Origin of the sequence: Microcoleus pseudofavosus SVA1_A4, from assembly GCF_036700565.1 — a bacterium.
Lineage (GTDB): Bacteria > Cyanobacteriota > Cyanobacteriia > Cyanobacteriales > Microcoleaceae > Microcoleus.
The window spans coordinates 1-111,639 of sequence record NZ_JAUBPE010000013.1 but is presented as its reverse complement, the minus strand read 5'-3'; the positions used below and the strand labels follow the sequence as shown (position 1 = coordinate 111,639).

99 protein-coding genes, 1 other RNA gene and 2 pseudogenes are annotated in these 111,639 nt (G+C 46.3%); 61 read left to right on the top strand and 41 right to left on the bottom strand.

Going from position 1 to position 111,639, the window contains the following annotated elements:
• Positions 1-228 precede the first annotated feature (228 nt).
• Positions 229-10,122, bottom strand: coding sequence for a CHAT domain-containing protein (locus QUA02_RS08425; protein WP_333026661.1), 9,894 nt, complete (start codon positions 10,120-10,122; stop codon positions 229-231).
• A 382-nt stretch (positions 10,123-10,504) separates the two neighbouring features.
• Between QUA02_RS08425 and QUA02_RS08420 the strand changes: the two genes are divergently transcribed.
• From QUA02_RS08420 to atpC, 4 genes are all read left to right on the top strand, one after another.
• Positions 10,505-10,657: a hypothetical protein gene (locus QUA02_RS08420; protein WP_333026659.1), complete on the top strand. Its 153-nt coding sequence runs from the start codon at positions 10,505-10,507 to the stop codon at positions 10,655-10,657.
• Positions 10,658-11,094: 437 nt separating this feature from the next.
• The gene (locus QUA02_RS08415) at positions 11,095-11,913 is read left to right on the top strand and encodes a PEP-CTERM sorting domain-containing protein (protein ID WP_333026658.1); all 819 of its coding nucleotides are present in this window, start codon (positions 11,095-11,097) and stop codon (positions 11,911-11,913) included.
• Between the two features lie 126 nt (positions 11,914-12,039).
• Positions 12,040-13,497: a F0F1 ATP synthase subunit beta gene (atpD, locus tag QUA02_RS08410; protein ID WP_333026657.1), complete on the top strand. Its 1,458-nt coding sequence runs from the start codon at positions 12,040-12,042 to the stop codon at positions 13,495-13,497.
• 204 nt (positions 13,498-13,701) lie between these two features.
• Positions 13,702-14,109: an ATP synthase F1 subunit epsilon gene (gene atpC, locus QUA02_RS08405; RefSeq protein WP_333026655.1), complete on the top strand. Its 408-nt coding sequence runs from the start codon at positions 13,702-13,704 to the stop codon at positions 14,107-14,109.
• Positions 14,110-14,178: 69 nt separating this feature from the next.
• Here the strand turns inward: atpC and QUA02_RS08400 are convergent, their stop codons facing one another.
• Positions 14,179-14,478: a DUF7734 family protein gene (locus QUA02_RS08400; protein ID WP_333026654.1), complete on the bottom strand. Its 300-nt coding sequence runs from the start codon at positions 14,476-14,478 to the stop codon at positions 14,179-14,181.
• A gap of 190 nt (positions 14,479-14,668) precedes the next feature.
• Here QUA02_RS08400 and QUA02_RS08395 point away from each other — a divergent pair, with 190 nt between their 5' ends.
• The 3 genes from QUA02_RS08395 to QUA02_RS08385 all read left to right on the top strand — a co-directional run bounded on the left by QUA02_RS08395 (position 14,669) and on the right by QUA02_RS08385 (position 22,880).
• A complete protein-coding gene (locus QUA02_RS08395; protein WP_333026652.1) occupies positions 14,669-15,727 on the top strand; it encodes an aliphatic sulfonate ABC transporter substrate-binding protein in 1,059 nt (352 codons plus the stop codon).
• A gap of 117 nt (positions 15,728-15,844) precedes the next feature.
• A complete protein-coding gene (locus tag QUA02_RS08390; protein WP_333026651.1) occupies positions 15,845-19,120 on the top strand; it encodes a response regulator in 3,276 nt (1,091 codons plus the stop codon).
• A 364-nt stretch (positions 19,121-19,484) separates the two neighbouring features.
• Entirely contained in the window at positions 19,485-22,880 is a 3,396-nt protein-coding gene (locus tag QUA02_RS08385; RefSeq protein ID WP_333026649.1) for an ATP-binding protein, read from the top strand.
• A gap of 48 nt (positions 22,881-22,928) precedes the next feature.
• On the opposite strand, the gene QUA02_RS08380 is transcribed toward QUA02_RS08385, so the two are convergent.
• The 5 genes from QUA02_RS08380 to QUA02_RS08360 all read right to left on the bottom strand — a co-directional run bounded on the left by QUA02_RS08380 (position 22,929) and on the right by QUA02_RS08360 (position 26,922).
• Positions 22,929-23,201 (bottom strand): peptidoglycan-binding domain-containing protein, encoded by a 273-nt coding sequence (locus QUA02_RS08380; protein WP_333026648.1) that lies wholly within the window; start codon positions 23,199-23,201, stop codon positions 22,929-22,931.
• A 217-nt stretch (positions 23,202-23,418) separates the two neighbouring features.
• Positions 23,419-23,700 (bottom strand): peptidoglycan-binding domain-containing protein, encoded by a 282-nt coding sequence (locus QUA02_RS08375; RefSeq protein ID WP_333026647.1) that lies wholly within the window; start codon positions 23,698-23,700, stop codon positions 23,419-23,421.
• Positions 23,701-24,084: 384 nt separating this feature from the next.
• Positions 24,085-25,539: a hypothetical protein gene (locus QUA02_RS08370; RefSeq protein ID WP_333026645.1), complete on the bottom strand. Its 1,455-nt coding sequence runs from the start codon at positions 25,537-25,539 to the stop codon at positions 24,085-24,087.
• 265 nt (positions 25,540-25,804) lie between these two features.
• On the bottom strand, positions 25,805-26,425 hold the full coding sequence (locus tag QUA02_RS08365) for a DUF3177 family protein (RefSeq protein ID WP_333026644.1): 621 nt from the start codon (positions 26,423-26,425) through the stop codon (positions 25,805-25,807).
• A gap of 260 nt (positions 26,426-26,685) precedes the next feature.
• The gene (locus QUA02_RS08360; protein ID WP_332983968.1) at positions 26,686-26,922 is read right to left on the bottom strand and encodes a Calvin cycle protein CP12; all 237 of its coding nucleotides are present in this window, start codon (positions 26,920-26,922) and stop codon (positions 26,686-26,688) included.
• A gap of 46 nt (positions 26,923-26,968) precedes the next feature.
• On the opposite strand from QUA02_RS08360, the gene QUA02_RS08355 reads away from it, so the two are divergent.
• The gene (locus QUA02_RS08355) at positions 26,969-27,202 is read left to right on the top strand and encodes a hypothetical protein (RefSeq protein WP_333026642.1); all 234 of its coding nucleotides are present in this window, start codon (positions 26,969-26,971) and stop codon (positions 27,200-27,202) included.
• A 189-nt stretch (positions 27,203-27,391) separates the two neighbouring features.
• A complete protein-coding gene (locus QUA02_RS08350) occupies positions 27,392-28,645 on the top strand; it encodes an FIST signal transduction protein (RefSeq protein WP_333026640.1) in 1,254 nt (417 codons plus the stop codon).
• 264 nt (positions 28,646-28,909) lie between these two features.
• Here the strand turns inward: QUA02_RS08350 and QUA02_RS08345 are convergent, their stop codons facing one another.
• Positions 28,910-30,961, bottom strand: a complete 2,052-nt coding sequence (locus QUA02_RS08345) for an iron uptake porin (RefSeq protein ID WP_333026638.1) — start codon at positions 30,959-30,961, stop codon at positions 28,910-28,912.
• Between the two features lie 699 nt (positions 30,962-31,660).
• Between QUA02_RS08345 and QUA02_RS08340 the strand changes: the two genes are divergently transcribed.
• Together QUA02_RS08340 and QUA02_RS08335 are read left to right on the top strand one after the other, a co-directional pair.
• Positions 31,661-31,870 carry a hypothetical protein gene (locus tag QUA02_RS08340; RefSeq protein WP_333026636.1) on the top strand — a complete coding sequence of 70 codons (210 nt, stop codon included), beginning with the start codon at positions 31,661-31,663 and terminating at the stop codon, positions 31,868-31,870.
• A 9-nt stretch (positions 31,871-31,879) separates the two neighbouring features.
• Positions 31,880-32,827 carry a hypothetical protein gene (locus tag QUA02_RS08335; protein ID WP_333026635.1) on the top strand — a complete coding sequence of 316 codons (948 nt, stop codon included), beginning with the start codon at positions 31,880-31,882 and terminating at the stop codon, positions 32,825-32,827.
• 299 nt (positions 32,828-33,126) lie between these two features.
• Here QUA02_RS08335 and QUA02_RS08330 read toward each other — a convergent pair whose 3' ends face one another.
• The 6 genes from QUA02_RS08330 to QUA02_RS08305 form a co-directional block, all read right to left on the bottom strand.
• A complete protein-coding gene (locus tag QUA02_RS08330; protein WP_333026634.1) occupies positions 33,127-35,214 on the bottom strand; it encodes a hypothetical protein in 2,088 nt (695 codons plus the stop codon).
• 176 nt (positions 35,215-35,390) lie between these two features.
• On the bottom strand, positions 35,391-35,534 hold the full coding sequence (locus tag QUA02_RS08325) for a type II toxin-antitoxin system RelE/ParE family toxin (RefSeq protein WP_333026632.1): 144 nt from the start codon (positions 35,532-35,534) through the stop codon (positions 35,391-35,393).
• Positions 35,515-35,679, bottom strand: a complete 165-nt coding sequence (locus tag QUA02_RS08320) for a type II toxin-antitoxin system RelE/ParE family toxin (protein ID WP_333026630.1) — start codon at positions 35,677-35,679, stop codon at positions 35,515-35,517. Before QUA02_RS08320 ends, QUA02_RS08325 begins: the two co-directional genes overlap by 20 nt.
• Positions 35,680-35,685: 6 nt before the next feature.
• Positions 35,686-35,967 (bottom strand): hypothetical protein, encoded by a 282-nt coding sequence (locus tag QUA02_RS08315; protein ID WP_333026628.1) that lies wholly within the window; start codon positions 35,965-35,967, stop codon positions 35,686-35,688.
• A gap of 70 nt (positions 35,968-36,037) precedes the next feature.
• On the bottom strand, positions 36,038-37,459 hold the full coding sequence (locus QUA02_RS08310) for a CHAT domain-containing protein (protein WP_333026626.1): 1,422 nt from the start codon (positions 37,457-37,459) through the stop codon (positions 36,038-36,040).
• Complete coding sequence (locus QUA02_RS08305; RefSeq protein ID WP_333026625.1) at positions 37,404-37,853, bottom strand: hypothetical protein; 450 nt, start codon at positions 37,851-37,853, stop codon at positions 37,404-37,406. The genes QUA02_RS08310 and QUA02_RS08305 overlap by 56 nt, the downstream gene beginning before the upstream one ends.
• Before the next feature lie 27 nt (positions 37,854-37,880).
• Here QUA02_RS08305 and QUA02_RS08300 point away from each other — a divergent pair, with 27 nt between their 5' ends.
• The 4 genes from QUA02_RS08300 (at position 37,881) to QUA02_RS08285 (ending at position 42,778) form a co-directional block, all read left to right on the top strand.
• Positions 37,881-38,522, top strand: a complete 642-nt coding sequence (locus tag QUA02_RS08300) for a hypothetical protein (RefSeq protein WP_333026624.1) — start codon at positions 37,881-37,883, stop codon at positions 38,520-38,522.
• A gap of 31 nt (positions 38,523-38,553) precedes the next feature.
• On the top strand, positions 38,554-39,483 hold the full coding sequence (locus tag QUA02_RS08295; RefSeq protein ID WP_333026622.1) for a DUF1822 family protein: 930 nt from the start codon (positions 38,554-38,556) through the stop codon (positions 39,481-39,483).
• A 29-nt stretch (positions 39,484-39,512) separates the two neighbouring features.
• Positions 39,513-41,969, top strand: coding sequence for a CHASE2 domain-containing protein (locus QUA02_RS08290; RefSeq protein WP_333026620.1), 2,457 nt, complete (start codon positions 39,513-39,515; stop codon positions 41,967-41,969).
• Positions 41,970-42,061: 92 nt separating this feature from the next.
• The gene (locus tag QUA02_RS08285; protein ID WP_333026619.1) at positions 42,062-42,778 is read left to right on the top strand and encodes a DUF928 domain-containing protein; all 717 of its coding nucleotides are present in this window, start codon (positions 42,062-42,064) and stop codon (positions 42,776-42,778) included.
• Between the two features lie 218 nt (positions 42,779-42,996).
• Here the strand turns inward: QUA02_RS08285 and QUA02_RS08280 are convergent, their stop codons facing one another.
• On the bottom strand, positions 42,997-45,372 hold the full coding sequence (locus QUA02_RS08280) for a CHAT domain-containing protein (RefSeq protein WP_333026618.1): 2,376 nt from the start codon (positions 45,370-45,372) through the stop codon (positions 42,997-42,999).
• A gap of 392 nt (positions 45,373-45,764) precedes the next feature.
• On the opposite strand from QUA02_RS08280, the gene QUA02_RS08275 reads away from it, so the two are divergent.
• The 5 genes from QUA02_RS08275 (at position 45,765) to QUA02_RS08255 (ending at position 50,431) form a co-directional block, all read left to right on the top strand.
• Positions 45,765-47,717, top strand: coding sequence for an FAD-dependent oxidoreductase (locus QUA02_RS08275; RefSeq protein WP_333026617.1), 1,953 nt, complete (start codon positions 45,765-45,767; stop codon positions 47,715-47,717).
• A gap of 252 nt (positions 47,718-47,969) precedes the next feature.
• The gene (locus QUA02_RS08270) at positions 47,970-48,656 is read left to right on the top strand and encodes a class I SAM-dependent methyltransferase (RefSeq protein ID WP_333026615.1); all 687 of its coding nucleotides are present in this window, start codon (positions 47,970-47,972) and stop codon (positions 48,654-48,656) included.
• Positions 48,656-49,726 carry an aromatic ring-hydroxylating dioxygenase subunit alpha gene (locus QUA02_RS08265; protein ID WP_333026614.1) on the top strand — a complete coding sequence of 357 codons (1,071 nt, stop codon included), beginning with the start codon at positions 48,656-48,658 and terminating at the stop codon, positions 49,724-49,726. Before QUA02_RS08270 ends, QUA02_RS08265 begins: the two co-directional genes overlap by 1 nt.
• 53 nt (positions 49,727-49,779) lie before the next feature.
• On the top strand, positions 49,780-50,124 hold the full coding sequence (locus tag QUA02_RS08260; protein ID WP_333026613.1) for a type II toxin-antitoxin system RelE/ParE family toxin: 345 nt from the start codon (positions 49,780-49,782) through the stop codon (positions 50,122-50,124).
• The gene (locus QUA02_RS08255; protein WP_333026612.1) at positions 50,096-50,431 is read left to right on the top strand and encodes a helix-turn-helix domain-containing transcriptional regulator; all 336 of its coding nucleotides are present in this window, start codon (positions 50,096-50,098) and stop codon (positions 50,429-50,431) included. The genes QUA02_RS08260 and QUA02_RS08255 overlap by 29 nt, the downstream gene beginning before the upstream one ends.
• An 84-nt stretch (positions 50,432-50,515) precedes the next feature.
• Here QUA02_RS08255 and QUA02_RS08250 read toward each other — a convergent pair whose 3' ends face one another.
• Positions 50,516-50,989, bottom strand: a complete 474-nt coding sequence (locus tag QUA02_RS08250) for a hypothetical protein (protein ID WP_333026611.1) — start codon at positions 50,987-50,989, stop codon at positions 50,516-50,518.
• Between the two features lie 150 nt (positions 50,990-51,139).
• Between QUA02_RS08250 and QUA02_RS08245 the strand changes: the two genes are divergently transcribed.
• The 5 genes from QUA02_RS08245 to QUA02_RS08225 are packed head-to-tail and all read left to right on the top strand — an operon-like array spanning position 51,140 to position 52,943.
• Positions 51,140-51,484 carry a type II toxin-antitoxin system RelE/ParE family toxin gene (locus QUA02_RS08245; RefSeq protein ID WP_333026610.1) on the top strand — a complete coding sequence of 115 codons (345 nt, stop codon included), beginning with the start codon at positions 51,140-51,142 and terminating at the stop codon, positions 51,482-51,484.
• Entirely contained in the window at positions 51,456-51,833 is a 378-nt protein-coding gene (locus QUA02_RS08240) for a helix-turn-helix domain-containing transcriptional regulator (protein ID WP_333026608.1), read from the top strand. Before QUA02_RS08245 ends, QUA02_RS08240 begins: the two co-directional genes overlap by 29 nt.
• Positions 51,834-51,864: 31 nt before the next feature.
• The gene (locus QUA02_RS08235; protein ID WP_333026606.1) at positions 51,865-52,233 is read left to right on the top strand and encodes a helix-turn-helix domain-containing transcriptional regulator; all 369 of its coding nucleotides are present in this window, start codon (positions 51,865-51,867) and stop codon (positions 52,231-52,233) included.
• Positions 52,234-52,237: 4 nt separating this feature from the next.
• Entirely contained in the window at positions 52,238-52,585 is a 348-nt protein-coding gene (locus QUA02_RS08230) for a type II toxin-antitoxin system RelE/ParE family toxin (RefSeq protein ID WP_333026605.1), read from the top strand.
• Positions 52,554-52,943, top strand: a complete 390-nt coding sequence (locus QUA02_RS08225; protein ID WP_333026604.1) for a helix-turn-helix domain-containing transcriptional regulator — start codon at positions 52,554-52,556, stop codon at positions 52,941-52,943. Before QUA02_RS08230 ends, QUA02_RS08225 begins: the two co-directional genes overlap by 32 nt.
• A 149-nt stretch (positions 52,944-53,092) precedes the next feature.
• Here QUA02_RS08225 and coaBC read toward each other — a convergent pair whose 3' ends face one another.
• The 4 genes from coaBC to QUA02_RS08205 form a co-directional block, all read right to left on the bottom strand.
• Complete coding sequence (gene coaBC / locus QUA02_RS08220; protein ID WP_333026602.1) at positions 53,093-54,292, bottom strand: bifunctional phosphopantothenoylcysteine decarboxylase/phosphopantothenate--cysteine ligase CoaBC; 1,200 nt, start codon at positions 54,290-54,292, stop codon at positions 53,093-53,095.
• 385 nt (positions 54,293-54,677) lie between these two features.
• A complete protein-coding gene (gene isiD / locus QUA02_RS08215; protein ID WP_106150386.1) occupies positions 54,678-54,890 on the bottom strand; it encodes a protein IsiD in 213 nt (70 codons plus the stop codon).
• A gap of 45 nt (positions 54,891-54,935) precedes the next feature.
• Positions 54,936-55,556: an alpha/beta hydrolase gene (locus QUA02_RS08210; RefSeq protein ID WP_333026601.1), complete on the bottom strand. Its 621-nt coding sequence runs from the start codon at positions 55,554-55,556 to the stop codon at positions 54,936-54,938.
• A gap of 398 nt (positions 55,557-55,954) precedes the next feature.
• Entirely contained in the window at positions 55,955-57,865 is a 1,911-nt protein-coding gene (locus QUA02_RS08205; protein ID WP_333026599.1) for an ATP-binding protein, read from the bottom strand.
• A 343-nt stretch (positions 57,866-58,208) separates the two neighbouring features.
• On the opposite strand from QUA02_RS08205, the gene QUA02_RS08200 reads away from it, so the two are divergent.
• On the top strand, positions 58,209-58,406 hold the full coding sequence (locus tag QUA02_RS08200) for a hypothetical protein (protein ID WP_333026598.1): 198 nt from the start codon (positions 58,209-58,211) through the stop codon (positions 58,404-58,406).
• Between the two features lie 357 nt (positions 58,407-58,763).
• On the top strand, positions 58,764-59,609 hold the full coding sequence (locus tag QUA02_RS08195) for a cyanophycinase (protein ID WP_333026596.1): 846 nt from the start codon (positions 58,764-58,766) through the stop codon (positions 59,607-59,609).
• 105 nt (positions 59,610-59,714) lie between these two features.
• Here QUA02_RS08195 and QUA02_RS08190 read toward each other — a convergent pair whose 3' ends face one another.
• Positions 59,715-59,963 carry a hypothetical protein gene (locus QUA02_RS08190; protein ID WP_333026594.1) on the bottom strand — a complete coding sequence of 83 codons (249 nt, stop codon included), beginning with the start codon at positions 59,961-59,963 and terminating at the stop codon, positions 59,715-59,717.
• Positions 59,964-60,967: 1,004 nt separating this feature from the next.
• Between QUA02_RS08190 and QUA02_RS08185 the strand changes: the two genes are divergently transcribed.
• The 4 genes from QUA02_RS08185 to QUA02_RS08170 all read left to right on the top strand — a co-directional run bounded on the left by QUA02_RS08185 (position 60,968) and on the right by QUA02_RS08170 (position 63,559).
• Positions 60,968-61,726: an alpha-amylase family glycosyl hydrolase gene (locus tag QUA02_RS08185; RefSeq protein WP_333026593.1), complete on the top strand. Its 759-nt coding sequence runs from the start codon at positions 60,968-60,970 to the stop codon at positions 61,724-61,726.
• Positions 61,704-62,330 (top strand): alpha-amylase family protein, encoded by a 627-nt coding sequence (locus QUA02_RS08180; RefSeq protein ID WP_333026591.1) that lies wholly within the window; start codon positions 61,704-61,706, stop codon positions 62,328-62,330. The genes QUA02_RS08185 and QUA02_RS08180 overlap by 23 nt, the downstream gene beginning before the upstream one ends.
• Before the next feature lie 254 nt (positions 62,331-62,584).
• Positions 62,585-62,968: a BON domain-containing protein gene (locus QUA02_RS08175; protein WP_333026590.1), complete on the top strand. Its 384-nt coding sequence runs from the start codon at positions 62,585-62,587 to the stop codon at positions 62,966-62,968.
• 339 nt (positions 62,969-63,307) lie between these two features.
• Positions 63,308-63,559, top strand: a complete 252-nt coding sequence (locus tag QUA02_RS08170) for a Na-translocating system protein MpsC family protein (RefSeq protein WP_333026588.1) — start codon at positions 63,308-63,310, stop codon at positions 63,557-63,559.
• A gap of 9 nt (positions 63,560-63,568) precedes the next feature.
• On the opposite strand, the gene QUA02_RS08165 is transcribed toward QUA02_RS08170, so the two are convergent.
• The gene (locus QUA02_RS08165; protein WP_333026587.1) at positions 63,569-64,021 is read right to left on the bottom strand and encodes a response regulator; all 453 of its coding nucleotides are present in this window, start codon (positions 64,019-64,021) and stop codon (positions 63,569-63,571) included.
• Between the two features lie 559 nt (positions 64,022-64,580).
• On the opposite strand from QUA02_RS08165, the gene QUA02_RS08160 reads away from it, so the two are divergent.
• On the top strand, positions 64,581-65,384 hold the full coding sequence (locus QUA02_RS08160) for a DUF2267 domain-containing protein (protein WP_333026586.1): 804 nt from the start codon (positions 64,581-64,583) through the stop codon (positions 65,382-65,384).
• 79 nt (positions 65,385-65,463) lie between these two features.
• Here the strand turns inward: QUA02_RS08160 and QUA02_RS08155 are convergent, their stop codons facing one another.
• Positions 65,464-65,661, bottom strand: coding sequence for a hypothetical protein (locus tag QUA02_RS08155; RefSeq protein WP_333026585.1), 198 nt, complete (start codon positions 65,659-65,661; stop codon positions 65,464-65,466).
• Between the two features lie 147 nt (positions 65,662-65,808).
• Between QUA02_RS08155 and QUA02_RS08150 the strand changes: the two are divergent.
• Together QUA02_RS08150 and QUA02_RS08145 are read left to right on the top strand one after the other, a co-directional pair.
• A pseudogene (locus tag QUA02_RS08150) lies at positions 65,809-67,538 on the top strand (GAF domain-containing protein); the annotation flags it as partial.
• A 27-nt stretch (positions 67,539-67,565) separates the two neighbouring features.
• The gene (locus QUA02_RS08145) at positions 67,566-68,435 is read left to right on the top strand and encodes a putative bifunctional diguanylate cyclase/phosphodiesterase (protein WP_333111850.1); all 870 of its coding nucleotides are present in this window, start codon (positions 67,566-67,568) and stop codon (positions 68,433-68,435) included.
• Positions 68,436-68,647: 212 nt separating this feature from the next.
• Here the strand turns inward: QUA02_RS08145 and QUA02_RS08140 are convergent, their stop codons facing one another.
• Both QUA02_RS08140 and QUA02_RS08135 read right to left on the bottom strand, forming a co-directional pair.
• Positions 68,648-70,300: an alpha-amylase family glycosyl hydrolase gene (locus QUA02_RS08140; RefSeq protein ID WP_333026580.1), complete on the bottom strand. Its 1,653-nt coding sequence runs from the start codon at positions 70,298-70,300 to the stop codon at positions 68,648-68,650.
• Between the two features lie 487 nt (positions 70,301-70,787).
• Positions 70,788-71,507 (bottom strand): response regulator, encoded by a 720-nt coding sequence (locus tag QUA02_RS08135; protein WP_172190274.1) that lies wholly within the window; start codon positions 71,505-71,507, stop codon positions 70,788-70,790.
• A gap of 398 nt (positions 71,508-71,905) precedes the next feature.
• Here QUA02_RS08135 and QUA02_RS08130 point away from each other — a divergent pair, with 398 nt between their 5' ends.
• On the top strand, positions 71,906-73,801 hold the full coding sequence (locus tag QUA02_RS08130) for an ATP-binding protein (RefSeq protein WP_333026579.1): 1,896 nt from the start codon (positions 71,906-71,908) through the stop codon (positions 73,799-73,801).
• Between the two features lie 431 nt (positions 73,802-74,232).
• Here the strand turns inward: QUA02_RS08130 and QUA02_RS08125 are convergent, their stop codons facing one another.
• Entirely contained in the window at positions 74,233-74,760 is a 528-nt protein-coding gene (locus QUA02_RS08125; RefSeq protein WP_333026578.1) for an orange carotenoid protein N-terminal domain-containing protein, read from the bottom strand.
• A gap of 327 nt (positions 74,761-75,087) precedes the next feature.
• Between QUA02_RS08125 and QUA02_RS08120 the strand changes: the two genes are divergently transcribed.
• Positions 75,088-75,453, top strand: coding sequence for a hypothetical protein (locus QUA02_RS08120; protein ID WP_333026577.1), 366 nt, complete (start codon positions 75,088-75,090; stop codon positions 75,451-75,453).
• A gap of 250 nt (positions 75,454-75,703) precedes the next feature.
• Here QUA02_RS08120 and QUA02_RS08115 read toward each other — a convergent pair whose 3' ends face one another.
• Complete coding sequence (locus QUA02_RS08115) at positions 75,704-76,864, bottom strand: glycerate kinase (RefSeq protein WP_333026575.1); 1,161 nt, start codon at positions 76,862-76,864, stop codon at positions 75,704-75,706.
• Positions 76,865-77,064: 200 nt separating this feature from the next.
• Positions 77,065-77,397, bottom strand: coding sequence for a DUF565 domain-containing protein (locus tag QUA02_RS08110; protein ID WP_333026574.1), 333 nt, complete (start codon positions 77,395-77,397; stop codon positions 77,065-77,067).
• A 355-nt stretch (positions 77,398-77,752) separates the two neighbouring features.
• Between QUA02_RS08110 and QUA02_RS08105 the strand changes: the two genes are divergently transcribed.
• The 3 genes from QUA02_RS08105 (at position 77,753) to QUA02_RS08095 (ending at position 81,144) form a co-directional block, all read left to right on the top strand.
• Entirely contained in the window at positions 77,753-78,331 is a 579-nt protein-coding gene (locus QUA02_RS08105; RefSeq protein WP_333026572.1) for a hypothetical protein, read from the top strand.
• A gap of 451 nt (positions 78,332-78,782) precedes the next feature.
• A complete protein-coding gene (locus QUA02_RS08100) occupies positions 78,783-80,726 on the top strand; it encodes an ArnT family glycosyltransferase (protein WP_333026666.1) in 1,944 nt (647 codons plus the stop codon).
• Positions 80,727-80,874: 148 nt separating this feature from the next.
• Positions 80,875-81,144 (top strand): hypothetical protein, encoded by a 270-nt coding sequence (locus QUA02_RS08095; protein ID WP_333026571.1) that lies wholly within the window; start codon positions 80,875-80,877, stop codon positions 81,142-81,144.
• On the opposite strand, the gene QUA02_RS08090 is transcribed toward QUA02_RS08095, so the two are convergent.
• On the bottom strand, positions 81,141-81,650 hold the full coding sequence (locus tag QUA02_RS08090; protein ID WP_333026570.1) for a hypothetical protein: 510 nt from the start codon (positions 81,648-81,650) through the stop codon (positions 81,141-81,143). The two genes, QUA02_RS08095 and QUA02_RS08090, sit on opposite strands and share 4 nt — an antisense overlap.
• A 127-nt stretch (positions 81,651-81,777) precedes the next feature.
• Between QUA02_RS08090 and QUA02_RS08085 the strand changes: the two genes are divergently transcribed.
• The 10 genes from QUA02_RS08085 (at position 81,778) to nuoK (ending at position 88,816) form a co-directional block, all read left to right on the top strand.
• Positions 81,778-81,996 carry a hypothetical protein gene (locus QUA02_RS08085; RefSeq protein ID WP_333026568.1) on the top strand — a complete coding sequence of 73 codons (219 nt, stop codon included), beginning with the start codon at positions 81,778-81,780 and terminating at the stop codon, positions 81,994-81,996.
• On the top strand, positions 81,993-82,262 hold the full coding sequence (locus tag QUA02_RS08080) for a ParE family toxin-like protein (protein WP_333026566.1): 270 nt from the start codon (positions 81,993-81,995) through the stop codon (positions 82,260-82,262). The genes QUA02_RS08085 and QUA02_RS08080 overlap by 4 nt, the downstream gene beginning before the upstream one ends.
• A gap of 58 nt (positions 82,263-82,320) precedes the next feature.
• Entirely contained in the window at positions 82,321-82,557 is a 237-nt protein-coding gene (locus QUA02_RS08075) for a type II toxin-antitoxin system Phd/YefM family antitoxin (protein ID WP_333026564.1), read from the top strand.
• Positions 82,551-82,817 carry a Txe/YoeB family addiction module toxin gene (locus QUA02_RS08070; RefSeq protein ID WP_242728617.1) on the top strand — a complete coding sequence of 89 codons (267 nt, stop codon included), beginning with the start codon at positions 82,551-82,553 and terminating at the stop codon, positions 82,815-82,817. Before QUA02_RS08075 ends, QUA02_RS08070 begins: the two co-directional genes overlap by 7 nt.
• Before the next feature lie 116 nt (positions 82,818-82,933).
• The gene (locus QUA02_RS08065; RefSeq protein WP_333026562.1) at positions 82,934-84,715 is read left to right on the top strand and encodes a serine/threonine protein kinase; all 1,782 of its coding nucleotides are present in this window, start codon (positions 82,934-82,936) and stop codon (positions 84,713-84,715) included.
• Between the two features lie 171 nt (positions 84,716-84,886).
• Positions 84,887-85,278: a transfer-messenger RNA gene (gene ssrA, locus QUA02_RS08060) on the top strand.
• A gap of 475 nt (positions 85,279-85,753) precedes the next feature.
• On the top strand, positions 85,754-86,872 hold the full coding sequence (gene nuoH / locus QUA02_RS08055) for an NADH-quinone oxidoreductase subunit NuoH (protein WP_333026561.1): 1,119 nt from the start codon (positions 85,754-85,756) through the stop codon (positions 86,870-86,872).
• A 103-nt stretch (positions 86,873-86,975) separates the two neighbouring features.
• On the top strand, positions 86,976-87,551 hold the full coding sequence (ndhI, locus tag QUA02_RS08050; protein WP_333026560.1) for an NAD(P)H-quinone oxidoreductase subunit I: 576 nt from the start codon (positions 86,976-86,978) through the stop codon (positions 87,549-87,551).
• A gap of 190 nt (positions 87,552-87,741) precedes the next feature.
• Positions 87,742-88,365 (top strand): NADH-quinone oxidoreductase subunit J, encoded by a 624-nt coding sequence (locus QUA02_RS08045; protein WP_333026558.1) that lies wholly within the window; start codon positions 87,742-87,744, stop codon positions 88,363-88,365.
• Positions 88,366-88,510: 145 nt separating this feature from the next.
• Positions 88,511-88,816 (top strand): NADH-quinone oxidoreductase subunit NuoK, encoded by a 306-nt coding sequence (gene nuoK / locus QUA02_RS08040; RefSeq protein ID WP_228042566.1) that lies wholly within the window; start codon positions 88,511-88,513, stop codon positions 88,814-88,816.
• 244 nt (positions 88,817-89,060) lie between these two features.
• On the opposite strand, the gene folB is transcribed toward nuoK, so the two are convergent.
• The 3 genes from folB to QUA02_RS08025 all read right to left on the bottom strand — a co-directional run bounded on the left by folB (position 89,061) and on the right by QUA02_RS08025 (position 92,360).
• Entirely contained in the window at positions 89,061-89,417 is a 357-nt protein-coding gene (folB, locus tag QUA02_RS08035; RefSeq protein WP_333026557.1) for a dihydroneopterin aldolase, read from the bottom strand.
• Positions 89,418-89,525: 108 nt separating this feature from the next.
• Positions 89,526-90,893 carry a protein kinase domain-containing protein gene (locus QUA02_RS08030; RefSeq protein ID WP_333026555.1) on the bottom strand — a complete coding sequence of 456 codons (1,368 nt, stop codon included), beginning with the start codon at positions 90,891-90,893 and terminating at the stop codon, positions 89,526-89,528.
• Positions 90,894-91,076: 183 nt separating this feature from the next.
• The gene (locus tag QUA02_RS08025; RefSeq protein WP_333026553.1) at positions 91,077-92,360 is read right to left on the bottom strand and encodes a glutamate-5-semialdehyde dehydrogenase; all 1,284 of its coding nucleotides are present in this window, start codon (positions 92,358-92,360) and stop codon (positions 91,077-91,079) included.
• Positions 92,361-92,586: 226 nt separating this feature from the next.
• Here QUA02_RS08025 and QUA02_RS08020 point away from each other — a divergent pair, with 226 nt between their 5' ends.
• From QUA02_RS08020 to QUA02_RS07985, 8 genes are all read left to right on the top strand, one after another.
• Positions 92,587-94,311 carry a zinc metalloprotease HtpX gene (locus QUA02_RS08020; protein WP_333026551.1) on the top strand — a complete coding sequence of 575 codons (1,725 nt, stop codon included), beginning with the start codon at positions 92,587-92,589 and terminating at the stop codon, positions 94,309-94,311.
• A gap of 243 nt (positions 94,312-94,554) precedes the next feature.
• The gene (locus tag QUA02_RS08015) at positions 94,555-95,535 is read left to right on the top strand and encodes an SMP-30/gluconolactonase/LRE family protein (RefSeq protein ID WP_333026549.1); all 981 of its coding nucleotides are present in this window, start codon (positions 94,555-94,557) and stop codon (positions 95,533-95,535) included.
• Positions 95,536-95,787: 252 nt separating this feature from the next.
• Complete coding sequence (locus tag QUA02_RS08010) at positions 95,788-97,533, top strand: hypothetical protein (protein WP_333026547.1); 1,746 nt, start codon at positions 95,788-95,790, stop codon at positions 97,531-97,533.
• A gap of 154 nt (positions 97,534-97,687) precedes the next feature.
• A complete protein-coding gene (locus QUA02_RS08005; protein ID WP_333026546.1) occupies positions 97,688-98,284 on the top strand; it encodes a Uma2 family endonuclease in 597 nt (198 codons plus the stop codon).
• A 447-nt stretch (positions 98,285-98,731) separates the two neighbouring features.
• Positions 98,732-100,210 carry a DUF1565 domain-containing protein gene (locus QUA02_RS08000; protein WP_445305153.1) on the top strand — a complete coding sequence of 493 codons (1,479 nt, stop codon included), beginning with the start codon at positions 98,732-98,734 and terminating at the stop codon, positions 100,208-100,210.
• 296 nt (positions 100,211-100,506) lie between these two features.
• Positions 100,507-100,842: a photosystem II reaction center protein Psb28 gene (gene psb28, locus QUA02_RS07995; protein ID WP_333026542.1), complete on the top strand. Its 336-nt coding sequence runs from the start codon at positions 100,507-100,509 to the stop codon at positions 100,840-100,842.
• 69 nt (positions 100,843-100,911) lie between these two features.
• Positions 100,912-101,418, top strand: a complete 507-nt coding sequence (locus QUA02_RS07990) for a MogA/MoaB family molybdenum cofactor biosynthesis protein (RefSeq protein WP_333026541.1) — start codon at positions 100,912-100,914, stop codon at positions 101,416-101,418.
• A gap of 460 nt (positions 101,419-101,878) precedes the next feature.
• The gene (locus tag QUA02_RS07985; protein ID WP_333026540.1) at positions 101,879-103,231 is read left to right on the top strand and encodes a cytochrome P450; all 1,353 of its coding nucleotides are present in this window, start codon (positions 101,879-101,881) and stop codon (positions 103,229-103,231) included.
• Positions 103,232-103,268: 37 nt separating this feature from the next.
• Here the strand turns inward: QUA02_RS07985 and QUA02_RS07980 are convergent, their stop codons facing one another.
• Positions 103,269-103,541, bottom strand: a complete 273-nt coding sequence (locus tag QUA02_RS07980; RefSeq protein WP_333026539.1) for a hypothetical protein — start codon at positions 103,539-103,541, stop codon at positions 103,269-103,271.
• A 391-nt stretch (positions 103,542-103,932) separates the two neighbouring features.
• Here QUA02_RS07980 and QUA02_RS07975 point away from each other — a divergent pair, with 391 nt between their 5' ends.
• Both QUA02_RS07975 and QUA02_RS07970 read left to right on the top strand, forming a co-directional pair.
• Positions 103,933-104,211: a type II toxin-antitoxin system RelE/ParE family toxin gene (locus QUA02_RS07975; protein WP_333026537.1), complete on the top strand. Its 279-nt coding sequence runs from the start codon at positions 103,933-103,935 to the stop codon at positions 104,209-104,211.
• Between the two features lie 49 nt (positions 104,212-104,260).
• Positions 104,261-104,572 (top strand): HigA family addiction module antitoxin, encoded by a 312-nt coding sequence (locus tag QUA02_RS07970; protein ID WP_333026536.1) that lies wholly within the window; start codon positions 104,261-104,263, stop codon positions 104,570-104,572.
• Between the two features lie 164 nt (positions 104,573-104,736).
• On the opposite strand, the gene QUA02_RS07965 is transcribed toward QUA02_RS07970, so the two are convergent.
• Positions 104,737-105,621: an AraC family transcriptional regulator gene (locus tag QUA02_RS07965; RefSeq protein ID WP_333026535.1), complete on the bottom strand. Its 885-nt coding sequence runs from the start codon at positions 105,619-105,621 to the stop codon at positions 104,737-104,739.
• Positions 105,622-105,823: 202 nt separating this feature from the next.
• A complete protein-coding gene (locus QUA02_RS07960; RefSeq protein WP_333026534.1) occupies positions 105,824-106,771 on the bottom strand; it encodes a class I SAM-dependent methyltransferase in 948 nt (315 codons plus the stop codon).
• A 333-nt stretch (positions 106,772-107,104) separates the two neighbouring features.
• Here QUA02_RS07960 and QUA02_RS07955 point away from each other — a divergent pair, with 333 nt between their 5' ends.
• Complete coding sequence (locus tag QUA02_RS07955; RefSeq protein WP_333026533.1) at positions 107,105-108,007, top strand: hypothetical protein; 903 nt, start codon at positions 107,105-107,107, stop codon at positions 108,005-108,007.
• Positions 108,008-108,066: 59 nt separating this feature from the next.
• On the opposite strand, the gene QUA02_RS07950 is transcribed toward QUA02_RS07955, so the two are convergent.
• Together QUA02_RS07950 and QUA02_RS07945 are read right to left on the bottom strand one after the other, a co-directional pair.
• Complete coding sequence (locus QUA02_RS07950) at positions 108,067-108,363, bottom strand: type II toxin-antitoxin system RelE/ParE family toxin (protein ID WP_333026531.1); 297 nt, start codon at positions 108,361-108,363, stop codon at positions 108,067-108,069.
• Between the two features lie 3 nt (positions 108,364-108,366).
• The gene (locus tag QUA02_RS07945; RefSeq protein ID WP_333026530.1) at positions 108,367-108,591 is read right to left on the bottom strand and encodes an addiction module protein; all 225 of its coding nucleotides are present in this window, start codon (positions 108,589-108,591) and stop codon (positions 108,367-108,369) included.
• A 230-nt stretch (positions 108,592-108,821) separates the two neighbouring features.
• Between QUA02_RS07945 and QUA02_RS07940 the strand changes: the two genes are divergently transcribed.
• Complete coding sequence (locus QUA02_RS07940) at positions 108,822-109,763, top strand: glutathione S-transferase family protein (RefSeq protein ID WP_333026664.1); 942 nt, start codon at positions 108,822-108,824, stop codon at positions 109,761-109,763.
• A gap of 71 nt (positions 109,764-109,834) precedes the next feature.
• On the opposite strand, the gene QUA02_RS07935 is transcribed toward QUA02_RS07940, so the two are convergent.
• The 4 genes and pseudogenes from QUA02_RS07935 to QUA02_RS07920 all read right to left on the bottom strand — a co-directional run.
• Positions 109,835-110,485, bottom strand: a complete 651-nt coding sequence (locus tag QUA02_RS07935) for a Uma2 family endonuclease (RefSeq protein ID WP_333026662.1) — start codon at positions 110,483-110,485, stop codon at positions 109,835-109,837.
• A 282-nt stretch (positions 110,486-110,767) separates the two neighbouring features.
• Entirely contained in the window at positions 110,768-111,046 is a 279-nt protein-coding gene (locus QUA02_RS07930) for a type II toxin-antitoxin system PemK/MazF family toxin (protein ID WP_333026529.1), read from the bottom strand.
• Positions 111,040-111,162 carry an AbrB/MazE/SpoVT family DNA-binding domain-containing protein gene (locus QUA02_RS07925; protein ID WP_333026528.1) on the bottom strand — a complete coding sequence of 41 codons (123 nt, stop codon included), beginning with the start codon at positions 111,160-111,162 and terminating at the stop codon, positions 111,040-111,042. The genes QUA02_RS07930 and QUA02_RS07925 overlap by 7 nt, the downstream gene beginning before the upstream one ends.
• A 358-nt stretch (positions 111,163-111,520) precedes the next feature.
• Positions 111,521-111,639 (bottom strand): annotated as a pseudogene (locus QUA02_RS07920) (IS630-like element ISAcma34 family transposase); the annotation flags it as partial.

Genomic DNA, 111,639 nt, shown 5'->3' with positions numbered 1-111,639 from the left:
AGGACACGGCAGTGCCGTTTCCCTACCCCGATTAATTGTAGGGAAACGGCACTGCCGTGTCCTGATTGTGGGTAATAAAATTCCGATGCTACCGGATTTGATATCAAACCTCTTCGTAGTGAGAACTAGCGTTCCACTCGCGAGTTCTCCATAGCGAGCGGGACGTTCGCACTGCAATGGGAAAATTATGATTCCGATGCAAACGGAAACGAGCTAAAATATGGCAGCTTACCAAGGACTTCCGATTAGGGTGAAACTGCTCCAATAATAAGGATGAGAAAAATCTTGGTTTTGTTGTTGTATGTTAGCCGGTAAATTCAAGTTGCCTGCTGTTGTCACTAACAGCCCGTTTTCGCTCCGAACTTTACGAGCAATCATCGCCTGTTGAGCAAGTTGCAGAGTTTCTGCCTTTGTTGTGGCTCCTCGCAACTGGTTGTAAAATTCGCTCATCAGCCCCAAAGTGCCTCCATCGTCAACATACCACAAACTCCCTAAAGCAGATTTTGCGCCGGATTTTACTGCTAAACCTCCAAAACCTAACTCTGCTTCCCGATCGCCCAAAGCTGTTCTGCAAGCACTCAATACTAACAAGTCTACCTGCGGATTGCGCCAATTTAAACTCTCCATGCGATCGAGCTGCAATTGGGAATTCCACAGTTGAATGTAAGAATTTCTCGGTTTCCCCGGTTGGAATTCAGCGTGAGTTGCTAGGTGAACGATCCGAAATCCTCCCTTGGCGTGTTCGGAGTTGAGATTGTCTATAGTGAAAGTGGAATTGAGGAAAGATGGGCCGCGCCATTGAGCCGAAATCGCCTGCAATTCGATCGGCACGCTGGGCAAGGGCTTTTGATCGACAAATTCTGACCGTCCCATTGCTAGCACTGTGGCGTCTCTAACTGCTTTATAATCGCTATTCGTCAAGCTGAAACTCGGAATTAGGCTGAAACTGTATTTTTCAATCAAGAAGCCTTTACCGTCGTGTAAAGCAGCAAAGGGCAGGCTCCGCAATCCCGGATCGACTGACAGCAACAAAGTCTGAATTCCTAAGTTTTGCAAGTCTTTTTCTAGGGGTGCGATCGCCCATTTATACAGTTGCTGGGCGGCGGCTAGATAGGTGGTAGTAGCGCGTTTTGCGGGATTGGTGATTTCATCGCGCAACTCCTTGACGGCGGGGAAAAGAGCTTCTCTGTTGGCTTCGGGGACGCTGTAGTGAATCGGCCGCCCGACGGGAGGAACTAAAATTATTTCTAATTGTTCGTCTCGCGAGACTAAATAGATAATACCAGACCGCTTGCCGGTTTGCTGTTCGATATTTTTTAAAGTTTGTTGGAAGGTCGCAATCATGATTTTTTGGTCTGGGAGGTTGGCTTTTACCCCCAGGTATTCTCCAAATTCTTGATTCCTGATTTCTTCGATTCCCCAGAGTGTTTCCTGTATGTCGTTACCTTCAAAAAGTCGATCGGGAGACGGAACATATCCCATAACTAAATTAGAAGTATGGTTGACTGTTGGTTGTGTTGATTCTTTTGATGAAGCTTCTACGATGCCGGGGGGTAATTGACTGGTGATACTTCTATCGATGGTTAAAACTCGATCGGCTATACCGCCAGGATTCTCTAGCGGTGGAATTCTGGGGAGTTGAAAGTCTTCTGAATCAACGGTTGAGGATTCTGGTTCCGATGCGGATGTGGCGGCTGCTGTCACAGGTGCGGGCTCTTGTATTTCCGCAGGAGCGATCGCAGTTAATTCTGATACTAACTCTATTGGCTGCGCGGCGATCGGAGTCGGAGTTGGAGTTACTACTGGAGTCGGAGTGACACTCGGAGTCGGAGTTGGAGTTACTACTGGAGTCGGAGTGATACTCGGAGTCGGAGTTGGAGTGACACTCGGAGTAGGAGTTGGAGTTACTACTGGAGTCGGAGTTTCACTCGGAGTCGGACTGGGAGTGATACTCGGAGTCGGAGTGGGAGTTACTACTGGAGTCGGAGTTACACTCGGAGTCGGAGTTGGAGTGACAACTGGAGTCGGAGTTACACTCGGAGTCGGAGTGGGAGTGACAACTGGAGTCGGAGTGATACTCGGAGTCGGAGTCGGAGTGACTGCTGGAGTTGGCGTTGGCGTCGGGTCGGTGCCGTTGTCAGTCGAAAACGCAATATTACCAACACTACTAGAACGCGGAAACGACTGCGATGTAATGCTAGATTGTCCCGTTGTAATTGCACCCGCCGTACCGTTGCTAGCAGCATCCCCCACCACAAACGGTTGAATCGGCGTCCCTCCATCTCCCCCAGCGTGTGTAATTGCGATATTTCCGCCACCTGTGCCGCCAGCAGTAGAAACGCTAGCAAATCCCGTCGGCGAAAGTGGTGTTGAAAAAACACCCGTAGCGCGGAAAAAATTGCCTGTTATTGCTGTGACATCGCCGCCGGTGCCGCTAGTGCCGCCTTGGGCATTGATAAACTCTACTTGAATATCGCCGATCGGATCTAAGAACACATTACCGGCATTTCCGACTATACCGCTAGAGTTAATTTGTCCCGCCGTAATTGAAGTTGTCGCCTTAACAGTTATGTTGCCGCCACTGTCTCCCGATGTATTCAAATTGCCTGCTGTGAAATTGTTACCGCTTGTAAATAGAATTTCTCCGCCATTAGTAGTAATATTTTTAACACTTATATCGCCCTTGGCAGTAATATCGACTTTGCCTGCGGTGACATCTCCCGATAAATTGACTTGTTCCGCGTTCTGTGCTGTCAATTGTTGCGCGTTAATTGTCGAGTTTCCTGTCACATTACCAGCATTTTCGATCGCCAGATTTCCTAACTTGCTAGTGGCCCCCACCGCACCGTTGAAAGTGATGCTGCCGCTACCGGAGGCTAGAGTTAAGTTGCGGGCATTAATGCTGTCACTGTCGATCGCACCAAAAGCAATATTTCCCCCTGCGGTACTAAATACCGCATCCTTTGTCAAAACCAAAGCATTGCTAATATTAATGTTGCCGTTATTTGTCGTAACATTCCCACCTAATTTAGTAGCTAAAGCCGTAACATTAAAACCAGAATTGCTTTTAACATTTCCGATAAATTCCGCATTCGATGCAGTAACGTTCAAAACAGATAATGGCGTTGTTTCTCCGATATTTCCTTGCAGCAGCACATTGCCTGTAGCAGCATCTAAGCCCAACAAATGACCGCCGTCGATCGCACCAGTTATCTTAATATCTCCGCCGCCGGTACTGAGATTAATATCGTTGCCGAGTGTAACAGTGCCGTTGAGAGCGATCGGATTTTTATTGGTATTGATGCCATAATTTAAATTAATTCTGGAAGCGTTGAGAGCAATGCTGCTGTTGTCATTGCCGGTAAGAATGCCATCAAGTGCGATCGTACCTGTTCCCGTTTGAATATTTACTGGGTCTAAAAATGTGAGATTATAGGGAACACTAATATTGGCGCTGCTATCCGATCGCCCGATCGCGATCGAGCTAAATCCATTTTGAATCAAATTAAGTTCCGATGCAGTCAAATCTAAAGCGTTAGTATTGTTATCAGTTCCGCCGACAACAATATTTTGTCCTGCTGTTGCGGGTTGCAGCGTTAGCACGCCACTACCCGAAACATTCCCAGAAAAATCTATTTCACCTGCCGTTAAAGTCAGCGGGTTACTACCTGCCGATAAACTAGAACCGAAAGCAATAGTTGCATCTCCGAGTGTAAAATTTACAGGAGCTTTTAATGTCACCGGGCCGCTAAAAGTAATGCTATCATTAGTTGTGGAGATATTTCCGCTAACCGCAACAGTTCCACCGCCATTTTGAATAAAGGCACCGTCTAAGTTCAGGTTTTTCTCAATATTAAGATTCACTTTATTGGCAATTGTGAGCGTGCCGTCATTGGTGGTTGTTACAGTTCCTTTGAGATTAACATTGTCAGCAGAAATACCGAGATTTCCAGCTACGTCAACTGTATTGTTGAAAGTAATGTCGCTGCCTGAAAGAATCGAGTTTTTGGCAACAGTGACAGCATCGGCATAAGTTTGACTGCCGGTTGTAGTGACATTGCCACCTAAAGATATCTTGCTGTTGGCAGTTAAATTAGTGAGAGGAGTTGTTTCGCCGATCGCACTTTTGAAGGTAAGATTACCGCTAGCAGCTTTCACAGTCAAATCGCTGCTGCCGTTAACTGTATTATTGAAAGTAATGCTGTCACCTGAAATAATCGGATTGTTGGCAATTGTCACTGCATCTCCGTAGGTTTGAGCGCCGATTGTAGTGACATTTCCCTTGACTTGAGTTTTGCCGCCAACATCTGTAGTCAAACTCGCGGCATTAACTGTTTGATTAAATGCAGTTGTGCCTGTAGAATTAGCTGTTAATTTGCCGATCGCACTTGCACCACCAACTGCACCATTAAATGTCACATTACCGCTAACCGCCTTCGCCGTCAAATCGCTGCTACCGTTAACTGTATCGTTAAAAGCAATGCTGTCACCTGAAAGAATCGGATTGTTGGCAATTGTCACTGCATCTCCGTAGGTTTGAGTGCCGGTGGTTGTCACATTGCCATTTAGTTGAGTTGTGCCGCCAACATCTGTAGTCAAACTCGCGGCATTGACTGTTTGATTAAATGCAGTTGTGCCTGTAGAATTAGCTGTTAAATTGCCGATCGCACTTAAACTCCCAACTGCACCGTTAAATGTCACATTACCGCTAACCGCCTTCACAGTCAAATCGCTGGTGCCATTAACTGTATTATTGAAAGTAATGCTGTCACCTGAAATAATCGGATTGTTGGCAATTGTCACAGCATCTCCGTAGGTTTGAGCGCCGGTGGTTGTCACATTTGCCTTGACTTGAGTTGTGCCGCCAACATCTGTAGTCAAACTCGCGGCATTGACTGTTTGATTAAATGCAGTTGTGCCTGTAGAGTTAGCTGTTAAATTGCCGATCGCACTTAAACTCCCAACTGCACCGTTGAATGTCACATTACCGCTAACCGCCTTCGCCGTCAAATCGCTGGTGCCGTTAACTGTATCGTTAAATGTAATGCTGTCACCTGAAAGAATCGGATTGTTGGCAATTGTCACTGCATCTCCGTAGGTTTGAGCGCCGGTGGTTGTCACATTGCCATTTAGTTCAGTTGTGCCGCCAACATCTGTAGTCAAACTCGTAGCATTGACTGTTTGATTAAATGCAGTTGTGCCTGTAGAGTTAGCTGTTAAATTGCCGATCGCACTTAAACTCCCAACTGCACCGTTGAATGTCACATTACCGCTAACCGCCTTCGCCGTCAAATCGCTGGTGCCGTTAACTGTATCGTTAAATGTAATGCTGTCACCTGAAAGAATCGGATTGTTGGCAATTGTCACTGCATCTCCGTAGGTTTGACTGCCGGTTGTCGTGACATTGCCCTTGACTTGAGTTGTGCCGCCAACATCTGTACTCAAACTCGCGGCATTTACTGTTTGATTAAATGCAGTTGTGCCTGTAGAATTAGCGGTAATATTTGCTAATGCTGTGGTATTGCCAACCGCACCATTGAATGTAACATCACCGCTCACCGCCTTCGCAGTCAAATCGCTGGTACCGTCCACAGTATTATTGAAAGTAATGTCGCTACCTGTGAGAATGGGATTATTGGCAAGAGTGACAGCATCTCCGTAGGTTTGACTGCCGGTGGTAGTGACATTGCCATTAAGTGTAGTTGTGCCGCCAGAATTGGTCGTGAAACTGGTAGCCGTGACAGCATTAAATGTAGCTGTACCAGCACTATTGACGGTGATATTTCCTAATGGTGTAGTATTGCCTATTGCTGATATAACTGAAAAGTTAACTGTACCTGTTTCTAAAGTGAGATTGCCGCTGCCATCAATGTTATTCTTAAACAGAATATTGCCACTTGCTGAATTGCCATTGCTCACTAAGACACTATCTCCAACTAAGGTATTGCCGTTAATTGTGATATCTTGAGATTGGGTGGTAATATTGCCATTTAAGTTATTAGTTGTAGCATTCAGAGTAATTGAAGCATTATCAGTTCCCGAAATCGATTGATTGGGATTGACAAAAATAGTGCCTTGAGTATTGAAAGTCACAGGATCGGCAAAAGATACTGGCAAATTCTCTACAGTGATATTGCCTGTAGTAGTGTTCCCTCCGAAAACAATGGCACTAAAGCCATTACGCAATGAGGATAAAAACGGTGCTCCTATATCGATCGCCTGTGGATCGTCACCAAGTCCAGCCTGGAAGCGGATTCCTACATTCGGCGAAAACGGCGCAATTGAAAAAGTGCCTTTACCCTGGGCGGAACCTGCTCCCGAAAAGCCAATCTCATTGCCGGTAATGCTAATATTTCCAGTACCGGGCAATCCATTACCATCAATGCTATTTATCCCAACTTGATTGGGAGTTGCGATCGCGATATCTCCGCCGGCACCGGAACTAGAACTAGAATTAACTACTCCTGAGTATGTAAAAATGTTGCCTGTTTTGCCCGTGAGTGTGATGTTTCCGCCATTGCCAGCAGTGGAACTGGAGTTAAGATTGCCAGCGTTAATATTGTTGGCACTGAGTGTGATTGGGCCTCCATTTCCGGTACTGGATTTGGTATCGATCGCCCCTGTTCCAGTCGTATTAATATCGCCATTAGTGCTGGTAAGGGCGATCGCCCGTCCGGGATTTGTCGTATCGCCTGTAGTAATATCGCCTGTAGTTGTAATCGCGATATCGCTCGGACTGGTAACATTCAGAGAATTGAGTATTGCCAGGGAACGCAAAGGCACTGTCCCCCCAATTGGCCCGTTGAGATTAATAACGCCTTTTACTCCCGCAGTCAAAACTAGGTTGCCATCGCCGTCAACTGTTCCCCCAAAATTAATGTCACCTGCATTCGTTAACCCAGTATCGAGGGTGACATTAGAACCCGTAGCCAGAGAGACTTTGCCACCAAAGGTAATATTCTGTTCGTTGGTGACAATATTTGCATTTAAGTTAGTGGTTGCAGCATTAAAAGTAATTGAAGCGTTGTTTTTACCTGTAATGTTTCCATTGACTGCAATTGTGGAATCTTGAATTGTGACGGGGTTATTAAAAGTAACGCCAGCGGGGTCAAGGGCGATCGCCCCCGTGCCATCCGTCCGTCCGATAACCATTTGCGAAAACCCTTTTAACGTGTCGAGTTCCGCCTGAATCAAATTCAAAGGAGGAACGTCAGGGTTATTCTGAGTACCGCCTATCTGAACACCTAAACTCGGTGTCAGCGGCTGTAAAGTAATAGTACCCTTGCCATTGACTTGAGTCGTCCCTAACAGTTGAATTTCATCGCCCGTCAAAGTGACATTGCCGCCCAAAGCCGCATCAATCACACCGGCCGCGAGGTTAATTGGAATGGAATTGTTGTTAGCACTTCCCGTGAGGCTAATATTACCCGTTCCCGTAGCTTGCACCGTTACCGGCGGTATGCTGGTGTTTAAGTTAATGCCGTAGCTGCTAAATGCTGTCCCTACAGCGGTACCGGTTAAAACAATATCTCCATTCTCCGATCGTACCGTGCCGTTGTTGAGCCAGATCCCGGAATTAGTGCCCGTCCCTGCACTGGCCGTACCCGTCAACGTCACCTTTCCCAAGCCTGCGGTTTGGACTGTAGCACCAACATCTATATATATGCCTTCGTTGGTAGACCCAGCCCCATCACCTGTACCAGTCAGACTGACATTTCCAGAGAGCGCTTTCACTGTGCCACCCCCAAGTTGTATCCCTTGATTGCTATCAGTCCCATTGCCGCCAACACCGCTCAGAGCCACATTCCCGGTGCCTGTGGACTCCACCACCCCTGAACTCGAAATGCCCCTGTTGTTGCCCGCGCTCCCCTTACCTGTTCCAGTTAGGGTGATATCTCCATTCTGCGATTTTACCGTGCTGGGATTATCAATAGTTATCCCTTGATTGCTGTCAGTCCCATTTCCTCCCGTCCCGGTGATGGTGACAGTTCCATTCCCCGTCGTTGACTCGACTGTAGAGTTGATGATTCTAACGCCGGTGTTTTGGGTTAAAGTTCCAGCACCGTTACCAGCCAGGTTTATATTTCCCCCAGCCCGCACTGTACTGCTGTCAATAGATATCCCTTGATTATTATCTATCCCGTTCCCGCCAGTACCGTTGAGAGTAATACTCCCTGTCCCGATCGATTCCACTGTACTGGTAATAATGTTAATCCCCTTGTTTTTGTTTCCAGTTGCATTACCGCCAGTACCATTGAGAGTAATACTTCCAGTCCCAGCCGTCGTGATTCCGCTGTTAGAAATAGAAATGCCGTCATTGAAACTGACTCCAGCCAGTCCTTGACCTCTAATAGAAATATTTCCAGTCCCGGCATTGAGGGTGGAACCGGTGAGATCGACTCCGATGGGATTTGCCGCTGTCCCTACTGCTGGGGAATTTGACGGGTTGGTGCCGCCTCCTAAAATGATGTTGCCACCGTTGGAGTTGATGATAGCATTGGTAATGGCGATCGCCCCTGCACCAGTGCCATCTAAATCTGCATTCAGGGTGATACTGCCGCCGTTAGCGGTGATATTTTTGTTAACAAATATGCTGTTATTAGCATTCAGAGTCAGGGAATTACTATTAGTCCAAGATACCGGAGCGCTGACTGTAATATCGCCTTGATTCGCAAAACCAGATGCAGTGGAAATAGTCACATTTCCCAAACCTAGCTGTGTTTGCAGCGTCCCATTATTAATTGTAGAAGTAGCAGCGGAGGGCGTAAATACTCCTCCTAATGTGCCGCCTGCATCCGCACCTGTACTAATAGTGATATCAGTAGGATCTAATAATAAGGTTCCAGCAATCCCAAAGGTCGATCGCAAATCTACTAATCCTTGAAAATCCAGGGATTGCTTTCCCGAAACTTCTACAAAGCCGCCATTACCAGAAAACAAGCCACCTCTGGCCGTAATATTGCCGTTAAAACGAGTAGTTTCATCAGCCCAAACTATAACTCGCCCGCCATTCCCATTACTCACAGCATCAGCATTAATTGTCGAATCACCGCTCACAAAAGTCCGCGCAGCATTGGGTAGAATCCCCAAACCGCGCTCGTCTCCCCCAACCAGTACAGTACCGCCGCCGTCAGCACCAGAAGCATTGATATTAGCGCCAATAACACCTGCTTTTTCGCCCAATATGTTAACGTTGCCGCCAGTGTTGCCAGAGACGTTGAGAGTGCCGGATGCGATCGCAGTTCCCGCAGCTACCGGCACAGCAACATTCCCCGCCAACACCACTTCGCCATTGGGATTTACCGTCAAACTCGTTGCCGATGCCGCACCTTTTCCTGTCAGCAACTCCGGCAAAGATAACACTGGCTGCGTCCAATTGTTCGGCAGCGAGCTTTGAGTTGCTGTCGGCTGAATATCCAAGCTCAATAAATTTCCCGCTTGACTGATCCGCACCAAATTGTTACCCGGTACGGCGCTGATGAGAATATTGCCGCTAGGCGCAGTTAACTGACCGGTATTGACAACCGTACCGCCGAGCAAAGTTAAACTTTGACCTGGTGGCACCGTCAAATTGCCTGCATTAACAATGCTTCCCCCTTGCAAAGTTGTAAAAGCAAAACTATTCGGCATCCCGATGAAACTTGCCCAATTATTATTGCCGATCGCACTAAACCACTGATTGTTCCCAAAACCAATCCCTGTCGCCGTAGTAGCATTAAAAGATCCAGGCACGTTGAGACTGGCATTCGGCCCGAAAATTATGCCGGCAGGATTCATCAAAAATAAATTGGAATTGCCGCCCGTAACTTGAATTAAGCCATTTATTAAAGAAGGATTTCCCCCAGTAATCCGTCCCAAAATATTTTGAATATTTGGATTGGTAAGAAAGTTAGCAGTTTGACCTTCGCTGAGACCGAACTGAGTAAAACTGTGAAAAAGATTAGCCCGATCTCCGCTGAAAGACCCCCCGGAAATGTCGTAGCGGTTGCCGTTGGGAGTAACAACTGTGTTAGTGCCGTCTGGTGCCGGGGCGATGGGTTGCGCGTTTGCCGAACCCGCCGCTGCACTCAGCCAGCCAACGATGAATAACCATCCGAGCAAAGGTAGTCTGTTGGCTGTCATTGTTTTTAAAGATTGTGCTTAAAGTGCGATCGTATTTATCTATCCTATTTCTACTCCTAAAAACTCCTCACGTCAATAAGATCGCCCTGTTTTTTATACCCGAATAATTGGGATGGAAAGCTGAAGGAAATGTAGGTGTTTATAACCGTTTTCAGTTAAGTGCAGTACAGATGCTCGGGTAGGGACACCGCACTCCCGCCGTGTTTCTAATGTATTCAGGCGCGATCGGGCAATTCAACTTGGTTTCTCGTTTCCACTTTCAGAACTTCCATGACGCAATTACCTTAAGAAACCGGGTTTATGCGTGCGGGAGTGTTGGCGAAAATATGGCGCGCAACGCGAGGCTTAGGGGTTGAAAAACCGGAATAATACTTACGTAAAAATGCGTAAGTACCGCTCGCCTGAATACAGTAGGGACACGACATGGTGCGGTGTCCCTACTTCGAGTGGCAAAAAACACAGCGAGAATCCCTACTCGCGGCCGCCGCTTCCTTCTGCACCGGGCGATCGGCTTGCAGCCAGCTTTGAGGATTAACTGGCCCAACAGCCGAATTTCCCTCAGAAACTTTATATTTTTTTGATAAACTTTACCAAAAATTTACAAAGATTGAGTAAAAATTTTTATGTATTTTTGATAAAAGCTAATGTTTGCAAGTCTTGCAGTCAGCTTGAGATCGTTAACCGACACCAATAAATGTAGTAGGTTAGAAATGGAGAATGAATGAAAATCTTGCTGTTACAGACTAAAGTGCGGCACAAGGAGTGTCAGTGAAAACTCTTAGGACAACAAGCATTCATTTACTCTCATGACACACTTAGATAATATCGGTCTGTAGAGTAACTGCTGTAGAGTCTCTTTTGCAGCTTTGACGATCGTCCGTTCATATCGCATTCAAGGCGATCGTCTATTCCCGCGACGGGAAAATGGCATTTCCCGCCTTACTACCTAACAATATTGGAGGAATCAGGGTTATGACTACCTTAACGCTAGTCAAAAAAACATCTTTTACAGTCGCCAGCTTGGCAACCACAATCTTGCTCAGCATCTGCACGCCCGTCCGAGCCTTCATGTTTGGCACCAGCGGCATCCAGTTCGATCGAGATACAAATATAAACTTTACATTCGACCAATCTCACGGCAGTTACCAGTCCAGCTTGTGGGTAGCCCAAGCTCAGTCAGCAAACACTGGCTACAGCAACATATCCCGCCTATTTTACGAGACTAAACCCTCAGATGACGGCTCTGCGAACAACTGGCAAGGAACCTTCGGCAACGCAGTCACCTCCGACAACGGCTCGATCGACCAAACTTTCACATTTTTGGAGAATCAAGTTTACGCACTCCTGCTCTGGAACGACCTCGGCAGTGGCAAGCCTTTCGAGCAATACGTCTCCAGCAGCACCTTTATGAACAGCTCCGAATGGTTTGCCGCCGGCAGCCAATTCAGCAGAACTGACTGCATGGCGACTGGATGCCAGCAAGCTGTCTTTGGCGACTTTAGCCTCAACAACGACTCCACGGCTCCATTTACAACCGTCAACGGTGGCAAGGGCCCAGAGCAGTTTCCATCGGTGACAACGGCCCAACTCGCTAAGGGTACAAAAATTTCCTTGGACGATGGCGGAAAAGGAGATGACGTTGACTTTCAAAACTTTAGCCTCACGGCTCAGGCAGTCCCCACGGCTCAGGAAGTCCCCGAACCAATCTCAATTTTGGGTACTGTCCTGGGGATCGGGACTTTGGCTGCGGCTCGATCGCAAAAAAAGCGACAGCAGCAACCAGAAAAATGACTCTTAACCAGCCCCATACAAATCTAAATAGTGCGTCTGTTCAGTGGTACTCTGAGGAATAGCATTTCTAAATGTTAAGAGTTTTTCCAATATCGGAAAAATAGCATCCTAACAAAGGCACTATTCATGGTATCCACCGCAACAAAAACGAACGTAGGCTACATCACCCAAATCATTGGGCCGGTTGTAGACGTAAAATTCCCAGGCGGCAAACTGCCCCAAATCTATAACGCTCTCACGATTTCCGGCAAAAACGAAGCAGGTCAAGACATTGCCGTTACCTGCGAAGTTCAACAACTGCTCGGAGACACCCAAGTGCGTGCAGTTTCCATGAGTACCACCGACGGCTTGGTGCGCGGCATGGAAGTAGTAGATACCGGGGAATCGATCCAAGTTCCCGTCGGAATCCCAACTCTCGGCCGCATTTTTAACGTCATCGGCCAACCCGTAGACAACCTCGGCCCGGTCAATACTTCCGAAAGTATGCCCATCCACCGCAACCCTCCGGCTTTCACCGAACTGGAAACCAAGCCTTCGGTGTTTGAAACCGGGATCAAGGTGATCGACCTCCTGGCCCCCTACCGCCGCGGCGGCAAAATCGGTTTGTTCGGCGGCGCAGGCGTCGGCAAAACCGTGATCATGATGGAACTCGTGAACAACATCGCTAAGGCTCACGGCGGCGTGTCCGTGTTCGGTGGTGTGGGCGAGCGCACCCGCGAAGGTAATGACCTCTACAAAGAAATGATCGAGTCGGGGGTTATTAACGAAGAAGACCGCACCAAGTCAAAAATTGCTCTTGTTTACGGTCAAATGAACGAGCCGCCTGGTGCTCGGATGCGCGTGGGCTTGTCGGCTCTGGCGATGGCCGAATACTTCCGCGATGTCAGCAAGCAAGACGTTCTCCTGTTCATTGACAATATCTTCCGGTTCGTGCAAGCGGGTTCTGAGGTATCGGCTCTGTTGGGTCGGATGCCTTCGGCTGTGGGATATCAGCCGACTCTCGGTACGGATATGGGCGACTTGCAAGAACGGATTACTTCGACTACCGAAGGTTCGATTACTTCGGTTCAAGCTGTGTACGTACCTGCGGATGACTTGACTGACCCCGCACCGGCTACGACTTTTGCTCACTTGGACGCTACAACTGTGTTGTCTCGCGGTTTGGCTTCCAAGGGTATTTATCCGGCTGTTGACCCGCTGGATTCTACGTCTACAATGTTGCAAGTTAGCGTTGTCGGCGAAGAGCACTATGGTGTTGCCCGTCAGGTGCAGTCTACTCTGCAACGCTATAAGGAATTGCAAGACATTATTGCAATTTTGGGTTTGGACGAGCTGTCAGAAGATGACCGCTTAACCGTTTCTCGCGCTCGCAAAATTGAACGGTTCTTGTCTCAACCGTTCTTTGTCGCCGAAGTGTTCACCGGTTCCCCCGGCAAATACGTCAAGCTGGCAGATACCATTAAGGGCTTCCAGATGATTTTGGCTGGCGAACTTGACGAATTACCGGAACAAGCTTTCTATTTGGTGGGCGATATCAACGAGGCGATCGCCAAAGCTGAAAAAATGAAAGCTGACGCCAAGTAATTTTAGTCATTAGTCAGTAGTCATTGGTCAGTAGTCATTAGTTAGTAGTCAGTAGTTATTAGTTATTTGTTATTAGTTATTGGTTATTGGTAACAACTGACAACTGACAACTGGCAACTGATAACTGGCAACTGATAACTGGCAACTGACAACTGACAACTGACAACTGATAACTGACAACTGACAACTGACAAGTGACACTTTATGACATTAACTGTGCGCGTAGTTGCCCCAGACAAAACTGTTTGGGATTCTAATGCTGAAGAAGTAATTCTGCCGAGCACCACAGGCCAATTAGGTATTTTAAGCGGTCACGCTCCAATGTTGACGGCTTTGGATACCGGAGTGATGCGCGTCCGTCCCGGCAAGGAATGGGTGTCTATTGCTCTGATGGGCGGCTTTGCAGAAATCCAAGAAAACAAAGTTACTATTCTTGTCAACGGCGCTGAAAAAGGCGAAACCATTGATAAAGAAGCTGCTCGTACTGCTTACACCGAAGCAGAAGCTCGTTTGGAAAAGTCCGCTAGCGGCACTTTGCAAGAGCAAATTCAAGCTAAGCAAGCAATCAAACGCGCGAGAGCTCGTTTCCAAGCTGCCGGCGGCACGCTCTAGCTTTTGTAGTAGGGACACAACATTTTTGTGTCCCTAGTTTTTTGCTAAGTTGTGTCCCTACTGCGAGAGCTAAACTCCCACCTCAGACAAGAGAGATTGCATTGTTTCCCAAGATAGCCCCTGCTGAAGATAGCGGGGGTTATTTGGATTGTAGGGACTCTCCAGCCGATCGACACTGACAATTTTTGCTCCCGACGGCAAAACAGGAACCTCTGGATCGCTCGCGGTCGATCGCACCAAAGAGCTAGAAAAGCCTTTAAAAATAGCAATTTCATCGAATTCGCCGTCAATTTCGGCCTTGACGATTAAAACTTCGTGCGATCGTTTTACCGTGTATTGTTCCAAGCGGCGAGCAATAGAGTCAGCCATAGCAAATATCACTTTCCTGAAATCTGCTATAATATAGCTTAATTTTGCGGCTAATTTCAGGGACAGACACCTAAATTTTTATTTTTAATTCCACCTTTTTTAAGAGCAGGAAGTAAGCGGACATAATATAAATACTTTCAAAAAAATCTGGAATATTTTCGTCCTGCACAACCTACTTATACGATATTTTATGAATCCCATAAAAACTAGGCTTCAATTATCGTTTACCCTTAAAAATATTATTAAACGCCGTTTTGCTTGGGGATATGCGCTGGTATTTATGCTAGTTTTTTGCTTGAGTTTAGCTCTGGCAAGTTGCAACTCACAGCTCATAAATAACTCTCAAGCAAAAACCCAAAATGAACCCTCAAATTTAACAAAAGTTGTCAGAATCGGCCATCAGCGTTTCGGAGCGCTGTTTTATCTCAAAGCTAAAGGCTCTTTGGAAACCCGTTTAGCAGAAATTGGGTGGTCTGTAGAATGGACGGAATTTTCCGCAGGGCCGCCCATTTTAGCAGCAATAGGAAAAGGAAAAATCGATCTGGGTTATGCAGGAGTTGCGCCGCCAATTTTTGCCCAATCAGACGGCGTACCTTTTGTTTATATTGCTAATGATTCAGCTTTACCTGGAAGCATTGGCATCATAGTTCCTCAAGATTCTCCAATTCGGACTCTAGCGGATCTCAAAGGCAAGAAAATAGCAGCAACTCAGAAAACCGCAGGTCACTATTTGTTAATTCGGGCGTTAACTCAAGGTGGCTTGCAGTTAAAAGATGCAGAATTGGTCGATTTGCCTCCACCAAAAGCTCAGGAAGCATTTGTGAGAGGCGAGGTTGATGCTTGGGCGATTTGGCAGCCGTTTCTAGCTCAGTTACAGGAAACTATGCCTGTTCATTTCTTGACTGACAGCGACGGGCTGATGAATGATAGAAACTTCTATTTGGCAAGTCGCTCTTTTGCTAGCGACTTTCCCGATATTGTTAAAATAGTGATGGGAGAAACGCGACAGATGGCTACTTGGATAACTAAAAATCCCGAGCGAGCAGCGGAATTGATCGGCGCTCGAACCGGAATGAAAATAGCTACAGCTATCATGTTAACCAAAAGCCGCCGCTACGATTTGCTGCCAATTCAAGACAGGGCAGTTGAAGAACAGCAGCGGATTAGTGAAATTTTCTTTCGGTTGGGACTGATTCCCGATCGCCTTTGGATTGAAGATGTTATTTGGAAACAAAAATTAGATTTATAAAACCAGAACTTAGGCAAAGGTATCGATAAATCAACGGTTGCGATTCCGCAAGTCTTAAAAATGTGAAATTGGGTGTATCCTATAGAGTGAGATCGAACTGTTAACTGGCAGAATCAAATGTCATCAATTGCCAACCAACTGCGTTACGGTTTTGTCTCGATTGTTGTGGCAAGCGTATTGATGGCGGGAAGTACCTTAGCTTACCTCAGCTTTCGGGGACAAATAGAACAGACAAAACAGCTTCAGTACGAGCGATCGCAAGCTGCTGCTGTCCAAATTAGCGCTTATCTGGATAACTTGCAGCGCCAACTCAATTATTTGTCAGAATTGCGCGGTTTAACAGAATTTAATCCTGAAACTCAGCGCAGCATTCTCGAAGGATTGGTCAACAGCAACAGCGCCTACGAAGTCGTGGGAATTTTTAACAGTAAAGGTCAAATCATACAGGCGATGTCGCCTTACGAATCCTTTTCTATCTCTAGCTTAACTTTAGCAGGTATTTCGGGAGATGCACCTATATTTTGGGAGACTTTTGGGCAGACTCAAAATTATGTTAGTCCAGTAGATGTCGATATGAAAACAGCGGTTAATGTTGTTAACTTAGCCGTGCCTGTTCGCAACAGTAAAAATCAAATTGCAGGAGTATTGTTTGCCAGAGTAAGTCTCAATTTTTTAACTCAAATTGCATCCAGAACGCAAGTTGGAAAAACTGGATACAGCTACGTTCTCGACCACCGCTCAGTGCTGATTTCGGAAACCGGAAACAAGATTAATCCATATTTACTGCAAGATTTGAGAGGGCGGCCCTTTGTGCGAGAGTTATCCAAATTAGCTTTAGCTTCGGGGATTCAATCTCCGATCGTTTATCGAGGCTTGCGCGGGGAAGAAGTCACGGGCACGGGTGCGATCGTGCGGAGGGCGCAGTGGATGGTGGTTGTAGAGCTGCCTACGGCGGAAGCTTACGCCCCGGTGCGATCGCTCCTATACGTCATGGGTACAGTTACCCTCGCCAGCGCCCTCGTCGCCGTGGGCTTGGGGGTGGCTTTTGCTCGATCGATTACAAATCCTTTGAAATCCCTAACATCCGCAGCTACTAAAATGACTAGCGGAATGTTGGAAACTCGGGTAAATATTGCAGCATCTAACGAACTCGGAAAATTAGCTAATGCTTTCAACAGCATGGCCGGTCAATTGGAAGTATCTTTCACAAAATTAGAGCATCAAAATGCCCAATTGCAGCGACTTGACAAACTCAAAGACGAATTTTTAGCCAACACTTCTCACGAACTCCGCACCCCGCTTAACGGCATTATCGGTTTAACTGAATCTTTGATCGACGGTGCTACAGGACAATTGCCAGAATCGACTATTTCCAATCTGGAAATTATTGCATCTAGCGGCAGAAGACTGTCCAATCTCATCAACGACATTCTCGATTTCTCGAAGCTGAGACACAAAAATATTGAACTGCAAATCAAGCCTGTCGGCATCCGAGAAATTGTCGATATCGTGGTGACTCTTTCTCAACCTCTAATCGGTACAAAAAATTTGCAGTTGATTAATTCAGTCACTCCCGACATTCCCCTCGTGGATGCCGATGAAAATCGGGTGCAACAAGTTCTTTATAACTTAATCGGCAATGCGATTAAATTTACCGAAAGCGGCAGAGTTGAAATTTCCGCGAATGCGATCGGCTTGGATTCGCCGCCTTTGACAGACAAAGAAAGTTCAGTAACAAGTCAGATTCAATCTTTAATTGTCAGGTCAAAACTGCAAATTACTGTATCCGATACTGGTATTGGCATTGCTGAAGATAAATTAGAACTAATTTTTAAATCTTTTGAACAAGGAGACGGTTCCACTGCTAGAGAATATGGAGGAACAGGGTTAGGTTTGGCAGTTACAAAGCAGTTGGTCGAACTGCACGGTGGCGAAATACAGGTATCTTCAAAACTAGGTATTGGTTCGCAGTTTACCTTTAGTTTGCCAATCTCTCAAAATCAGTACATTGAGCGCAAGCATTTGCCAGCAACGGTTCTGCCGTCTTTAGTTTCAATAACCAACGATCGCAGGTTAATAAATTATGAAACCGCCGCACTAACTTTTAATAATAAGAGTTCGATCGATGATAAAGAACGCCAAGAAAACAGTCAAGTGAAAATCTTGATTGTAGATGACGAACCTGTGAATGTTCAGGTATTGGCTAACAATTTGCTTCTCGAAAATTATGCGATCGCCGAAGCTAGCTGCGGTAAAGAAGCTTTAGCCCTTCTAGACAGAGGCTACAAGCCCGATCTAATCTTACTGGATATCATGATGCCGCGGATGACTGGTTACGAAGTTTGCGAGAAAATCCGCGAGAAATTCACCGCTATCGAAGTACCAATTGTGATGCTAACCGCCAAAAATCAAGTATCTGACTTAGTGCAAGGTTTCAATGCAGGAGCCAATGATTTTTTAACTAAACCGTTTGTCAAAAATGAATTGCTAGCCAGAATTAAAACTCACATCCGTCTGGCAAAAATCAATGCAGCTTACGGTAGATTTGTCCCCCACGACTTTCTGCGATTTTTGGGACACGAAAGTATTGTTGATGTCCGACTAGGCGATCAGATTCAGAAAGAAATGACAGTTTTATTTTCGGACATTCGCTCTTTTACGACTATCTCCGAAGCGATGACTCCCCAAGAAAACTTTAATTTTATCAACAGCTACCTCAGCCGAGTGAGTCCGGTAATTCGCGCTCACCAAGGTTTCATCGATAAATATATTGGCGATGCGATTATGGCACTATTTCCTGAGTCGGCAGATGATGCTGTTCGCGCGGCGGTGGAAATGCAAAAACAAGTTATTATTTACAACCAGCACGGACAACGGAGCAATTATGCACCGATTACGATCGGCATCGGTTTGCACGCGGGAACTTTAATGTTGGGTACGATTGGCGAGCAAAAACGGATGGAAAGTACGGTGATTGCTGATGCGGTAAATCTCGCGTCTCGTTTGGAAGGACTGACTAAGGTTTACGGATCGGGAATCCTAGTTACTGAATCAATTTTAGAGCGTTTGGGCGATCGAGAAAAATATATGTGCCGATTTGTCGCTCGAGTCACAGTAAAAGGCAAAAAATCTGCCGTGTCGGTGTTTGAGATTTATGATGCAGAAACAGAACAAAGCATTAAACTCAAACAGGAAACTGCTGCTGCATTTGAAAAAGGTCTGGAGCTTTATTTCGAGCAAAATTTTAGTAAATCGCAAAAAATATTCAAGAAGATTTGCGAAACAAATCCTCAAGATAAGTTAGCCGCAACCTACTACCAGCGTTCTCTGAAGAATAGAATGTATGGAGTGTCAGAAGGATGGTCGGGAATAGAAGCTTTGGATGAAAAGTAGTAAAAGTAGCATTAAGCTGACGGCAGAAATTTTTATGTGTTTATCCGGTTTTTTGTACCTAGTCTCAGTCATAATATATTCAGAGCAAAGCATGGGAACCCAAAATTGGGAGTTTTCCTGAGAGATTTGCCGTCGAGCGCGCTGGTTTGACTTCTTCCTCGCATATATTGCGAAAATCTCTGCGAAAAAGAAACCCGATTTCTCGGAAAAATCTCAAGTTTGACAGCGATTCAGGAAGAAACCGAGAATCAAACTTTGCTTGTGCAAGTTTTGTTCAACTACAAAATGGTTTACAATACTTAGCAGCGAGCGGTGCAGCTTCGATCGCCCGTATCAACTGTGTCTTTCAAGCTAAATTAATGTTATGTCCACTCTTTCTCTCAAGCACTTGGTGGCCAAACTTTCAGGAAAAGCGACGCTGCAAACTGTACTCATAGTTCCGTTTGTCTTGCAAGTATTTGCAGCGGTGGGTATTGTGGGATATTTATCATTTAGGAACTCTCAAAGAGCAGTGAATGACCTTGCCGATCAGTTGATGGGGGAGGTGAGCAATCGCATCGAGCAAAATTTGAGAACTTATCTGGAAACTCCGCACCAAATCAATCAAAGCAAGCTGGATGCTGTGAAACTGGGTTTTGTGAACATGAAAGACTTGTCAGCTTGGGAAAAGTATCTGTGGCGGCAAGTGCAATTATATCCTTATATCAATTTTACGTCGATCGCCAATCAAGATGGAGAATATCGCACCGGCGAAAAAATGTCGAACGGCACTTTATTGATTAACGCATCGGGTCCGTCTACAAATTTTGATTTTTATTCTTACAATACTAATAATGCGGGCGATCGCGCGACAGTAGCAGCCACCGTTAAAAACTTCGACATCCGACAGCACCCTTCCTACAGCTATGCGGCTCTAGCAGCCAAACCAACTTGGAGTTCAGTTTATATATCCTTCCTAGAACCCACATTGCTCCTCAGCGCGCTGCAACCAGTTTACAACAGCCAGAAACAGCTAGAAGGAGTATTAATTGCTGCTTTGCGTCTCGACAGTATCGGTCAATTTTTAAACAGTCTCAAAATAGGCAAATCCGGTCAAACTTTTATTATCGAAAGAAACGGCACGCTGCTGGCAACTTCCACACCCGAAAAACCTTTCCGCAGCAAAAACGGTAAAAAAGAATTGTTTAAAGTTACAGAAAGCAGCGACGCAGTAACGCAAACTACAGCTAAATATTTAGAAAGTCACTTTCAAAACTTGCAGCAAATTACCAAATCGCAGCAAATAAATGTTGAGATAAACGGCAAGCAGAAATTTTTAAAAGTCCTGCCGTTCCAAGACGGCAAAGGTTTAGATTGGCTGATTGTCGTCGTCGTTCCCGAAGCCGACTTTATGGAACAAATCCATGCCGGCAACCGAACTACAGTGCTGCTATGTCTGGCAGCTTTGGGCATGGCAACTGTTCTAGGAATTCTCACTTCTCGCTGGATTATCAAACCTATTTTAAAATTAAAAGATGCAGCAATAGCTTTGTCTGAAGGACAATTTGACAGAACTGTAAAGCTCGATCGTTCCGACGAGTTGGGCATACTTGCCACTGCTTTTAACAGCATGGCAGCACAACTGCAAGCATCTTTTACTGCCTTAGAGACTAAAAATACCGAATTGCAGCGACTGGACAAACTAAAAGACGAATTCTTAGCCAATACTTCCCACGAACTCCGCACTCCCCTCAACGGCATTATTGGGATTGCAGAATCTTTAATAGACGGTGCTACCGGACAACTGCCAGAATCAACAAATTTTAACTTAGCTTTGATTTCATCCTCGGGCCAAAGATTGTCTTCTTTAATTAACGATCTTCTGGACTTTTCTCAGCTAAAACATAAAACGATAGAACTGCAAATTAAGGCCGTCGGTATTCGAGAAATAGTCTCTGTAATCCTCACCTTATCTCAACCATTAGTAGGCAAAAAAAAATTGCAGTTGATTAACTCAGTCGCTCCTGAATTGCCGCCAATAGCAGCCGACGAGAATCGCTTGCAGCAAATACTTTACAACTTAATCGGCAATGCGATTAAATTTAGCGAAAGCGGCAGAGTTGAAATTTCAGCAGAATTGGTAACGGGCAACGAACAATCACCGCCTAATTCCCAATTAGCGATTACTGTATCCGACACCGGTATTGGCATCCCCGAAGATAAATTAGAGCGAATTTTTGAATCCTTTGAGCAAGCTGACGGTTCCACTGCTAGAGAATATGGCGGCACGGGTTTAGGGTTAACTGTTGCCAAGCAATTAGTGGAATTGCACGGAGGTAAAATTTGGGTATCTTCAACTGTAGGCGTAGGTTCCCAATTCACTTTTACTTTGCCCGTATCTGAAACTCAGCCGGAATTTAGCAGCAGACAGCCGCATTTAACCGAGGGATATCGGCATTTAATCACTCCTGAATTAGCCCGCGAATCATCTATAATAAATTCTCAGGTATCAGACAATAGCGACTTGCTAGAAAGTGAAAAATTAAAAATTTTGGTAGTTGATGATGAGCCGATTAATATTCATGTCATCATCAACAGTCTTTCTGTAGAAAACTACGATATCACTCAAGCGAGCAACGGCTTAGAAGCTTTAAATCTGATTCAATCAGGATTTAAGCCCGACTTAATTTTACTGGATGTAATGATGCCGCAGATGACTGGTTATGAAGTGTGTCGAGAAGTCCGCAAAAAATACTCGCCTTTAGAAATGCCGATTCTGATGCTGACGGCCAAAAATCTAACTACCGACTTGGTAGAAGCTTTTAACTTAGAAGCAAATGATTATGTAACTAAACCTTTTATCAAAAAGGAATTGTTGGCGAGAATCAACACGCAAATTCGCCTTGCTAAACTGAATGCAGCCTACGGCCGGTTTGTGCCGCACGATTTTCTAAACTTGCTGGAAAAGCCGAGTATTATTGAAGTAAAATTAGGCGAAAACCAGGAAAGAGATATGACAGTCCTGTTTGCGGATATTCGCTCGTTTACGGCGCTTTCCGAAAATATGACACCGCCTGAAAATTTTGCATTTATTAACACTTACTTGGGAAGGGTTAGCCCTGCAATCAGGAAAAATAACGGGTTTATTGACAAATACATTGGGGATGCAGTCATGGCACTGTTTCCTACATCTTCATCTGATGGCGTGCGAGCAGCAATTGATATGCAAAAAGAAGTGAATATCTACAACCAGCAGCGAGAACAAAATGGTTTGTGTCCGATCGCGATCGGCGTCGGTTTGCACGCGGGCAATTTAATGTTGGGTACAATTGGCGAGCGAGAACGAATGGAAAGTACCGTGATTGCTGATGCGGTGAATCTCGCATCTCGTTTGGAAGGATTGACTAAGGTTTACGGCGCGGGCATTCTAGTTAGCGGTGCAATTATCGATCGCCTTGACGATCCAGAAAAATATAAGTACAGATTTGTCGATCGAGTAACGGTGAAAGGAAAGACAAATGCTGTGTCGGTGTTTGAAATTTACGATACAGAAACAGAGCAGAGCATTGTACTCAAGCAGCAAACTGCGGAGATTTTTCAAGAAGCTCTCAATTTTTACTACGAGCAAAAATTTGTTGCCGCCCAAAAAGTATTTCAGAATATTTTACAAATCAATCCTGACGATCGGGTAGCAATGCTGTATTTCAAACGAGCTCGCAAGTATCGAATGTACGGAGCCCCGGATGGGTGGTCTGGCGTGGAAACTTCGACGGAGAAATAGGGCGCACACTGCACGCCCTACTCTCTTTAACAGATGGTTGCACAAACTTTAAAATATAGTTGTACAAACGCCTAATTTATTCCAAGTTTTATGGCCGACAATGCCATCAGCAAAGATTTGTTGTTGTTTTTGAAAATTGATGACTGCTTGTTGGGTTTTCGCGCCGAATCCTCCATCAGTAGTTACGGAAAATCCGCTGGCGTTCAACAGTCGCTGAAGGTAGCGAACGTCCTCATTTTGGGTGACGCCATCGTTGCGTTTGAGTAGGGGAAAATAACGGCAGGAAGGTAATTCCATGTGAATTGCGTTTGTGGCTTGCATGGTTTGAGTCTCCATTGGTTGTTTGCAAGTTGTTGGAAAGCAGAGAAGTGCGGAAATGATGTTAATAGTTCTGGATACACTCTTGACTGGCAGAAACGGGGTTTCGGCTTAGCTGAACCACCAGGTTTTTTAGCGTTTCTGGGAGCGTAAAGGAAGTATTGCTGTGAAAAAACCCAGTTTCTTGCTACCCGTGCGCCTAGGATTAGTTAACTTGGATTTAACATCCGGGTTCACCTGTATAACAAGCGCCTAATAAATTCCAAGTTTGAGGGCCGACAATGCCATCAACAGCAATCTTATTTTGCTTTTGAAATTTGATGACTGCTTGTTCGGTTTTTGGGCCGAAGAATCCATCAGTTGCGACGGGATATCCCTTTTTAACTAAGGATTGTTGGAGATAGCGCACGTTTTGATTGGCAGCGGTGCTATTATTTCGTTGCAGTGTGGGTAGTGAAGAGCAAATAGGTAATTGAGCGTAAATTGAATTTGTGCTTTGCATGGTTTGATTGGGGATTAGTGGTTTGCAAGTTGTTTGAACTTGCTATTCCTCAGTTGTAGCTGTGGGGGAAAGTGCTTTAACAGTCGCTTTTTATAGTGACGCTTATCTGGGATAGCTCAGATGAGTGACACGCCGCTATCAAATCCGTTTTGTAGAAAGTAATTGTCAAAGGCAAACAGCAGCCAATTTTCATTTTTTATCAATTTTTAGCATTTTTGCTGGAAGCCCCCACACCATACCTGTACGGCTGTTAGTGCCGGGATGGATAGGCGGATTGACGTAGGTTGGCGAGTCAATCAATCTTGTCACGGTGTACTCGATCCACTCTTGTAAAAGCTGAGTAAGATTTTTTTTAAAAAGTAAAAATATTGTATTTAAAACGAGTTAACCATTTGATCGAAAATGGCGATCTGGAAAAGTGGTAGGGGGTTGAGACTTTAACTTAGAAGTGATATCGTAGTATCGGTAGATAGTAGATTTGCGGCTGTCAAACAATTTGAGAATTGAATCAATAACAATTTCTGTAACTATCGGGTTAAAGTCGGAAATAAAGTCGTCGGCGTTTAGATTGTGTTTAAAAAATTCCTTAGCTCGATCGCACTGATAGCGCATTTCGTCAAAGCCAACAATTTTCACAACAAACGTTGTGAGTGGCGAGTTCTCCAAATCGGTATTAGAAGTGCTTTTAGCCCGCCCATTTTCTAATAAATTCAATACTTCCGCTTCTAAATTAATTTTAGGTTTGTAAGGTTTCTCTATTTCTGGAAAAAAGCTTTCCAGGCGCACGCAGTTAGCAGATTTATCGGGAATTCCTCCCATCATCATCGCCAGAGAAACATCGATCCCCAAATCCGAAGAAAGAGCTTCTAGCAGGGCGAGAGCAGCCAGTTTGCACCCCAAATAAAGCTTTGCAATTTCGAGATTGTACTTAGCAGTAGTTTCCCAGCGCTCATAGGTGCGATCGTCTGGATATCCCTCAAACTGCCGGAAAATTATCTCTGGCTTCAGATAATTCAGAAAACCTTCCATCTTCAGCAAAGCAACTCGGTAGTCGCGAACCGTGTAAAAACCCCAGGAGATGAGATTGTGATTGGTTTCCGGCAGTAAATTCCAGGTATTTGCCAAAAAATGGGCTGAACTGTGGTGAGCAAAACTCATCACATCCCGGTTAGAAATTCGCACAGCTTTTTTCACCGTTTCCCGCATTTGCTCGTCAGTCAAACTGAGATTAAACAGGCTATTTATTGCTTGCAAGCGGTCATAAAAGCGCTGGCTTACCGTTACTCCGCACTCGGCGGCGCGAAACGGAATTGTTGCTTCAATGCAGCCTGCAATTTGAAGCAATTGCTCGCGTTTGAGAAATGGTTCTAGAGCTTTTGCTGCTACCACAGCGCTGAGAAATTCGTTTTGTCCGGAGAAAGGATTGAGAACTTCGCCCGGTTCAAAATTGAATACCAGCATTACCATCTCGAAGATAGCATCCGCCGAAAGTTCAGCTTTATCCCGAATTTGTAGCTGTTTGTTAACCTCTTTTGCAACAGGAGTGATGTAGTAGCTGACGTTAAAGTTAATGCTGCGATCGACTTGCACGTAGACGGTATCGTGAAATAAAGCTGCCAAAACCTCGATCGCGTCTTCATCTCCCCCCACATCAAAAATATGTTCGGGAGTGTGAAAAAACCGCCAGGGACCCATCATCGGCTGAACAATCAGTTCGGCAATCCGAGCGAGTTCACTTGGTTCGATTTTTGCTTCCAGGCGATCGATCGCCCAAATCAGCTTTTCTAAGCACTGTAAGTAGGCTTGTTTGCTATCCATCACAGTCTTTCCCAATAACATTGCTGTCAGTCGATTTTAGATTTTAGATTTTAGATTTTAGATTGACTCCACAGATGAATCTGGGAGCTTGTACCTTAGTCTAAAATTTTTATATCTCCACGACTGGAATCGGGGGCTTGTATCCGTTTTTGGGCGGGGTCACGTCAGCCACCCTGCTGTTAGTTTGATTTTTTCCTAGATGCGCCCGGCTTTTTTGAGTTGGATTGAGCTTTTTGTTGAAGACTTTAGCGGCAATTTAGGAAGCAAATACTTACTTAAAATCCACTTAATTGCCGGTAGCTGACCTCCCCTGTTTTCCCAGTTTAATTAGCACAAAGTATGACAAGTAAAGTACATAAATCGCTAAACCTATCAGACCCAACAATCCCAAAAATTGAGGGTTTGCTGTAGCGTGAAACATCTGTTTGTACAGCCAAGGCGGGTCAAACCAAACACGGCAAAAAGGTTCGTCAATTACCTGAATTTGAGATTTAAAGGCACAGCTTAAGAAGGGAAGTTGAGCTAGAGCGCCCAAACCGCTGTAAACAGTAATCGCCCACCGCCAAGCTGTAAAAGCCAGTTTCAGGGGCGACTGCGGTCGATCGGCAATTTCTTCGTTTAAATCCTGCCAAAACCACAGACAAGCAGGAATCAAAGCCCTCCCCATCACCGACGACACAAAGCTCACAGGCAGCGCAGCCATCATCAGGTAAAGTGTAATTGCCAGCAAACTCGCCACCCGCCAATAAATCATCAACAAACGGACGATCGCGTCAGATGAAGCAAAAACAGCCCAAATCAGCACTACCAGCGGGATCGAAACGGTTAATAACACAGACAACCGGTAATCCATCCAGACTAGCGGTTGAAACCAAGGCCCGGTGGCTGCCAATAAAAGACTCAACATCTTTGGGAAAATATACTCACTTATTTGTGACAAATTTTACTATAAAAATGCTAAAAAATCAGCAATGGGAACACGCTCTTAATGTTCGAGTTGCTGCTAGACTTTTGCAAAATTTTGTTGGCGCGCTTTCTTTCTTTGGTAGTTGAGACAGCCAAGGCGGGCAAATCTCGCCCTTACCGGGAGGCTCAAACCGTAAAAATTTCCCGCGCCAAAAGTTAGATTCCGGCGCGGGAGCGAAGGTGTAGAGCTAGATTGCTCGTTTATTCGTCGTAGATGCGGCACTCAGCAGCGTCAGGATTGTCGTCGCAATATTTTTCAAAGGAATTTTTAGGTTTGACTTGCTTTTGGTGGGAAGCTTCTGCTTGCAGTTCTTCAACTGCGTCCCACGCCGCCGCGCATTCCCCGGAAGTTGCGCCCTTGATGTCACAGACGCTACGAGCGCTTTCTAGTTCTTCTTCAATTTTTTCTTGGATGTTGCCCGCGGGTGTTGTTGTCATAGTCACCTTATTAAGTAAGAAAGGTTTTCTTTTTGGATTTTCGTTTGTGTTTGATTGGCAGTTGCGGTCTGGCGACCCAGCTAATAGTAGCTCCAGATGCGCTGCTGTTGCAGCAGCCCAGATAGAAGCCATCCATAACTGCGGTTGCAGCAGGCGTCTCTACTTCCTGCTTTACTCTAGCCCGTCGGTGGGGGAAGAGTCCACAGGCATCAATGCAGGTCGAGCCGACCTTACTTTTGATGAAAACATTACAGGAGGTTGGTGTGTCAAACTGTATTGAGCTTTATCTTTTAAGATTTAGCTGAACACGGCATTTAACACTCAACAGATTTATTGGAGCCTCATGTTAACTTATGTTAACACAAGAACGGTCTGCTGGGGGAATCGATCGCCCTAGAAAACCGTCCCGCCAGCCGTCAGTTCCGGGTAGCTTAATGTATAGAGATAGTTTTATAGAGAAGTTCGCCTGATGTACACCGAAAACCAAATGCAATGGGTCAGCGCTTTATCAACCCGTCCCTCTTTGGAATCCGCCCTCAAAGAAGTTATAGAACAAGCCGATCGCGACCTAGAAGGCCCGGCTGATTTGGCGCTGATATTTATCTCGTCTGCCTTTGCCAGCGAGTATTCTCGGCTGATGCCTTTACTCCGAGAACTGCTGCCGGTGCCAGCGATCCTGGGCTGCGGCGGGGGAGGAGTCATCGGCACGAACCGGGGCGGCCTCACCGAAGAAGTCGAGGGATCTCCGGCAGTCAGCCTGAGTCTGGCCCGCTTGCCCGGAGTGAATGTCAGAACTTTTCACGTCGGTGCAGAAGAACTGCCGGACTTAGACAGTCCCCCGGATACTTGGGTGGATCTCTTGGGCGTACCGGCCCGGGAAGAACCGCAGTTTATCATCTTGGCAGACCCCTTTTCCGCAAAAATTAACGATTTGCTGCAAGGGCTAGATTATGCCTATCCGGGTGCGGCGAAGGTAGGGGGGCTGGCCGGCGGGGACGGTGCGGGCAGGGGCGCGGCGCTGTTTTGCGACTATCAGCTTTACCGAGAAGGGACGGTTGGGGTAGCTTTGAGCGGCAATATAGTTTTGGAAACGATCGTAGCTCAAGGCTGCAGGCCGATCGGGCATCCTTATCGGGTGACGGAAGGAGAGCGCAATATTTTGCTGAAGCTCGAAGAACAAACCGACGATAGCGGCAGCGGGGGCATCGAGCGATCGCCCTTAGAGGCCCTGCGAGAGTTAGTTCAAACTTTGAGCGAAGCAGACCGAGAATTAGCCCAGCACTCGTTATTTGTAGGCTTAGTCAGCGATGAATTCAAGCTGAAATTAGAGCCGGGAGATTTTTTAATCCGCAATCTGTTGGGAGTAGATCCGAAAGTGGGGGCGATTGCGATCGGCGATCGAGTCCGTCCCGGACAGCGCATCCAATTTCACCTGCGGGACGCCCGCACCTCCGCAGAAGACCTAGAAATGCTGCTCGATCGCTATCAGCGGGCCGCCGAGTACAGCGGTACATCCAGTGCCGGCGCCTTGATGTTCTCTTGTCTGGGGCGGGGCGAAGGGCTTTACGGCCAGTCGAACTTTGACTCGCGACTGTTCGGCCGATACATCAAAAACATCCCCCTGAGCGGCTTTTTCTGCAACGGCGAAATCGGCCCCGTAGGCGGCAGCACCTTTCTGCACGGCTACACCTCCGTATTCGGGATTTGCCGCCAAAATTCCTAATTTGTGAACTGATGACTGATGACTGATGACTGTTTAATTAAGCCCATCCCGATCCCCGACTTCGCAGAAGTTGTCGGGGATCTAACCAATAATATCAAATCCCGTAGCATCGGAATTATATTACCCACAATCAGGGCACGGCGCCGTGCCCTGCGTTTATATCATTCCGGTGTTACCGGAATTGATATAACCAATAACTAATAACCAATAACTAAAAGCGGCAGTCGCCTGCCGCTTTTACCTGTCAGTAGATATTTCCGAACCTTAGAAACTAAAGGTAGTACGCAGGACTCCCACCCAGATATCGTCGTTGTTTTTGTTGTGTTCGGGATTCATAATCACGTAAACGCCCGGTGTCACTGAGATAAAGTCATTGACTTGGAAGCGATAGAAACCCTCTAAGTGATAAGAGGTGTTGCGGTCTCTGGCGACATCGCTCTCAGTAACTTTTGGCGGTACGCCGGCGATCAAACCGAGGAGGTTCCCAGGCTTACCAAAATCTGGCAGCGCCAAGAAAACAGCACCATTTTGGATGGTAGCCTCATTGTCGCCGCCCCGCAGTTGTTCAGCCTTGCTGTAACCGTACCAACCGCCAAGCTGAAAGCGCTGGCTGGGTTTGAAGTTAACCTGCACGCCAAAGTTATCTGATGCAGTGGATGATTGACCGAAGGGCCGATTAGCCAAAGAACTGCCGGTGCCGCCCATGATGCCAACATCGCCTCCCCGATTGTATTTCCGGGTGTAAGTTGCCCCAATGTCAAATGCTCGGCCCAGATTTAAGTTGAGCTGGCCCAAAGCGCTGAAAGAACCGTCGAAAACGCCCCTGCCACTGGCTGGGTTGGGAGCGTCGCCGTCGGAAGCAAGATAGGCTACTGTGGCTCTCACGGGGCCTAAGTTGTATTTGATAGCAGCACCTGCTCCTTCGGGGCCGCGGAACACTGCTGGGTTGTAACGTCCAAACCTGGAAAGAGCACCGCTGCCACTACTTTCCAAGGGAGAAGTCAGCTCAGCAACGTCATCGAGCCTCAGTCCTCTCGGGCCGAACCAGACTGTAGCGTTGCCTGCTGGAAAGCGATACCACAATTGATCGAGCAAGAATTGGCTGCCGTCTTCGCCGTCAATGGCGAGGCGAGCCATGTTCGTACCGGTGGCAGTGGCTGTACCGTAGTTGGCGACGTTTTTAGCTTGCAAGCGGGTTCTGAGCAAGTCTCGGCCGGTGAAGCTGGTGTTGAAGTTCAACCGCACCCGGTAGCCGAGGTTGGTGACAGTTTTGTCGTCGTCAAGGCCGACACCATCTCCGAAGGTGTCGCTGACAGCAAAAATGGCTTCTCCTGCCAGTTTGGTAGTGGTGGAGAACTGGTTGGCTTCGAGTTCTGCGGTGCGAGCTTCTAGACCGTCTACTCGTCCGCGCAGGGTAGCGAGTTCGGCTGCAAATTCTTCTTGCAGGCGTTGCAGGATGGCTAAGTCGTCTTTGGTGACGAAGGTACCTGTTGACGAGCCAATTAGCTTGGTTACTTGGTCTAAGCAAGCGTTGACGCCGGCTGCAAATTCGTAGCGAGTCAGGGCGCGGTTCCCGCGGTAGGTGCCGTCAGGATAGCCTGCGATACAACCGTAGCGTTCGACTAGGGATTGCAGGGCTTGGAATGCCCAATCTGTCGGTCGCACGTCGGAGAGCTGAGAGACCGATGTCACCTGGGACATGGCTCCCGACTGTTGAGTCGGCAGCGCTTGGGGAGCGACAGGGACGATCGGGCCGCCCATTCCGGCGGGTGCTGTCTGAGCAATTTCTACCTTAGTAGCTGGGGTAGTAGCTGGGGTGCTGGCGACTGCTGGCACTTGATTTTTCCCAGCAACTTCTGTCAGGCTGCTTTGCACTGCCAAGTCTGATGCTTGGGGCAACGGTTCGGCTGTCCCTGCTGCTGCCAGGGATTCAGTCACTGCTGCTGTGCCCGCGGGAGCGATTGGGGCGACTGTTTTGATGTCGAGCGCTGTTGTTTGCAGTGCTGCCGCGCTGGTGTCTGGTTCGATTGAGGCCAGTTTTTCCGGCTGTTTTTGTGCGTCTGCGGAGTTGGCGACCGGGGTTTGGGCCGCTTCAGCGCTGCTGTTTAAAGCCAGCTTTTCTGGGGCCGCAGGGGCTGCTGCAACTGATTCTGCAACTATTTCTGCAATTTTTGACTCAGATGACTGAGCTGTAGCTAGCTGGTTGGCTTCAGCGGTTGCTGGAGCTTCTGCGGCGATCGCAGTGGCACTGACGATTGATGATAGCCCCAGAATTGCAGGGGATACTAGCAGTAAATTCCAAAAAGTTCTGTTCATTTTCCTCACACCTTCACACTCTATTCAACTCGATCGGCAATTCCCAACTGCTAATTTTTGTGGTTGCTTGCCTGTTGACAATAATAACTGTCAAAATAGAACCTATCCATAACTGTTGATTCACAGTAGGCGTGTCTAGTTCCCGCTTGAGTAGTTCCCGCTTGAACGTAGGGGGCTGGCCCCTTGTACGGCAAGGGCATCAATTCAGGTCAAGCCCACATTACATTACATTACAGTTGATTATACCATCACCTGCTAATTTCATCTCTCGATCGCAAGACTTGCTTTAGTTGCTCTGGGATCGTTCCACAACTGGTTGTACGGGTTCGACCACAATCTGCCTCAAACACACAACTGCCCCGAGTCCTCGGTCACGCCAGACTTAACAGGCAGTTATAGGTAGGATTAGGCTTGCTTGTCGCCTCCCTTATACAGCTTTCGATCCTATTATGTCAAGGTTTTTAACCTAACTTTAAACCTCGCGGCCCGCAAGGGGCTATTTTTCCGCCTGGAGTGGGGAACGGAGGGCTAAAGGCTGATATATTTACCCCGTCGAAGCTTAATTTCAGACTTGACAAATTTTGGTTTTCCGATCGCCCCAACAGTCGGGACTTGCCGCGTGCGATCGCCATTTTTGAGACTGCCCGTCGGCGGGTTTTATTTCCCGCTACTCTAACACAATTTTTTTGTTGTCTAGCGGTGCGACTGCAATTGGTGTTGCTTTACCCGCAGTCGCTTTGTCAGGCTAGACCAACTATACCCAAGATTCCTAGCGGTTTTAGCGATGTTTTTGTCGGAGGGCGATCGCAGGAGTTTAGTGCTAAGCTGGCGAAAATGCAGAAGTCGAAAAAAGAGCTGCGCTCAGAACAAAAAACCCAAACGCTGTGGGTGGGCAAGTTAGTAAAATAGAGAGGGTTTATGGAAGATTTTGGTATTATTATTGCCTGCTGCGACCAGGATTATCTGTTTGCTAAGGGTTGCTGTGCTAGCATCCGATATTTCCTCGGAGATGTGCCGATTTGTCTGTTGATTGACGGTACATTTTCTGTGAGTGCTTTGGAAAAGTCCTACGGGGTGCGAGTTATCGATCGCACAACCGTTTCCCAAGAGGTTCTCAGGAAAAGAAGTTTTGGTTGGGGCAAAACTAAAATGATTGCTTTTTGGGAAAGTCCTTGGTCAAATTTTATGGTTTTGGATGCGGATACGATCGTCTGGGGCGATGTTCTCAAGTTGGCTAACTTTCAAGAATTTGATTTTATTGTAGACAAGCCTTGTTACGATTACTCGGATGCGGATGTTTCGGAATTTTTCTTTGACATTCCGGGCGTTGAGAAGCATTTCCCGAATTTTCGGTGGTCCCAATCGCGATCTAACTATTTCTGCACGGGTACTTTTTTTGCTAAACGCGGCGTTTTTAGCTTGGAAGAATACGTAGAAATTTTAGATTTTACGGCGGCAAATCCGGGGATATTTAAGTACGGAGAAATGGGGTTTTTGAACTTTATGATTTTCCGGGCCGCACAAGAAAATCGGCTGCGGGTGCAGAATGTGGATATGCAGTTGTTGGTGCCGGATTTTGACCAGGATTTGCTGAGAAAGCGGTTTCCGGTGGAGTCAAGCGGGCCTGCGGGCGATCGCACTCAGGCGACTGTGATTCACTGGTGCGGGCCTAAACCGACTTTATCTAGTGGGAAAGTTTACTCGGAACCGATGAATTTTTGCCGGCGCAAGTGTCAGGAGGATGTTTGGAACCGCACGGGTTTGGCGGCCGATATGTCGCTGCAAGTTGAGGATTGGCAGCGATCGATCTACGTGTATAAGAATAAGTTTAAGAAGAAGTTTCGGCAGATTGTTCGATCGACCTGAAGAATTACCCGAATTAATTTCGCAGTCAGGAATGCAAAAAACGGAGGACACGGCAGTGCCGTTTCCCTACCCGGATTAATTGTAGGGACACGGCACTGCCGTATCCTGATTTCGGGTAATATTAATTCCGATGCTACCGGATTTGATATCAGATCAAATCCGGTCAATTACTCTTGATGATAGAAACGGAGGACACGGCAGTGCCGTTTCCCTACCCGGATTAATTGTAGGGAAACGGCACTGCCGTGTCCTGATTTCGGGTAATATTAATTCCGATGCTCCCGATAAAAATCGACAATTCAACCATCCAGGGGTAAAGTTGGCCCGGATGGGGGTAAAACTTGGCGGTGAACGCTTATTTTGTGGCTTTCCCGCTGAGTTTGCATTTCGACGGCGATCGCCTCAAATTCGACTTCCATGCAGCCGTAGGGAATCTCTAACTCGATACTTGCTCGCACATTTCCCAACCCGTTAGCTTTAAATTCGGTAATCCAGCGCGGCCCGTCGAGAATCAGGTAGGTTTGCCGATCGTACACCCAAACTTTCACATAAATCCGGGGCATTAATTCCGGCAGTTGCACTTGCACTTTTACAGGCCCGCCCGCGATGATTTCGGCGCGCGGCAATTCCAAAACGGGCATCGGTACTAACTCGTCTTCTGGCAAAACGTAGGGAGTTGGGGGAGTTACTTCTGCTTCGACAGTTGCGGTTTTTTGAGCAACTTGTTTTGGCTGCGGGGGTTCGTCAAAAACGACAAATTCTCTGGCTTCGGGGCTAGTGGATTGGGGGTCGGAAATTGTTTCGCTGGTTTCGGGTTGCTGCTGGGTGGCGCTGCTTTCTTCCACAACGGCAATTTCGTCGCTGCTATTGGCGGTGGCTTTTAGAGTGGGCGACAGGGTGGTTGCTTTCAACCAGTCGGGGGATTCGCCGTTGCTGGCTAAGGAACTCAGTCGCGACCAAAATCTATTCTGGACGTTTAAGGTTTGAAATGCCTTTTGTGAGGGTGCTGGCTGGGTTTCTGGGGCGGTTGTTTCTACTTGGGGGATGTTTTCTGGTTTTTGGTCGATCGCTCCGATTTCCGCTGTTTGAGGGGAAGTGGGGATGTCTAAAGGTTGGGTTTGCTCGCCGATCGCCCCTGCGGCAGTTTGAGGAGAATTGGAGATTTCCGAGAGCAATTGCGATCGGCTGCTGTCGGGCAGTTTGTTACCGAATGCGGGCAATTCTAGACCGCCTGCACTTGGGGTCTGACGCGAAGCCAGTAGAGGGGGTAGGGCTTCAGTGGTTGGGGGTTCGGCGGGGGATGGAGGGTCTAAGGATTTTTCTACTAGCTTGAGAAAGGATAGATTTGTGGCGCTCCGAGGCTGTTTTGAGGCTGTTGGGGAGGGTTCGGCTTGATGCTTTTCTTCGAGGAAATTGTCTTTAATTTCCTGTAGAAGGTGCTCTAAACGGGCTGTAATTGTGAATAGTTTGGTGGCTAGGGTGACGCTGCCGCTGCTGAGTATTGCTTCTCCTAAAATTAGGCGGCTTTTGCACTCGGTTGGGATGTAGGTGACGCAGGCAAAGATGCAGGGGGGGGCTTGTTCTGGCATCGGCTGCTGGATTTGGGCGAGAATTTTTGAGGTTTGGGGGTCGCGCAGGTAGATTTGCAGTTGTGCTGAACCGATGAGTTGTTTGAGTTCTAGCGCTTCGGATTCGGGGATGAGAGTTGCTGTTTTTCTGGTTTTTTGGGGGGGTTGGGGAATGTCGATTTTGCCGGAAATGATTAAGGGGCGACCGAGTTGGGTGACGAAGGTTTCTCGATCGAGGGCGAGTTCGAGTTTGACGCCCGGTTTGGGTTCGGGGGTTTGGGGGCTCGGGAATTTGTAGATTTTGGTCTGCTGCGGTGCTGAATCGGCTGCTGGGAGTTGGGTTGGTGCGGGGCGATCGACTGGTGCTGCGATTTGTGGGGCGGCGCGATCGGCCCAAGCTGGGTTTTCTGAGTTTGAGGGGGAGGTTGCGGGTTCGGTTTGGTCGATCGGCGGTAGGGGCTCGGAGGTTTCCGATTCTGCAGGCAATACTTCCAACTGAACGCCGTACTGCCAAGGTTTTGCTGGTGTTGATTTGGGATCTGGCAAGCAGGAGAGTTCCCACATTCCGGGTTTGAGACGCGTGTAGGGAATGATCACAACTAATCCTTCGGGATTGGTGCGGGCCGATCGGCTTTGGACTTTCCGCTGTGCCGATCCCTCGAAGGATGTATGGGTGATGCGAATTTCGATGTCGGTGTTGGGGTGCTGAATGCGAGCAACGACGCGGTATTTGCCTTCTAGAATTTCCACGTCGGGGGTTTCTAGGGGCAACCAGGCGCGATCGCCCTCTTTCTGTAGCAAAAATTCTAATTTTTTCATCTTTGTCTTTTCTCTAGAAGACCCCCGCTATGTTGCTGAAAGGTTTGCGGTAGGTGTTTTTTTTGCAGCTACAGGCTTGAATTACTATATGTTGTACAGTTTATCACCTCGATCGGTCAAGAGTTACGTTCAGAAAGATAGATAGGCGATCGAGAAGTCGGCATTTGGCTCGCTCGCTAAAATTGTCCTTCTACATCCCGCGATTGATGCAGGACTCTCACAATCTCGACTCTTTCTAGGAGAATTATGTAGAAAATAATGTAAGGTTTGACAGGAAAACTTCTCAATCCTGTGAGGAGTTCATTTCGCTGTCGCCCCATATTCGGAAATTGGGCAAGCATGGGAAAGCGATCTAGCAGTCGCGCCAGGAAAGCGATCGGCGGCAATTTCGTCCTGATCTCCCAAATAAATCCATATATCTTCTAAATCTTTTTCGGCTTGCTGGGAAAGGCGATAACGATTCACAGGTACTTACTCCTGTTTTAGGCGTTGTTGCCCGCGTTGTTTGATAGTCATCAGAAGATTCGGCAGACAAGAGTCATCGTACTCTGTATATTGTCCTGTCTGAAGCTGCCTGGCGCCGATAGCGATTTCCTGCTTCAGAGTTTCTCGATCGGCCTTTGTAGTGTCTGAAGTTTGATTTGGAGTTAGAAGTTTATGGATGAGGATGTGGCGCTCTTCCTCGGTGAGAGCGAGGATAATTTGGGTGAGGGTATCGATGAGTTGAGTGTTGATCGTGGCGGCTTCAGTCATATGCGATCGGAGAATGGTTGCATTAGAGGAGGGATAACGTTATTTTAACTTAGCCATTTTCAGTCAGAATTCACCAAGGACTGCCGATAATGCTGAAAGCTGCCCAGTAGTAAGGATGGGATAAATCTTTGCTGTCGAGTTTGGGGATGGACGGGGGCAAGGGAGTTTCGCCCCTGGAACTTCGCAGTTGACGGTTTTCGATCGTAACTTTGCCTTCGATCGCAGCAATTTGTGCTCGCCTGAGAGCTTCAGCTTTAATAATTGGAGGGTCTTTTGGCGTGCTGATTTTTAACTGCTGGTAAAACTCTGTCATCAGGGCGAGAGTCCCCGCATCGCTGACGTACCACAAGCTGGCGAGGGCTGATTTTGCTCCCGATTGCAGCGCTAAACCGGCAAATCCGAGTTCTGCTTCTCTGTCTCCCAACGCGGTTCTACAAGCGCTTAATACTAACAGTTCCAGAGGCGGATTGTTCCATTTTAAATCTCTCATTTGATCTAGTCTAAGTTGCGTGTCCCAAAATTGAATGTATGAGTTATTTGGGGTTCCGGGGCGGAATTCGGCGTGGGTGGCGAGGTGGATGATTCCGTATTTTTGTTGCAGTCGCTGGGATTGCAAGTTTACTATGGTGAAATCTTCGTTGAGAAAGGATTGACCGGGCCACTGTCGGGCGATCGCACTCAATTCTAACGGCACTGCTGGCAGCGGTTGTTTGTCCGCCGTTTCTGAGAAAATTGATGCTCCCATTGCTAGGACTTGGGCGTTTCTGAGGTTGGTGTAATTGCTGTCTGTGAATTTGAAGGCGGGGATGCGGGCGAGGCTGTATTTTTGGATCAGAAATTGCTGTCCGTCGTGCATTGCTGCTAGGGGTACGGTTCGCAAACCTTCGCCGACGCAGAACAGCAAGGTTTCAATTTTTGCTGTTTGCAAATCTGTTTCTAGAGGTGCAATTATCCACTTGTAGAGTTGTTGGGCTGGTTCTAGATAGCTGGCGGTGTTGATTTTTACGGGGTTGGTGATTTCGCTGCTGAATTCTTTGACTACTGGCAGCAAATTCTCTTGTTTGGCTGACGGGACGCTGCGGAGTATTGGCGGGCGATCGGGCAATATTAAGATTAATTCTAGTTGGTCTGTACGCGGTATGGCGTAAATTAAAGCTGGTTTTTTCTTGGTTTGATCTGCTAGGCGGGAGAGCGTTTTTGATATTGCTTCGGCGGTTTTCGCACGGGCCCCAAAGTCTTGTTCAAAGTATTTTTGATAGTCTTCTTCCCAGTCTTGTTCGATTCTGGTTACGGCTTCGGTGAGGTTTCCCCGATCGAGCAAATTTCTCATTTCTTGCCCGCCCGGCCCGCCCTGGTGTGTTTCTTGGGCAATTGTAGGGAGGTTCGCGGTGCTCCAGCAGAAAAATATTGCTGTCAAACAGTAAAAAATAGCTGTTTTAATTTTTTTCTGAGTCGCGTGTTTTTGATGGTGCTGCTGGGATTGGTAGTGCATGGTTTTGGGGCGATTGAGGGCGCAGTTGGCGGCAGCAGTTGGCAAAAGTTTGGATGTGGGTGCGAATATTTGACTGTGCTGGCGATCGCCCGATCATAGCATTCAAGACAAACCGCAAATATCTGCTGTAGGGTGTGCCACAAGCATCGCCGAAAGCCCAACACCAACAGAGTCCCCACGCCAACAAATTCGCTTCGAGTGCCGTAGGGACACGGCAGTGCCGTGTCCCTACCTCTGTATGTAAACTTTTGTAAATTATGGAGCCAGTTTGCATAAAAATCGCAGATGCCGACTGAGAGAGGGATAGAGGGCTATGCAGGAGGATGCGGGCGCACCAGCGGCTCTCGATCGGAGAAATAGCTGGACTCCCGCCTGCATCGCTGCTTAGAGACAATTTTTCTGAGTATCCTTGGAACAAGAGATGCCTACTAACGATGAAATTGACGATCGGCTCAAACAGCTAGCTATAGCTGCTAAAAATCACCCGCCTAAAACTGTAGAGCGAAACAAAGCTGTTACAAAATTAGTAATGGAGATCGAAAAATATAAAATCATTAACTGTCCCCGAAATCCGAGTTTATCCTACGATATTTATCAGGAAATTTGTGCCGAAGCAAAACAGGACTTAATGTTGCGTATCTGCCGGGAAATTCACAACTACCGACCTGACAAAGAGGTCAGGCAGTGGGTTAACTTCTTGATGATTAAATGTTTTCAGGAAGCTACGCCTAAAGTTATAGGCGTGAAGGATTTTAAACGTTTATACTGCGGAGATATGGATTCATTTTTTAACAAACTGGAACACCAGGCGGAACATGAGTCGTATCGAATTGAAGAAGCTTTGATCGATATGATTCAACAAGATCCGGGGGATACTTTTAAAAGCGAAATGAGTAAAAAGTACCCGCAGGTTAATTTTCAATTGTTGCTTGTGAAAAGAGTGGTAGAAGATGTAAGTTGGCAGCAAATATCCCAAGAGTTAGGAGTAAGTGTTTCAAATTTGAGCAGTTTTTACCGGAGGTCTTTGGAGAAATTCACGCCCAGATTCAGAGAATATTTGTAGGACATTAAAAACCAAAAAGCAGAGATGCATCATGAATAACACAGAAGTTGATTTAGTTTTGACAATTCCGATCGCCCCATCCGCGCGCAGCAGCGCTCAAACTCTCGGACAGCAACAAACAGACCCGAAAATAGCCAAACAAGTTTACCTGAATGCTTTGGCCGTACTCTCCGTCAATTTTTACTTTCAGTGTTTGGAAATAGAGACTGATTTGGCCGCCAGCGATATTTGGAATCCTGTAGTCCAGAAATTCATGGATGTTGCGGATTTGGATGTCAAAGATATTGGCAAATTGGAGTGTCGGTGGTTGCGCCCCGGTCAAGATTTTGTCTCGATTCCGGCAGAAGTGCGATCGGACAGAATTGGTTACATTGCGGTAGAGATGACTGAATCGCTCCAGGAGGTGAAGTTGCTGGGATTTGTGCAACAAACCCAACAAGAAACAGTTGCAGTGAGCGAGTTAAAATCCCTCGACCAACTGCTAGAATATTTAGACGAACTCAAGCCTGTAAATCTCAGTCAGTGGTTGCAAAATGTTTTTGATATCGGTTGGCACACAGTGCAAACGCTGTTCGAGTCGAAACCAGAATTGCAGTTTGCTTTCCGAAGCCCCCAAGTTTTAGAAAGCAGTGCTTTAGTCAGTCGGAATCTGCCGGTGAAGCGAGGCAAATTGCTCAACTTAGAGCGGGGAACAGAACAAGTGGCTTTATTTGTGGAATTGATGACAACTGACGAACCGGATATAGATATTTCGGTAGAGGTTTATCCCACAAACGGTCAAACCAATCTGCCCAAAGATTTGCAGTTGATGGTGCTGGATGATGGAGGTAAAACTGTGATGCAAGCGATAGCAAATAAAACGGAAAATTTGGTATTTGAGTTTACCGCAGAACCGGGAGAACATTTTACCGTCAAGTTGGCTTTGGGCGATTTCACCGTGACTGAAAAATTTTCAATCTAATCGTCAGTTATCAAGAGGGGGCGTGAGTTATGGATAAGTTAATTGTTCTGAAATTAGACGGAAATTGCGAAGAAGGTTTTCGCTGTACTCTCAAAATTGGGGAAAACAATCAATTTCCGTCTACCGACTATACGGTAAGCAAAAACTTGCCACCAAATCCGCAATTAGCAGCTTTTGAAGAAGAACATTGGGCGGAAAAATATCGATCGTTGGGAGCGCATTCCCGCAGCAACCAGCAAAATTTGGTGCATTTAATTTACCCGTTTTTGCACGCAGATGCGAAAAAAAATTCTGCTGTGAAATCGGTGGCTAAAGGATTGTCTTTTCGGGTTAAACCCAAAAAGATTAGCACCAGACATTCTGTGAAGGATTGCAAAGAATCTGGAGAAAAACTGGCGCAGATGCTGAATGATTGGCTGGATTCTCCTGAGTTTGCGAAGGTTGACAGGCTAATCGGGGATACTTTAAATCCCAATGAAGAGGCGAGAGTGCTGATTTGTACGGACGACAAGCATTTGCAAAAGCTGCCCTGGAATCGGTGGAATTTGTTTACTGAAAGATTTCCGAAGGCCGAACCTTCGCTGAGTAGATTAAATTATGTAAAATCGGAAATTCCGCGAAAACCGATTCGCAAATCTCAGGTGAAGATTTTAGCGATTCTGGGCGACAGCGCTGGGATTAATGTCACGAAAGACAGGAAAATTTTGGAGGGTTTGTCTAATGCTGAGGTGAAGTTTCTAGTAGAACCGAAACGGGACGAAATTAACGAGGAACTTTGGGAGCAATCTTGGGATATTATATTTTTTGCTGGACACGGGGAAACTGAAAACGATACTGGAAAATTTTATATCAATTCCACGGAATTTTTAACAATAGATGAGTTGTGGTGCGGTTTGAGAAAAGCGGTGGATAAGGGTTTGCAACTGGCAATTTTTAATTGCTGCGACGGGTTGGGTTTGGCCAGGAATTTAGATGATTTCCAGATGATTCCGCAAATGATTTTAATGCGGGAGTTGGTGCCGGATTTTGTAGCTCAAGAATTTTTAAAGTGTTTTCTGAAAGAGTTTGTGGATGGCAAGTCTTTGTATGCAGCAGCGAGGGAAGCGCGCAGGCGGTTGGAGGGTTTTGAGGATCGGTTTCCTTGTGCTAGTTGGTTGCCGATAATTTGGCAGCATCCGGCGGCGGTTCCGCCGGTTTGGAACGATTTTTTGCTTGCACCCGATTCGCCTGCTGTTGCGGAGAATTTGACTGCGGTTGCTGCTGCTCTAAAAAGAGCGCCGGTTAAGGGTTTTTCGCGCTTGCGAGCGGTGATTTTGGCGAGTGCGGGGTGCAGTCTGGCTGTGATGGGAGCGCGCTCTCTGGGGATGATGGAGCCTGGAGAATTGTCAATGTTCGATCGGCTCCTCGGCCAGCGCGAACCTGAATTAATCGACAATCGGCTGTTGGTTGTGGAAGTAACAGACAAGGATTCTGAGAAGTACGACTATCCTCAAAGCGATGCTGTTGTCGCGGGGGTACTTGACAAATTGCAGCAGTTTCAACCTTTAGCAATTGGTTTGGATATGCACCGCTATCCGGCAAGAGGACTTGGGCGGGAAAAATTAATTTCCCTCTTCGATAACAATCCTAACATTATTACTATATGTAACTACGGTTCCACTGATAAAAATTTCGATCCGCCGCCGGAGTTTTCTGAAGATAAATTAACAAATCAAGTTGGCTTTAGCAATTTACCCAAGGATGAAGCGCGTAACGAAAAAGGTAACAGCATTCGCCGCCAACCTCTATCCTATGACCCCAAGCTTTCTAGTTTCACTAATAATTGTAAAAGTCCCAACAGTTTCAGCTTGCTGCTGGCTTTGCGGTTTTTGGAAAATCAAGGCATAAAATCAGAGATAACTCACAATCAAGAGTGGCGAATTGGTGGCGTTACTTTCCCAAGATTGGCGAATCGTACAGGAGGTTATCAAAATTTAAATGCGCCAGTCAGTCAAGTATTGCTCAACTACCGCGCTAACTCCAAACCAGCTTTTAAAGTGACGCTTCAAGAAGTATTGTCAGGGAAAGTAACCTCGGATTTAGTCAAGGGTAAAATCGTCTTAATCGGCCACACTTCAGAAGTTTCGAGAGAGTCTTTTGACACTGTTTACGGTAAAATGCCGGGAGTGTGGATTCACGCTCACATGATAAGTCAAATTCTCAGCGCTGCGATCGACAAAAGACCGCTATTGTGGGTTTTGCCTCAATGGCAGGGGATACAGTGGGGAGATGCTATTTTTGTTTGGTTGGTGGCTTTGACGGGCGGGTTGTTGGCTGGGCGCGGACGATCGCCCTTAGTATTGGCGATCGCTGGCGGTGCTATGATTTTTGTGGTGTATCAAGGCTCTATGGCAATTATGGCTTTTGGGGGTTGGATGCCTTTGGTTCCTTCAGTTTTGGCTTTGGTTTCCACGGGTGGTATCTTGTTTTTGTACGATCGATCTTAAGCATACTCGGCGGTTGGAACCTCGGCGGTTGAAACCGCGTCTCTACAAACAAAGTCCTAGCGAGCGAGGGACTCGGAGAAAAGAGTGGTTTTATGTATAAAATGCAATTGCAGTTAGTGTTGGCTTTAATTTGGGCGATCGAGTCGGGATTGCCGATCGTAAATTGGACGTACTCTCCCATACAACAACAAATATCGAAAACACCTCAAACACCTCCAGATCCTAACACTACACCAGGGGGCGGACTCGATCCATCGAACTCATCTTGCAAAAAAACAAAACAGCCGCTAACTGCTTTGATTCCTCAGAAAAACTTAGGGTTAACAACTTCTGCACGTCCTACTTTTTGGTTTTACATTCCCTACGTTCGTGAAGATATACAAAGGGGAGGATTTGTACTGGTGAATCAAGACGAGAAAACTGTGATTTATGATACGATTTTTCAGTTGCCTCAAACTCCTGGAATTGTTAGCATCAGTATACCTTTATCCTCAGAATCGGCATTAGAAGAAAGTAAAACTTACCGTTGGTTTTTGAAAATATACTGTAATAAAAGAACTAATCGTGCAGATTTGGTTGTAGATGGATCGGTAAAGCGGGTGGAAATGACGGCGGAAACAGAGCGTTTGATTAATGCAGCCTCGCCTGATATTTGGTACGATTCATTGACTCGTTTAGGCGATTTGCTGCTCACTTCGCCACAAGATGAAAAATTGAAAAATGACTGGAATAAATTGTTAGAGTCTATTGGGAGAAAAGAGTTAAGTAAAGAACCGTTAGTTGGGCCAGTTGTAGAACTAGGCGGTTGAAACCGCATAACCTCTATATTGCAGGTTTGCAATGGGTACCCTACTAATATGAATTTCGGTGGCATCGAAATTCATATTACCCGAAATCAGGACACGGCAGTGCCGTGTCCCTACAATTCATCTGGCGTAGGGAAACGGCACTGCCGTGTCCTCGCTTATCATTCCGGCGCAACCGGAATTGATATAACTCCAAAAACTATGACATAAATCCCGATAATTCACAACCAATTACCAACCAAAATATATGTGCCCCAAATGTTAGGCGCAGGATATCTTTCAAACAGCGATTGCTGTGCAATATGCAGCGCTTTTGCCCTCGTCATTCCCGGTTTCGACAGTTCACCGTAAAACTTTAACATCAGTTCGGTATTCGGTGCATCCCGCGCTTCCCACAAGGTAGACAAAGTGCTCCGAGCTCCCGCACGGACGGCAATTCCTGCAAGTCCTAAAACTGCTCGGTTGTCTCCTGCTGCTGTTTGACAAGCACTCAAAACTAGCAGTTCAATGTTATTTGATTGCTCGGGTGTTTCGGTTTCGATTAAGTTGGCGATATCTTGACCTTTGAGGAGTTGTTTGTAAGCGACAATATAAGTTTCATCTGGATCTGAACTGAATTCGCCGTGAGTCTTGAGATGCACTGCTGAAAAGTTGCCTGTTTGCAAGTGATTCTGAATGTTGGCTTTGGTAAAGTTTGTGTCTAGCAAAGGTTTACTGGCGGGAACTTTCTTGGTAATCCCCTCTAATTCTTCTCTGAGTTTGTGGATGGTTTCAAAGCTTTTACCGTCAATGTTTTGCGGTTCACCTATGCCGCCGACGAAGACTTTTAGTTTTTGTTGTAGCGGTTGAGGTGCAAAAAGTTCGAGGCGCGGCGAAATGGCGATCGCATATTTATCTTCTACTAAATACTTCTCGGTTTTCGCGTTGTAAAGCACTGTCATCGGTATATTGCGCAAATTTCCGTCCAGTACAAATACTAATGTTTGAATTTGAGGGTTTTGCTTGAGTTGTGGTTCTAGCGGCTCGATCAACCATTTGTACAGTTTCTGCGATTCAGCTATTACCTTGTGAGTTTTTCCCTGTTCTCTCAAGTTTGATTGCAAGTTTTGCAGGGCTGTTTCTAGTGTTTTTCGAGAAACAGGAGTTTCGTAATATGCTAGCGGCTGTCCAGAAACTTGGAGAATAATTGCTATTCTGTTTTCTAGGATGATTGGATAAATCAAAGCGGCTTGCTTGTTGGCTATGCGATTTATTGGCAATGAAACCGAAACATTGCACCGCAGAAAATTTTCGATTTCTGCCAGTTGCAGCGCGTCTATTTGTGTAATTGCTTGTTCGAGATTTGCGGGATTTGGTTGAGTGTTTGCCTCGGTTGTCAAGAGTAAATCTACGAGTTCGCGGTAAACTGGTTCGGCGTTGTCTCGGAAGGAAAACTGCACGTCGGGATTGACGGCAATTAAATCTTTTCGCAGTGATTGGAGTGTTTCAACTGATGCTTGATACGCGCCGATCGCACTTTTTGCGTCTCCCTTACTTTTCACCGTCAATCTTCCCAACTGCCACTGCCACCGATAGGCAATATCCGCTGCTTGGATCGACTGTGCAATGCCTAAAGCTCGACTGGTTAATTGTTTAGCCTCGGATATCTGCCCGGTGACTTCATACAATTCGCCCAGACTGCCTTTGGCATAAGATTCTGCCCGCAAATTGCCTAATTTTTTAGCATCATTGGCGGCCGTTGCCAAGAGTTGAGCAACATAAATTAATGCGGGTTGTTCGATATTTTGACGCGGGGATTCGATCGCACAGCGGTTGACTGCGGGCGGGAAAGGCCATTTCATTGTATCGAGGTGCGGCTCGATGACTTGCACTGTCAAGCAAGCGAGACTTTCGGCAAAGTTGATGCGATCGTAAATCGATTGCGTACTGGCGGGCAAATTGTCAACTTTTGACTTGATTTGTTGCCACAAATTGCCGATATCTGAGTCGGGGAGATTGCTCACAAGCAGGCTCAGTTTATTTAATTTAGCTTGTAACTGTTCGGTTTGCCCAGAAGAGGCGATCGCCCTTTCGTAAAAATCTAAAGCTCGGTCATAATTAGGCCGAGCATCCTTCTTGATATCTTGTTGCCGCTTGCCGAAAGCTCGCTGAGTGTTTCCTAAACTGAGATACGCAGCACTGACAGCCGAATCGATCTGCAAGTTTTGGGCGGCGGCTAAACTGCGATTTAACATGATTTGTGAATTGTTCAAAGCACCAGTCAGCCGCAATACATCGCCTAAAATTTTCAACCCAGATGCGGCGATTTCACTGTTGAGCAAATTTTCAATAATTGCTTTTTCTGTCGGAGATATTTGGTTGTCCATTAAGTTGGAACAATCAAATTCAGCCAAATCTAAAATTGGGAGCAAAGTATTGCAAGCTTGGCGGTAAAGTCCGGCTGACTGTAGATTTTGGGCTGCGACAAGTTGGCGGCGGAATATTTCAGTTTTGCCGTTGACTTGAGCGGCGGCAATTTTCGCGAATACAGGTACTTGCACAGAGCACAAAAATGCTGTTAACGCTGCCAATAAACACCAAATTTTCCACTTTTTCATATTCATCTGTCTTAATTGTGGCACGGGCGCCATTGGCGGTTAAAAACTCCAAAATTTTTTGCAGTTTTCCTAATTTATTATCCAATTATTGTGACATATATCACCTACAGTCCTAAGTGATATGTAAATGTAGTTAATTATTTAGATAATTTTACAGTATGCGGTCGATCGCTTCTTCCTTCTCTTGTAGATAACTAAAACCTTCCTTCTTCCTTCTTACGGTATACATTGTGTGCGATCGCACCGTGCCAAGTGCGATCGCGAAGCCCTCGAAGAGGATCGCGAGCTGATCGGGGGATGCGTCTTAGTATTTCTTCACATATCATGCTTTCGGTCTATGATATATGCCTTATGGCGTCCTTGTGTTCAAAGCCCGTTACCGCGTACCGCTGATGAGTCAATCAACCAATTCACCGTTATCCCAACCAGTTTCTCGACGCACCGCCCTCAAATTCCTCGGAGTCGGTGCCGCAGGCGGGCTGCTGGGCTACTCTCGATTTTCCAAGCCAGAGCCCACCGTTTTTGTGCAAGATTCTCTTGACTTGCCGCGAATGCTGAATAACCGCAAAACCGTTGCAGTTGTAGGTGCAGGCTTGGCCGGGCTCGCCTGTGCTTACGAACTCTCCCAGCGGGGTTTCGCCGTGACGCTGCTCGACAAATCGCCCCAACTCGGCGGCAAAATTGCTAGTTGGCCGATACAAGTCGGGAACGAAACCTTCATGATGGAACACGGTTTCCACGGTTTTTTCCCACAATATTACAACCTCAAAAGTGTGGTTGAAGAACTAGAAATTACCGATAACTTTGTATCTTTAGAATCCTACGCCGTTGTGTTTCGAGACGGCAAATACAAACCAGAAGTTTTCCGTCCCAACCATTCAGCTTTTCCCTGGAATATAGTTGATTTGGGGATATCTTCTCCCAATCGGCTCAAGTGGGGAATCAATCTCACAAAACCCGCTCACTGGCAAGTGTTTCGAGAAATCGGCGGTTTTCAAACTCAAAAAACTTTCGATCGCCTCGACAATATATCAGTTTCCGACTGGGTAAAAGGTGAATTTCCGCGCGGACTTTATGACTTATATTTTCTGCCTTTTGCCAAGTCCAGCCTCAACGCTCCCGACGAATTGAGCGCGGGAGAATTAATGCAATTTTTCCACTTTTACTTTTTCGGAAATCCAGAAGGTTTGGCCTTCAACGGCACGCGGCAAGATATGGGAACGAGTTTGGTACAGCCTATTGCCAGAGCCATTGAAAGCAAAGGCGGCACAGTATTGACAGATGTCGCAGTCAGTGAAATTCGCTGGGAAAACGGTCAGATTGATTCTCTGAGTTACCAGTCGGGAGACGTGCAAAGTAAAATACCTTTTTGGGTAAAGCGAAACGCGCTGTTAACTGACAGCAACTCTACGGAATATTTCGGAGCTGGGGACAGCGTATTTGCCGCAGCACCATCCGGTAAAGAGGCAATTTCTCTGAGCTGCACTCACCAAGGCTGCACTGTTCAGAAACAGAACGACGGTCAATTTCACTGTCCTTGTCACGGCGCAGTTTTTGATGCCGAAGGGCGAGTTGTGAGCGGGCCTGCTCAGCGGGATTTGCCTCGATTTAAGGTAGTTGATAAAAAAGCAGATGAGGTACAGTTGGCCGCAGCGGTTAACCAATCGCAGCCGCAGAATGTGGGAGAAATATTGAGGGCTGATTACTATGTTTTTGCGGCGGATGTTCCGGGGATGCAGCATTTGTTTACCTTGGCCAGCGGTGAGGTGAATCCGCAGGTGCAGAGCCGGATTGAGAGCTTGAAAATAGCCGACCCGTTTGCGGTGTGCCGTTTTTGGTTCGATCGCGAATTTCCCTGGGTTCACAGCAATTTCAGTTCGCTTTCCGGCTACAAACTGACTGACAGTATCACGCTTTACCACAAAATTCAGGATCAGTTCATCGAGTGGAATCAGAAAACTGGCGGCAGCGTAGTGGAGTTGCACGCTTATTGTTACAAGGAGAAAGAATTTCCGAACCAGGAAGTTTTGCTTGCTACTTTTGAGCAAGAATTGTACGAAATTGTACCGGAATTAAAAGAGGCAAATATGCTGCACCGGGAACTGGTAAATCAAAAGAATTTCTCTGGATATCCGCCCGGTAGTTATGCAGAACGCCCGGAGACTTGCTGCGATGTTCCTAATCTTTTGTTTGCGGGAGATTGGGTAAAAATGCCGTTTCCTTGCGGTTTAATGGAAAGGGCGGTGAGCAGCGGTTTGTTGGCGGCTAATGCTATTTTATATCAGGAGGGTTTGCAAAGGCGATCGCTCTTGACGGTGAATCCCGAAGGCGTGCTGAAAATCTAAGGTTTGCAGTGAGGACTTTAGTCCTGAGATTTTTACGGCTAAAGTTTTCACTGCAAACACCTCGATCGCAGGATTAAGAGCGATCGCTCTGCTGAGGAGAGTTGGTAATATTAGTAACAATTCAGATCGGTTACGGTTTGCGGGTGTGGTTTCGGTGACGGTAAAAAGCAGAGCTTGCGAACCCAAAAAATATCTGCGTCGATCTGGGTGCATCTGCGGTTAAAATATTGAATGAGTATAAAGCAATAATAGATGCTGAAGAGTCACTGGAAAATTCGCAATAAATCTGTAATGTTTGATGCTTTTGCCACAGAATACGATTTCGCTGCCACTTTGCAAAGCAAGAACGATTTTTTTACTAAGAACCTATCGACCAGCAAAGGTACAGCATTAGATATTGGCTGCGGTTCGGGAATTCTGGCTTTTGAATTAGCCAAGTATTACGATCGTGTAGTGGCGGTCGATTTGTCAGAAAAACTGCTAGATATAGCCCGTCAAAAACGCCCCGCACCCAATATTGAGTACATCCAAATGGATGTCAGCAGCTTAGAACTCGATCGCCAATTCGATTTAATCGTTAGTGCCTCCACTTTTCACCATCTAAAACATCTGCCCAGCACACTCCAATCAATTAAAAAGATATTAAACCCGCACGGCAAAGTCGTTTTTTTAGATAATGTATCGGAAGTCGAAACACCTGCTACAATAGGCTACATAGTAGGTGCTGCGAGAGATTATATTCCCGACTGTTCCCAATACGGATTTCGCAATGCTTCAAGATTATTAAAATTTAGATTATCGCCTGGGTGGTTGAAGCATTTAGCCAGCGACAGGTATTTGTCAGAACGGCAATTTAAAAAGATTTACGGTCGTTGCTTTCCCGGCTGTTATTTTGTAAAATTGGGTTGTTTTATGGGCGTAATTTGGGAACATTTATAATGCAAAACAACGCGATAAAATCGGTATCTGCAAGGGGAGAAAAAACTCACATCCGCGAGTTGGGCATTAATCTCGATCGGTGGTATGCAGTAGCCCGCAGCACGGAGGTGCAAACTAAGCCCGTCGCTGCGAAAATCTGGAATCGGGCGATCGTGCTTTTCCGCGACAGTGCAGGCAAAATCAACGCTTTAGAAGACAGGTGTCCGCACCGGCAAGTTAAACTCAGCCACGGCCAAGTTAAAGGAGACTTAATCGAATGCGCTTACCACGGATGGCGGTTAAATGCAAGGGGAGAATGCGCTGAAGTCGATTATTTAGCAGAAAATCAACAACTGCCTAACTGCAAAATTTGCTCCTATCCAGTCAAGGAACAAAACGGTTTTATCTGGCTGTTTCCCGGCGACGAAACCCAAGCCGAAAAAATAGATTTACTGGATTTGCCAGAGTGGGAACATCTCAATTATATTGCCACTGTTTCAGTCATCGACTGTCAGGCACACTATTCATTTTTAATTGAAAACTTGATGGATATGTACCACGGACATTTGCACGATGATTGGCAAGCTTGGGCAAATCCGGTGTTAGATACTTTAGAAGAAGATGAGCATCAAGTAACTGCTCGCTATCAGGCACAAAGTTATTATAAAATAGATAAAATTTGGTCAATTTCTCAGTTGTTTTTTAAGTCCTTGCGCCGACTGCACCCGGAACCCCTGGATGTGAGTTATGTTTACCCGCACTGGGTTTCAACTTTGGGGAGCGATTTTAAGATTTACTGCTTGGTTTGTCCGGTTAGCGAGACGGCAACTCGCGCTTATTTAATTCATTTTACCTCATTAAATGCGTTTTGGCGGCTGCACAAATTGCCTGTTTGGTTTCGCAGGTTTATTAAAGATAGTTTGTTCGGTGCTGCTCAAAAGTTATTAGATGGTTTGGTGCGGCAGGATGTGTTAATGATTGAAGAAGAACAACAGGCTTTTTTGCAGAATTCGGAAAGAAAGAGTTACGAATTAAATCGGGCTTTGGGAAGCGTGCAAAAGTTGATGAGAAGTCAGGCAAAAAATGGGTAATTCAGTCGCAGAGTCAAACCTGCACAGGCTAATATGTATATTTCAAAAAAATCATGGAAGTACAACCGAGGGAAATTCAGCGTTATATTATAAGTGACGGCAGAGTTCCTTTTGCTGAGTGGATAGATTCCCTGCGCGATCGCAATACCAGAGCTAAAATTAACAATAGGCTGAAACGAGTAAGTCTTGGCAATCTGGGAGATTACCGGTCAGTAGGAGGAGGGGTTTTTGAATTTAGGATTGACTGGGGGCCAGGCTACCGCGTCTACTTCGGACAAATCGGATTAACAATTGTGCTTCTCCTCTGCGGGGGCGATAAAAGCACTCAAGATATAGACATCCTCAAGGCTAAGGAGTATTGGGCAGAATATGAAGAACGCGATCGCGCAAACCAGTGATAGCTGGCTGAACGCACTAATTGAATCTCTAAAAAACCCCGCAGAAGCTGCGGCTTATCTGAGTGTGGCTTTAGAAGCAGAATCACCGGATTCTCAACTGCTGCGGGCGGAAATTCAAGACGTAATTGATGCACGTTTGCTGGCGAACAATCTTTCAAAGCAAGCTAAAGTACATCACGAGAAACTCGATCGAATGGTTTCGGAAAGTGGCGCTTCTGAAATTTACACTTTAATCGCCTTATTGGATGCGTTAGGATTTAGGCTAACAGTTACTTTAAAAGAAGATGAATTGGCGATCGGGGAATGAAACGATCGCAATTCATCTGCGTTAATCTGCGTTAATCTGCCTGTATATGCGGTTAAAAAAATCTAAATTCCGCCAGCACAAACTTTACTTTTTAGGACGCTGCTGCTGGTAAACTTTGACAACTTTCTCCGCAAAAGTAGCAGTTGCGCCACTTTTGCAAGCTGCGGATTCCCCTGTCATCCACCAGCAAGCGGCGCGGCGTACAGCGGTTAATTCATTGTTGCTGCTAGCTTTGTATTCGTCGCGCAGCAAATCGCGCACGATACAGGTAACAATTGATTTGGCTTTTGTCGCGTCGGCCTCAAATTGTTGCGGTGTTAAATCTTGTTTGGTACAGAATTTTGCCCAGCGGGAAATATTGTTCGGTAAAACTTGCCACTGACTGTACATTCCGTCATTTGTGGTTTGTGGTGGCGCGGCTTGTCGCAGTGCTTCTACGAGGGCGGAAACTTGCGCGTCGGTGACTGGTTGCGCTGCTGCTGGAAGTGCTTGCAATCCGAGGCTAATTATCAGGCTGCCGAATAGTAGATTGGTTTTTGCGATCGATTTAAAATTCATTCACAATGCCCTGTTTGATTTAAACTTTGTTTCCTCAAACAAGGTTTACTATTTTGTCGGTAGAATGCCTCTGTCTTAAGTATGATTTGCCCACTTAATGCACTGTCATCGCACTTACGATAGGAATTGTCAATCAATTACGATAAAATTATGGAAGTACAAGCTAGGGAAATTCGCAACTACCTGAGAGCAGATGGGACAAATCCTTTTGAAGATTGGTATAACTCGCTCCGGGATACCACAGGCAAAAATAGGATTCGGTTAAGGCTTAAGCGAGTCATGACTGGTAATCTAGGAGATTGTAAGTCCGTCGGAGAAGGAGTTTTTGAACTCAAAATTGACTTTGGCCCTGGATATCGGCTTTACTTTGGACAAGTCGGGCTGACAATTGTACTTCTGCTAATAGGTGGAGATAAGAGCACTCAAGAGCGAGATATTGGCAAAGCTATTCAATATTGGAGAGACTATGAAAGACGTGAAAGCACCAACGAGTAGGAGTTACCAAGAATTTCTGCTCGAATCTCTGAGAAATGCCCAAGAAGCAGCAGGTTATATCGAGGTGACATTGACTGAAGCAAGCGATGAACCTAAATTGCTCCAAATGGTACTCAAAGATGTTGTAGATTCTCGGCTAAAGTTCAACAATTTATCAGAGTCAGCTCAACTTCAATGGGAAAAGCTTGATAAGATGCTTTCAGAAAGTGCTGGTTCGGAAATTTTCTGTTTTGTAGAATTGCTCCAAGCGTTAGGATTTAAACTAGAAATTAATAGGGCAGATATTGAGTTGTCTGCTGAATGTACTACCGATCGCCCTACGATAGAAATTGCCGATCGACTGCGATAAAATTATGGAAGTACAACGAGAGAGAAATTCAATGAAAATGCCTACCAGCGATAGCTACCGCGAGTCCCTAATTGAATCTCTCAAAGATGCCGAACACGCTGGTGGTTTTATCGGGGCTATCTTGGAAGAAAAAGACCCTGAACATGAACTGCTCAGAAATGCAATCAGAAAGGTAATTGAGGCTCGGATGAGGATCAATGCTCTTTCTAAGTCGGCTAAGCAGCATCATGAAAAGCTTGACAAGATGCTGACAGCAAGTGGTGGTTCGGAAATTTTCTGCTTTGTAGAATTGCTGGAAGCGTTAGGATTTAAACTAGGAATTAATATGGCTGATATTGAGTTGTCTGCTGAATGTACTGCCGATCGCCCTACGATAGAAATTGCCGATCGGCTGCGATAAAATTATGGAAGTACAACCCAGGGAAATTACAAGTTACGGTACATCAGATGGCAAATTTCCTTTCGACGAATGGCTTGATTCCGTCCGCGATCGGAATGTCAGAGTTAGAATCAAGTCTAGGCTTGACCGAGTTCAACAAGGCAATCTCGGAGATATCAAGTCAGTAGGAGAAGGAGTTTTTGAACTCAGAATTAATTATGGCCCGGGCTACCGCGTCTACTTCGGACAAGTTGGGTTGACAGTGGTGGTCATCCTGGTAGCCGGAGATAAAAGCACTCAAGAACAAGATATTCGACAAGCCATAGCATACTGGAAAGATTATGAAAGACGTGAAAGCACCGACAAGTCATAGCTACCGCGAGTACCTAATTGAATCTCTCAAAGAGGCTGAAGAAGCTGCTGGTTACATCGGGGCTATTTTGGAAGAAAAAGACCCTGAACCCGCACTTTTGAGAAATGCCATCAGAAATGTGATTGAGGCTAAAATCAGGATGAATGCTCTTTCGGAGTCAGCAAAAGAACTTCACGAAAAACTCGATAAGATGCTGACTGAAAGCGGCGGTTCGGAAATTTACAGTTTGGTAGAATTGCTCGAAGCGTTAGGATTTAAACTAGAAATTACTGTCGCAGATATTGAGTTGTCGGCTGACTCGGAATCAACGGAGATTGGGGAATCAGAATTATCGCCCGAACCAGTTAATGCCAGTTAATGAGTAAATCGCGCCCTCATATCAATTCCGGCTGCACTCCTTATGATATAGAGGAAACGGCAGTGCCGTGTCCCTACAATTGATCGTGGTAGGGACACGGCACTGCTGTGTCCTCCGTTTATATTATTCCGATGCTAACGGAATTGATATCACCCTTCCCTCACAAAATCAAACAAGCGATGAGCCATTTCTAGTTTGCTGCAAGGTGCTATTTCTACTTGCTTGCCGGCGGCATTAATTAATATTGCTTGATTGGTATTGCTCCCGAAACCTGCACCTATTTTGTCGATCGGGTTTGCAGCAATTACATCCAGTTTCTTTGCCCGCAATTTCTCCAAAGCAGGCTTGACAATATCCCCAGTTTGTGCTGCAAACCCGATTAATTTTTGGTGCGACTGTTTCAATTTTCCCAACTCTGCCACAATATCGGCTACCGGTGTCAAAGGCAAACAATTCGGGAGCGATCGCTTCGGCAATTTTTCACTGCTGTACTCAGCCGGTCTGACATCCGCTACCGCCGCCGCCATCACCGTCAAATCCGCATCGTGAAAGCATTGCAGCATCGCCTGCCGCATTTCTTGTGCACTCGTAACTGCGATCGCCCGCACACCTGAGAGCGGCAATTCGCCAGTTATACTGTGTACCAGCGTCACTGTCGCGCCGCGGTGCAGTGCAGCTTGCGCCAAAGCTATGCCCATTTTGCCGCTGGAAGGATTGCCGATAAACCGCACCGGATCGAGGTGTTCCCGCGTTCCTCCCGCACCGATTAACACCCGCTTACCTGCTAAATCTCGATCGCCCTTGGCATACAACAGCGATTCAATATGAGGCAAAATCTCACCAGGTTCTGCCATGCGGCCGACACCCGCGCGATCGCACGCCAGCATTCCCGCCCCCGGATTCGCAGCATGATAGCGCCGATAAGTCAACACTTCCCGCCAATTTCGCTGCACCGCCGGCTGTTCCCACATATCCGTATTCATCGCCGGTGCCAGCAAAATTGGGCAAGTAGAAGCTAAGACAGTATTAGTCAGCAAATTATCAGCAAAACCCCCCGCCAACTTAGCCAAAGTATTAGCCGTCAGGGGAGCAATAACAAAAACTTCCGCCCATTCTCCGAGTTGAATGTGCAGGGGGCGGCCGTGACTTGCTTGCCAAAAATCTTTGTCCGTAAAAGCAGGATGGCGGCAAAGAGTAGCAAAAGTCAAAGGCGTTACAAACTCCCCGGCCGCATCAGTAAGAATAACTTTAACTTCCGCTCCAGCTTTCGCTAAAGTTGAAACTACTTCGCAAACTTTGTAAGCCGCAATCCCGCCGCTAACGCCGATTAAAATTCGTCTGCCCTTCATGTCATATTAAATCCGGTAACATCGGAATTGTACTATAGTGCGAGCGTCCCGCTCGCTAAAAAGATATAAGCAAGCGAGCGAGACGCTCGCACTGCACTCCGAAAATTATTATGCCGATAGAAACGGAAACGATGTCATTTTCTCATCAGGACTTGCACAAATACTTTCATCAACCTGTTTTTTTACCAATATCTATCGGGCATCACGCCGTATTTTTGTCAAAAACCCGATCGATGGGCCGGTCATTTGTGCATAAAAAAAAATCAAGAAAGAAGTTAAGATGAAAATAGACAAAAATCCATAACTCATCTGTTCAATTTACAACAAAATATGCTGTTAACTTCTTCCTCAATTCTGTCGAAATTTTTGAGCTAGATTTTTAAGCCTATGCTTCGTCGTAGGCTTCCATATCCAGAAGGTGGAGATAAGGTTCAACCATCTCCGGCCGCTGAAAGGCAAGCGATCGCAACAAATGCCAATCATTCAATCCCTCAAAAGGATCTGTATAATCGTCAACTTCCAAGCGGACAGCCAATTCTGCCACGTCCTGAGAAGTAAGTACAGCAATATCGCGCGATGCTTTGGTTAAAGTTTTCATTTTTTTCCCCTGCCCGAGACTTCCGCCATACTATATCCTAAGCCTTTAATCAGATTTCGACACAGTTTCTACAACAAAACTTCGCATTACATCTACAACTTCCGGCAGAATCTCGTGTCCCATGTTGAATTCTCGATACTGCACAGCAGCTCCCCAAGCAGTCAAACTGTCGCGCGATCGCACAGCAGCACTAACGGGCACAATAGTATCTTGAGTACCGTGCACGATTAAAACAGGCGGCAAAGCACTCCCAGCAACTGGCGAAATCGGGTGTAAATAACCGCTCAGACAAATTAAACTGGCTGCGGGCAAAGTCAATCCCACATCTAGAGTCATCGCTCCGCCTTGAGAAAAACCGCCTAAAATCGTGCGAGACAAAGGCACGCCCGTGCTGTTTTCCAAAGACAGCAAAAATTCCCTCAGCAATTGCCGGCTTTCTACCAATCCCCGAGCATCTTTGTTTTGAAGGTCATACCACGCTTTGCCGCCCGTTACGTGGGGATGGGGAAACGGGGCATCGGGAAACACAAACTGATAATCCGGCAAATTGAAAGCCGGTGCTAAGGAAGTCAAATCCCGCGCATTAGCACCCCATCCGTGCAAAGCGACAATCAAAGCGACAGGTTTGCCGGTTCTTGGCGGAATGCTAATAGATTGTAAAGACATCGTAATTAGTAATTGGTAATCGGGCCTTGCGAAAATTATAAATTGTTGCGGCGGGTAAAACCCCAGATATTTGTTTTGGGCGAGATTTGACTCGAAATTAGGACGCGCTTGCCAATAATTCCAACTGTTAACAGTTAACTGTAGGGTGCGCCTCGCCGCACCTCATATCAAATCCGGTGCCAGAGGAATTAATATTACCCACAGTCAGACACGGCAGTGCCGTGTCCCTACAATTAATCGGGGGATAGTTACATCTCCAGGTGAGAGCGCGATCGTTTTGGGGTAGTCAGGACACGGCAGTGCCGTGTCCCTACAATTAATCGGGTGATAGTTACATCCCAGGGGAGAGCGCGATCGTTTTGGGGCGCAAGAAACGGCAGTGCCGTGTCCGACCTTGCTTACAAAACAGTGCCTATTTCCTTCAAATAAACCCGCGTAAACGGTTCCCCATCCCCCAGACTGTACTGTTCGATCAACCCTTGGCGGCGAATAGAAATACTACTTCCTTCCCTCACCACAACAGTATCGTCATCAGTGCTTTCTCTAACCAAAATCATCTCGCTTTCCCCCGGATTGTCCAGCACCACCATATTGCTGCCCCGATAAAACATTCCCTCAGCTTCCAAAACATCTTCGGGATATTCAGCAATCAACAAATCTAGCTTGGGATTGCGCAGCAAAGTTTGCACGTTAAGATTGTAATTCTTATTCAAAACTTTTTCAGAACGGTTGACAAAAAGTCCAGCGCGACAAACAGCACCTATTGTCCAATCGGGATGCTGCAACAGAATGTGGTCGATTGTTTCTTGCAGTTCGTGCACCGAAATTCGATTGAAAGTAATAATCGGAATTCTGGCTGATTTTCCCGAGTCAAAGAAAGTTTCGATAATATGCGAAGGCACATCAACCCCTTCTCCGACAGCCGGGTTTAGGTGCATAAAAATTCCCGGCGCGGCATTAATTTCGAGAATCCCAAAATTGCCTGTTTTCCAAGATTTGGCGAGAGTTTCTGTTACCACATCAACCCCCAAACAAGTTAACCGAAAATGTAGGGCGATATCTTGAGCCAAAACAATGTTATCGGGGTGAATAGTGCGGGTAGCGTCGATGCTGACGCCGCCTGCGGAAAGATTGGCGACCTTGCGCAGAGCAACAGTACGATCGCCCTCTAGCACGCTATCCAATGACAGCCCTTGTTCTTCCAGATACATTTCCATCGCTTCGTCGGACTGAATTTTGCTCATCGCCGAAGTTGGCGTATCCAAACGTTCGGGTTTGCGGTTTTCACGGCGGATCAATTCGCGAATTGTTGAGTCGCCGTCCCCTGTTACCGAAGCGGGCCGGCGTTCAGTTGCAGACACAAATTTGCCGTCAACGCACAGCAGCCTAAAATCCGATCCTTTGATGCTGTTTTCCACAATTACTCGCACCGGTGCTGTTTCGGGAATTGCCTTAACTGCTCTTTTAAAAGCCGCCTGCAATTCCTCAGCATCTCGGACATCTGCTGTTACGCCAATTCCTTTATGACCGACTACTGGTTTGATAGCAACTGGGTAGCCAATTTCTCTAGCAACTGCCAGAGCTCCGTTTTCTGTGGAGACAATATCGCCTTTGGGAACAGGAAATCCTAATGTAGCGAGAAAAGCTTTACAATCGTCTTTGCGCGTGGTAAAATCTGAGTCTAAATGGCTGTCAGAATCAAAGGTAGTTGCAGAGCCGCGAACCAGTTTTTTGCCGTACCCGTATTGCATCAATCCTTCATCCCACAAATAAAATGCGGGAATGCCTTTTTGGGATGCCGATCGCATTAACGAATAAACTGTCGGGCCTCCGTAAACAGACTGCCGGAACATATTTTGCAGCGCGCCCATTTGTGCTTCCAAGGGGAAATCTTGATTTTGCTCGATCGCTTCAAACCAATCCCAAACAGCGTAAACTACGGCTCTGGCGCTGCGGGCGTGAAGTGCTTCTATGCTGATTCTGTTAAACTGAGAAAACGGCTTGACGTTCCAGTGTTGGAAGTGCAAACCCATGTCGAGTTTTGCTACTTCTGAGCAGGTACGGCCGAACAGTTGGGCGTGGTTCGAGAAAGTTTCGTGCAGCAGTTGCGGGTAGCGATCGCCGATAATTGCATGGTAATCTGCGATCGGCTTTGGCTCGCTCGCGCCCGTCACCGCCCAATCGAAAACTAAAGCCGCTGTTTCTAAATAAGGGTTTGGCCCAATATAGTGTTTGAAGTTGAAAACATCAAAAACATCGGTTTTTCGAGCATTGACGCGGGCTGTATCGGTGCTTTTTTCTTGCAGCATTTTCTAACCTCCTTTTAGCTAACTTTTTACGTTAACTTTATTGTCGGTGCATGGGATACTACCTGCGGGCATAGATATTGCACTGCTCAGTTGAGACAAATACTCCGGCCAATTCTGCCTTGGGGAGTGTCCGAGGGGGAGTGGGGAGAGTGGGGAGAGGGGGAGAGTCGGAAAATCTTCCTTTTTCCTTCAACATCTGACTAATGACTGATGACTCATGACTAATGACTGATGACTCATGACTGCTTCCTTCCCTTCAGAAAAAAAGCTATAACTTTTGAGAGGTACAGCGCCCACTTAAATTGTTTATGACTGTGAAAGAGGATTTAAGAGGCAGCCAATTATGAAAATCGCACAAACTGCTCTCAGGGATCAAGTTCACCAATTAGCTGAGGAAGCATTTCACCGGAAGCTGATTTCTGGGTACGGCGACGGTCAAAACAGCAACGAATATCAGATTGTCTGGAACGGCAAACCCAGACACCTGCCTTTAGAACGGGCGCGTACAGTATTGAGCAATTTGATCGATCGATCGCACTAACGGGCGATCGGACTAATGTAGGAGTTACGCTCATCAAACCGGTTTCTTGGAAAAATAAAAGGAGGATGGCGAAGTATCTACGAAGAAACCGAGTTGATGAGCCCGCCCACGTAAGTCCTGATAAATTCAACTCATTTTTTGACCCACCTCTATCCTGTTAGGGGGGGTTAAGTTTTTTTTAGCAAAAACATCGTTACAGCCCGGGGGAAGAGCTAACAAACCCCAGAACGCTTGAGTTGTGTGCATCCCGAACTCATAGTCAGATGATGTTTTGTATCTATATATACCTTTTGGTAGTTTCCGACAATAAAAATGTTATGTTTTAGTGAAATATAATGAATTAAGAGCGGAGATAATATGGGGATCAGCGAAAACAAGGGGAAATTGCTAATTATTGGCGGTGCCGAAGACAAAGAGGGGGAGTGCAAAATTCTGCGGGAATTCTTGCGGTGCGCCGGAGGCACTAAAGCCCACATTGTGATCATGACGGCTGCAACCAGCTTGCCGGGAGAAGTAGGAGATAATTACATCCGAGTGTTTAAGCGACTTGGCGCTGAAGATGTGCGAGTTGTTGACACCCAAAAACCCGAAGATGCCAACAATCCAGATTATTTAGAAGCGATACAACAAGCCACTGGCATATTCTTTACCGGCGGAGAGCAAGCGCGGATTATTAACTGCTTGAAAGACACCATACTCGACATAGCTATGCACAAACGCTACTCCGAAGGGATTATCATTGGCGGCACCAGTGCCGGGGCGGCGATGATGCCAGACATGATGATTATTGAAGGAGACTCCGAGACAAATCCCCGCGTTGAGGTAGTAGCAATGGGCCCGGGAATGGGTTTCCTTCCCAATGTTGTCATCGACCAGCATTTCGCCCAGCGAGGTCGTCTGGGACGCTTAGTTACCGCACTCTTGCTGCAACCGGCCGTGTTGGGATTTGGTATTGACGAAAATACAGCTATTTTAGTCAGCGGTGACGAGTTGGAAGTTATTGGCGAAAGCGCTGTAACTGTCATCGACGAGTCGGAAAAACTCCACGACAATATGGATGGACTGTTGAAGGATGAGGGTTTGGCGATTTGCGGCGCCAAGTTGCACATCCTCCCCCACGGATACCGGTTTAACTTGAAAACTCGCCAGCCGGTGCTCAATAACGTAGCAACTACAGCAGACAGGGAAAGGGCGATCGCCTAACTTACCGCTTCAACAAAGTATAGGGTAAAAAAACCCGTTTCTGCGTCCAAAACGAAAAAAGAAGAGGTGAAATCCTCTTCTTTTTTTGCTGCGGTTTCTAGTTTCTCAAGCACTTTTCTGTTCGCCAAAAATCGACTGCTGCCCTTCTTCAGTCGATATTAAATTCCACCCTTGAACTCTCAGCTTCTGATATGTTGCCCATCCCTTAGAACCGCCCGGTTCCCGGTAATCGGATACAGCAAACTGCGGAAAAGCTGTATAAGGCCGCCACCCTTGACGGGCTTCGGTACGCAAGTGCAATATCTTTTCTCCATTGCGTCCTAATCTGGGCAACCAACACATTTGTTTTAGCATTTTTAACACTCCAGAGTTTTACAGTAACGGTAATTCGCCAATATCCCAAATTAAACTTTTAGAACCCTAGAGTCGCTGCTCGGAATATCTAACGGGTAACAGGGAAGGATGAGATTTTCACCGATTACCAATTACTGAGGTAGCAGCAGTCGTTTAAGCTGATTTGGGTTCGGGAAAGTTGACCAGTGAAAGACTATAAAACAAGTGCGGCCCCGGCATAAGCAAAAATAATCATTGCTGTTCTCGGCTCAAACTTGACTTAAAGTCGATCGCGCGAAAATCCAGTTGAATAAAGCATTCATTTTTCTGGTTTCCCTTGCCTTCCAATTACAAGCCGATCCTCCCCTCTTCCGCTTAAAATGACATCTTTCTACGGTATTAGCTCTGTCAGCTAAAAAATGTTCCTTTAGTTACATATATTAAATATTTATCACGATTTATCTAGTTATCAAAAGTTAAATTACTTTTCATAAACAGCGCTTAATAATTTTTAGTAACTTTAACTACAATTTAGATTTAAATCTGGTCTCCTGGTGCTTATGGGCGCACCTTACTCAATCGCTAGGGTGTCTACTACTAAATCAGTAGCGTGCGGCCATAAGCACCTGACAACATAAGAGTTACAGGTTTAACTCTTAAGAACGATGGCGAAAGATTTGCAAAATGGTAAAAATGAATACTAATCACAGTTATAAGTTCTGCAAACAAGGTATTCATGGCCGCTGCAATTGAATTTAAACTCTTCGCTCCCAACAACAAAGCAGCTACAGTGCTCGGCTCGTTTTCCAAATAGGAAAAAATTGCCTTAGAAAAAGATGACAGAGGTTATTTCCGCACTAAAATTCAGTTAGAAGACGGTATTTATCAATACAAATTCTGAGTTCAATCGCAAAGTCCCTGTTGTGAACCCGACGAATGGGTAGAAGTCAACGATCCCTACGCTACTCAAATTGACCGCACCACTAATACAAGTACAATTCGCATCCAAGCAGGGGCGCGAATTATTGATAGCTATTGTTTGGCAGCACGACGACAAAAAACTCCCCGAAAATGAAGAATTAGTTATTTACGAACTGCACGTTGCTGATTTTTCCGGTCCCGATGGTTCCGAAAGTGGCGGTAAATTCCAGCAGGTTATCGAGAAATTAGATTATCTGTGCGATTTGGGGATAAATGCGATCGAACTAATGCCAGTTAATGAATATCCGGGCGATTATAGCTGGGGCTACAAAGCCCGCGATTTCTTTGCTGTAGAGTCCAGCTACGGTGCAACCGCAGATTTGAAGCAATTGATTGACGAGTGCCACGGACGGGGCATTCGGGCGATCCTGGACGGCATTTACAACCACTGCGATCGAGAATGTCCCTTATTGCTAATCGATCGCAATTATTGGTACTACCGCGACAAACACTATCCCGAAGATCCCGCTAACTACTGGGGCCGGGAGTTTAACTGCGAAAACTTCGACGCAAAACTCGGCATCCGTCCCGCTTGGAAATTCATCGGCGATGTCGTTAATTTCTGGATTCTTGAATATCATATCGACGGCATTCGCCCCAGATGCAGTGCGGCAGTTAGACAATCGAGATTTCCTGCACTGGATAACTCGCGAAGCGAAAAAAACCGCCGGCAACAAGCCATTTTACAACATAGCAAAACACATTCCCGAACTTCCCGAACTCGTGGCTGCGGACGGGCCGATGGACGGGTGCTGGCACGAAAGTTTTCGGATTTTTGCCATGGAAAATCTCGCGGGGAATAGTTTCGATATCGAAAAGCTCAAGCAAGTTCTGGATGCCAAACAACAAGGCTATCAAAAGGCAACTAATGTTATCAATTATTTAGCCAGCCACGACCACTTGCTGGCGGAAGCAAGCTTTCGGACTCTCGACCGAAAAGCTGCTTTTAAACGAGCTAAATTGGGAGCGGTTTTGTTAGTGACAGCAGTAGGAATACCGATGCTGTGGATGGGCGAAGAGTTTGGACAATCCACTCGGCAAACTCCCAACCAGCCGAATAAACTGCAATGGTCTTTATTGAAAAATCAACCAAATCATGACTTGGTGGAATACTACAAACACGTGATTCGGCTGCGGGAAAACTTGCCGGCACTTGACACCGAAAATATTGAATTACTCCACGAAAATGCCGAAGCAAAAGTGCTCGCGTACTACCGCTGGAGCGATGAGGGAACGCGAGCTGTAGCGGTCGCCAATTTTTCGGATACTTATCTATCTAATTACTGCATTCCTAACTTTCCGGCTGCGGGAACTTGGCAGGAGTGGATCTACAACAAAATCCTACAAGTTGGGGAAGAAGGCTTTAAGTTTGATTTGCCGGAATGGTCAGCGCAGGTATTTGTTTGAGAGCAGGAGAATTTATGTCTCCAGGCAGATGATCGGCGAAGTCGTACAACATTAAATGGTATTTAGGACTGGCGAACAAAACTCAATAAACCGGGTTTTTATACCGGGGCGGATGGCTGAAACGATACTTTTTTGTAAAAAAATCCGGTTTCTGCGTCCTTGACTGCCATCGTAATTCCTGGTATTGAGAATAACAATTGCACGGCGACGTGCCAACTGTCAATTAACACAAACTTTGTGGGAGGAAAAACTCTATGGGCTGGTTAAAAAGATTGTTTGGTTTAGAAAAACTTGAAAATCAAGAAAATGTGGCAGCTCCTGCTTACCAAGCACCTGTAGCTCAACCTGCTGCGAGCGCTCCTGCTCAACCTGCTGCTAGCGCTCAGACAGTTCCGGCGGAACGCATGGGATTGAATGGAGAATACGATGAAAGCGGTTTAGCTAAACGGGTGGCTCAGGCTTTTGATGCAAATCCAGATGTTGCAGATATTGAGACTGTTTATGTGGCTCAACATGGCACTACGGTGGTTCTCAAAGGTACAGTTCCCGATCAGGAAATTGTCAACAAGTTGGTGACAATTGCTAAAGGTGTCAAGGGTGCAACTGGGGTGGAAACTAATCAAGTTACTGTCGGTTAGCGCCACGGTTGTTTATAACGCAATACGCTTGGGTTAAGGAAAATTGTAGCGAAAATGTTGGGCGGAGTGAAACGGAGGGTTCGTTCACTCGTGCCCAACCGTAGCGCGATCGGTTTTTTTAGCACTAACTGAACCGTATTGGTTTATAACGGTTAACGGTTAAGGGTTAACCGTTTTTTTGACTTATCTTGCTAGACCTAAAAAATATGACCGGGGAAACCTTAGAACCTACTCGCGGAAAATTAGAACGGAGTCTTGCGCAGGGTATTCAAGCTTTGTACCGCTCTTTATTCGGACACCAAACGAGTCAGGCGCTCTGCAATCTTTTGAGATAATAAATTGATAATTGCGATCGAAAATGCGATTACTCAACCAGAAAAACTCTTGGCTCAATACGGTCAAGGAGCTTTGGCTTCGCAGGTGCGAGCGCAACTAGAATCTGTTCTGGAATTGCAACTGAAAGACTTAATCAAAGAGGTTTTGGGTGTGGGAGTGACTGATTTGCTCAGCGATGCGACTTTGGAGACTGGCCGCACCGGAACGATCGCAATTTTGGAGTCTGCACCTAAAAGTTCGCGATGCGAGTTATAAATCTAAAACTCAATTAGAAACGGCTGGCTGACAGTTGAGGTGGTGGCGGATAATAGTTTCTAAATCCTTGATGTTAAAAGGTTTGGAAAGGTATTCAACGCAGCCGGCTTGGAGAATCCGATCGCGGTCTTCTGTTTTTGCTAGTGCTGTGACAGCCACAATCGGAATATGTCTGAGAGCGGGGTTTTTTCTGATGCGTTTTACTAATTCTATACCGTCTATATCCGGCAGGCAAATGTCGAGTACGATTAGGTCGGGAGGTCGATCGGCTGCTGCAGAAAGAGCTGCGTACCCGTCAACGGCTCCCACGCACTCGCAGCCGAACAAATCGAGTATTTGTGTCATCAGCTCTAAGTTGTCGTGATTGTCGTCTACAGCCAAAACTAAAGGACGGTTGTAAACCGGCGGTAAACCGCTATTTAAAGAAGATTCCAAATCCTTAATCCAATTCGGGTAGTTCATAAATGCCGTGGGAAAAACGATCTAAAAACGAGCGAACTAAAATTTTTTTCCAGAGACCTTCCTCAAGTGGCACTCGGGCACTTGAAACAGATTGGCTCGTATTTGTAGCTCTCAGATGGCCAGTTTCCGGTATAACCAGATTGTACAATATCGTTGCAAGCTGGGACCAAGACGACCGCAGTCGATCGCATAGCATCTGCTTAATTGTACCTATCCCAGCGCCATTTACCAACTTAGGCGCTATAGGTACGTCAGCCTTGGTAACAACACGCAATAAATACGGAAAATATTACCAATAAACTATCCTAGCTTAATAGCATTGAAGAGGGGCGGCAGCTTTTCAGGATACTCACCAGATTAAACCTGGGTTCCCCTACATGGATCTATCTAGAGGAAGATTTTAGCGGCCACTTAATTTTCACAACTTCCACCTGCTGAGAGATACTTGTTGCTCTGGTTTAGACTTCAATGTTTTTAAGTAGTAATCATCACATTTTTACCAAGTAAAAAAATTCAGTTTTTACTTGAGCTTTACCGGATATTAACCTAGGAGCTTTAAATGACAATTCCAATCAGAGACGACCTGACTTACATTTTGCTCAAAAAGATTGGCAGCGGAAACGGCAGGGGAGAGTCGGAAATTAGGAACGCAGCCGAAGAATATGTCGGTCACCAGGTGCCGGAAGCGGAATTGCTCGGTCATTTGGACTACCTCAACCAAAGGGAATTTATCAAAGCGGAATTTAGCGGTGAGCCTTACGGAGGCGCTGAGTTATTGCCGCCTTTAGTCGCATTTCAAGAAGCTGATTTAACGGAAAAAGGCCGCAAACTGTTACAGAAAATGGAGACGAATCCTCCTAAGTCTCTGCACCAAGAAGGGTCAGCAGTTCCTATCGCTTCAAAGGATATGCCGTTTTTGGAAAAAGTGATGGTAAACGGTCACTTGGAGGATATTTTTGATGCCCGCGACATTACCGAAATAGTGTACCGGGTCATGCGCGATGTGATGACAAAAGAAGCCATCGAGCACGTGGAATCTGAATTGCACAAAGAAGTTTTGCCTACGGATGACAAAACCCTGCAACAAGAAATAGCAGACCTCTGGAAAGATACCAATCCGCTGGTGGGATTGCTGAGCCGGATACGTCAACCTTTGACCGGCGAGCCTGCACCTTTGGGGATCGATGGCAATTTGTTTGCACGGAGGGTGGAACTAGAAGGCGCACTTCCTTCAGGAGTAAAACCGGAAACTGCGATCGCGGCTGTATTTTCGGCAACGAAGGATGAGTTGTCCGAGGAGCGAATTCAGGAAATAGCGGGCTTTTTGCCGGACAGAATTCGGGGAATTTGGGAGTCGGCTTAACGCAATATTTCCGGGTATAAATACTTACAAGCCGGGTTGACGAACTTATTCTGCGCTCTTAAGCCAGAATGCTGTTACGTCAACCCAGTTTCTCTATATCTCTTGCCTTGTAATTCTGAAAGTATTTTTTAGTCAGGACGAAAGTCCCGATCGAACTCGATCGAGCTTTCGTCCTCACTACTGGTTCGATCGCTCCTTCCTTGCCTTGTAACTGCTGTGAGGAACCCGGTTTCTCACCGAAATTTGTCGAGCAACCAGAAATATCCCCAGAAACCAAGTTTCTCGCTGCGTGGTTGGGTAAATCCCCTAGAAGTGGCGAAAATGTTGTAGTCTATAATACAGGGCGAGTGAAGACTGTGGCTCGAAAAGATGCTGTCAACAGCCCTGGAGCTCAAAAGAGATAGCCCGCACAAAAGTTAGACAAATGTCACAATCGGCTTTAGAACAAGAGATTTTACTGAATCGAATTACCAATCGCATCCGCAACTCTTTAGAACTGCAAGAGATTTTGGCGACAACGGCCCGAGAAATCCGCAGCTTTTTAGGGAACGATCGAGTAAAAGTTTATCGCTTTGAGGCCGACGGTAGCGGTGAAGTCATTGCTGAGTCCATCAACGGCGACAACTTGCCATCTCTGCTTGGTTTGCGCTTTCCAGCAGGCGACATTCCCAATAGTGTTCGCGAAATGTTTGTCAAAGCGCGACAGCGAGTGATTGTAGATGTGGGATTGAAGCATCAAACAATTAATCGCTTAGATTGTCCCGAAACCGGCAAAACTTTAGCAGTTGAAGATATTCGCTATTCTCCCGTAGACCCCTGTCACGTTGAATATCTGAAGGCTATGGGGACGCGTTCCTCTCTGACGGTGCCGATTTTGCATCACAATCAGCTTTGGGGGCTGTTGGCCTGTCACCACAGCCAACCGAAACGGTTTAGCGATCGAGAATTGAAAATGGTGCAGTTGCTTGTGGATCAACTTTCAATTGCGATCGCCCAATCTTTTCTGCTCAGTCAAGCTCGACAGCAAGCGCACGACGAAGCCGTTGTCAACCAAATTAGCAGTTTGCTGCACTCTCCTCTGGAACTAACCGAAATTCGGCAAGCAGTTCTCGAACAAACTGTCAAGCATTTGCGCGGTTCGGGAGGGCGACTGTACATTGCAGCCGAGTTTGGCGATCGGCCAGCTTTACTTTATACCTGCGGCCTGCAGCCCCCGGACATCGACCTTGAACTCAGCCCGTTTTGGCAGCAGATCATGGGGTTTGCCAACCAAGACGAGCGAGCAAAAACTGCTGATAATACCAGCCAATTAGGTATTTTTCAAAGTCTATATTCCCAGCATTACAGTTCAATTGATAAAAATATTTCCAGTTCGATCGTACCGCACTTGTACGCGATTTCCGATATTTCTAAAGAACCTGAACTCAAATCTTTATCTGCAAATTTTATCGAAGCTTCCATTCGGTCATTTTTGGCAGTACCGCTGCAATACCGCCAACAGTGCATCGGCTGTCTCACCGTTTTTCGCAGCGCCGTAGAAACCGAAATTTTGTGGGCGGGCCGTTCCAGTTCCGACGCCCGGATCGATCGTCCCCGACAGTCCTTTGCAGCTTGGAAAGAAATCAAAACTGCCGAAGCAAAAAAGTGGAGCAGCGAGGAACAGAAGCTAGCAAAATCTTTAGGAACTCACCTCTACATGGCTGCAATGCAGAGGCGCGTCGAGGCGATGATCCGACATCAAGCTTCTCACGACCCATTAACCGGTTTACCTAATAGATTGCTGTTTAATGAAAGGCTGTCTTTAGCTTTAGCTAGCGCTCACCAAAACGCAGAAATGCTGGCGGTGATATTTCTAGATTTGGACAGATTTAAAAATGTTAATGATACTCTCGGACACCCAGTAGGCGATTTGTTGCTGCAAAGTGTATCTCGGCGTTTGACTAACTGTTTGCGCGTGGGGGATTCGATTGCCCGTTGGGGGGGGATGAATTTACTTTGCTGCTGCACAATATCAACAGCCCTGATGAAGCAACTAAGATTTGCCAGCTAATTATCCAGAGTTTAAGCAGTCCTTTTGATTTTGACGGTTTGGAACTTTATACTAAGGCTAGCTTGGGAATTGCGTTGGCTCCTTACGACGGAGAAGATGCAGAAACTTTGCTGAAAAATGCTGATGCGGCGATGTACAAAGCTAAACAGAAAGGGCGGAATAATTATCAGTTTTACACGCGGGCGATCGGCAGTAAAGTCTCGGAGGAACTTAACTTAGAAAATCATCTTTACAAAGCTCTGAAAAAATCCGAGTTTGTGCTGCACTATCAACCGCAAATAAACTTAAATACAGGCAAAATTGTCGGCATGGAAGCTCTGATTCGCTGGCAGCATCCCGAACGCGGATTGATTCCTCCCGATCGATTTATTCCCTTAGCTGAGGAAACAGGATTAATCTGCCAAATGGACGAATGGGTGATGCGGACTGCTTGCTTGCAAAATCGAGCGTGGCAGTTACTGGGATTGCCGCCGATGCGGATAGCTGTGAATTTATCAGCCCGCCAGTTTCTGCAACCTAACACGGTACAAACCATCGCGGAAATTTTGTCAGAAACCGAGTTAAATCCCGAGTATTTAGAAATAGAAATTACCGAGAGCATTGCGATGACAGATGTGAATTTTACGGTGTCGGTATTGCAGCAGTTGCAGCAAATGGGAATTCACATTTCTCTCGACGATTTTGGCACCGGTTATTCTTCGCTGTGGTCTCTGAAAAACTTTCCGCTAAATAATTTAAAAATAGACAAATCCTTCGTGGCAGATTTGGTGAACGGCAGCAACGGTGCTACTATTGTGAAACTGGCGATCGCCTTGGGACAGGGCCTGAATTTACAGGTGATTGCTGAGGGAGTGGAAACAGCAGAACAGTTGGCATTTTTGCAGTCGCATCAGTGCAATATGGGCCAGGGTTACTTCTTTAGCAAACCAATACCGGCGGCTGCGGCAACCCAATTGTGCCTAGAAAATCGATCGGAGAACAAACAAAAGCTTCTGTTTTGAGCGATATCTGTAGGGAAACGGCAATGCCGTTTCCAGCGCGGGGAGTAGGACACGGAATTGCCGTTTCCCTACGGCTGGCTTTTAATAATTGGTATCAGCGCGGGGAGTAGGACACGGCAGTGCCGTTTCCCTACCACAATTATTTGTAGGGACACGGCACTGCCGTGTCCTGACTGTGGGTAATATTAATTCCGATGCTACCTGATTCGATCTTACTGCCAAACAAAGACTTTCGCTTCGTATTCCGGCAAGTCGATTATAATATTGTCATCGCCCGATTCCACATCATAATTGCCCGTCCATTCGTGCCAAGTTCCGTTTGCCGGGAAGTGGGGAACGCTGTAACCAGCTAGATAATTTTCCGACCAATTCACCACTACTACAACTCTCGAACCTTCATCGTTCCAGCGAGTGTAAGCAAAAACTTTCGAGTCGGGGTCTTCGTGGAAAAACTCGATGTTTTCTGTGTAAAGTGCTTGGTTATTTTTACGCAGGTGAATCAAGCCTTTGTAGTATTCCCACAAACCTTTATTCATGTCATTTCCTAGCAGCGTCCAGTCAATTTTAGCTTGCTCGATTGTTTTGGCTTTGTATTCCCCAAATTCTTCGCCCATCCAAATCAGCGGCACGCCAACGGCTGTCATTAACACCACGGTTCCCAACTTCGCTCGCTTGAATGCTGCTTCATCCAAAATCCCGCGCGAACCCAATTCGGCAAAAAGGCGATCGTGGTCGTGATTGCTCAGATAATTCACTACATTCGTAGCACCCAAGTAACCTTGCCGCTTGCAGTCGATTACCTCTTTGAGGCGTTCTAAATCAAAATTATCGCCGCACAGTTGTGGAATTATCGAGTGATAGAAACTGTCGTGCCAGCAGCCGTCCATCGGCCCGTCTAGATTCGTGATGCTGGGCTCGTCGGGAATGTATTCGGCAACGGTATAAAACGGTTTGGGGCCGGCGGCATTTTTGGCTTCTTGAACGACCCAGTGCATGAAATCGTAGTTGGCAATTTGTCGCGCCGCGTCGAAACGAATGCCGTCGAGATGATATTCTTGAATCCAGAAGCGGACTGTATCGCCAGCAAATCTGCGTGCGGGGAAAGTTCCTAAGTTTTCGTCGTAGAATTCGTAGTTAAATTCCGGGCCCCAATTGTTGTCTGGATCGCGGGGTTCGTGGTGGTACCAATAATCGTGATCGATTTGAGTCAGGGGGTTCGATGATTCCGAGTGGTTGTAAATCCCGTCGATGATAACGCGAATGCCGCGCCCGTGACACTCGTCTATCAGGTTTTTGAGTTCTTCTGTGGTTCCGTAGCTGGACTCGGCAGCGAAGAAATAGCGGGGGTTGTAGCCCCAACTGTAGTCGCCCGGGTATTCTTTGAGGGGCATGAGTTCGATCGCGTTGATGCCGAGTTCGACTAGGTAATCGAGTTTTTCGACGACGTGCTTGTACTGGCCGCGGGCCAGGGGGTCTGCTTCGCCGCCGGAAAAGTCGGCAACGTGCATTTCATAAATCACTAATTCCCGATCGGCCGGCAGCGGTTTGTCGTCGTGTTTCCAGACGTAGGTATCCACAATGCGCGAGCCCTCTTTGATCCGAACCAGGCCGTTTTGACTGGGATCGTCGATGTCAGTAGCGTAGGGATCGACCACATCTACCCACTGATCGGCTTCTAGAAACCAGCTTTTCGACTGAACGCGGAATTTGTATTGATAAACGCCATCCTCCAACTCAACTCGCGTGCTAAAATAACCCTCTTCGTCTTTTTCCATCGGGATTTCTTCCCAATTAGAAAAAGAGCCAATCAAGGCAGCTCCTTTGTTGTAAGGAGCAAATAACTTGAATTCAATTGGAGCGACCATAGTACCTCTTTCTAGGATATTCCAGTAGCAGTTGATACTTTTAATCTCGCAAATTTAAGCGAACTCAGGCATCACTCTGCGGATATAAGTTCTTTAACTGCTTAACTATTCCTAAAAGAATGGTAATCTTGCCCCAACCGCTGCATTTTATGAAGTGAAATTGCGCAATATCGGCAGTGCGAGCGGAATGTATCTAACTTGTTATTACTCGATAATAACTAATACTAAAATGACAATTATTTCGCATCTATCTTAAGGTATATTTACTTACTACAAATATTATTTAAAATATCTGCACTGGGATAGATGCAATTTGAAATTATAGCCTTTTTTAACAGGAAGCAATTCGCCGATTGGTGCGCAATGCGCACCTTACATTTTCGGCAACAATTAGTCAGCCGGTGCTCCGTGCGCCTCCTACATTTTCGGCGGTAAGGTGCGCACTGCGCACCATACTTTTAACTTGATTTGGTCTGATGATAACGCTTCATCCAACCAAGCCAGAACGCAGGGCGAGAACGGCTGCTTGAGTGCGGTCATCAGCGCACAGCTTGTTCAGAATATTGCGGACGTGAGTCTTCACTGTACCGACAGTAATATACAGTTTTTCGGCGATTGCAGCATTGCTGTAACCCTGCACGATCAGTTCCAAAACCTCTAATTCCCGCTCGGTTAAAGGGTAAGTCTCAATAATGTGACTGAACTCGGGTTCGGCAGCCTTAATTGTGACTCTTTTGCCCTCAGCCTTCGGTTCTTCCGGCGCTGACTCCTTAGTGCGAGCTTGTTTCAGGACGATGCGGGCGATCGCCGGATCGATCCAAGAGTTACCTTCGTGAGTTACTTTTACTACATCCAACAACTGATCGAAGCTGATATCTTTCATGCAGTAAGAGTCAGCTCCGGCGGCAAAAGCTGCCAGCACTTCTTCTTCATTGTCCTGAAAAGTCAGAATCAAAATTTTGGTATCCGGATCGGACTCGGCTACCGATTTTTTAAACTTTTGTGTCAATTCAATACCGTCAAAATCCGGCAAGCCAATGTCTACAATTGCCACGTCAGGTTTTGAAGACTGAAGCAGTTTCAATCCCTCAGTAGCGTTAGCGGCATCGCCGACAACTTCTATCGTGTCACGCTGTTGTAAAGCTGTGCGGATGCCGACTCTTGTCAGGTCGTGGTCTTCTATCAAAGCAACGCGAATTTTACTCATCTTTTTTCCAATAGTCCGCTAAACTTAAAAAATATCGTCAATTGACTCAGCCCAACTGAGCAAATTTGAGAATGTGTCCGGATTTAGGGTTTGACAGGCCGCACATCATTTTTAAGCATACTCATGCAGCCGCCAAGAAAGCAAGTTAATTTTCAAGTTATTTTGCGGCGATCGCCTGCACGAGTCCGATCGGGACAGGTAAGCTCTCAATGTTTTTATAGTTTAACTGAATAATGCCATTGTCCGCCCCTTGATAGAGGTAAAGATACCACTACCCAGATAGATTTAAAGTATAAAAAATTTTGATGCACTTGGGTGGTCAAAATCAATAAAGCTAGCAGCACGAGTCTTTAGCCGTTGTTAGGGCTCAAGTTCAATGCTTATTGATAAAACCTCTTATGAGTCACTCTCACGGCAATAACTTTTTTCGCTTGGAGTTTTCAGGCGCGGAAATATTACAGGAAGTATCTGATATAATCTCCCCCCTACAGCAAGTTGACCATTGCCAAACTCAGGACGATCGCCTCTTGGAGGCAATTCCTGACATAGTTTGGAAAGCAAATGCCAACGGCTGGGCGACTTATTTATGTCAGCGCTGGGAGGAGTACACGGGGGTACCAGCAGCAGCAGCTTTGGGTTTCGGGTATCTAGCGTGCGTCCACCCAGAAGACCGCCCTCGTCTGTTGGCGCGTAGGACGGGCGAGGGCAGGACGCCATCGCGCACTTCTGAGTTCCCGCAGCAAAGTTACGAAATTCTATTTCGTCTGCGGACGCGAGAGGGCACTTACCGCTGCAACCTGGCCAGAGGAGCGCCCGTTAACTCAGACAATCAGGAAGTTTTGGAGTGGGTGGGAACCTACATAGATATGGACACGATCGAACAAACTCAAGCCGATTCCCAAGCAGAACTAGAATTTTGGCGCCCTCATCAAGCGCGCTCGGAAGCTAACTTCAGAGCAGAAAATTTGTGCGAAGCCCGGACGGTAATGGACCCTGGGCAGGAGTTGCAGGCGATGGAGCGATTTATAAATGTGTTGAGCCAGCGCGCGGGTAACTTGCGCCAGTTGTTGCAAGCCATCGCGGACGCGACTGTGGAGGCGATCGCAGGAGCTGAATTCTGCCTGGTTGCGCTTTTGGAGAGCGATTGCAGCGGCCTCAAACTCACCGCTGTCGGGGGCACCCAAAACTTTGCTGCGGGCAAAACCCCCCACGTGCAAAACAAGCTGCTGTGGAAAGCATTTGCGACGGGAGAGTCTGTACTGTGGCGGTCGGAGTGCGGTGACGGCTGGCTGCCGGCGGCGGCCTGTGCAGCGGCGATCGAGTCGGGGGAAAGCGGGCGTTTGGGCGTGTTGGCGATCGGCAACGGGAAAGACAGCACGGCTATTGACGGGGAAACTCAGCAACTGCTGGCGGTGATGGGGCAACAAGCTGCGATCGCGATTAACAGCGCGCGGGCGATCGAAAAATTACAAAAGCAGGAACAGCTTTTAGACTTACAAAACGAGCTGCTAATTCGCCAGCAGGAAGAACTGGAGAATCAGGGCCGGCGCATTCAAAAGCAAAAATTGCAACTGCTAGAAGCAGCAAAGTTAAAATCCCAATTTTTGGCCACCATGTCCCACGAATTGCGAACTCCCATGAATGCGATTATCGGCTTTTCCCAATTGCTGCTGCGCCAGCACAAACAACTGCTGACCGACCAGCAAACAGACATGGTGGGGCGCATTTTAAATAACGGCAAAAACCTGCTAGTGCTGATTAATGATATCCTCGACCTCTCCAAAATCGAGAGCGGCCGCACAGAATTAGAAACTGAAGAATTTGATTTAGGGGATGTAGTAATCGATGCCGTCCGGGAGTTCGGAAATCAAGCCACTGACAAGAATGTAGCATTGTCCGTCAGCGCGTGCTTGCAGGATCGGTTTGTAGTTAATGACAAGTTGCGCCTGCGGCAAGTTTTGGTCAATCTCATTTCCAACGCGGTTAAATTCACGGATCGGGGCAGCATTTCCATTGAGGTGCGGGAATTAAAGTGCGATCGGCTAATTATCACCGTTCGGGACACAGGAATCGGCATCTGTGAAACCCAGCTACCCCACATTTTCGACAAATTCCGCCAAGCAGACCAAACCACAACCCGCCAATATCCAGGCACCGGTTTAGGACTAGCTATTAGCGCCTATTTAGTCAAGATGATGAACGGCACAATCACGGTCGAAAGTAAACTCGAAAAAGGTTCAACATTTCGGCTCGAATTCCCGCGAAAAATTTACCATCACAAGCTCAATTCCTGACTTCAAACATTTTTGATATTGATAGCAGAAGGAAGTTCGGCAACGGATGCGCTTTCTTCGGATGTAACGGATGTAAAGGATAGAAGGAATAAGGTAAGTAGGGTGCACAGCGCGCGCTATGAGTCATATCAACTCCGCTTACACCGGAATGATAAGGGAAGACACGGCAGTGCCGTTTCCCTACAATGAATCGGGGTAGGGAAACGGCACTGCCCTGTCCTAATTTCGGGTAATATAGCAATCCTTGCAGGAGTCGTAAATTTTTTACCCCACCCCAACCCTCCCCTTACCAAGGGGAGGGAGTAAGAAATTCACAAATGATTTAGGATTGCTATATTAATTCCCCTGCTACCGGATTTGATATCAAACCACTTTTTGCGTAAGTCCTAACTTCAGTTAGTCTAGTAGCAGTTTCAACCACCGAGTCTTATCTAAAGACTAGAAGTTTTCCCTACTTCGGCCTGAGTAGCAATTGGTTTAACATCGGTGTAGCCCATATTATTAGCTACGTCGCGCAGCACCGAAATTTGCTGTTCAAACTCAAGACCTTCAATTTTGCCCAACACGCCATTGACAGCCTCAGTTGCCTCATATCCTTCGGGGATATCGACAATTCTTTCCCCCATACCAATAGCCCAAGCATACCAAACCACCAACTGATTGTTAGCAGTTAAAGCTCCGTAAGCGTGAGAATACGGCGTGTCGTCGCGGTTGACAATACCTCGCATTATATTCAGTTGTTCGTCGTGGGAAAGCTTGTAAAAATCATCTAGCAGCACGGGAGCTAATTCTGGTTCGGCGGCGGCAGGAGCGGCTGGTGTAACTGAATCTCCCATTTTTTCATAAACAAAGTAGAGCAGCGCCAGTTTTTCATCTGTACCCAACCCGTTGATGGTCTGAAGGATGTTTTGAGTGTCGTTGGAGAGAGAGTGAGGATTGGTGGCGGCGGGTGAGTTCATACATCAAATTCCTTAAAAATGTTTCCCGAATATATAAATATCAACATTTGTAAGTGCAAGTCACCATCCCCGAGAGGTAATACGATTTGAGATTTGAGATTTTAGATTTTAGATTAAACAATGGGGAATGGCTGAATATGTCTGGGTTTGGAGCTTGCCTAAAGTTGCATTATTTTCTGAAACTAATGTAATGTTGAGCCGCCGCCCGAGAATAAATCATCCTTAAGATAGAAGCGATCGATACATCTGCGGGTAGATGAAAAAGCCCGGAATTTAAGTAAAGATCGATACAGTGAATTGTTAAATAAAACTTGCAAGGAGTCGGTCATGTCTGAAATAAATACAGAATCAAATAACATTGAAAGCTTTGACGCTCAGCAGATAACTGAAAGCGCGGAAGCTGGAGAACAAAAGTTGCCGACCGTTAATGTATCAGCAGACTACGAAGCTTCAAAAGAATTCAGCGTTAGTGAAATCGACCGCACGGGTGCCGGCGCCGAAGCTGCCGCCGCTGCAACTGCACCTAAATTTGCTATTCCCGCTCCTAAAGAGACCGCAAAGCCGGCTGATTCCAGCGGCAATCCCGCTGATTTTCGTTCGATGGCTCAGGAAGTTAATCCCGCAGGTGTACCGGGCAATGTTACCGACGATTTGATCCAGAAAGCGATCGATCTTGGTACTCCCGGCAGTTAATTTAGAAATTCTCCATCCTCAATGCAAAACCTCTGTATTGTAGGGTGCTGATGGCGCGCCTTACCCCTATAATTCGCGCCTCAAACCACTTTTTGCATAAGTCCTGAATTCTCCAGTGAGTGCACGATAAGCTGAAATACAGTAGGGACACAACATTGTTGTGTCCTTAAAGGCTACAATACGGTATGGACACAACATTGTTGTCTCCTTAACAGCTACAATAAGGTAGGGACACAACAATGTTGTGTCCTTAAAACGTTAATTTTAAGTCGATCGCCCGAAAAATTTTGCCGATCGCGCGATCGCTCAGAATTTCAATTACTAAATCCACCCCATCGCCCTCGATTGTAGACTTAATAAATAACTCGGGATGCAGCGCTTTCCAGAAATATTCGACAAACCGATTAATTTCGGCCTCTGACATTCCCGACTTCCCCGCCGCCATCATTTCCCGTTCCGCCTGATTGCGCCACACTTGAGAAATGCGATAATCTTGGGGATACAAAACCATCAACCGATCTAATCGGTTCCACAGCGGCAGATAGTCGTGCAGCTTCGCATTCATATCGCGCGCAAACTGACAGTCGCCCTCTGTGGAAATCGGAAACGGTGCACCCGCCAAAAAGTCGTTCAATTTGGCATCAACCACCGGATTCACGCCGACCAACCAACCTTCAAACAGTACAATATCTGCACCGGAAATAATTTCGGGTTGACTTCTATCTCCTGCACCTCCGCAGGCAGATTTGTCAAACCGGGGAATTTCTATTATATTTTTAATTAGATCCGGTTTTAGGGCATCAAATTTTGGATAGTCAACTGCTGCTAATTCGCGAGTTTGAGAACGGCGCAACTCGTCTAAAACGGAGATTCCCAAGTCAATATCGTGAGTGCCGGGGGGGCCGCGCCAAATTAAACGCGGGTCGGCTTTTTGGAGTTGTTGGCGATCGGCATAAGTCTTGTAAAGATCGTCTAAAGAAAGGCTGACAGTAGAATATCCCAATTTTAAGAGAATCAGCCTCAAAACTTGGCATAAAGTAGTTTTTCCCGTTCCTTGCCCTCCTAAAATTCCTTGAATTAAAGGACGGTTTAAACTTTGTTTTTCCGCCGATAATTGCATTGCCAGCGGCAGCCAAAACTTCCACAAAGTTTCGAGAAAAACAGTTGACTTTAGCGGGAAAGTATGCAGTTCGTCAAGCAGAGAAAAGAATAAATCGGTTTTGCAGCGGACAACATCGGCTACACTGTCAGGAGTAATGTTAAAAGCGCGCGATCGCACATCATCCGCAAGTTCCCAAACAGCCAGGTGATGGAAGTCGGGAGCGCTCGGGCGATCCTCTTCGAGGGCTTCGCTAACGCCCGCTTGCCACCGGTGTAAAATTTCAACAGCGTTTACAGTCGATCGATCCATCAGCTCAAAACTCTCTAGGCGGGGGCTGGTTTTGTATAAATAGTATCTGCAACTGACAAATACAGCAGATTCCACGTTTATGAAGTATACCGATCGATTCCAGTAGGGACACGGCGAAAGCCTTTGTCCTTACTACACACACTCGATAAACCTGGAAGACGCTGTATTTCATCCTAAAGCCGCGCAGATTCAAAAAGTTTTTAAGATCCCAGTTTGAAAGCTTCCACAAATAAATTGTAAGTCAGGCCAATTTTCAGAGCATTGAGCACCTCCACCCACAAATAACCGGCCCCTAGCCGACTGCCGCCGTAAACCAGCCGGTTCGCCAACTCCGTCAACAACACCAACAGCCCGGCCGCGATAATATCCCAATCAGCGGATTGTCCGGCGATCGTCGAAATAGCTGTTCCCAAAAAAGTGCCGAACAGCAGGCTAATTACCAGGATCGAAATCCGCCGCCAAGGATTGCTCAGCCAGCGTGCGAATTGCTCGCCCAGAACATCAATCAATCTGTTAATTCGGGTATTCTGCATAGAAGTTATACGATTTTAGATTTTAGATGAAAGAAGTGGAAATGACTGATGGCGATCGGGGTTTGGCTCTTGCCTAGAGTTGCATTCTTTTTTTAAACTGGTATTAAAAGTTATACTGATGAGTCAAAAAATGCCGATTCAGACAAACTCCTAATATTTGCCGGGGTTAGTATGCCCCCATCTAAAATCTAAAATTTAACATCTAAGATGGTATTGAGCGATCGCCGGGTTATAGTCCTGAACGGTCGAGTAATTAAGTGTAGCTGTATCTTGTGGTACAGCAGCCCCGGGTTCTACATTAAAGATAGTTATGACTAATTACGGGTATGCCGTGTATTCTTTAAGCATAAAATTTATGAAACTAAAAATTTACCAGATGGTAATTGGAGTGCCGATCGTCCTAATTACAGGAATGTTTCTAGGACGTTTTGAAATCACTATCTCCAACGGTTCAAATCGGTCGAGCGATTGGCCCTCACAAGCCACCGCACTCCCCCCCACACCCCCCTTTTCCCCAGTCGCCCCAGCTTCCGCAGACACCGCCAACAAGCCCAAACCCGACTCAATACCAACCCCCCCAGAGTCAGAGGAGGAATTGCTTTCCTCAATCCCTGCAAATGCCGCATCCGCCGGCAGTCTGCGCGTCAGCAACCGCAGCGAACACCCAGTGCGGGTGGCCCTGCTGTCGAAACGGCAAGCCAAGAAATCCTACGGCAAACCGGCGCACTGGGATTTTGCGCCCGGGGAAGGAGGCGACAAGGGACTGATGCTATCGCTGCCGGAGGGCAAGTTACAAGTCAAACGGGGAGACATTCTGGTGGTTTTTGCTCAGGATGGTTCTCGTCGCTACTGGGGGCCTTACGTCGCCGGGGAGACAGCCTCGCCCGCTTGGAACGGCACAGCCGGGGAATGGCAATTAATTTTGCAGCCGTGAACGCTTTAGCTGCAAGTGCCGAGATTTGGGTCGAGAAAGCCGGTTGATACGGTCTTGTTGAGAATGGTGCGGCTATGTGAGGTTAAACTCACATAGCCACACAATTATAAAGAACAGGCAAGATGCCTGTTCCACAAAGAGTGAATTTTCTTGTGGGGAGTAGGGGTTGGGCAGGAGAGCCCGCCCATAAAAGCCTTGTTGAGAATGGTGCAACATCTCTTTTTAACTGATATCTTGCACCATTCTCAAGAACAGGCATCTTGTCTGTTCCACAAAGAGTGAATTTTCTTGTGGAACAGGCATCTTGCCTGTTCATAAAAGCCTTGTTGAGAATGGTGTAACATCTGAGTTGAACCCGATTCGATCGAATTGGGAGTTTCAAGAATGCGAATCTTTCGGTAGACTCTCTATGCGAGCTAAAATTTTAAATCTAAAATCGCAGGAAGTTTGGGTGAAGGAAGTTATTAAAAGTTTGTCAGAGTTTAGGAATCGCCCGTTAGCGAAGCCCTCGAAGAGGCTCGCACCAAAGCTGCTATCGATTGTATGGCTGTGCGCGATCGCCTCGGTGGCTTTTTTGTGGAATCTCGGCAACATCGGTTTAGTTGACGAAACTGAACCGCTGTTTGCCGAAGCCGCCCGTCAAATGACGGTGACAGGAGATTGGATCACTCCTTATTTCAACGGCGAAACCAGGTTTGACAAGCCGCCGTTGATTTACTGGCTGATGGCGGTGGCTTACCGCACTCTGGGCGTTAACGAATGGGCCGTGCGTCTTCCGTCGGCCTTGTGCGCGATCGGTCTGACTTGCCTCGGATTCTATACCCTCTCGAAATCGAAGGAAGAAGGAAGTTCGGCAACGGATTCTGTAACGGATGTAACGGATGTCAGGAAGCAGGAAGAAGTCCGATGGAAGCCGGAAGAAGAAACAGAGAATAACAACTCAAAACTCAAAACTCGCCGTCTTCCGCTCTTTTTTTCTACTCCTTGGATTGGTGCGGCCCTAATAGCTTTAAATCCCCAAACTATTGCCTGGGGACGGACTGGCGTTTCAGATATGCTATTAGTCGGCTGTATGTGTTCGGCACTACTAGCCTTTTTCCTCGGTTACATTCTAGAAGAACAGAGAGAACAAGCAGAAGTTTCCACCGTTTCCGCTTCCCGATTTCCCAATAAGTGGTATCTGACTTTTTACGTACTAATTGCCTTAGCAATTCTGGCTAAGGGGCCTGTGGGAATTGTCGTGCCAGCGCTAATTGTTGGCAGCTTCGGGCTTTATTTGGGAAATTTTCGGCAACTTTGGCGCGAAATGCGTCCCGTGTCGGGAATCTTGATTATTCTGGCGATCGCCCTGCCTTGGTTTATTTTGGTTATTTTAGCCAACGGTCAAACTTATATTGACAGCTTTTTTGGCTATCACAATTTCCAGCGTTTTACTGAAGTAGTCAACAAGCACTCGGCGCCTTGGTATTTTTACTTTTTTGTAGTGCTAGTTGGTTTTGCACCTTGGTCGATTTATTTGCCAGTGGCGATCGCCCGTACCCGTTTTTGGCAGCGCAGTTACTGGCGCCGCCAACCGCGATCGGCTCAGTTGAGTTTATTTGCCCTATTTTGGTTCGGCTGCATCTTTGGCTTTTTCACGATCGCCGTGACAAAATTGCCGAGTTATGTATTGCCTTTAATCCCCGCCGCTGCGATTTTGGTAACGCTGCTGTGGAGCGATATTATTGCAGGCAATGAACCAGAAAACAGGCGGATAAAGTTAGAAAAGAAACCGAATTCTTTACCGCGAGGACTGTTAGTTACATACATTTTCAATGTGATATTTTTATTAATTGTAGCCGGAGCAACTTTCTACTGCTACAACTGGCTCGGAGACGACCCGGCTATGCCGAATTTTCCCCAAGCAATTCAGCAGTCGGGATTGCTGATAGTCGGCGGTACGATTTGGATAATTACAGCGGTGGCGATCGCACTTTTACTCTGGAAGCGGCAACAGCGCTGGATTTTGGTTGCTAACCTGATCGGGTTAGTAGCATTTATCATCTTTGGTCTTACTCCCGCCTACAAAGTGGTCGATATCAACCGCCAGTTACCTCTGAGACAGTTAGCGCAGGTTGCGGTGCAACAAAAACTGCCAGGGGAAGAGTTTATTATGGTTGGTTTCTGGAAACCAAGTCTGGTTTTTTATACCCAAGGGCCGGTGACTTACTACCGAGCTCTCACAAAGGCGATCGACTACCTTAAGGAATCTAAAAACCCAACTTCTCCCTCTATTTTGTTGCTGGGATATCCAGACAAATTTGTGCAATTAGGATTGCAGCCAAATCAATATCAATTGTTGGACAGTCGGGGCGCTTACCAACTCGCCAGGGTTCCGAGAACAGCATTTCGATAGTGCATTGTACTGCGGTGTGAGCCGACCTATATGGTGTGAAAGTAGGGGCAATCCCCCCTTGGTTGCCCCGAAATTTGGATATGGTGCATCTAGGACTGTAAAAGCTATAATCTAGTCACTACTTAAAACCGGAAGCTGGGAGCCTACAATGGTTTCAATTCTCAACAAACCCTCCTCATTAATCCATGAGATTTGCATTGAAAAAGTCGATCGGTGGAAGTTGTTCAAATTTAGTGAATCGCTCCAACAGCGCATGGAACAATTGTTAGAGAAGAAGAAGGCAGACCAACTAATGGCAGAAGAGGCAGCAGAACTTGACGCCATTGGGGAATTAGATCGCATCTTTACCCACATCAATGCAATGATGGTGGCTCCAGATGTCGATCGGCGATCCGACGATATAGAACGTTTTGGTTAGCCACGCCCTTCAATGTATCCCTTGACAAGTTGGGTAAAAGCTAATATCTCAAGCATTAAGTAAGTGAATAAATTAGCTATTAAAAATGATTTATTCACTTTGCCTTTTTCAATTCTTTTTAGTCCAAAACTCCCTATAAATAATTCTAGGACAACGGAAAAGAAAAACATAGGAATGAGTGTAATCATAATTTCCAACGGCAGAAATGGAAAAGAACCAGGCTGTACAGGCACGCTTGTGTGGAAGACGATATCTCCAATAAACACCCCAATACATAGGATAATAAAACCTCCCCCAATCGTCGATATAATATTTGTTACAAAAGCAATAAAAATTGCTTTTATGATACTGAGTTCGAGTAGTTTTTTGTGAATGTAAGCTTCTATTGCAATAATTGGGAGTAGCAAAAGAATTTGATAGAAAACACTCTGACTGAATAGTGGAATTCCTGAATTTGCGAGATATAGAGATGTATTTAAGTGCATGAAAAAGCTAGTATAAAACATATGAAGTGGCTCTCCCGTAGTGATTAATGATGATAATTAGCCTGCCATTTGTTCGACCTACCCTCAACTTGCCTGAAACAAGCGATAATGGATAGGATGCCATTTTCATTGTAAAAGTGTGGTAGCCATGACTGAGTTACTCGAACGTGCGATCGCCAAGTTGAAAACATTGTCTGCCAGCGAGCAAGATGCCCTCGCTTCAATGATTCTGGAAGAACTTGAAGACGATAGACGCTGGGATCGAGAATTCTCCCGTTCCCCAGATGCTCTTGCTAAACTCGCAGCGACCGCAATGGCTGAGTATCATGCAGGCAAAACCCAAGAACTCGATCCAGAAACATTGTGAAGTCAAGCACTACAATCGAGTTCCGCAGATTATTTGCTGATTTACCCGAACAAGTTCAACAGCAGACACGCGGGGCGTATCGCCAGTTCAAGGAAGACCCAAGTCATCCAAGCCTGCGTTTCAAGAAGGTGCATCCAGACTTACCAATCTACTCAGCCCGAATTAGCAAAAACTATCGAGCAGTTGGTCAGTTGGATGGAGACACTGTAATCTGGTTTTGGGTTGGTTCACACGCAGAGTACGACAAGTTTCTGGGGCAGTTGTAGCAGTGTCTACAGCCAGCCAATATCATCTAGAAAAGTGTATTTAGACAGGTGAAAGATTATGATTCCAATCAATGAAGCTCAACAGCAGTTGCAGCAGTTAATCGATTCGGTGAGTCAGTCGCATCAACCTATTGTGATTGCAGGACAGACTAGCAATGCAGTGTTATTATCTGAATCTGACTGGGCATCGGTACAAGAAACATTGTATCTTCTATCAGTGCCGGGAATGCGGGAATCGATTCGGGAAGGACTGGCAACGCCGATCGAGGATTGCGCTAGGGAGTTGGAGTGGTGAATTGGAATCTGGTATATACCAAACAGGCACAGAAAGATGCCAAAAAGCTCGCTTCTAGCAATTTACGAGACAAAGCGCAAGAGTTACTCGACATCATTCAAACCAATCCGTTTCAGAATCCGCCACCCTATGAGAAATTGGTGGGAGATTTGGAAGGTGCATATTCACGGCGAATCAACATTCAGCATCGTCTGGTGTACGAGGTGATTGAGTCCGAGAACACGGTAAAAATTTTGCGGATGTGGACGCATTATGAGTAGTGTTTCTAACAGGTTAACTAATACAGGGGTAGATCGATCGCCCTTTAGACTGGTAACTAGGCCGACCATACGTGCCATAATCAGCGATATTATCTGGTACGCGATCGCCTGAAACTATGGATGCGCTAATCGGCAAAACTTTACAGGGTGGAAAGTACACCCTCGAACAAGAACTGGGACGCGGCGGCTTTGGGATTACTTTCAGGGCAAATCACCGCTATTTAGGACAGCCTGTAGTCATTAAAACCCTCAACGAATCTCTGCGCCAGCAACCCAATTTTGCTGAGTTCGATCGCAAGTTTCAAGACGAAGCGAGGCGGTTGGCTTCCTGCGTTCATCCGAATATTGTCCGCGTCAGCGATTTCTTTGTCGAAGACGGGCAGCCTTACATGGTGATGGACTACATAGCCGGTCAGAATTTGGGCGATGTCGTGTTCCCAAATCGGCCGCTGCCAGAAGAACTCGCTATTCTCTACATAACTCAAATTGGCGCTGCTTTAAAAGTAGTTCATCAAAAGGGTTTGCTGCACCGAGATGTCAAGCCGCAAAACATTCTGCTGCGCCAAAATACCCAAGAAGTCGTGCTGATCGATTTTGGCATTGCCCGCGAGTTTACTGCCGGTGCAACTCAATCTCACACTAATATGGTGTCCGACGGCTACGCGCCCCCAGAACAGTATTTCGCCCAAGGAAAATATACCCCCGCAACAGATGTTTACGGTCTGGCGGCGACGCTTTACACTTTACTGACAGCACAGGTGCCGGTGGCCGCAATTTTGCGTACCAGCCAGCCGATGCCTTCACCCCGCGATTTGCAGCCTCAGCTAAGTGCGGCTGTCAGCCAAGCAGTGATGCGGGGGATGACGGTAGAAGCTCAAAATCGCCCTGCTAGCGTGGATGAGTGGCTGTCGCTGCTGCACGGGCAGCCTGTTGGTGCAGCGTCGCCGAGCACCGGGCCGACGGTGGCGGTGATTCCGGGACACGGGCCTCAGTCGCCTGCGACTTCGAGAACTGCGCCTGCTGTGGTGTCTTCTGGGTCCGGCAACCGCAAGGTTTGGTGGATTTTGGGGTTGGTGGCGATCGCACTTATTGTTGCAGGTTTTATCGGTATTGCTAGGGTTTTCCTCAACCGGCCGTCTTCGGAACCCGCACCGGTGGCCCAGGACGATCGCACTTCGACCCCCGCAGATCCAGACGCGCCCTCAAGCCCCTCACCAATTCCCGCGCCCACACCAACGCCAGCCCCGACTCCCAGAGAAACTCCGCCACCTGCTGCTGAAACTCCAACGCCTGCTGCTGAAACTCCAGCGCCTGCTGCTGAAACTCCAGCGCCTGCTGTTGAAACTCCAACACCGGCGCCAACTCCAACACCAGCGCCAACTCCCGAGGCTGCCGAACCCACACCAACAGAAAAACTTGTTGACAAAGAGTTGCCACCAGATCGATCGCCCGCACCCAGCGAACAACCGACAACCAGCAATCGGAGGAATCCCGCAATCCCTGGATTTGCCGTTGGTACGCCGGAAAGTCAGATTTTATCCCAATTGGGAGAACCGACTGACTCTCAATCCCGGGGCTATTGGCCGAATACTCGCACCGCACTTTACGAAGTGCTGCCGAACCGAATTACTCTCGGCTACATTTACGATCGCGATTCAAGCCAGCTAGTACAAACAGAGGGTTCTTTTGCCCAGTCGGTGGACGATTTGGTAGTGCGAACCGCGTTAAACGGGATGGTGCGCGGCGCCAACCGGGAGATTTTGCAAGGGTTCCGGGACGTGCAGCAGCGCCGGACTAATCAGTTTACGTTTAAGAAGGGTTCGCTTGAAGGGACGATCGAACGCAATGAGCGCGATCGGATTTACATCGGCGTCTGGGACGAAAATTTGCATAAATAGGAATTGCGCACGGGTGGTCAGAAACCGGGTTTTTGCTCCAAGAGTTCGTTAAAGCAGACAAAAACCGCAAAAAACCCGGTTTCTTTAATCCCCAATCGACAATCCAAAATCTAAAATCTAAAATCTAGTTGACGCAACACAAAATATTGTCTATAATTACAGAACACACGAGGGGCTGTAATGGTTTCGACAGGGTGGCGAAAGCTGCTCCGTGATGCAGGTCGAGAGTGAGTCTCCTCTCGCAAATACCGGCTCAAACAAAAAAGTAAATGCGAACAACATCGTTCCTTTCGCTCGCAAAGCCGTCGCTGTAGCCTAAAAAACTTCTTGAGCGCGGTTTAGAGTGTATGCAACCTAACTCCGTTAACGGTAGCATAACAACCCCCAACGGATGCCCTAGTTAGACGCATCTAGTCGGTTAACTGGGAAAGCAATCACTAGATAATCCCCCCATTTGGGATAAAGATGGTTCCCGCCCCGAGGATTAGAGGGGATAAACCTGTGAACGATCGGAAGGTAAATACCCGCTTTGGACGGCAGTTCGATTCTGCCCAGTTCCATAAAAAAAGTGACGTAAAATCAATGGTTTAAACCATTTGAAAGTTACTTTAAAGCATTAAAAGGGCAGAGAATTAATTCTCTGCCCTTTTGTTTGGCATTCAATATCGATCGCTGATTCAAAATCTGGGTTCATATCAAATCCGCCCTTCATCAGAATTATTCATCTCTCTCTTCTCGAACTCTGTGTTCTCTGCGTACTCTGCGTTTAAATCATTCCGATCCAACCGGAATTGATATCACAACAGTCAACAGCCAACAGTCAACAGCCAACCGTCAACCATAAGTTACCCACCCATTAGCTAAGCTTAGGACTCAGATAAATATAATTTCACCCAGTCCGTCCGTTCTTGTAGCCTGTCCGGCGATATACTGATATGCGGTAAAGCATTAAAAATCTTTACAAACACCCTACTCTCCAAGCCTACTCCTACTAAGGATGGGTGAAAAAATATATGCGATCGCTCAAAAGCTGGAAACATGAACCCAGGAATTGACTTACAAGGAAGTTTTGTAGAAGCCCTGATGAATTGGGGCTTACCGGCGGACATCGCCCAAGTGCTTTGGCTACCGCTGCCAATGGTGCTGATGGTTGTCGGTGCCGTATTCGGGGTACTTACTAGCGTCTGGCTAGAGCGGAAAATTTCCGCCGCCGCTCAACAGCGGATTGGCCCGGAATTCATCGGCCCTCTGGGAGTTCTAGCACCCGTTGCCGACGGTCTGAAGTTGGTATTCAAAGAAGATATTGTACCGGCAAAAGCTGACGCGCTGCTGTTCACGCTCGGGCCGGTAATTGTCGTGATTCCAGTGTTTCTGTCCTACTTGATCGTGCCCTTCGGAGAGCATATGCTGATCGCCGATATGGGGACAGCGATATTTCTGTGGATTGCTCTTTCTAGCATTCAGCCGATCGGCTTGCTGATGTCCGGCTATGCTTCCAACAACAAATACGCCCTCCTCGGCGGACTCAGAGCAGCCGCTCAATCCCTCAGCTACGAAATTCCCCTAGCTTTGGCAGTATTGGCAGTTGTGATGATGTCCAACAGCCTCAGTACGATCGACATCGTACACCAGCAAGCCGGCTACGGCATTGTCGGCTGGAATATCTGGCGGCAACCCGCAGGTTTCCTGATTTTCTGGATCTCAGCACTGGCAGAATGCGAACGGTTGCCCTTTGACCTCCCAGAAGCAGAAGAAGAATTGGTAGCAGGATATCAGACTGAGTACACGGGCATGAAATTTGCTTTGTACTACATCGCTTCCTACGTTAACCTCGTCCTTTCTTGCCTGCTAGTAGCTGTTTTGTACCTCGGCGGCTGGGAATGTCCGATTCCGGTCGGAGCCATCACAAATGCCCTGGGATTGAGCGAGACGACTCCTTGGTTGCAGGTAATTACCGGCACGCTGGGCATTACGATGACCATGCTGAAAGCCTACTTTTTCCTGTTTCTGGCAGTTCTGCTCCGCTGGACTCTGCCGCGAGTTCGGATCGACCAATTGCTAAATTTGGGATGGAAGTTTTTGCTGCCCGTTGCTTTAGTGAATTTGCTATTGACCGCAGCTTTGAAGCTTGCCTTTCCCTTTGCTTTTGGCGGTTAATTCATAATAGGTAAAGGGCAACCGCTAAAAAAAATTAGCTGTTAACCAATTACCTATTATCAATTAGCAATTACCAAAAACTCAAGTACAGAGAGAGAACACCATGCTAAAATTCCTCAATCAAGTAGGCGAATACGCCAAAGAGACTGTTCAAGCTGCTAAGTATATCGGTCAAGGGCTAGCCGTGACCTTCGATCACATGAGACGCCGACCGATTACGGTGCAGTATCCTTACGAAAAATTAATTCCTTCCGAACGTTTTCGGGGCAGAATTCACTTTGAATTTGACAAGTGCATCTCCTGCGAAGTTTGCGTTCGGGTATGTCCGATCAACTTACCTGTAGTGGATTGGGAATTTAACAAAGAAACTAAGAAGAAACAACTCAAGCACTACAGTATCGATTTCGGAGTGTGTATTTTCTGCGGAAACTGCGTAGAATATTGTCCGACTAATTGTTTGTCCATGACAGAAGAATACGAGTTAGCCGTTTACGAGCGCCACGAATTGAATTTTGACAACGTGGCCCTCGGACGTTTGCCCTACAAGGTTACAGATGACCCGATGGTGACACCGATGCGGGAATTCGCTTATTTGCCCAAAGGGGCGATCGACCCCCATGAAGTTTCCTACACCGATCGCCGGGCTGGTCTCCGTCCAGAGGAAATTATCGAAAAGTAGGTAATGGGACATGGGGCATGGGGCATGGGGCATGGGGCATAGTTAGTAGTTAGTGGTTAATGGTTAATGATTACTTGTTAGTAGTTTTTCTAATAACAAATAACAAATTTCCAATGCCCAATGCCCAATGCCCAATGCCCAATGCCCAATGCCCAATGCCCAATGCCCAATTAACAGAGGATTAAAAATTGTGAATCTAGCCGAAGGGGTTCAAATTGTTTCATTTGGCATACTGTCAGTAATGATGATTGGAGGAGCATTAGGAGTAGTGCTGTTCTCCAATATCGTTTACTCAGCATTTTTGCTGTGCGGAGTATTTACCAGCATTGCCGGTTTGTACCTGTTGTTGAATGCTGATTTTGTCGCAGCAGCGCAAGTGTTGATTTATGTTGGTGCTGTTAACGTCTTGATTTTGTTTGCCATCATGTTGGTAAACAAGCGAGAAGACTTCCGCACAATTCCCAAAGCTTGGGTGCGTCAAGTAGCAACAGCACTGGTTTGTGGTGGTTTATTTGCGCTTTTGGGTACGATGGTGGTGTCTACTCCTTGGGCTATTGTGGCGACGACTGGAGCACCGGCAGAAAGTTCGATTGTGACGATCGCCAAACATTTCTTCACCGACTTTTTGCTGCCTTTCGAGTTAGCATCAGTGTTCTTGTTGATGGCAATGGTGGGAGCAATTGTGCTAGCACGCCGCGATTTCTTGCCAGATGAATTGTCGAACAAGCTATCGGAAACACCAGCTTTTAGTTTGCAAGAAAGACCTCGCGAATTAGTTTCGGCCGGAGATGTTTCTTCGCCCGAAACAAAGTAATAGTAGGGTGCGCACTGCGCACCTATCTTTTAGTAGGGTGTGCACTGCGCACCATCAGGCAAGAAACTCGGTTTCTGTTCGCAAGTCCTCTATCTGCCTATTTTGTAGTAATTTTGACTGAGAGAAACTCTAAAAATTTATGCAACTGCAACTCCAGTATTTCCTGTTATTAGCTGCTGCACTTTTCTGCATTGGCATTTACGGTTTGATTACCAGCCGAAATGCAGTGCGGGTGTTAATGTCGATCGAGTTGATGCTAAATGCAGTCAATCTCAACCTGATGGGTTTTTCTAACTATCTTGACCCCGTACAAATTAAAGGTCAAGTATTTACCGTGTTTGTAGTTACGGTAGCGGCTGCTGAGGCAGCGGTGGGTTTGGCGATTGTTTTGGCGATTTACCGCAACCGCAATACAGTAGATATGGAAGAATTTAATTTGCTGAAGTGGTAATTAGTCAATAGTCCATAGTCAATAGTCATCATATCAATTCCGGCTGCACCGGAATGATATAGAGGACACGGCAGTGCCGTGTCCCTACAATCGATCGTGGTAGGGAAACGGCACTGCCGTGTCCTCCGTTTATATCATTCCGATGCTAACGGAATTGATATCAGTCATCAGTCATTAGTGACAAACTAATGCAGATTAAAGACTGATGACTAAGGACTAAGGACTAAGAAGTAAGGACTAAGGACTAATGACTTCTGGTAATTTCTAGAGTAATTCTGCCGCCGAAGTCAGGGATAGGGGCGGCAGGTTTTGAGAGTTGTAGTTTGACTTTCTCGACTAAAGGTAGTTGTAAAAGCGCTTGGGCTATCGCATCTGCTAGGCGTTCGATTAATAAAAACTTCGAGTCTTTGACTAGCTGTTGAATTAGAGTAATTGCACTCCGGTAATCGAGAGTATGTTCAATATCATCGCTTTTTCCAGCTTGCGATAAGTCCAGCCAGAGAGTGACATCCACTTCAAACCACTGCCCCAAAACCTGTTCTTCCGGCAGATAGCCAGTGTATCCGTAGCAGCGAATTCCTGTAAGTTGAATTGAATCCATTGTGAAATAAACTAAAAGTGCGTTGCCTATACCAATTTGTATTAAACCAGGTAAGGTGCGCAATGCGCACCCTACAAATAGAGTTTATGCGTCCAGGATTATTAAATTTCACAACTGTCCTCCTTTCTCCAACTTATCCAGCAAATCCTCAGCTACCTGACACCATTTCTGTCTAATTTCTGCATCTTCTGGCTTTTCTGTCAAGCTACGACCTTGTAGTTCTGGATATTTATTGTAAAACAATTCATCCACTTTCTGATAAAATATATCCTTATCAAGATTAAGATTTTTGCGGCGCTTGCCAATCTTTTCTTGACGAGCGATTTCGGCATCTAAAGATGTATTTGTAGAATGCGGAAGTTCTGGAATTTTGGGCAAATCAGGCAGTTTTGGTAGCGTAAAACCAGATTTTACTATGCTAAAAGCTAGCATTCCCGGCAACAAAAGCACGCTTAAACTCGCGACTGCTTTCCAAGGAATTAACTTAAATTTGCTGGTGTTGCTGTTAACAACTTGATGGTTTTGCACAACAGGAGTATTGTTGTTGGTAGCTGTTTGAGTGCTGTGTTTGAATGGGCGACCCACAAAGTTCATTGTCACCATTTGGGAGATGATGCTGCCAATTTGGGATAATTTTGGATCTTTGAGTGCTTCGCGGACTTCTTTTGCAGATTGGTAGCGATCGCCCGATTGTTCTGCTAACATCCGATCCAATACCGCGGCTAAATTTGGGCTGACACTGACGTGCGATCGCCAATCCCAAGTTTTATTATTGATATCGTACAATTTTTGAGGCTTTTTGCCGCTTAGCAGTACCAAAGCCGTGACGGCTAAAGCGTATAAATCGCTAGCAGCAGAAACTTTCCCCAGCCGCATTTGTTCCGTTGGCGAATAACCCTGTTTGCCGATCGCCGTATCCGATTGTCCGTTAAACTGAAGTACGGCATTGGCTGCGATTTGCTTGACAGAACCGAAATCAATTAAAAATGGCAGTTTGTCAGCATCATGCTGAATAATATTATCCGGGGAAATATCGCGGTGAATTAAATTTTTTGAGTGGATGTATTCTAAAACTGGTAAAAGCTGAAATAGCAGTTGAGTAACTTCGGCTTCGCTAAAATTTTTACCTTGTTGCTGGCGCGATATCAATATTTCTTCGTAGGTTTGACCTTTGATATAATCTTGGACTAAAAATAAAGATGGATTCCCGCCCAAATCGGTTCGCAGGAGTTCTCGAAAGCGCGGGATTTGCGGGTGTTGGAGATTGTACAGCATACTCGCTTCGCGATCGAACAATTCGGCAGCTTTCGGGCTGTGAACCACCGGAGAAAACTCTTTGAGCACGCATTGTTCGCCGTAGCGGTTGATATCTTCTGCGAGGTAAGTGCGCCCGAAGCCGCCGCGGCCTAATTCGCGGAGGATGCGGTAGCGTTTTTCGAGAGTGGAACCTGGGGCGAGGAGGGAGGAGTTAGACATAAACCACGGCAAATTGTTCGAGTTGGGGAGTCGCCGAGCACAGTATAGCTTATTGTAGCTAAATTTGTTTGAATGCTAGGGCGATCGCTTTTTTTTGGGATGGATGAAGGAGAAGGGACACTTTACTTAAGATTTAGTATCTACAGGCTTTTTTATTATCGGGTTTGAGCAGCTATCGAGAATTTACAAATCCCGATGAGTAAACCCCTTCGCATCCTTCCCTACATAACTCGCGGCAACATGGCCATCTCCAACAACTCGATACTTATAAGTAATCAACCCCTCTAAACCAACAGGCCCGCGAGGTGGCATTTGCTGCGTGCTAATCCCCACTTCTGCACCGAAACCGTAGCGGAAACCGTCGGCAAATCGAGTCGAACAATTGTGATAAACTCCGGCCGCATCGACTCCATTTAAAAATGTTTCGGCGGCTTCGCTGTCTTCGGTAACAATGACATCTGTATGTCTGGAACCGTATGTATTGATATGGTTAATTGCCTCTTCCACAGAATCTACTATTTTGATTGACAAAATCAAATCGCTGTATTCTGTAGACCAATCGGTTTCTGTCGCTTCGGCAATAGTTTCGAGGATGGCGCGAGTTTTTTCGTCTCCCCGCAGTTCGACTTTTTTCTGCTGCAAAGCTGCGGCGACAGCGGGCAAGAAAACGGGGGCGATCGCACTGTGAACTAACAAAGTTTCAATGGCATTGCAGGCGGCTGGATACTGAGTTTTTGCATCTACCGAAATCTCTACGGCTTTCTGAATATCCGCCGCTTTGTCGGCGTACAAATGACAAATTCCGTCGGCGTGTCCCAACACGGGAATTCGGGTATTTTCCTGCACGAAACGCACGAAGGAATTAGAACCTCTGGGAATAATCAAATCTACATATTCATCCATTTTGAGCAGTTCGATTGTTTCTTCCCGCGTGGTGAGCAACTGCACGACTTCGGGATTAACCGCAGTTTCTGCTAATGCTTGATGTATCACTTTTGTCAAGATTTCGCAGGAACGGACTGCTTCTTTGCCGCCTTTGAGAATGACGCCGTTTCCTGATTTGATTGCCAAGGATACTATCTGAATTAAAGCTTCTGGACGCGCTTCAAAAATAATGCCTAAAACGCCCAAAGGACAGGTAATGCGCTTCAGAATTAATCCTGCATCCAATTCGCGGTGAATTTGCACGGAACCTACGGGATCTGGGAGTTTCGCAACATCTCGCACGCCCGCGATCGCACTTTTCAACTTGCTCTCATCCAACTTTAGGCGATCGTACAGCGGTTTCGCAATTCCATCCGCCTCAGCCGCCTTGCAGTCAGCCGCATTCGCCGCCAAAATATCCGGCGCGGCAGTTTCTAAAGCTTTAGCCATAGCCTCAATAGCTTGATTTTTGGCATCAGCGGATAAAACTGCCAATTTTCTAGCAGATACGCGCGTTTTTTGGGCAATTTCAATAATAGACATGGCAGTAACTTTTAAATAGTTTTGATTGTTCGGTTTTGAATTTTGAGTTTTGAATTGAATCCGCACAAATAAATTTCGGGGCGGTTTTCAGTCTTAACAATTCTAGAGGAAATTCTATATTTTTGTTGAGACCCCTTACAGCAATCCGCATTAACAGGTTAAAACAGTGAAGTATAGATAAAATCCCACGGTCATTTCCATTTGTCAATAACCTTTGGAGAGTATTATGTCATCTCACGCCCCTTTACGCAAGGCAGGGCGAGCAGCCAAAGCCGGGGTTAAACTGATACAGAAAACTGGCGGAAACCTGGTTTTAGCTTCCGGCGTCACCATCAGCCTGCTGTTTGGTATGGTGTTAGCGCTATCTTTAGCCTCTGTTTTGATTCTCAACAGTCCCGATCCAGTCGCCGGATTGGCGATCGCACTTCCGATTACCCTGATTTTTAACATCGCTGCTTTTTTCCTATCGCCTTACTTGATGGACTTAACCCAAAATTGGCTCTACAATACTCGCTGGGTTTCCCTAGCAGAAATTGAAAGCCTAAGTCCCGAAACAGCCAAAGTTATTCAGAAGGTTTGCAAGCAGAAAAAACTCTCTTCTGTGCGTTTAGGAATTATCGACGACCAAAACCCTACTGCTTTTACTTACGGTTCATTTCCAAACAGCGCTCGCTTAGTCGTCAGTCAAGGTCTTTTTACCTATTTAGACGACGATGAAATTGCCACTGTTTACGCCCACGAACTCGGTCACATCGTCCACTGGGACTTTGCAGTAATGACTTTGGCTTCGACTTTGGTGCAAATTACTTATTTAATTTACACTACAGCTCAAAGGCTGGGTCGAAGTGGTGGCGCCAAAGCTAAAGATGCGGCCGGTACGGTAGCTGCTGTTGCTTATTTGTTTTACATCGCCGGCACTTATTTATTGCTGTATTTGTCGCGGACGCGAGAATATTTTGCAGACCATTTTGCAGCCGAAACAACCGGAAATCCCAACGCTTTGTCTCGCGCTTTGGTAAAAATTGCTTACGGTATTTTGGAAGAAGGACAAAGAGCCACCGAACCCAGCCGCTTATTAGAAGGAACTCGCGCTTTAGGCATTTACGATGCGAAAGCCGCCACATCTACCGGCACTGCTTACAGGATTGCTTCGGAACCAGAAAAGATTGGGCGAGTGTTTTTGTGGGATATGTTTAATCCGTGGGGTTGGTGGATGGAGTTGAACTCGACTCACCCGCTGACTGGTAAACGAGTTCGCGCTTTGAGCACTTATGCCGAACAATTAGGCTTGGATGTTGAGTTTGATATGGGCCGGATTGTTGGCGAAGGCAACGATTTGAGCAAGCGGAGATTGTACGGCAATTTTGTGTTCGATTTACTGCTGTACAGTGCAGAAACTCTGGGCTTAGCGGTGGGTTTTGCGATCGGCATTTCGCTGTCTGCTGCAAATCCGATGATGATGGTTGCTTGTCCTTTAATCGCTTTGGGCGCGGGAATTTTGCTCAAAACTCTGGTGATGTTCCCGAATTACAAACAAGCAGAACATTTGGATGTTTTAACCTTAATGTCTGACCCTTATGCCAGTCCTTTGCGAGGTCAACCTGCGAAACTGCAAGGCGAATTAATTGGTCGCGGCGATGCGGGTTATACCTTCGGTTCTGATTTGAAATTGCAAGATAGAACGGGAATGATTTATCTGCGATATGCTTCTCGTTTTGGGCCAATTGGTAATTTTCTGTTTGGCATGAAACGGGTTGAAAGTTTGATTGGAATGGATGTTAGCGCTTTGGGTTGGTTCCGCCGGGGTGTTGCACCTTGGATGGATTTGATTCAGCTTGAAAGCGATAGCGGTACGACGGTTAAGAGTTATCACCGCTTCTGGTCTGTTGTGATGGGTATCGGTGCGATCGCGATCGGTATTGCATTTCTATTCGTGTCATTTCCAGCTTAACAGTTGACAGCACTTTACTCCTTACTACAAACTGGTTCGTAGTGAGGAATTCAGTCATCCCAAATAAACTTTAAGGACTAAAGTCCTTCCTACAAACCTCAGAATGGTTATATAGCAGTTTTCAGTTGAGTGCAGTACAGATAACGGTTAGGGACACGGCAATGCCGTGTCCCTACTATACTGGAATACGCTGTATAATCGGACATAATATCAGCTCTTGGTTAATGAAGTTACGATGCCAACATGACAGTCAAAATTGCTACAATTAGTTTGTTGTTGATAATATTAACTTTAGCAGTCAGCAACCCCAGCCAAAAACTGAGGGCTAACTTAACAAAATTGACTGCCCAAACGGAAAACAGAGAGAAAAAAAACACTGTGCAAGATATTCTCGATAACAGCGCAAAATTAGAAAAACTAGCTGGCGACTTCCAATTTATAGAAGGCCCGATTTGGCATCCAGACGGCTTTTTGCTGTTCAGCGATATTCCCGCCAATATTATCTATAAATTCGCCTCAAATCAGCAAGTTGAGGTATTTCGCCGCCCTTCGGGAAAAGCCAACGGGAATACTTTAGACAAAGAAAACCGCTTAGTTACTGCCGAACACGAAAATCGCCGCGTATCCCGCACAGAAAAGGACGGCAAAGTTATCACCTTGGCGGATAGATACGAGGGCAAGCGGCTCAACAGTCCGAACGATTTGGTTGTTAAATCCGACGGCAGCATTTATTTTACAGATCCGTCCTACGGTGTTACTAAAGAGCAGGAAGAATTGGGTTTTTACGGTGTTTACAGGCTGGAATCAGACGGGAAATTAACTCTGCTGGTTAAGGATTTGGTGCTGCCGAATGGCATTGCTTTTTCACCAGACGAGCAAAAACTTTATGTCAACAATTCGGAAGCTGGATACATTGCCGTTTTCGATGTAAAACCGGACGGAACTGTTACAAATGAGCGGCTTTTTGCGGATTTAAAAGATGCCAGTCAAGGCGGAGTTCCCGACGGTCTAAAAGTTGATGTAGAGGGGAATGTTTACAGCACAGGGCCGGGGGGAGTGTGGATTTTTTCGCCGGATGGCAAGGTTTTGGGGAAGATTCCCGTGCCTGAGACGGCGACTAATTTGGCTTGGGGAGAAAGCGATCGCAAAACGCTTTACATTACGGCAAATACAAGTCTGTATCGGATTCGCCTTAAAATTGCGGGCGTGCGGCCTGGAAAATGAGCGAAAATCGGGCGAAGTTGAAAGTAAAGTGGCATTTGCAGGCGAATCTCATATAAAGTATTTGTTTGTAGTAGTTCTTAAGCGCTGCTGCAAACTTTTATTTAAGACATTTTTTGACCAAGAATTTTTTGATGGTACCCGCCACGCGATCGATCCGTGGAATCAATCCAAAATCTCAAATCTAAAATCCTCAAGCCCCCGACTCGATCCGTGGGGTCAATCCAAAATCTCAAATCTAAAATCTAAAATCGAATGACTGCGATGTTCATAGCCCGCTTGCATAAATTTCTGACTGCGACTGTGGATGAAAAATCCCGATCGCACACAATATTTTGGTTGACTCTGAGCTTGACATTTGCCGCAGTTTATGCTATTTTAGGACTCAAGCAAGCCTTCAGCGCCGAGTATATGGTGCAAGACGATGCGAGGCAGCACGTTTTCTGGATGATGCGGTTTGTCGATCCTGAATTATTCCCCAACGATTTCATTGCTAATTACTTTCAATCTGTCGCCCCCGCAGGATACAGCACGCTCTACAAATTAGCAGCAACAGTTGGCATTCACCCGCTATTTTTTCACAAAATATTGCCGCTATTTCTCGGCTTAATCTCGACTTATTACTGTTTTGGCCTGTGTCTAGAAATGCTGCCAGTACCGATGACTGGATTTATTGCATCTTTGCTGTTAAATCAGCATATGTGGATGACTGACGATTTGGCTTCCACAACGCCAAGAGCTTTTATCTATCCGATATTTCTGGCTTTTTTATATTATTTGTCGCGCAGTTCGTTGCTGCCTTGTTTAGGGGCGATCGCCCTAATCGGACTATTCTATCCTCCTTACGCCTTGGTTGCTGCCGGAATTTTAGTTTTGCGGTTGCTATGCTGGAAAAACGGCAGTTTGCGCTTGTCGGGCGATCGAACTAATTACCTATTTTGCACTACAGGTTTGGGAGTTATTTTTTTAGTAATGCTGCCCTATGCCTTAGATAAATCTGAATTTGGCCCCACTTATACCGCAGCAGAAGCGAAGCAAATGGCCGAATTTGCTCCCGACGGCAGAAATGCTTTTTTTCGTCCCAATCCGGTAGATTTTTGGCTGACGGCTAGGGGCAGCGGGATGTTTCCCAAGTCGCTGTTTACGCCTGTAACTCACTGTGTCGGGCTGTTATTTCCGCTGCTGCTGTTTTGGCGATCGCACTTTCCTTTAGCCAAACAGATTCAAAGCAAAATTTGGCTGTTGCTTCAGCTATTTTTAGCATCCTCGGCGATGTTTTTTGCCGCTCACGCCACCATTTTTAAACTGTATCAACCAGGCCGCTATACTGCTTACAGCTTGCGATTTATTGTTGTTTTGATAAGTGCGATCGTCCTAACTTTAATTATCGATGGAGTAGGTCATTGGGCATCAAAAACCGCAACTACATTTTATTTAAAAAATCTAGTTGCACTAATTACGACAGCGATTATCGCTGTGGCAGTGGTGCTTTATCCCTGCTTTGTTGAAGACTTTCCCACAGTGGGGTATGTAGAAGGTAAAATGCCGGCTTTGTACAAATTTTTTGAGCAACAACCCAAAGATATCTTGATTGCTTCGATCGCGGCAGATACGGATCATTTGCCAACATTTAGTCAGCGTTCTGTGTTGGTGGCAAAGGAATATGCAGTGCCTTATCAGAAAGGCTACTACAGCAGATATCGGCAGCGAGTTAGCGATTTAATTGGCGCTCAGTACACTCCCGATCGAGCTGTATTGCAAAACTTCATTAATAGCTATGGAGTTGATTTTTGGATGCTCAATCGCAATGCGTTGACTCTTCAGTATTTAGAGGATTACGGCTGGCTCGATCAGTTTGATACTGCACAAGAGGCGATGCTTTCTCTCAAACAAGGAAAAATTCCCGCCTTAGCTTCAGCAATCACAAGTTGTGCTGTTTTTCAGAATGAAGTTGTAGTGGTTTTGGATGCGTCTTGTATTGTGAAATTGACTGGTAGTTAAGGCGAGGCGGAGCCTCGGGATCTGCGTTCCCAGGAAGAGCCTGGGAACTAGAAAGAACTGTTCGGATTCCTCAGCTACATTTGCTGCACGGATCTTCTGTAGGAGCGATCGCACAATGCGTTATAATTCCCATAGGAGATAATGGTGTAGCTCAATGACACAAGTTCTCGATCGCGAAATTCTCGATGGGCGAGTGGTGCTCAACGGCACTTGGGAGCAATTCAAATTAATCCAGAAGGTTTCGGAAGCTTCCCCTGGCATAAAGTTGTCCTTTTTTGCAGGTGCGATCGAGATTCTGATGCCGGGATTCCAACACGAAAATTTTTCTGAAATCATTGGTTACTTGGTGACCACTTTTCTGCTGGTACAAGGTATTAAGTTTTACCCTTCTGGTTCAATGACGCAGGAGAAGGCGGGAGAAGCTTCAACTCAAGCAGACAAATCGTTTTGTTTGGGAGAACCTAAGTTGATTCCCGATTTGTCGATCGAGGTGGTTTATACTAGCGGTGGACTGAGCAAGTTGCCAAAATATCGAGCTTTGGGCGTCCCTGAAATCTGGTTTTGGGAAGATGGCACGCTGCGGCTGTATCATCTCCGCGAAGATGGCTACCAGCAAGTAATTCAGAGTCAACTGTCAGGATTGGAAACGCTGGATATCGATTTACTAAGACGCTGCATTTTAATGGGTGAAACAGATTTGGCAGAAGCGGTTAAGGTTTTTGGGCAGGGAATCTCGACCGATCGTACATGACAGCAAGACGTTCGATTTTCCGGTGGAGGCGATCGAAAATTTAGTGGTTTTGGCAACACCTGGAAAAAATAGAATTTCCAGATCCCGGACTTCTTAAATAAGTCTGGTTCTACTGTTTCTGGGAACGAGAAATACAGTCTTTTGTAGGGATAATCCCCCTGCGATTGCCACTGCTGATGAGTGATGTTGCGGATATGGTGCAATTAAATAATCTCCTAAATCATATCGTTTCCGGTTGCACCGGAATTATATAGAGGACACGGCAGTGCCGTGTCCCTACCGCGATTAATTGTAGGGACACGGCACTGCCGTGTCCTGGCTATGGGTAATATTAATTCCGATGCTACCGGATTTGATATCAAAGGTGAATATAGATCCGGGGTCAGGTTGGTAGAGAATGAAAAGTGCATAAAAGCTCGATCGCAAATTCTATTCTTCCACAAAAACATGGCAACACTTTACGTCAACTCGACAACAGGCAGCGATTCCGCAGCCGGCAGCCAATCGGCTCCATTCAAAACCATCGCCCGCGCGATCGGCAGCGCTGCATCGGGAACTACGATTCAGCTAGCACCGGGAACTTACAGCGCAGCTAGCGGCGAAAAATTTCCCTTGGAAATTCCATCGGGAGTAAAAGTTATTGGCAATGAAGCTAACAAAGGTAGCGGCACTCTAATTCAAGGAAGCGGCAAATTTGTCAGTCCCACCGCTGCCGGTCAAAATATCACCATACTGCTAGCAACTAATTCGGAATTGCGCGGAGTGACTGTCACTAATCTCGATAGTCGCGGCACGGGAGTCTGGATTGAGTCAACTTCTCCGACTGTGGCTAACTGCACTTTCACGCTTTGCAAGCGCGAAGGTGTTTTTGCCACGGGCAACGCTACTCCTGCGATTCTCGACAACATATTTGTGGAAAACTCAGCGGCTGGCGTAATTACGGCGGGAACTGCTAAGGGAGTAATACGGCGCAATGTTTTTCAAAAGACGGGTTTCGGCATTTCTCTGCAAGCTCAGTCGGCTCCTTTTATTGCTGATAACCAAATTTTGGAAAATCGCTCCGGTATAGTTTTAGCGGGGGAATCTAAGCCGGTTTTGCGCAAGAATCGCATTGAAAAAAATACCGAAGACGGTTTGACTGCTGTGGGGAAGTCGCTGCCAGATATTGGTACGGATCAAGATTTGGGCGGCAATATTTTTCGGGATAACGGCGAATTTGATTTGCAAAATGCGACTGGGGTGAAGATTTTTGCGGTGGGAAATCAGCTCAATCCTTCGCGGGTGAAAGGTTTATTTGAGTTGGGGAATGTGACGCCCACTCCGACTCCAGCGCCGACTCCGACTCCTGGGGGGGTAAAGTTCAGCGACATCAGCACGCACTGGGCCAAGGATTTTATCGATCGCTTGGCAAAGATGAATATTATTAGCGGGTTTCCCAACGGTACTTTTAAACCTGATGAGAGTTTAACTAGGGCTCAGTACGCTGCTTTGTTGGCGAAGGCCTTTGAATTGGTGCCGCGCCGCGAGGCGACGGTTTTTAAGGATGTGGCGGCGGATTTTTGGGCGAAGGGAGCGATCGCAATTGCTAATCGAGCTGGGTTTTTGGTTGGATATCCAGACAGCACGTTTCGCCCGGAGCAGAATTTGACTAGAGCTCAGGCGATCGTATCTTTGGTAAACGGCTTGCAGTTTGTCGGCGGCAACCCCAATTCTTTGAGCGTTTATGTCGATCGAGCTCAGATTCCCAGTTTTGCCACCGACTCCATAGCAACCGCCACAGAGCGCAAAATCGTGGTCAACTATCCCGCGCGCGAAAAACTTTCCCCCGCCCGCGACATCACCCGCGGCGAGATATCCGCCCTCATCTACCAAACTCTGGTAGCCACAAAGCGGGCCGAGCCAATTAACTCTCCCTACATCGTCTAAGTCCGCTAGCATCGGAATTAATATTACTCACAGTCAGGACACGGCAGTGCCGTGTCCCTACCCCGATTAATTGTAGGGACACGGCACTGCCGTGTCCTCAGTATCATTCCGATGCAGCCGGAAACGATATCAGGTACAAAGAACCAACCCATCTCCCCTCTCCTTTGTCTCTGATTCCCCCACTCTCCCCCACACCCACTCTCCCCCCCTCCCAAGTCTTGATTTGCCAGTGCCCGAATCGTTTTATGATAAAAGATTAAGAAATTAAGCAATCTTTAAGGTTCGACTGTCAAATTATGGCTAAAATTCAATTCTCTCGGGGTATAGACGAAGATGCTGTGCCCGAAGTGCGCCTAACCCGTTCTAAAAGCGGAGACCAAGGCACTGCGACGTTTCTTTTTGAAAATCCCAAAGCTCTCAGCAGCACCAGTACCCAAGACATTACTGGAATGTACATGATCGACGAAGAAGGCGAACTCCTCACTCGCGAAGTTAAGGCTAAGTTCATCAACGGTCAGCCTGCGGGCTTGGAAGCTCTTTATCTAATGAGAAGTGCCGCAGAATGGGAACGATTTATGCGTTTCATGGAACGCTACTCGCAAGCAAACGGCTTAGGATTTAGCAAGGCATAATGGGTAGTTGGTAATTGGTAATTGGTAATTGGCCGATCGCCGGTTGCCGATTACTTACAACAAGAAAATATGACGCAAATTCCTCACCCCGACTTATCTAAAATAACCGTAAATTGCGCTATCATTACTGTTAGCGACACGCGCTCGGCTGAAACAGACAATAGCGGCTTGTTAACTAAGAGGCTGCTAAAAGATGCCGGTCACTCTGTGGTAGGTTACGCTGTTGTTAAAGATGATGCGGCAAAAATTGTATTGCAAATGCAGGCGTTGTCCCAGCGTGAAGATGTGGATGCAATCATTTTTAACGGCGGCACGGGCATCGCTCCCCGAGATACGACTTACGATGTGATGGAGAGTTTGCTCGACAGGATTTTACCGGGATTTGGGGAGATATTTCGGTTTTTGAGCTATCAAGAAATTGGTTCGAGGGCGATCGCCTCTCGTGCCGTTGCAGGCGTGTATCAAGGTAAGTTGGTCTTTTCTCTTCCGGGCTCTAGCAATGGCGTAAAACTAGCTGTGGAAAAGCTAATTTTACCGGAATTAGTTCATTTGGTGACGCAGTTGCGCGGAGGTTGAGGGCGGGAGGTATATCAATTCCGCTCTTCATCGGAATGATATAAACGGAGGACACGGCAATGCCGTGTCCCTACAATCGATCGCGGTAGGGACACGGCATTGCCGTGTCCGACCTATCATAAGGAGTGCAGCCGGAATTGATTATCAAAGATCGATCGAGCTTTTACTCGATCGACCGCCTTGCACTAAGTTAATTAAAACTGAGATATTGCACGATTCTCAATTAGCTTTTTACGAACAGGCAAGATGCCTGTTCCACAAGAAATCCACTCTTTGTGGAACGGGCATCTTGCCCGTTATTGAGAATGGTGCAAGATGTGAGTTAAAACTTACGCTCAGAAACCCAGTTTCTAGCCTACCGTCGATCGACCGCAGATAAATTTCAGGGTGCCAACGGTCGATCGAGGAATTCGCAATATGTCAAAATACACTAGAAATATTGTGTATCGCCAGTTTTGCAATGACGCTGCCTACCGGATCTCGTTCTCCTGCTTTGTTCCAAACGCTTTCGCTGGTAGCTGACCCGATCGCATTTTTCGATCGCTCCTGGGCCAAATACGGCGATACCTTTACCGCCCGCGTGTTGGGGCCCGCTTCGCCCCCCGTGGTGTTTCTGGGCAGTCCAGAAGCCATTCAGGCGGTGTTTAAGACGTTAGCCGATGCCTTTGAGTTTGGCAAAGTGACCAACGTATTTCGCCCGCTGGTGGGAAATGAATCCCTAATTATGAATGAAGGGCCGCGACATCTGCGACAGCGACAGCTATTAATGCCCGCGCTGCATCGGGAACAGTTGCACAGTCAAGGGCATTTGATTGTTGATTTGACGCAAAAGCGGACGATCGACTGGAAAGCTGGAGATGCGATCGCAGTGCGGCAAGAAATGTCAGAAATTTCGCTGCAAGTAATCTTGCAAGTCGTGTTTGGATTAGTGCCGGGAGAGCGCTACGAACGCCTGAAACAATTGCTCAGCAAGCTTTTAGAGGCGATTACCTCTGAGCTGTACTCGATGCAATTTTTCTTTGAACCGTTGCAGCAAAATTTGGGTTCTTGGAGTCCGTGGGGTCATTTTTTGCAGCAGATGGCGGAGATTGACTCGCTGATTTATGCGGAAATTGCCGAGAGGCGATCGCATTCTCTCGATTCGTCTCGCACGGATATTCTGTCAGTCTTGATGATGGCCCGCGACGACACCGGCGAATCCATCGGCGATCGAGAATTGCGCGATCAGTTGATGACGCTGTTGTTGTTGGGACATGAAACCACTGGATCGGCATTGACTTGGGCGTTTTACTGGCTGCATCAGTTTCCCGAATGTCTCGCTAGATTGCGGAAGGAATTGGATGAATTGGGCGAGAATCCCGATCCGATAGCGCTTTCGCAGTCGCCCTACTTAACAGCAGTCTGCAAGGAAGCGCTGCGGATTTATCCGATCGCGTTAATTTCGCAGCCGCGCAAGGTGAAACGGACGATCGAACTCGAAGGCTATACATATCAACCGGGAACGATTTTAATCCCCTGTGTCTATTTGGCGCACCGTCGCCCTGAAACCTACGAAAATCCCGCTCAATTTCATCCCGATCGCTTTTTAGAGCGCAAGTTTTCCGCCTCTGAATTTTTACCGTTTGGAGGCGGGAGTCGAAGCTGCATCGGGATGGCGTTATCGATGTTTGAAATGAAGCTCGTTTTAGCCACGGTGCTGTCTTCGCGTGAGTTTGTATCGAATATCGATCGGCCAATTCGTCCCGCCCGCCGGGGAATCACCTTTGTGCCGCCGGATAGATTTCGATTAACGGTTGTGGGCGATCGGCGTTAGATTCATTTCAGTAAAACGCCGTGTCAAGCAAGATATATTATTCGATGAAAATCCCCGCAACTTTGTCTCCATTCATCGTCATGTGTACCACAAATTCATCTCCATCATCTTCAAAACTCAGCTTCCACAAATAAACCTGACAATTACCTTGTTTTAGCTCACCAAAATAATTAATTGAATATCCCTTTTGCAGGCGTGAAGCGAGCTGCTCGCTAACATCGTCAAACATTTTTTGTGTAATGCTCGTTTTGTAGCCTGCATCGCCCACTGTGGTAAAAAGCTCGTAGTTTTTCGTTGCAGTGGCATCCAAAATAACCTGCAAACAATCGAGGATGTTTTGAGAGGGGGGCTGTCGGGTTCATGAAGATGTCCTTGTTTTAGGATGCTATCAAAATCTTCTAGCTCAGACTGCTGTCTAACTGTTAATTCTACCGCTAGTGCGATCGAATCCAGTTTTGGAGCGTCATTGACCGCCAACACCATCCGCTTAGCTCAGCCACTACGATCGCTTTTTCCTTCTCCCAGATCCAGCCCTGTTAGTAGATTGGAGCGATTTTTGCTTTTGCAATCATTTTAGGCTTGACATCTGTAACCTCATAGGTTACATTAGTAAAGTAATCTCAAAGGTTACAAAAACTTTTAATTAATATATATAAGTGCTATGAACTGGATATTCAGCCTTGATTGAAGGATTATTTCACATGATACAAACTTTTAAAAATAAAGCATTAGAAAGATTATTGAGGGAAGGTAATGCAAAAGGAATTCCTAAAGAACTTGAAAAAAGGACAAGAGCAAGACTTGAAGTAATAGATACAGCAATAATTATAGATGATATTAGAATACCAGGCTATGATTTACACGAGCTTAAAGGTGATAGACAGGGAACTTGGTCAATAAAGGTATCAGGTAACTGGCGTATAACTTTTACATTTCAGGATAACAACGCATACGATATAGATATCGAAGATTATCACTAGCCCATAAAACAAAATCTAAAAATTTAACTTCAAGCGTAAGGAGAATTACATGAAAGACATACAAAACATTATTCAAGGGAGGAAAGTAAGACCAGTACATCCGGGCGAGGTCATTTCAGATGTACTTGAAGATATTGAAATGACTCAAACCAGGTTTGCTGAGATACTTGGTGTATCCCGCCGTAGTGTCAACGAAATTGTTTTAGGTCAAAGACCAATTACAGTAGATATGGCAATTCGGATTGGGAAAGCGTTGGGGAATGGCCCTCAACTGTGGCTTAATCTTCAGCAAAAAGTTGATATTTGGGATGCAGTGCAAAAACACAGTGAAGAGTACGAAAAAGTATCTACGGTAGCATAGCGCGATATGTTAATCTCAGATTTAAAAAGTCCGGCGGTTGAAACCGCTTTGGGGGTGAAAATCGAATGTGCTGGCGCTCAGCATTCGATTTTCACCCCCAACTATACAAACGAAGTCCGCCTCCGCAGACTAAGAGATAAAATGTGACATTTCTTTGTGCGATTTTACTGAAGTGGAAGAAACACGTCTGTAATCGCCTCATGTTCTGGTACATCAGGGAAAAAGCTGACTCTCTGGAAATACAGTGGAAAGTCTCGCGGTTCTTCTTTGCTTAGCGGGAGCCATTCCGAATACAAATACCTGACGCTCTCACCGATATTGTCGTCGGAGCCTATGTGCCGCAATACAGCGCATCTACCGCCGGGAATTGTTTTTTCTACAACCCCAAATGAGTTTTCAGTCACATCGCGTTGAGTTGACGCGCAGATGTCCAAGCGATAATCATCAGGTGAGGTTTCGGCTGGATTGTCGTAGAGAATATTGAAAGTAGCGCTGACTTTGGGTGATAGATTGTTCTGCTTTCGCCATTCGATAAACTTGCGTATTGAGTGCTCTATGAGATTTGGGTCGCCACGGTGTTCAAGCACGGCAACTTTGGTGTCTTTAAAGGTGCTTAACTTGACTTGTGCGGGGTAATTTTCTGGTTTCATGTGGTTGATTCTTAAGTCACTTAATGGTTGGTAAATCGAGTGCCAAGTATCCCACTGCGGTTGCTTTCTGAACTCGGAAGGGGTCTGCCCTATGCTCTTCTTGAATGCGCGCGCGAAAGATTCAGGGCTTTCATAACCATTTGCCAGCGCGATATCAACGATCTGATTGCGATCGCGAAATGCGAGTTGATAAGAAGCGCGCTTCAAGCGATTGAGCTGGACGTATTTGTATACGCTAACCCCGAAAAGCTCAGAGAACTGCCTGTGAAAATGATACTTCGAGAATGCAGCAACGTTGCTGAGCCGATCGACAGTAAGGTCATCGTCCAGATGAGCATCAATGTACTCAAGCACCTTGCGGAATCTAGCGTGATAGGTAGCAACAGTTGCTGTAGTCAATGAAGTTTCCTCCTCGGCCTATATATAAGCTATCGCCTTAACATCAAAGAAGCCTGACAGAAGTTGCTCAATTCTTCATAACCAATTTATTTATAATTTTGTATTTCCGGGCGACTGGAATAATTTAACTGTTTTTCATTGCACCGCAGTTGCGGTCTAATACACTTGTTAAGCATCATCGACCGCAAACATTTTTCAAACATCAAACCTGACTGTTTATTGCCTCAGCAACAATAGTGCGGTGTCGGACTGTATTGCAAGTAATTGTCGGCTGGGCAAAACCAGAATCAACTAAAGCTTGCTCAATATCCAACCCAAAATACTGATCCAAATAAGGCTCCGTACTCTTGAGCAAAGTCAAAATATAAGGAGGCATTTTGGCATAAACTTCCGACTGAGGATTCATATCCATAATTGTCAAATGTCCGCCAACACGCAGCAAACGCCTCGCTTCCCGGAATATTTCTCTAGTAGCTTTCTGTGGCAATTCGTGACAAACTAAACAAATAGAAACTAAATCAAAAGCAGCCGCCGGTAAACCAGTAGATTCAGCAGCAGCGTGAACCCAAGTCGGAGATTTTTGATGTAAAGATTCAGATTCTCGCTGTTGGGAACGGTATTTAGCAACTGCTAAAAAATAAGGCGACAACTCTACCCCAGTCATCTTCGCTTCCGGGTAAACCTCCCCAAGGGCAAAGGTACTCATTCCCACACTGCATCCCAAATCTACAATATCCTGCGGTGAAGAAGCAATTTGAGATTTGATGACTTCGTGATAGCTGGCGCGGAGTTTAGCATCGCCTTCTGCACCCGCTTCCGGCCAAATTCCCGCGTGAACTGTACGGGCGGCAACTTCTACTTCTGTAGCAGCTTCCCAACTCATATTACCTTTTTCGTAAGCGTGGAATGAAGTTAGATAATATTTCGGGTAAACAAGATCGGGATTTTGGACGCTGAGCAATTCTGCATCCCAATTTCGAGCTAAAAGTGCTTGGGATTCTTGTCGCCAATGCACTCCAATTTTTTCGGCTCTTGTTATCATCATTTCCCGCGCTTGGTGCTTGGCTATATTAGCCAAAGGCTTGATGGAAAGTACGCCGTTTACTAAGCGCGAGGCTAATCCGGGAGTTTTGTTAACTGCAACAGTCATATTTTATGTTTTTTTATTTTGCGCCATTTATTTTAACACCTTTGGGCGCTTTTGAGTTGGTCAATATAATCAAACTTAACTTGGCGATCGCGAGTGAAATGCAAATGTTTTGGGAAAAAGACTTTTTTTTATGAACCACAGAGGGCGCCAGAGAACGCAGAGGAGCGAGAAGAGAGCAAAGACAAGAGTAGGGTAAAACTGGCTCTGATACTGTAATATTTATTTGTACCTACCTACTTCGTTCGGGGGAATTCACCCGGAATCGGGAATCGGATTTGCCGAAGATGGAGTATTTGATAGAACACTTTAAATCGGGCTATTTAGGAGTTTGTGGTGAGCAAATCTATTGTTGAATTGGTTGACAATTTGCCCTCTTCTGGGATTACTGTGATGATGCTAAAATCCCTGGATTTTGTGGTTCCGGGCGAGTGGAATAATCTCACGGGTTTTGATAATACTATTCAAGCGGTGACAGGGGAAACAAAGCGCACATTTGTTCGGAAAATTCGCGATCGCGCGATCGAGCTTTACGCTAACCCCAACGAGCCATATCAAGGCGCAGTCAGGCTTTACCAGTTAGCAGACAGCGCCGACAGTGCGTTAGGTGCAACGGCTATGGCGAATAAAATCGGCGAAAAAATCGGCTTTCTCTCCTTCATAAGCCGCCTCACTCCCAAAGCTGACACAACTCAAACGATCGACTTGTGCGTCAAAGTGGCGATCGAGCTAATTGCCTTCTGCAAACTTAACAATATTTCCCTTGACAATGTGGGAAGCTTTGGTAATTATTTATCTCATTACAAAGGCGAATCTCTGATGCGGATGGCTGCTTTAGTTTGTGCTGACGGTTTAATTCCCCTTGGCCCGGACTTCATTCGAGTAGCGCAAAATACCCTAGGTGGCTTGAATCCTTCAGCCTTGCAGCAAAACTCAACATTCCAAAATATCAGCAACCTAATTCCCGGCACAAATAATGCAGCAAAATTTGGATTTGTGACAGCAACTTTCGCCTCAGCCCAAGGTTGGATGAACAATTTAGTACAGTCTCGCGGCTTAACTCCCGCCACAGTTTTAGGCAATCTCAAGCAATACGTTGATGTTACTGATGACAAATTGGATTATGTCGCCGCGTTTTTAGACATGACTACCAATTATTACGAACATACGGGAATTCAGACGGTTGCTCGCCAATTGATCGATCGAGCTTATGCTGAAATAGCCTCTGGCAGATACTAGAAAAGTCGTTCTCAGGTGAGGGAACAGATCGAGGCAGAGCATGGTAACGAGGGAACTTGTTAGGTTCGCGTTTGCCATGCTGTTGAGTCTCTGCGACCGTGAAAAATGGCGGTCACTATCACTCGGCTTGATACAATGCGATAATACACAGCATAGGGAAAGCGACGCACCACCGATCGCCGAACATCGCGATAGACAACTGGATAGGACTCCGGCATCTGGCAAATTCGATCGAGCATTTCGTCAATACAGTCTAAAAACTCGTCACCAAGTCCTAGTTCCTGACTTTCATACCATGTGTATGCTTCATCAACTTCTTCACGAACTTCTGGACGGAAAACTAACGCATAATTCATAGTTTATTTTCGTGCTTTGACTGAAGCTTTAACTTCTTCCCAAGTCAGCACATTATCAGGATTTGCTTCAGAATCATCAATTCGGCGATCGAGTTCCTGCTTTTGAAAGTCTGTCAGGTCTGGGTGAACTTGTTCTGCCGCTATACTGTCTAAGATTGCTTGTACAAGACGAATCCGATCTTGAACGCTGAGGGCGACGATCTGATTTAAAGTGTCTGTGAAATCCATAAATTTGAGTTAAGCGCCAAGGACTTAGTAGATTATTATAACTCAAAACCAAGATCGAGGCAGAGCCTCTGGATCTGCGTTCCCAGGCAGAGCCTGGAAGGGAACAAACTTCGCAATGTGAGTTAAAATAAGCAGATTATGTTTAGCAAACCTCTTTTAATCGCATTGTGAAAAACAAATCGCTTCCTTCATCCGTAACAGTCAAGCTCGGCAAATTTGTCTGGACATCAATGTGGCAATTAATGATGTCAAAACTAGCGCCGCCCGATCGCACGGGAGCATACATTCGCCCCAGCAGCACTTTCCGCAACTTTGTCAGCACAGAAGCAGACAACCCTCACGGGCCCGCCACAGCACGATATCGCCTCTTCGTGGGTAAAGGGTGCCCTTGGGCGCACCGCACTCTGGTGACGAGGGCGCTCAAAGGGCTTGAAGATGCGATATCCGTGTCTGTTGTCTATCCCTCTGAAGGGGGAATGTGGGTGCTGGAGTCGGAGACTTTTGGCTGCAACACGATGCCGGAAATTTACCAGTTGGCTTTACCGGGCTATCAGGGGCGGTGTACGGTGCCGGTGCTTTGGGATGACTCGAAAAAGGCGATCGTCAATAACGAAAGTTCGGAAATTATTGTGATGCTAAACTCGGAGTTTAACGAGTTTGCTAGCAATCCTGAAATCGATCTTTATCCTCTGGATTTGCGAGAACAAATTGACGAGTGGAATCAGAAGATTTACCAATCGGTGAATAACGGCGTTTATCGCTGCGGTTTCGCGCAATCTCAAGCTGCTTATGACTCGGCTTGCAGTGAATTGTTTGCTGTTTTAGACGAGATCGATCACTCGCTGTTGAGGAGTCGTTACCTGTGTGGCGATCGGGTGACTTTAGCAGACGTGCGGCTGTTTACTACTCTATTCCGTTTTGATGCTGTTTACTACAGCTTGTTCAAATGCAATGTGCGCCGCATTCAGGATTACGAGCATTTGGGAGCCTACCTGCGCGATTTGTACCAGTTACCGGGAGTTGCTGGCACTTGCGATTTGGAGGCTGTGAAGCGCGATTATTACGGCAATTTGTTCCCGCTGAATCCCGGCTGTATCATTCCGGCTGGGCCCGATGTGGGGAATTTGCTCAAATCTCACGATCGCGCAGGAGTCAGAAACCGGGTTTCTTAACAAAATCGGGCGTGAAGATGCCAGAATAATCGCACAAACCCGGTTTCTTGGATGCTTGGGCGGACTCGATCTTATTCGGGAATGTCACTTGTTGGCTGGCTTACTTCTTCGTGTTCAACTTCAAAATTAATTCGTTCGTAAATCTCTCTCAGCGGCATTTGAAATTCTACGGATTCTAGGGTTAATACAGATTCGTCTGAATCATATTCTGTTAATACCCATTTACTATTAGAATTTTTAGCAAATTGTTCGATGTGATAGCTATATTGGTCAATTAAAATGTATTCTCGAAATTCCGGGATTGAGCGATAAGCGAGAAATTTGCCACCTCGATCGTAGTCTTTGGTTGAATTGGACAAAACCTCAATAATTACCAGAGGATTTGTTACAATTGTTTTGTTCTTTTCTTGATAGAGTGGTTCTCCTTGAATCACCATGATATCGGGATAGACGTAGCGGCGAGTTAGGGGTATCCACAGGCGCACGTCGCTAGTAAATAATCTGTAATCTTTGCCGCGTAAGCCAAATTTTAAGTTCGCAATCAAGTTAATGATTATGCTGTTGTGGTTGGTTGTTCCGCCTGTCATTGGTACGATCTCCCCATCATGGTATTCACTTTTGTCGATCGCAGCTTCTTCTAAGGCCAGATATTCCTCTGGCGTGTAGTAGCGTTTCTCAGTCTGCTGCTTCTTTTCGATGGCTGGTTTTTCTTGGGTTTGCATTGTCATTCCCTTCTGCTCTCAAGTGATTTTATGATAACATGAAATAAATTATGTAGATGGCGCGATCGCGCCAGGATTCAGAAACCGGGTTTCTTAACTAAATCTCGGTTACGATGCAAAAATTATCGCAGAAACCCGGTTTCTTGGATTAGAGTCGATATTATTAATGCCAACTATAAAACTGCCGTATTCTTGATAATTAACTACTCCTAAACAGTCATATCTTCAAATAAGATAGGTTCAATTCGCTTCAATACTTCCTTAACTAAATCTTCTGGACATTCACCAATCAAACTTGCTTGCCTTGAGCGATAATCTTGCATAACGCAGTTGATCTGTCATAATTACACCTGTAACCACTTCACCTTCGGGAATGGGAACATAAAACGGATTTTTGCGTTGTGTGGTGCTAATTGGACACACAAACACAAACCCCATTTTTCGGTTAAATTTAGTTTGACTTACAACCAGTGCAGGTCGAATACCCATTTGTTCGTGTCCTGCTTGAGGATCGAAATTGAGGCGAATAAAATGACCTCGTTCGGGGATATAGTTTACCAAACTTCTTCTCCTTCTGGTTTTCCCCAAAAGATTTCTTCGCTGGGTTCTATTTCGCCTGCCAATAATTCATCTAGGGTATATTTTGAAATTTTATTATTTACAGGATCAATGACCATTTTTCCATTTTCTATATATACTGCAAATTACTGAATCATCTGCTTTCAGGTTGAAAAATTTTACAATGTAGTCCGGTATTGGCAAAGCCAAGGAATTACCCAAGTTGCTGATGTGTATTTTTGCTGTCATACATTGGCGATTTTAACGCTCAGGTTTATCTATTCTAACAGCTAGATATAGAGCGCATACCAGATTTAGTTTTGTAAATATTTTCGTTTTGGGGCGGGTCTGTGAAACCGGGTTTCTTACCCAAATCTCGGTAGGATGCCAAAATTATCGCAGAAACCGGTTTCTTGGATTAGGCGCGCTCGCGCAGGGTTCAGAAACCGGGTTTCGTAACAAAATCTCGGTAAGTAGTTAAGCAAAATTAATTACATAATTATCTCCAAATTCTTTAATAATTCTTTCTACAGATGAAACAAGAGATTGCCAGCTAGAGTAGGCATCTATTTCGAGCCATTGATATTTTATAAACC

Bases quoted from the DNA above. Each gene is read 5' to 3' on its own strand.
- QUA02_RS08425 (WP_333026661.1), bottom strand. From the start codon at position 10,122: ATGACAGCCAACAGACTACCTTTGCTCGGATGGTTATTCATCGTTGGC.
- QUA02_RS08420 (WP_333026659.1), top strand. From the start codon at position 10,505: ATGCGTAAGTACCGCTCGCCTGAATACAGTAGGGACACGACATGGTGC.
- QUA02_RS08415 (WP_333026658.1), top strand. From the start codon at position 11,095: ATGACTACCTTAACGCTAGTCAAAAAAACATCTTTTACAGTCGCCAGC.
- atpD (WP_333026657.1), top strand. From the start codon at position 12,040: ATGGTATCCACCGCAACAAAAACGAACGTAGGCTACATCACCCAAATC.
- atpC (WP_333026655.1), top strand. From the start codon at position 13,702: ATGACATTAACTGTGCGCGTAGTTGCCCCAGACAAAACTGTTTGGGAT.
- QUA02_RS08400 (WP_333026654.1), bottom strand. From the start codon at position 14,478: ATGGCTGACTCTATTGCTCGCCGCTTGGAACAATACACGGTAAAACGA.
- QUA02_RS08395 (WP_333026652.1), top strand. From the start codon at position 14,669: ATGAATCCCATAAAAACTAGGCTTCAATTATCGTTTACCCTTAAAAAT.
- QUA02_RS08390 (WP_333026651.1), top strand. From the start codon at position 15,845: ATGTCATCAATTGCCAACCAACTGCGTTACGGTTTTGTCTCGATTGTT.
- QUA02_RS08385 (WP_333026649.1), top strand. From the start codon at position 19,485: ATGTCCACTCTTTCTCTCAAGCACTTGGTGGCCAAACTTTCAGGAAAA.
- QUA02_RS08380 (WP_333026648.1), bottom strand. From the start codon at position 23,201: ATGCAAGCCACAAACGCAATTCACATGGAATTACCTTCCTGCCGTTAT.
- QUA02_RS08375 (WP_333026647.1), bottom strand. From the start codon at position 23,700: ATGCAAAGCACAAATTCAATTTACGCTCAATTACCTATTTGCTCTTCA.
- QUA02_RS08370 (WP_333026645.1), bottom strand. From the start codon at position 25,539: ATGTTATTGGGAAAGACTGTGATGGATAGCAAACAAGCCTACTTACAG.
- QUA02_RS08365 (WP_333026644.1), bottom strand. From the start codon at position 26,425: ATGTTGAGTCTTTTATTGGCAGCCACCGGGCCTTGGTTTCAACCGCTA.
- QUA02_RS08360 (WP_332983968.1), bottom strand. From the start codon at position 26,922: ATGACAACAACACCCGCGGGCAACATCCAAGAAAAAATTGAAGAAGAA.
- QUA02_RS08350 (WP_333026640.1), top strand. From the start codon at position 27,392: ATGTACACCGAAAACCAAATGCAATGGGTCAGCGCTTTATCAACCCGT.
- QUA02_RS08345 (WP_333026638.1), bottom strand. From the start codon at position 30,961: ATGAACAGAACTTTTTGGAATTTACTGCTAGTATCCCCTGCAATTCTG.
- QUA02_RS08335 (WP_333026635.1), top strand. From the start codon at position 31,880: ATGGAAGATTTTGGTATTATTATTGCCTGCTGCGACCAGGATTATCTG.
- QUA02_RS08330 (WP_333026634.1), bottom strand. From the start codon at position 35,214: ATGAAAAAATTAGAATTTTTGCTACAGAAAGAGGGCGATCGCGCCTGG.
- QUA02_RS08325 (WP_333026632.1), bottom strand. From the start codon at position 35,534: ATGGGGCGACAGCGAAATGAACTCCTCACAGGATTGAGAAGTTTTCCT.
- QUA02_RS08315 (WP_333026628.1), bottom strand. From the start codon at position 35,967: ATGACTGAAGCCGCCACGATCAACACTCAACTCATCGATACCCTCACC.
- QUA02_RS08310 (WP_333026626.1), bottom strand. From the start codon at position 37,459: ATGCACTACCAATCCCAGCAGCACCATCAAAAACACGCGACTCAGAAA.
- QUA02_RS08300 (WP_333026624.1), top strand. From the start codon at position 37,881: ATGCCTACTAACGATGAAATTGACGATCGGCTCAAACAGCTAGCTATA.
- QUA02_RS08295 (WP_333026622.1), top strand. From the start codon at position 38,554: ATGAATAACACAGAAGTTGATTTAGTTTTGACAATTCCGATCGCCCCA.
- QUA02_RS08290 (WP_333026620.1), top strand. From the start codon at position 39,513: ATGGATAAGTTAATTGTTCTGAAATTAGACGGAAATTGCGAAGAAGGT.
- QUA02_RS08285 (WP_333026619.1), top strand. From the start codon at position 42,062: ATGTATAAAATGCAATTGCAGTTAGTGTTGGCTTTAATTTGGGCGATC.
- QUA02_RS08280 (WP_333026618.1), bottom strand. From the start codon at position 45,372: ATGAAAAAGTGGAAAATTTGGTGTTTATTGGCAGCGTTAACAGCATTT.
- QUA02_RS08275 (WP_333026617.1), top strand. From the start codon at position 45,765: ATGAGTCAATCAACCAATTCACCGTTATCCCAACCAGTTTCTCGACGC.
- QUA02_RS08270 (WP_333026615.1), top strand. From the start codon at position 47,970: ATGCTGAAGAGTCACTGGAAAATTCGCAATAAATCTGTAATGTTTGAT.
- QUA02_RS08265 (WP_333026614.1), top strand. From the start codon at position 48,656: ATGCAAAACAACGCGATAAAATCGGTATCTGCAAGGGGAGAAAAAACT.
- QUA02_RS08260 (WP_333026613.1), top strand. From the start codon at position 49,780: ATGGAAGTACAACCGAGGGAAATTCAGCGTTATATTATAAGTGACGGC.
- QUA02_RS08255 (WP_333026612.1), top strand. From the start codon at position 50,096: ATGAAGAACGCGATCGCGCAAACCAGTGATAGCTGGCTGAACGCACTA.
- QUA02_RS08250 (WP_333026611.1), bottom strand. From the start codon at position 50,989: ATGAATTTTAAATCGATCGCAAAAACCAATCTACTATTCGGCAGCCTG.
- QUA02_RS08245 (WP_333026610.1), top strand. From the start codon at position 51,140: ATGGAAGTACAAGCTAGGGAAATTCGCAACTACCTGAGAGCAGATGGG.
- QUA02_RS08240 (WP_333026608.1), top strand. From the start codon at position 51,456: ATGAAAGACGTGAAAGCACCAACGAGTAGGAGTTACCAAGAATTTCTG.
- QUA02_RS08235 (WP_333026606.1), top strand. From the start codon at position 51,865: ATGAAAATGCCTACCAGCGATAGCTACCGCGAGTCCCTAATTGAATCT.
- QUA02_RS08230 (WP_333026605.1), top strand. From the start codon at position 52,238: ATGGAAGTACAACCCAGGGAAATTACAAGTTACGGTACATCAGATGGC.
- QUA02_RS08225 (WP_333026604.1), top strand. From the start codon at position 52,554: ATGAAAGACGTGAAAGCACCGACAAGTCATAGCTACCGCGAGTACCTA.
- coaBC (WP_333026602.1), bottom strand. From the start codon at position 54,292: ATGAAGGGCAGACGAATTTTAATCGGCGTTAGCGGCGGGATTGCGGCT.
- isiD (WP_106150386.1), bottom strand. From the start codon at position 54,890: ATGAAAACTTTAACCAAAGCATCGCGCGATATTGCTGTACTTACTTCT.
- QUA02_RS08210 (WP_333026601.1), bottom strand. From the start codon at position 55,556: ATGTCTTTACAATCTATTAGCATTCCGCCAAGAACCGGCAAACCTGTC.
- QUA02_RS08205 (WP_333026599.1), bottom strand. From the start codon at position 57,865: ATGCTGCAAGAAAAAAGCACCGATACAGCCCGCGTCAATGCTCGAAAA.
- QUA02_RS08200 (WP_333026598.1), top strand. From the start codon at position 58,209: ATGAAAATCGCACAAACTGCTCTCAGGGATCAAGTTCACCAATTAGCT.
- QUA02_RS08195 (WP_333026596.1), top strand. From the start codon at position 58,764: ATGGGGATCAGCGAAAACAAGGGGAAATTGCTAATTATTGGCGGTGCC.
- QUA02_RS08190 (WP_333026594.1), bottom strand. From the start codon at position 59,963: ATGCTAAAACAAATGTGTTGGTTGCCCAGATTAGGACGCAATGGAGAA.
- QUA02_RS08180 (WP_333026591.1), top strand. From the start codon at position 61,704: ATGGAAAATCTCGCGGGGAATAGTTTCGATATCGAAAAGCTCAAGCAA.
- QUA02_RS08175 (WP_333026590.1), top strand. From the start codon at position 62,585: ATGGGCTGGTTAAAAAGATTGTTTGGTTTAGAAAAACTTGAAAATCAA.
- QUA02_RS08165 (WP_333026587.1), bottom strand. From the start codon at position 64,021: ATGAACTACCCGAATTGGATTAAGGATTTGGAATCTTCTTTAAATAGC.
- QUA02_RS08160 (WP_333026586.1), top strand. From the start codon at position 64,581: ATGACAATTCCAATCAGAGACGACCTGACTTACATTTTGCTCAAAAAG.
- QUA02_RS08145 (WP_333111850.1), top strand. From the start codon at position 67,566: ATGTACAAAGCTAAACAGAAAGGGCGGAATAATTATCAGTTTTACACG.
- QUA02_RS08140 (WP_333026580.1), bottom strand. From the start codon at position 70,300: ATGGTCGCTCCAATTGAATTCAAGTTATTTGCTCCTTACAACAAAGGA.
- QUA02_RS08135 (WP_172190274.1), bottom strand. From the start codon at position 71,507: ATGAGTAAAATTCGCGTTGCTTTGATAGAAGACCACGACCTGACAAGA.
- QUA02_RS08130 (WP_333026579.1), top strand. From the start codon at position 71,906: ATGAGTCACTCTCACGGCAATAACTTTTTTCGCTTGGAGTTTTCAGGC.
- QUA02_RS08125 (WP_333026578.1), bottom strand. From the start codon at position 74,760: ATGAACTCACCCGCCGCCACCAATCCTCACTCTCTCTCCAACGACACT.
- QUA02_RS08120 (WP_333026577.1), top strand. From the start codon at position 75,088: ATGTCTGAAATAAATACAGAATCAAATAACATTGAAAGCTTTGACGCT.
- QUA02_RS08115 (WP_333026575.1), bottom strand. From the start codon at position 76,864: ATGGATCGATCGACTGTAAACGCTGTTGAAATTTTACACCGGTGGCAA.
- QUA02_RS08110 (WP_333026574.1), bottom strand. From the start codon at position 77,397: ATGCAGAATACCCGAATTAACAGATTGATTGATGTTCTGGGCGAGCAA.
- QUA02_RS08105 (WP_333026572.1), top strand. From the start codon at position 77,753: ATGAAACTAAAAATTTACCAGATGGTAATTGGAGTGCCGATCGTCCTA.
- QUA02_RS08095 (WP_333026571.1), top strand. From the start codon at position 80,875: ATGGTTTCAATTCTCAACAAACCCTCCTCATTAATCCATGAGATTTGC.
- QUA02_RS08090 (WP_333026570.1), bottom strand. From the start codon at position 81,650: ATGTTTTATACTAGCTTTTTCATGCACTTAAATACATCTCTATATCTC.
- QUA02_RS08085 (WP_333026568.1), top strand. From the start codon at position 81,778: ATGACTGAGTTACTCGAACGTGCGATCGCCAAGTTGAAAACATTGTCT.
- QUA02_RS08075 (WP_333026564.1), top strand. From the start codon at position 82,321: ATGATTCCAATCAATGAAGCTCAACAGCAGTTGCAGCAGTTAATCGAT.
- QUA02_RS08065 (WP_333026562.1), top strand. From the start codon at position 82,934: ATGGATGCGCTAATCGGCAAAACTTTACAGGGTGGAAAGTACACCCTC.
- nuoH (WP_333026561.1), top strand. From the start codon at position 85,754: ATGAACCCAGGAATTGACTTACAAGGAAGTTTTGTAGAAGCCCTGATG.
- ndhI (WP_333026560.1), top strand. From the start codon at position 86,976: ATGCTAAAATTCCTCAATCAAGTAGGCGAATACGCCAAAGAGACTGTT.
- folB (WP_333026557.1), bottom strand. From the start codon at position 89,417: ATGGATTCAATTCAACTTACAGGAATTCGCTGCTACGGATACACTGGC.
- QUA02_RS08030 (WP_333026555.1), bottom strand. From the start codon at position 90,893: ATGTCTAACTCCTCCCTCCTCGCCCCAGGTTCCACTCTCGAAAAACGC.
- QUA02_RS08025 (WP_333026553.1), bottom strand. From the start codon at position 92,360: ATGTCTATTATTGAAATTGCCCAAAAAACGCGCGTATCTGCTAGAAAA.
- QUA02_RS08020 (WP_333026551.1), top strand. From the start codon at position 92,587: ATGTCATCTCACGCCCCTTTACGCAAGGCAGGGCGAGCAGCCAAAGCC.
- QUA02_RS08015 (WP_333026549.1), top strand. From the start codon at position 94,555: ATGACAGTCAAAATTGCTACAATTAGTTTGTTGTTGATAATATTAACT.
- QUA02_RS08010 (WP_333026547.1), top strand. From the start codon at position 95,788: ATGACTGCGATGTTCATAGCCCGCTTGCATAAATTTCTGACTGCGACT.
- QUA02_RS08005 (WP_333026546.1), top strand. From the start codon at position 97,688: ATGACACAAGTTCTCGATCGCGAAATTCTCGATGGGCGAGTGGTGCTC.
- QUA02_RS08000 (WP_445305153.1), top strand. From the start codon at position 98,732: ATGGCAACACTTTACGTCAACTCGACAACAGGCAGCGATTCCGCAGCC.
- psb28 (WP_333026542.1), top strand. From the start codon at position 100,507: ATGGCTAAAATTCAATTCTCTCGGGGTATAGACGAAGATGCTGTGCCC.
- QUA02_RS07990 (WP_333026541.1), top strand. From the start codon at position 100,912: ATGACGCAAATTCCTCACCCCGACTTATCTAAAATAACCGTAAATTGC.
- QUA02_RS07985 (WP_333026540.1), top strand. From the start codon at position 101,879: ATGACGCTGCCTACCGGATCTCGTTCTCCTGCTTTGTTCCAAACGCTT.
- QUA02_RS07975 (WP_333026537.1), top strand. From the start codon at position 103,933: ATGATACAAACTTTTAAAAATAAAGCATTAGAAAGATTATTGAGGGAA.
- QUA02_RS07970 (WP_333026536.1), top strand. From the start codon at position 104,261: ATGAAAGACATACAAAACATTATTCAAGGGAGGAAAGTAAGACCAGTA.
- QUA02_RS07960 (WP_333026534.1), bottom strand. From the start codon at position 106,771: ATGACTGTTGCAGTTAACAAAACTCCCGGATTAGCCTCGCGCTTAGTA.
- QUA02_RS07950 (WP_333026531.1), bottom strand. From the start codon at position 108,363: ATGAATTATGCGTTAGTTTTCCGTCCAGAAGTTCGTGAAGAAGTTGAT.
- QUA02_RS07945 (WP_333026530.1), bottom strand. From the start codon at position 108,591: ATGGATTTCACAGACACTTTAAATCAGATCGTCGCCCTCAGCGTTCAA.
- QUA02_RS07940 (WP_333026664.1), top strand. From the start codon at position 108,822: ATGTGGCAATTAATGATGTCAAAACTAGCGCCGCCCGATCGCACGGGA.
- QUA02_RS07935 (WP_333026662.1), bottom strand. From the start codon at position 110,485: ATGCAAACCCAAGAAAAACCAGCCATCGAAAAGAAGCAGCAGACTGAG.
- QUA02_RS07925 (WP_333026528.1), bottom strand. From the start codon at position 111,162: ATGGTCATTGATCCTGTAAATAATAAAATTTCAAAATATACCCTAGAT.